We start from the raw sequence: 112,444 nt of genomic DNA, 5'->3' as shown, positions 1-112,444 counted from the left end.
GCCGGCCGGCCCGGCTCATCCTTTCGGGCGGGGGCCTGGCTGTTCCACTGGGTACGCCGGCGCCGGGGCCCAGAATCTCGCCCATGGGAGCAACTGTGACCACGTCCGCCGCCGGGAGCCAACCGCTCCTCGCGCAGCAGCTCCGGCATGGGGAGGACGTGGCCGCGACGGGTGACGCCGCCCAGGCGCGCAAAGCCGCTTCCGAGATCGGCGGAATCCTCGACGCGGCTCACGCCGCCCTTGTCACGCCCCAGCGGTGATCGCCGACTGGCGCTGGGAGTACGACCCGGATCGCGCTTTAGGTACGGGCCGTCAGATCGTCGACGCGTCGATCACGAAGCGGTAGCGGACGTCGCTCGCCAGTACCCGCTCGTACGCCTCGTTGATCTGCTCGGCGCCGATCAGCTCGATCTCCGAGCCCAGCCCGTGCTCGGCGCAGAAGTCCAGCATCTCCTGGGTCTCGGCGATCCCGCCGATCATCGACCCGGCGAGGGTCTTGCGGCCGCCGATGACGGAGAAGAGGTTGAGCGCGACCGGCTCCTCCGGGGCGCCGACGTTCACCAGCGCGCCGTCGACCTTCAGCAGGCCCAGGTACGCGTCCAGGCCGAGCGGCGCGGAGACCGTGGACAGGATCAGGTCGAAGCTGCCGGCCAGTTCCTCGAAGGTGGCCTCGTCGGCGGTGGCGTGGAAGTGGGAGGCGCCCAGTCGCAGGCCGTCCTCCTTCTTGCGCAGGGTCTGGGACAGGACGGTCACTTCCGCGCCCAGGGCCGCCGCGATCTTCACGCCCATGTGGCCGAGCCCGCCGAGGCCGACGATCGCGACCTTCTTGCCGGGGCCCGCCTGCCAGTGCTTCAGCGGGGAGTACAGGGTGATGCCGGCGCACAGCAGCGGGGCGGCGACGTCGAGGGCGAGCCCGTCGGGGATGCGCACGGTGTAGTTCTCGTCGACGACGAGGTGGCTGGAGTAGCCGCCGTACGTGGGCTCGCCGTTCCTGTCGCGGGCGTTGTACGTGCCGGTCATCCCCTGGACGCAGAACTGCTCCTGGCCGCGCAGGCAGTACGCGCACTCGCGGCAGGAGTCGACGAAGCAGCCGACGCCCACCCGGTCACCGACCGCGAACTTCGTGACGCCCGGCCCGACTTCGGTGACGACGCCGGCGATCTCGTGGCCGGGGACCATGGGGTAGATGCCCTCGCCCCAGCCGTCGCGCACCTGGTGGATGTCGGAGTGGCAGATGCCGGCGTACTTGATGTCGATGAGCACGTCGTGCTCGCCGACGGGGCGGCGCGGAACGGTGGTGCGCTCCAGCGGGGCCTTGGGGGCGGGGGCTGCGTAAGCGGCGACCTGGGTGGGCTGGGTTACGGGCATGGGGGTGCTCCTCAAGCGGTGACGTCTGCGGTGGTCCCCACGTTGCCGGTCCGCCGGGCATCCACCCATCCCCCTGTCCTGCCTAGGACTGGCGAACGTACCCCTGGCGGGGTCAGGCTCACGCCCGCACCGGGGCGCGCCGCCCGGCGATACTGACTGCATGGACCAGCTTGATCAGCGCGCATGCCTCGGCGAGTTCCTCCGCTCCCGCCGCGCACGGCTGCGCCCCGAGGACGTGGGCCTGCCCGACTACGGGCGCCGTCGGCGCGTGCCCGGGCTGCGCCGCGAGGAACTGGCGCAGCTCGCGGGGGTGTCGGTCGCGTACTACACGCGGCTGGAGCAGGGCGGCGGGCACAACGTGTCGGCGGAGGTGCTGGACGCGATCGCGCGGGCGCTGCGGCTGGACGGGTCCGAGCGGGCGCACCTGACGGATCTGGCACGGCCGAAGGCGCGCAGGCGCCGCCAGGGCCAGCGCCCCCAGCAGGTGCGGCCGGAGCTGCGCACGCTGCTGGACGCGATGGACGGCGTACCGGCCTACCTCGTGGGGCACCGGCAGGACGTCATCGGCTGGAACCGGCTGGCGGCCGCGGTCTTCGGGGACTTCGGGGCGCTGCCGGCGGCGGAACGGAACCTGGTGCGGCTGGTGTTCCTGGACCCGGCGACGGCGGAGCTGTACCGGGACTGGGAGTGCCGGGCCTGCGAGGTGGTGAGCAACCTGCGGATGTACGCGGGTCAGCACCCGGACGACGAGCAGTTGTCGGCGCTGGTCGGGGAGCTGTCGGTGAAGAACGAGGAGTTCCGGCGGCTGTGGGCGGCGCACACGGTGGCGGACAAGACGCACGGCGTGAAGCGGCTGCGGCACCCGCTCGTGGGTGAGATGCACCTGTCCTTCGAGACGCTGACGCTCCCGGACGACCCGGCGCAGTCCCTGGTCACCTTCCACGCCGAGCCGGGCTCCCCGTCGGCGGACGCCCTGCGGATGCTGGCCTCCTGGTCGGCGCCCACTGCCTCCGCCCCCGCCGACGCGGCGGCCGCCGACGAAGCGGCCTCGCCTACAGCTTGAGCTGGAAGATGCCCGCCCCGCGCTCCCGCCGGTAGCCCAGGGACTCGTTCACCGCCCGCATCGGGGTGTTCTCGTCCGCCACCGTCGTGGTGATCCGCCGCAGCGCCGGATACCGCCCGGCCGCCTCCCCCGCCATGTGCAGCTTCACGGCGCGGCCGAGGCCGTGGCCGCGGTGGGCGGGGACGACCACCGTGTCGTACTGGAGGGCCCTCGGGCCGGCGGGGTCCGGGAGGACGAGTTCCGTGTACGCGGCCACCTCGCCCTCGGGGGTCACCGCCGCGACCGTGATCATCTCCCCGCCGCGGTCGAGGACCAGCTGCTGCAGGGCGTGCAGCCGCTTCGCCGTCCAGGTCTGGATCCGCTCGTCCATGTCCCCGGTCGGCGCGTCCTCCATCGCGCCGTGGGCCACGGCGGCAGCCGGCGCCCAGGCGTCGGGCACCAGGCCGTGCCAGGTGAGGAGCTCGTATCCGGGTGTGGCCGGGACCTGCGCGGGCCCGTCGGCGGCGGCCGGGAGCGCCTGCTCGTACCAGGCCATCGGCAGGACGTTCTCGAACCCCAGCGACTGCGCGAACGCCTGCCCCGGACCGTCCAGGTCCACGAGGGCCGCGACCGAGGTCCGGCCCTGCGCGGTCAGCTCCTCGCGGACCCGCTCCCACAGGGCAGTGCCCACGCCCCGCCGCCGCGCCTGCGGACGTACGGTCAGCACGTCCAGGAACGCGGTGTGCGTGTTGCCCTCCTCCGTGAACAGGAGCAGGGCCGCGACGCCCGCGCCCTCGCCCGCGCCCTCGCCCTGGTCCGCGCCCTCGTCCGCCGCCCAGAGCACGGGCCGGCCGCGCGCCGGCGCCACGCACAGCCGACCGGCGACCTCCACCCGGGACGGAGCGGGCAGCTGCGGCAGATCGGTGGCCGCGGTGGCGGTCAGGACCGCCAGCCAGGCGTCCACCTCGGCGGTGGACGGGGGCAGGGTGAGTGATCGGATCATCATGTCCGGACCATAAACCGGCCCCGGCCCCTGCGGCTCAGGGGTTTTCGGTCGCACTCACGCGGAAGGCGGGGAACCTCCGAGAGGTTCCCCGCCTTCCGTACGGGCTCACGTCAAGCGCGCCGCGGGTGTCAGGCGGCCGCGCCGGCCTTCCACTCGGCCCAGCTCATGTTCCAGCCGTTGAGGCCGTTGTCCGGCTTGACGGTCTTGTCCGGGGAGTTGACCACGGTGACCACGTCGCCGATGAGCGAGTTGTCGAAGAACCACGCGGCGGGCTGGCCCGGGTCGCCCGCGCCCTTGGTGTCGTTCAGGCCGACACAGCCGTGGCTGGTGTTCACGCTGCCGAAGACCGAGTCGGATCCCCAGTAGTTGCCGTGGATGAAGGTGCCGGAGGTGGACAGCCGCATGGCGTGCGGCACGTCCTTGATGTCGTACTCGCCCTTGCCCTCTTCGTTCTTGAAGCCGACGGTCGAGCCGTCCATCCGGGTCTCCTTGAACTTCTCGGAGATCACCATCTGACCGTTGTAGGTCGGGTTCTCCGGGGAGCCCGCCGAGATCGGGATGGTCTTGACGACCGCGCCGTCCCGGGTGACCGTCATCTTCTTCGTCTTCGTGTCGACCGTGGAGACCTGGCTGCGGCCGATCTTGAAGGTGACGGTCTTGCTCTGGACGCCCTGGACGCCGGGCGCGCCCTGGACGCCTTCCAGCGCCAGCTTCAGCGTGACGGTGGAGTTCGCCTGCCAGTACTGCTCCGGGCGGAAGTCCAGGCGCTGCGCGCTGAACCAGTGGCCGACGACCTCCTGGCCGCTGCTGGAGGAGACCGAGATCCCCGCCTGGACGGCCTTCTTGTCCTTGATCGGCTTGTTGAAGGTGATCGAGACCGGCATGCCCACGCCGACCGTCTGGCCTTCCTCCGGGACGAAGGAGGCCACGAAGCTGTTCTCGGGGGAGACGGTGGTGAAGGAGGCGTTCTCGTGCGCCTCGCGGCCGTCGGCGTCCTTCGCCGTCGCCGCCAGGGCGTACTTCGTGGAGCGCTTCAGCGCGGCGTCGGGCTTCCAGCTCTTGCCGTCGGCGGCGATCTTGCCGGGCACGGCCGTGCCCTCGCTCGTCTTCAGCTCGACCAGGGTGAGCGTGCCGTCGCTGACGGCGACGTTGGCCGCGTCGTTGAGGCCGACGTTGGTCGCGCCGTCCTTCGGCGTGATCGTTATCTTGGCCTTCGAGGTGTCCTTGGCCGCTGCCGCGTCGACCTCGGCCTGGGACTTGCTGGCCTCGCCCTTGCCCTTGGCGTTGTCACCGCCCCCGTCGTTGCACGCCGAGAGCATCAGTACACCGCCGAGCACGGCGGATATGGCCACAAGGGACCTTCTCCGCCGCTTGCTGTCCGTCCTCACACGCCACTCCATCGTTGCCGGAAACCCCGGGGCTGCCGTCCCGGGGTTGGCCGGGCAGGGGGACGCACCCCCTGCCTCGTCCTGACAACGCGTTAACAGCGGCGGCCGGTTCCACATTCCGTTGGGATGTGGGCAACCACACGGTCAGGCGTTGTCGGGTTCTTCGTCGAAGTCCCCATCTTCCTCGTCGATGTCCCACTCCATCGACTCGGGGTCGTATTCGACGGGCTCGCTGCTCCAGGAGGCCTGCGCGAGCTCGACTCCGGGGATGTCCGCGACCAGGTCAGTGGGGTCGACCAGGTAGGCGAGGGCCTCCGACTCGTCCTCCCGGACGGCGGCCTCGGCGTGGCCGCGCTCCTCGTCCGGCATGAACTCGTCGGCCTTGATGTGCGCGAGCGCGGCGCCGGTGAGTGCCTGGGTATCCGGCACTTCCAGTACCAAATCCACCCGAAGCCGTACGTATCGTGATGTCTCAGAAGAGTTCATACGACGGAGAGTAAGCCCGCGGAAGCCCCGACTTTCCCACGACCCGCCCCTTTCCGTAGCATCACCGCACACGGCCAATTCGCTGCTGCCACAAGGGGGATCGCACCGTGTCCGCACGACGACCGCTGCTCACCGCTCTCGGAGCGACCACCCTCCTCGCCGCCCTCTGGTTCGTGCCCTCTGCGGGCGCCACCGCTCCGGGGGACGCGACGGACCGCGCCGGCGTGCCCGCAGGCGCGAACACCGCCGAGACGGGCGCCGGGACGGGCTCCGGAACGAACGACGGGGCCGACACAGGGGACGCGGCCACCGGCACGGTCTCGGGGGCGGCCCCGGACACGGCCAACGCGCCGCACACGCAGGGCAAGTCCCTCGTGCTCGCGGACAGCGGCTCCGTGGACACCACCCCCTACCTGCTGGGCGGCACGCTCTGCCTGGGCGTCGGGGCCGGGTTCGTGGCCTTCTCCGTACGCCGCTCGCACTCCCTGTGAACGGCGGAGGGCCGCCCCGGGAAGAAGATCCCGGGGCGGCCCTCGGCGTAGTGGCGCAAGCCGTCCGGCACTGACCGCGTCAGGCGAGCGGACCCGTCACCGGCTCCACCGCGGCGACCAGCCCGCCCGTACGGACGAACGCGTCGGCGGCGGCCAGGTCGGGGGCCAGGAAGCGGTCCGGCCCGGGACCCTGCACGCCCGCGGCGCGCGCGGCCGCGATCGCGGCCCGGCTGGCCGGGGCGGGGGTGAGCCCGTGGCGCAGCTCGATGGCGCGGGTGGCCGCGTACAGCTCGATCGCGATGATCCGCGTCAGGTTGTCGACGGCCGTACGGAGCTTGCGCGCGGCCGACCAGCCCATCGAGACGTGGTCCTCCTGCATGGCGGAGGAGGGGATCGAGTCGGCCGAGGCCGGCACCGCGAGCCGCTTCATCTCGCTGACGAGGGCGGCCTGCGTGTACTGGGCGATCATCAGACCGGAGTCCACGCCGGCGTCGTCCGCGAGGAACGGCGGCAGGCCGTGCGAGCGGTTCTTGTCGAGCAGCCGGTCGGTGCGCCGCTCGGCGATGGAGCCGAGGTCGGCGGCCGCGATGGCGAGGAAGTCCAGCACGTAGGCGACCGGCGCCCCGTGGAAGTTGCCGTTGGACTCCACGCGTCCGTCGGGCAGCACCACCGGGTTGTCGACGGCGGCGGCCAGCTCGCGCGAGGCCACCAGGGCGGCGTGCGCCATGGTGTCGCGGCCCGCGCCGGCGACCTGCGGGGCGCAGCGCACCGAGTAGGCGTCCTGCACGCGCGGCGCGGACTCCTCCTGGAAGTGCCCGGTCAGCCCGGAGCCCTTCAGCACGGCGGCCATGTTGGCGGCGGAGGCACCCTGGCCGGGGTGCGGGCGGATGGCGTGCAGCTCGGGCTGGAGGACCTTCTCCGTGCCGAGCAGCGCCTCCAGGGTGAGGGCCGCGGTGATGTCGGCGGAGGTGTAGAGCTTCGCGAGGTCGGCGAGGGCCATGACCAGCATGCCGAGCATGCCGTCGGTGCCGTTGAGGAGGGCGAGGCCCTCCTTCTCGCGGAGCTCGACGGGCTCGATCCCGGCCTCGGCGAGCAGTTCCCCGGCGGGGCGGACGGTGCCGTCCGGGCCCTCGGCGTCACCCTCGCCCATGAGCGCGAGCGCGCAGTGGGACAACGGCGCGAGGTCGCCGGAGCAGCCCAGGGAGCCGTACTCGTGGACGACGGGGGTGATCCCGGCGTTGAGGACGTCGGCCATGGTCTGGGCGACGGAGGGCCGTACGCCGGTGTGCCCGGAGGCCACGGTCTTGAGCCGGAGGAACATCAGCGCGCGGACGACCTCCCGCTCGACGCGCGGGCCCATGCCGGCGGCGTGCGAGCGGACGATGTTGCGCTGGAGCTGGGCGCGCAGCTCGGGACTGATGTGCCGGGAGGCGAGGGCGCCGAACCCGGTGGACACCCCGTAGACGGGCTCGGGCTTGGCGGCGAGGGCGTCGACGATCTCGCGTGCGCGGGCGAGCGCGTCGAGCGCCTCCGCGGACAGCTCGACCCGCGCGTTGCCGCGGGCGACGGCGATGACGTCTTCGGCGGTGGTCCCGGACGTCCCCACTACGACAGTCTGCATATCCATATTCAGCACCCTACGGACTGAATCCCTTCATGTCACTAGCGACTTCTGCGAGGGCCCCTTACGCCACGCGACCGGAGCCACGCCCGGCTCACCTCGGGCTCACCCCCGCCCCCGGAAGCGGCGGCGTTCGCCCGAGGCGGCTTCGGCGGCGGCGTCGGCGAGGCGCACCACCGCGGTGTCGCGCCCGGCGACGACCGGCTTCGGCGAGCGCGCGGCCTTCGCCTTGTACTGGGCGGCGTCCGCCAGCCGGAACAGCCGCCGGGAGGACTTCACCAGCCCGATCGGGTCCCCGGTGGAGGCCACCCCGCAGGCCACGCCCTCGCCCAGGTCCAGCTCGGCGGCCCGCGTACACAGCTCCTCGGTCACCCGGACCACCTCGTCCGCGGTCGGGCCGACCCCGACCAGGCAGAACTCGTCACCGCCCAGGCGTGCCACCAGCGCGCCGGGCAGCATGGCCCCGCACAGGCTCAGCACCGACCCGAACCGCTCCAGCAGCCGGTCGCCCATGGCGTGGCCGAGGGTGTCGTTGACCTTCTTCAGCCCGTTCAGGTCGCAGACGACGAGGCTGACCACCGCCCCGGTCCGCCGGTGCTCCTCCAGGGCCTCGTCGAGCCGCATGTCGACGGCGCGGCGGTTCGCGAGCCCGGTCAGCGGATCGGTGAAGGCGAGCCGCCGGGCCTCCTCCAGCCGCTCGTTCTGCGCGAGCCCGGCCGCGACCACGGCGGCCAGTACGGTGGCGAACTCGGCGTCGTCCTCGTCGAAGTCGGGCAGCCCCTCGTCCCGGGCGACGTACAGCTCGCCCCAGGCGCGCCCGCTGAGCACGATGGGCGCGACCACGCAGGTGCCCCGCCCGCGGCTGCGCAGGGCCTCGCCGCGGCGCCCGGGGCGGTCGCCCACGGCGCTCTCCACCCAGGCGTGCGGGCCGCCGCCGCCCGCCCAGCGCTCGTGCAGGAACTCGGTGATCTCGGGGAAGTCGTGGACGGGATAGGACTCGTCCTCGGGGAACTCCTCCTCCCCCGCCCGCCGCTCGCCCTCGTTCACGAGCACCCGCAGGCGCCCCCGCTCCCGCTCCCACGCGGAGATCGCGGCGAACGAGCCGTCGAGCGCCACCCGCGCCCCCCGCGCAGCCGCGCGCACACTGTCCCGCGGCGCGCACGCCGCGGCCATCGCCTGCGCGAGGCCCACCACGGCTCGCAACCGCCCGTCAACTCCCATCACCCCAGGTTAGGGAGTTTTGTCCGATTCCGTATCGAGTGGCGCCGCGTATCAAGAGGCGCGGCGCCACTCGTCAGCGGCTCAGCGGCTCAGCGGCTCAGCGGGCGGGCTACTGCCCCGGCCAGTTCGGCTTGCGCTTCTCGTTGAACGCCGCGACACCCTCGGCCCGGTCGCCGGAGAAGGCCACCGTCCGCCAGGCCGCGTCCTCGATCTCCAGCCCGGCCGCCAGGTCCATCCCGTGCCCCAGCCGCAGCGCCCGCTTGGCCGCCCGCAGCCCCACGGGGGAGTTCGCCGCCATCCGCCCGGCCAGGGCCAGGGCCTCGGACGTGTCCTGCCCGGCCGGGACCAGCGAGTCCACCAGGCCCAGGGACAGCGCCTCGGCCGCCTCCACCCGGCGCGCCGTGAAGATCAGCTCGGCGGCCCGCGCCGCGCCCACCCGGCGCGGCAGCAGCTGGGTACCGCCGCCGCCGGGGATCACCCCCACCGACACCTCGGGCAGGCCGACCACCGCGGTCTCGTCGGCGACGATCACATCGCAGGCCAGGGCCAGCTCGAAGCCGCCGCCGAGCGCGAAACCGTGTACGGCCGCGACCGTCGGCATCGGCAGCTCCAACACGCCTCCGTACGCCCCCCGCGTGGTCGGCCGCTGCCGCACCAGCTCGGCGTCCGACAGCGAGTTCCGCTCCTTGAGGTCCGCCCCCACGCAGAAGGCCCGCTCCGCGGTGGAGGTGAGCACGACGACCCGTACCGACGGGTCCGCCGCGAGTGCCGCGCAGGCCGCGCCGATGGACCGGGCCATCTCCGTCGACACCGCGTTCATCGACTTGGGGCGGTCCATCGCCAGCTCCGCGACATGCCCGTCGCCTTCCCGACGTACCGCGACGAACTCTCCGAAGCGCTGCTCAGACATGCCTGCGACCCTCCCGGTTAACGACCGTTATCAACGCACTCTAGTGCGGGAGACGGCCATCCGGTCAAGGTTCCGGGGCACGGCTGCTGCGCGACCCGCCGGCGGCGGGCCCGGGGCACGTCAGGCCGGGTTCTTGGGCTTCCGCCGCGTCAGCGACCAGGGCTCCACGACGCCCAGCCCGCGCACCGGCCGCTGCCACATCGGCTGGAGCGCGAACCGGTAGGCCGCGCTCTCGTCGGGCGCCGTCTCGGCCTCCTTCTCCGACACCGGCGCCGCCCCGCTGCGGGTCAGCTCCTCGGCCATCGCCCCGTCCACCAGCACCGCGTCTTTCGGCGCTATCGACGTCAGCCGGCTCGCCAGGTTCACCGTGGTCCCGAAGACGTCGCCCATCCGGGTCGTCACCGTGCCGAAGGCGATCCCGACCCGCAGCTCGGGCATCTGCGCGTCGGCCTCCATCGTCTCGATGAGCCGCAGCGCGATCTCCGCCGCCGTCGCCGCGTCGTCGGCGCAGTACAGGACCTCGTCACCGAGGGTCTTGATCAGCCGGCCGCCGTGCGCCGCCACCAGGTCCGCCGAGGTCGTCTCGAAGGACTCGACGAGCTCGCCGAGCTCCTCCTCCTCCAGCCGCCGCGTGAGGCGGGTGAAGCCCACCAGGTCCGCGAAGCCCACCGCGAGCCGCCGGTCGACCATCTCGTCGTCGTCGGCCACCTGCACCACGCGCCCGGTGGCCGCCGCCAGCTGGCGCCGCCACACGTAGACGAGGAACTCCTCCAGCTCGGGCAGCAGCAGCTCCACCAGGGGGTACGTGACCTCCGTACGGGTCATGCCCGGCTCCGGCGGCTCCGTCAGCCCCTCCAGGAAGGAGTCGATCTGCCACTCGGCCAGCCGCGCCGTGGTCTGCCCGGTGGACCGCGCCACCTGCACGGCCATCGGCTCGGACAGCAGCCCGGCCTCCACCAGACCGGCGAGCCGGCGCAGGGCCAGTACGTCCGCCTCGGTGAGCGCCTTGGCCTGGCCGATGTCGGCGAAGCCCATGGCCCGCCAGAAGCGCGAGGCGAGCTCCATCGACACGCCCGCGCTCCGGGCCGCCTGGAAGGGGGTGTACCGGCGCTCGGCACCGAGGATCAGCTGCTCCAGCCGGATGGCGAGCGGATCCGCCGTCGGCTGGGCCGTGTGATCGACCTCGTGGTGCGGGTGGTGCTGGTCGCGGCCGATCGGGGTGCCCGGGCCACTGGGCCCGGGGGCGGACGCGCTGGACGTAGGGTCGTCGACGGTCAAGGGCCGCCTCCTGTCCATTCCGTGCGCACTGCCCTGCGAACCGGTTGATCACCACGAGCACCGGGATCGCCTAAACCATACGGCAGGTGTGCCGTAGCTCACTCCCCCTCCCCGGCGGAATTCGGCCTCGCCGTCGCACGGGGTGCGCGGGCCCGGGGCGCAGCCGCCGGGCCGGGCCCCGGGCCAGGCCCGGGGCCCGGCCCGGGAGGAACCCCGCCGTCAGTGGACGGACCGCAGGTGGACCACGTCGCCCGCGCCGACCGCCTCGTGGGCGCCTTCGGCCGTACGGATCACCAGGCGGCCGTCGGTGTCCACCGCTTCGGCCGTTCCGGTGAGGGTGCGCCCGCCGGGGAGCTCCGCGCGCACGTGCTTGCCGAGGGTGGCGCAGCCCGCCGCGTAGGTCTCCTGCAGGCCGCTGGCCGCGGGGTCGCCGCCCGCCGCGCGCCAGTTCCCGTACCACTGCTCCAGGGACCGCAGCACGGCCCTCAGCAGCGGGTCCCGGTCGGTCACGGAGGCCTTGGCCAGCGCGAGGGACCCGGCGGCCGGTACGGGCAGCTCGTCCTCGGTCAGGGACACGTTGAGCCCGATCCCGATGACGATGCCGTCGGCGACCCGCTCGGCGAGGATCCCGCCGGTCTTGCGCTCCTCGCCCTCGACACTGACCAGCAGGTCGTTGGGCCACTTGAGGGAGGTGTCCACGCCCGCGGCCCGGGACAGCCCCGTCGCGGTGGCCACACCGGCGAGCAGGGTCAGGAACCCCCACCGCTCCTGCGGCACCGCGTCGCCCGGCTTGAGCAGGACGGAGAAGAACAGCCCGGACCGTGCGGGCGCGACCCAGCTCCGGTCGAGCCGCCCGCGCCCCGCGCTCTGCTCCTCGGCGACGAGCACGGCCCCCTCGGGCAGCTGCGGCGCCCGGGCGGCGAGGTCGGTATTGGTGGACCCGGTGGTGGCGACCACCTCCAGGGAAGTCCACAGCCCACCCTCGGTGACGAGGGCCCGCCGCAGCCCCTCGGCGTTCAGGGGCGGCCGCTCCAGGCTGGACCAGCGACCGGTGGAAGCTCCGGCTGATGCATCTGATGGCGTCATGCAACCCAATGTAGGTGTGTCAAACGCCGCACTGCCGAGCGCCATGCCCGCCGATACGCTACGCACCAGTAGCCAGCCGTAGTCAATCAATTGACCAGGCAGTTGACACCACGCAGGGAGCCGCGACCCCGATGTCACATCCGTCAGAGCCGATCGACATGCACACCACCGCGGGCAAGATCGCGGATCTGCAGCGCCGCATCGACGAGGCCACCCACGCCGGGTCCGCGCGTGCCGTGGAGAAGCAGCACGCCAAGGGCAAGCTGACGGCGCGTGAGCGGGTTGCCCTGCTGCTGGACGAGGATTCCTTCGTCGAGCTGGACGAGCTCGCCCGGCACCGTTCCACCAACTTCGGGCTGGAGAAGACCCGCCCCTACGGCGACGGCGTCGTCACCGGCTACGGCACGGTGGACGGCCGGCCGGTGGCCGTGTTCTCGCAGGACTTCACCGTCTTCGGCGGTGCGCTCGGCGAGGTCTACGGCCAGAAGATCATGAAGGTCATGGACTTCGCCCTGAAGACGGGCTGCCCGCTCGTCGGCATCAACGACTCCGGTGGCGCCCGTATCCAGGAGGGCGTCAGCGCGCTGGGCATGTACGGGGAGATCTTCCGCCGCAACGTCCACGCGTCCGGCGTGATCCCGCAGATCAGCCTGATCGTCGGGCCCTGCGCGGGCGGCGCCGTCTACTCCCCCGCCATCACCGACTTCACGGTCATGGTCGACCAGACCTCGCACATGTTCATCACCGGCCCGGACGTCATCAAGACGGTCACCGGCGAGGACGTCGGCTTCGAGGAGCTGGGCGGGGCGCGCACGCACAACAGCACGTCCGGCGTCGCGCACCACATGGCGGGCGACGAGAAGGACGCGATCGAGTACGTGAAGTCGCTCCTCGCGTACCTGCCGTCGAACAACCTCTCCGAGCCGCCGGCCTTCCCGGAGGACGCGGACACCGAGGTCTCCGACGCGGACCGCGAGCTCGACGTGCTGATCCCGGACAGCGCGAACCAGCCGTACGACATGCACACCGTGATCGAGCACGTGCTGGACGACGCGGAGTTCCTGGAGACGCAGGCGCTCTTCGCGCCGAACATCCTGACCGGCTTCGGCCGGGTCGAGGGCCACCCGGTGGGCATCGTCGCCAACCAGCCGATGCAGTTCGCCGGCTGCCTGGACATCAACGCCTCCGAGAAGGCGGCGCGCTTCGTCCGCACGTGCGACGCCTTCAACATCCCGGTACTGACGTTCGTGGACGTACCGGGCTTCCTGCCGGGCACGGACCAGGAGTACAACGGAATCATCCGGCGCGGCGCCAAGCTGATCTATGCCTACGCCGAGGCCACCGTTCCGCTGATCACGGTCATCACCCGCAAGGCCTTCGGCGGCGCGTACGACGTCATGGGCTCCAAGCACCTGGGTGCCGACCTGAACCTGGCGTGGCCGACGGCGCAGATCGCCGTCATGGGCGCGCAGGGCGCGGTGAACATCCTGCACCGCAGGACCATCGCGGAGGCGGACAATGTGGAGGAGACCCGGGCGCGGCTGATCGCCGAGTACGAGGACGCGCTGCTCAACCCGTACACGGCCGCCGAGCGCGGTTACATCGATGCGGTGACCATGCCGTCCGAGACCCGGGCGCACGTGGTGAAGGGGCTGCGGCAGCTGCGCACCAAGCGGGAGTCCCTGCCGCCGAAGAAGCACGGCAACATCCCCCTCTAGCCCCTCCAGGAGGTCTCTGTGGTGATCAAGGTCGTCAAGGGCAACCCGACCCCGGAGGAGCTGGCCGCCGCACTGGCGGTGGTCCAAGCGCGCGCGGCGGTGCTGGCCTCGGCACCGTCGGGCGCCCCGCCGGTCGCGGACGAGTGGTCGACGCCGGCCCGGGTGGAGCGGCGCCGTCGGCTGCAGCCGGGTCCGCGCGCGTGGGGCCGTACGTACTGGCCCGGATAGCCGGCCGGGCGAAGATGGCGTGAACGGATGGTGGCGCCTGAGTACGGGTACTCAGGCGCCACATCTGTCTCCGGGTCAATATCGGAACATGCTCTGGTCCGACCCGAAAGACGAGCCGCCCAAGGACATGCGCGACGCGCAGGCGATGATCCGGCGGCTGACCGTGGTGCTCGCCCTCGCCATGCTGGTGGTGGTGTACGTCCTGGGCGTGGGCATGGGCCGCTTCTAGCCGCACGCCTGACCGTACGCCGGCCGGACGCCGGCCCTACGCCCCCAGGGGGGCCGTGCGGGGCCGTTTGCCGAGGGGTCCCGCGGCGCGCCTACGATGGCCGGCATGACTGCCACGCCTCCGCGCAAGCTCGTCCTCGCCTCCGCCTCGCCCGCCCGGCTGAACCTGCTGCGGCAGGCCGGGCTGGCCCCGCACGTGATCGTCAGCGGTTTCGACGAGGACACCCTGAACCACGACGAGCCGGCCGCCCTGGCGTTGGCGCTGGCCGAGGCGAAGGCGGCGGTCGTGGCGGGCCTGCAGGAGGCCGCGGGCGCCCTGGTGATCGGCTGCGACTCGGTGCTGGAGCTGGACGGCGAGGCGCTGGGCAAGCCCGCGGACGCCGAGGAGGCCACCGCGCGCTGGAAGGCGATGCGCGGCCGGGCCGGCGTACTGCGCACCGGGCACTGCGTGATCGACACGGTGAACGGCCGGCAGGTGTCGGCGACGGCGTCCACGACGGTCCGCTTCGGTGAGCCGACGGACGCGGAGGTCGCGGCGTACGTGGCGAGCGGCGAGCCGCTGCACGTGGCGGGGGCGTTCACCCTGGACGGGCTGTCGGCGCCGTTCATCGACGGCATCGACGGGGATCACGGCAACGTGATCGGGCTGTCGATGCCGCTGCTGCGCTCCCTGCTGGGCGAACTGGACGTGTCCATCACGGACTTGTGGGCTTGAACTCCCCGAACGGCGGCAGTGGCGGCGGCGGTGCGTCCGTGACCCCGTCACCCTCGCCCTCGCCGTCGCCGCTTCCGGCGCGCGGGACGGCGTAGAGGGTCAGGGTCAGTACGAGCAGGCACAGGATGAGCATCGTCGCCGCGAAGGCGGCCCAGCCGACCACGACGACGGCGAGGGTGCCGAGCAGTCCGTGGGTGACGGCGGCGGTGACGAGCACGACGCGGGCGAAGGGGCCCGGGGGCCGGCCGCGGAGGGCGGCGACGGCGCAGAGCACGGCGCACAGCAGCAGGAAGCCCCCCATGCCCGCCCCCAGGCCGTAGGTGACCTTGGACATGACGTCCGGATCACTGCCCGCTATGGACATCGACTGGCTGGCCGTGGTCTTGCCCAGTACGACGTGGACGAGCACGAGCACGGCCGCTTCCGCGACGAGCACGATCGCGGCCAGTCCGGCCACGAGTCTTCGCAGCACGATGTCCCCACCCCTCACGTGTCACAAGCCTGTTCGACGCCTGGAGGCTACTAACGGGTAGCCCGGCGGGCAAGGCATCGGACCCAACTCCACCGCGGCCGAATGTCGGCCATCCGCAGGACACCCCCGGCGCGCTGCTGCCCGTGTGGGACATGGTGGGCTACGTCGCTGTGGGTACGGTGTTGTCCCGGTTCGCCCGCGGGACGACGAAGCTACTAATCAGTAAACAAGGGGACAACTCCGATCAGGCCAGCAAAGAAAACGTGAGCCGTTCGTAGGGACTCGACAAAGAATCACCCGGGGCCGCTGACCGGGGGGACAGAGACCTTGGCTACATGACGGGGTTACTGTGCAGTCGGGGATCCCCCTGACCTGGGGCGCCACAAGGGTTCTCCGGTGGAGCAGGCCTCGCATCACACTCTGTGTGGGCAAGCTCACCACCGGGGAAGGGTCGAAAGGCCGTGTGGGCTGTCCCTAAACTCAGCTTGTTTTCAAGGAGGGAGCCATCGTGCGCAAGGTGCTCATCGCCAACCGTGGCGAAATCGCTGTCCGCGTTGCTCGGGCCTGCCGGGACGCCGGGATCGCGAGCGTAGCCGTCTACGCCGATCCGGACCGGGACGCTCTGCACGTCCGCGCGGCCGACGAAGCTTTCGCGTTGGGCGGTGACACCCCGGCCGCCAGCTACCTGGACATCTCCAAGGTCCTCCAGGCAGCGGCCGACTCCGGAGCCGACGCCATCCACCCCGGGTACGGCTTCCTCTCCGAGAACGCCGACTTCGCCCAGGCCGTGCTCGACGCGGGCCTGACCTGGATCGGCCCGCCGCCGCAGGCCATCCGCGACCTCGGCGACAAGGTGGCCGCCCGCCACATCGCCCAGCGCGCCGGTGCCCCGCTGGTCGCCGGTACGCCGGACCCGGTCTCCGGAGCCGACGAGGTCGTCGCCTTCGCCAAGGAGCACGGCCTGCCGATCGCGATCAAGGCCGCCTTCGGCGGTGGCGGTCGCGGCCTGAAGGTCGCCCGCACCCTCGAAGAGGTGCCGGAGCTCTACGACTCCGCCGTCCGCGAAGCCGTCGCCGCCTTCGGCCGCGGCGAGTGCTTCGTCGAGCGCTACCTGGACAAGCCGCGCCACGTCGAGACCCAGTGCCTCGCCGACTCGCACGGCAACGTGGTCGTCGTCTCCACCCGCGACTGCTCCCTCCAGCGCCGCCACCAGAAGCTGGTCGAGGAGGCCCCCGCGCCGTTCCTGAGCGAGGCTCAGAACGCGGAGCTCTACGCGGCCTCCAAGGCCATCCTGAAGGAAGCCGGCTACGTCGGCGCCGGCACCGTCGAGTTCCTCGTCGCCGCCGACGGCCTCATCTCCTTCCTGGAGGTCAACACCCGCCTCCAGGTCGAGCACCCGGTCACCGAAGAGGTCTCCGGCATCGACCTGGTCCGCGAGATGTTCCGCATCGCCGACGGCGAGGAGCTGGGCTACGGCGACCCGGTCCTGCGCGGTCACTCGATCGAGTTCCGCATCAACGGCGAGGACCCGGGTCGCGGCTTCCTGCCCGCCCCCGGCACGGTCACCAAGTTCGCCGCGCCGACCGGTCCGGGCGTCCGCCTCGACGCGGGCGTCGAGTCCGGCTCCGTGATCGGCCCGGCCTGGGACTCCCTGCTGGCCAAGCTCATCGTCACCGGCGCCACCCGCGAGCAGGCCCTCCAGCGCGCCGCCCGCGCCCTCGCCGAGTTCGAGATCGAGGGCATGGCCACCGCCATCCCGTTCCACCGTGCCGTCGTCGCCGACCCGGCCTTCGCCCCCGCGGAGGGACCCTTCACGGTCCACACCCGCTGGATCGAGACCGAGTTCGTCAACGAGATCCCGGCGTTCGCGGCCCCGGCCGCGGAGGACACCGAGGACGAGCCGGGCCGCGAGACCGTGGTCGTCGAGGTCGGCGGCAAGCGCCTCGAGGTCTCCCTGCCGTCCTCCCTGGGCATGACCCTGGCCCGCACGGCCGCCGCGGGCGGCGCGAAGCCGAAGCGCCGCGCGGCCAAGAAGTCCGGCCCCGCCGCCTCCGGCGACACCCTCGCCTCCCCGATGCAGGGCACGATCGTCAAGGTCGCGGTCGAGGAGGGCCAGCGCGTCGAGGCGGGCGAACTGGTCGTCGTACTCGAAGCGATGAAGATGGAGCAGCCGCTCAACGCGCACCGCTCCGGCACCGTCGTCGGCCTCACCGCCGAGGTCGGCGCCTCGGTGACCTCGGGCGCCACGATCTGCGAGATCAAGGACTGATCTCCCGGCAGGTCGTACGGAACGAAGTCGGCCCCCAGGACCCGAACGGGTCCTGGGGGCCGATGTCATGTGCGGCGCCCTGCGGTTACCAGGTGCCGGGCGATGCCTCCCAGCTCTTCAGCGGGGGTTCGAAGCCACCGTCGGTGCGGTCGGTGCGGCCCTTGAAGGTGAAGACCGCGCTGCCTCCGGCGTAGTAGTTGTACATGATCGCGATGTCGTCGCGACCGTCCTTGTTGATGTCACCGGACACCGGGTTCCCGGTGTTCTCCAGGTACCACGTCTGCTCCGGGCTGCTCCAGCTCTGGAAGTCGTCGTTGACCCCGCCGTCGGGCTTTCCGGTGAAGGTGAACACGGCCGAGCGGCCGTTGTCGTACCTGTACATGATGGCGGCGTCGGCCCGGCCGTCGCCGTTGTAGTCGCCCGAGGTGAGCTTGCTCCTGTTGTAGTCCCAGAGGCCGGCTGCACGGTTCCAGGAACGCACGGGCGCCGCGAAGCCGCCGTCGGCCTTGCCGAGCAGGGTGTACATCTCGACGGCCCCGTTGCTGTGGCCGTACAGGGCGAGCATGTCGTCCCGGCCGTCCCCGTTGAAGTCACCGGTGACGTGCTTGGACTCGTTCCAGCACCAGTTGCCGTTGCCGGAGCTCCAGCTGCCGAAGGAGGCGTTGAACGTGCCGTCCGCCTTGGCGAGGAAGGTGTGGGTGCCCGTGTTGCAACTGCCGTGGTCGTACATCATGCCCACGTCGTCGCGGCCGTCGCCGTTGAAGTCACCGGCGAAGATCTTGGCCGACGAGGCACTCCAGTTGCCGGGGGCGACGTAGGCGCTGCGCCCGATGGAGTTGAAGGTTCCGTCGGCGTTGCCGAGGAAGGTGAACAGGCCGTTGGAGCCGTCGCTGTAGCCGTACAGCGCGGCCAGGTCGTCGCGGCCGTCGCCGTTGAAGTCACCGGCGACCCACTTCGAGTGCGAGTTGTTCCAGTTGCCCTTGTTGGTGTTGAAGCCGAGGACCGGGGCGCCGAATCCGCCGTCGGCCTTGCCCGGCAGGGTGTAGAGCGCGACGGCGTCGCTGCCGTAGTCGTAGACGGTGGCCACGTCGGACAGGCCGTCGCCGTTGAAGTCGCCCGACAGGTCGGTGCGCAGGTCGGCGGTGCGGTCGGTCGCCTTGTGCTCGACACTGATGCCCGTGGTGTGGTTGTGACGGATGTAGCCGCCCGAGAAGTCCTCGCGAGGGCCGCCGTAGACGTCGTACTCGTCCGACTGCGGGTAGCCCAGGAAGCTCTTCTCGGCACCGAGCGACATCCACTTGACGCGGATGGTGCCGCGTACGGACCAGGCCTTGCCGGTGGTCGTCGTCCAGTAGATGGACGCGGTGTCGGAGGGCTGGCCGCGGTGGCGGAAGTGGTTGTAGCGGCCGATGCCGTCGGGGCTTCGGGTCTCGTCGTTGGTCGGGTAGCCGAGCCAGCCGCCGGGACCGCCGGTCGCCAGGTACTTCTTGTAGACGGTGCCGTTGATGGACCAGGAGCCGAGCTCGGGCGCCCAGTAGATGGCGCCGTTGCCGCCGGAGCCCGTGAAGGTGGTGAACGCGCCGCCCTGGTCGAAGGTGACGTTCTCGTCGGAGGTCGGGTAGCCCAGGAAGCCCTTCTCGGCGCCGAGGCTCATCCACTTGGCGCGGATGCCGTTGACGACGAGCCAGGCACCGGTGGTCGGGTGCCAGTAGATCGAGGCGCTGTCGCTGCTCGCCCCGTCCTTGCGGAAGTGCGCGAACTTGCCGCCGTCGGCCGTGGTGGTGACGTTGCCGGACGGCTTGCCGACGCCGGTGGCACCGCCCTTGGCGCGGAACTTGGCCAGCATCGGACCGCACAGCTCGTGGGTGGCGGTGGTGGAGACCGCCGAGGCGACCTTCTCGCACTCGCTCCAGGGCGTGCCGCTGACGGCGATCTGCTTGGCGGGGCCGAAGGCGGAGCCGTTGGCCGGCTGACGGCCGGGGAACTCGTTGATCACGCCGTTGTTGTCACGCGACCACAGGTCGGGGAAGCCGTCCTTCTCGAAGTCACCGAGGCTGGCCAGGTGCGGCCAGGCGGTCCCGGTGAAACCGGTACCGATGGAATCGGTGCGCGCGGCGGGGTCCGCGTACACGGTCAGGTCGATGGCCGCCTTCGCCGTGGCGTCGGTGGTCTTCCGGCTGGTGTACTGGTGGATCTTGCCGGTGGTCTTGGAGCGGGCCCAGATCTCGGGCAGGGTGTCGCCGTTGAGGTCGCCGGGGGCGCTCAGGGTCATGTCCTGCCAGTCGGCGTTGCCGAGCGGGATGGGATCGAGGTTGCGCGGGGTGAGGCTGCCGGTCGCCGTGCCGAAGTACAGCCAGAGGTTGGCGTCCTCCTTGACCAGCAGGTCGGGCTGGTCGTCCTCGCCGATCTTGCCGTCCAGGTTGTCGTCGTTCACGCTGCCGATGGCCACGGCCTGCTGAGCGTGGGCCCAGTGGTTGTCATCGGGGTACCGGGTCTTCAGCTCCATCCGGGCGGCGTCGCCGGCCTGGAGCTCTCCGTCGCCGGCGCCCAGGTAGGCGTAGAGCATGTTCGTGTTGGGGTCGGCGTCCGAGGGCTTCAGGACGACGAGGTCCTCGTAGAAGTCCCCGCCGTTCCAGCTGCCCCACTGGGTCAGCGACACGGCGTTGCCGAAGCTGCTCTCCTTGACCTGCCGGGGCTCGCCGAACGTGCCGGCGCCCTTGCCGGGGACCATCCACAGCCGGCCGGCGCCCTGGTCCATGCTCCAGATGTCGGTCGTGCCGTCACCGTTGACGTCGCCGTGCTTGTCCCGTTCGAGCGGGCGCTTGGCGTAGAACAGGTACGCCGTCGCGTCGGACCGGTTGCCCGCCGCGTCGAGGCTCCAGACGAAGAGGGACTGGGGACCGGCGGCGGTCGGGGTGTACTTGATCTCCGCCGAACCGCCGGGAGTGGCCGTGTTGACCGTACGGGGGGTCGGGTCACCGATGGTGTTCCACTGGTACCGGGTGACGTCGGAGACCCCGTTGGCACTCAGGGTGAAGGTGCCCTCGGTACGCGCGAAGGTGGGGTTGTCCGGATTGTCCCGGGGGTACTGCACCGAGGTGACGCCCGGGGCCTTGCTGGGACGGGTGTGGTCGATGCTGAACACGCACTGCCCGGCCCAGGGTCCGGCGCCCGACGCGTCGAGACCCCGCACGTCCCACCGGTAGGTGGCGCCGGTGAGCTGGGAGGCGGGGATCCGCAGGAGGGCGACGTTGCCGTTGGCGACGTCGACCTTGGTGGCCTTGAGGGTGCCGCCGTAGTTGTCCGGGTTCCAGTAGTGGAACTCGGCCTTCAGGGCGTTGTCCTCGGCGTCGCTGATGCGGGCGCTCAGCACGACCTCGTCCGACGTGCCCATCTGGCCGCCGGTGCAGGGCACGGACGGGTTTATCGAGCGTTCGGCCGGAGGGTACGGCAGGGTGTTGAACTGGGTGGAGATGCGGGCGCTGTCCGGGTTCATCTTGCGCCAGGAGACGTCGACCGTGTCCGTGGCGGACTTGAGGCCCATGGTCCAGGCGGGCCAGTTCCAGCGGGCCGCGTCCGCGACCGCGGAGGTCACCTTCAGCTCGATGGTGTCGCTGTCGCCGGGGCAGTTGCGGCCGCCGTAGGACTGGCCGGAGGAGTCCACCAGACGTGACCAGTCGGGCTGGTTGTTCCAGGTGGTGGACTTGGTGATGGTGCCCGTGTCCCAGATCTGGATGTCACCGGAGTTGCAGCTCCAGGAACCGGCCGACTTCTGCTGGATGCGGAAGGTGGCGTCCAGGATCTGCTTGCCGTGCAGATCGCCCATGCCGATCTGGAAGAAGGTCTTGGCGCAGACCACCGCGTTGCCCTTGGCGGCGTCCTTGGCGCAGCCGACGCGGGCGTCGTTGCTGAGCGTGCCGCCGTTCCAGTAGTTCGTGTCGGCGGAACCGGAGATCGCGTTGTGCTTGTAGGCGACCGCCCAGGCCGACTTCCAGTCGTCCCGCCAGACCGGGTCGATGACGACCGGGAACGTGGTGTCGGGGGCCGTGAGCAGCTTGCGGTCCGTGGTGAGGGTGAGCTTGTCACCCTTCAGCTCGACGCCGAGGTCGGCCTGCCTGCTGCCGAGGTCGATGCCGTCGGTGGCGGGGGCCGCGGGGGTGGCCGGAGCCGCGGGGGTGGCCGGAGCCGCGGGGTTGGCCGGAGCCTGGGCGCCCGCGGCGTCCGTCGCCGGGGCCTGGGAACCCTCGGTGGCCTTCGCGGCGGACCCGGCGGGCGACTTGGCCGCGGGAGGCGTGGAGGCCGTGGGGGCGGCCGTGGGGGCCGCAGCCTTCCCGGCGGCCGCGGGCCGCTCGGCGCCCGAGTCCCACATCTGCGGCTTGGCGGAGCTGAACAGCGTCTTGCCCGCGGGGTCGACGGCCTGGAGTTCGCCGTTCGCCTCCTTGCGCAGGGTGACGCCGTTGCCCTTGAGCCCGAAGTTGAGGGAGGCGAGGGCCGGGTTGGCCGCGGCCTCGCGGGTCTTGACGACCAGCTGGTGCGAGAAGCCGGTGGCGTCCGCGGCGACCCGCAGGTCCACGCCCTTGAGGACCTCGGCGTACGTGGCGCTGTTCCCGTCCAGCGTCGGCGCGGGAAGCGGCGTCGGCCAGGTCAGGGTGACGTCGCGGCCGTCCTTGCGCATGGTGACCAGCGGGGCGTTGCCGCCGCCGGAGAAGGTGAGCTCGCTGCGGGTCGCCTTGGGGGCGATCCGGCCGTCCTTCAGCTTCTGGAGGCCGGTGTCCACCGGTACCAGCTTGCCGTTGCGGTAGACGCGCGTCGGCACCAGCGACTGCTCGGAGTTGAAGGTCCCGTCCGGGTTGGCCCAGACCTCCTCGTTCTCCGAGCGCTGCGAGGTGATCTCGACGCGCTTGCCGGTGCGCTTGGCCTCGGCGGTCGCCTTGGCCGTGAGTTCCGCCTCGGTGGGCGATGCCGCCTTGGACTTCTCGGTCTTGGGGGCGGTGGGCGCTGCGGCTGCGACGGCGGGCACCGCGCCGATCAGGGTGGCGACCAGAGCGGTCGCCAGGGTGAGGGCCGGCGTCCTGCGGGACGGCGGTCCGGCGACGCGGGGCCGCGTCGGGAAGGGTCTCACTGACTGAGTCCTCGGGGTCGGTTCCGGCCGCTCCCGCGGGAGTGGCCGAAAACAATCGGTTAAACCTCTCATCGGCGGCCGATTTTCGGCCCATTTCTTGGCGAGAGGTCATCTGTGTTCGATTGATTTGTAGCAGCCATCCGAGGCGACACGCCAAGAGAACCCCTCTTTGGGCCCCTCCGGCGGATCCCTTTATCAGGCAGGACGCCGGAACTGGAAATTCCGAATATCGCAGTCCGCTTAGCGCTCCTACCAGCACAGACGTCACCTTCGGTGACCGCAAGGAAAACCGCCCCTTTTTCGACGCACGCGATCGCCCGCTGTTAGGTTCGGCTGGATTACTCCATAGCGCGGGAACCTGTGAACCGCGCAACCAGAACCGGAGCGTTCGAATTTTGAAAAGATCCCAGGCGCACTTCATGCGTGCGCCTTTGAGACGTGTCTGGCGGTGGCCGATACCCCTGCTGGCCGTCGCCATGATGACGACGGGGCTGACCGCGCTGGATGCGGCAGCCGCCACCGGGCCCTCGCTGCCCGGCAAGCAGAAACTGGCCAAGGTCAGCGGCGAATCCGTCAAGGGCAAGCCCGCGGCGGGTCCCGCCGAATCGCAGACGAAGGCGTGGAAGGGCGCCCCGAAGGTCGCGTGGCCCGCGGCGGGCTCGGCCGAGATCACGCTGCCGACCGCGGCGGCCGCACCGGTCACCACACTGAAGTCGGCCTCCGGCGCGGCCTTCGGGGTCTCGGCCCCGGGGATCGCCGTACCCGGCCACGGGGTCAAGGCCGGCACGCTCCCCGTGTCGGTCGCCGCCGCGGCTCCCGCGAAGGCACCCGACGCCCTCCAGCGGTCGGCGGGCGCAGCGGCTCCGGCCGCCGGTGCCCCCACCGACGTCAAGCTGAAGGTCGACCTGCTCGACCAGGCCGCCGCCAAGCGGGCCGGCCTGGCGAACAGCCTGCTCCTCAATGTGAACCGCACCGACGCGGGCGGCTCGGCCGCCCCGGTCTCGGTGGAGCTCGACTACGCCGCGTTCAAGAACGCGTACGGCGGCAGCTGGGGCTCCCGCCTGCGCTTCACGGCGATCCCGACCTGTGCGCTGACCACCCCGCAGCTGGCCCAGTGCCAGGGCAGCCGTCCGGTCACCACGCAGAACAACCCGGAGACCGGCAAGCTCGTCGCCACCTTCGACGCCCCGGCCAAGGCCGCCCCGGCCGCTGTGGCCGCGGGCAAGTCCTTCCTGTCGGCCTCGGCCGCGGGCCCGGCCGCCGCCCCCGCCTCCAGCGGGATGACGCTGGCCGCCTCCCCGGGCGCCGACGGCGCGAACGGCACCTACAAGGCCACCTCCCTGAGCCCGTCGGGTTCCTGGCAGGCCGGCGGCTCCGCGGGTGACTTCTCCTGGTCCTACCCGCTGGACATCCCCGCCTCCCTGGGCGGGCCGAGCCCCTCGCTGTCGCTGGGCTACTCCAGCTCCAACATCGACGGCCGCACCAACGCCTCGTCCCAGCAGACCTCCTGGGTCGGCGACGGCTGGGACCTGGCCTCGAACTACATCGAGCGGGGCTACGTCCCGTGCAGCCAGGACAAGCGCAAGGACTCCGGGTACAACAACCCGAAGGACGACACGGGCGACCTCTGCCACGGCGCGCCGATGGTCACGATGTCACTGAACGGCGGCTCCACGCAGCTGGTCCTGGACGACACCACCAAGAAGTGGCGCCCGGCCAAGGACGACGGCTCCCGCATCGAGCTGCTCCAGGGCGCGCAGAACGGTGACAAGGAGGGTGACCACTGGCGGTTCACCAACCCGCAGGGCATCCAGTTCTACTTCGGTCTGAACAAGCTCTCGGGCTGGGCGGCGGGCAAGCCCGTCACCAACTCCACCTGGAACGTGCCGGTCTACGGCAACCACCCCGGTGAGCCCTGCTACACCGCGACCTTCGCCGACGCGGTCTGCGACCAGGCGTACCGCTGGAACCTCGACTACGTCGTGGACCCGCGCGGCAACGCGATGACCTACTGGTACCAGAAGGAGGTCAACCACTACGGCTCCAACTACAAGATCGCGGGTGGTTCGACCGCCCGCTCGTACGACCGGTCCGGCTGGCTCGACCACATCTCGTACGGTCTGCGCAGCGACAACCTGTTCGCCAACGCCCCGGCCCAGGTGAACTTCAAGGTCGCCGAACGCTGCCTCACCACGGCTACGTTCGACTGCGACCCGGCCAAGCTGAAGCCGGAGGTCGACTGGAACATCGCCAAGGAGTGGCCCGACACCCCCGGCGACCAGCTCTGCGCCGCGGGCGAGGAGTGCAAGGGCCGGTTCACCCCGACCTTCTTCACCCGCAAGCGGCTGACCGAGGTCAGCACCTTCGTGTGGAACGGCACCGCGCACAAGCCGGTCGACACCTGGGCGCTGACCCAGACGTTCCCCATGACCGGTGACGGCACGGACTACCCGCTGTGGCTCGCCGAGATCAAGCACTCCGGCAAGAACGGCGCACAGCTCGACCTGCCGCCGGTGAAGTTCCGCGGCAAGCAGCTCGACAACCGCGTCGACGGCCTGGGCGACGGCAAGCCCGCGTACCGCCGCTACCGGATCGAGGCGATCGACACCGAGACCGGCTCGACGATCCTGGCGCACTACAAGGACACCCAGTGCCGGGCCGCCGACCCGCGCGTGATGCCGGCCTCGCCGGAGACCAACACGCTGCGCTGCTTCCCGGTGGTCTCCGAGCTGCCGGATCCCACCGATCCGGCGCACGAGAGGAAGATCTACTCCACGGACTGGTTCCACAAGCACGTCGTGGACTGGGTCCAGGAGGACGACCGCAACGGCAACTCGCCGTCGCGGCGCACCGAGTACGAGTTCCTCGGCGACCCGGCGTGGGCGTTCGACGACGAGACCGAGATGATGCGCCCGAAGACGCGCACGTGGTCTCAGTGGCGCGGCTACGAGCGGGTCCGGACCTTCATCGGCCAGGCCCCGGACAAGCGCTCCATGACGGAGACGCTGTTCTTCCGCGGCCTCGACGGTGACCGGGCGACGCCCTCGGGCGGCACGCGGTCGGTCAAGGTCAAGGACTCCGAGGGCGTGGAGATGGCGGACCACCGCCTCTATGCCGGCCAGACCCGCGAGGTCCTGGCGTACAACGGCGAGGGCGGCGCCCTGGAGGCGGCGACCACGTACACGCCGTGGCTGCACGGGCCCACCGCGACCCGCCTGCGCAAGGGCGAGACGGCCGCGGAGGACATCGAGCCGCAGCAGGCCTTCGTCCAGCAGACCACCGGGGTCAACTCCCGGATCCTGCTGTCGGACGGCCGCGGCTGGCGCCGTACGGCGATGAAGACGGAGTACGACGACCGCGGCTTCGCGCAGTGGGTGTCGAACCTCGGCGACGTCGCCGATCCGTCCGACGACAGCTGCAGCCGCTACTGGTACGACTCGGACGAGAACCGCTGGATCATCGCCCGCCAGAAGCGCGTGGAGACGGTCGCCAAGGCCTGCGACGCCACCGGCGTGCAGAAGCCGGCGGACGTCACCTCGGACATCCGGATGAACTACGACGCGGCGGGCAACGTACAGTCCACCGAGTCACTGACCGGGTACTCCGGCAGCACCCCGCTCTACCAGGTGGACGGCAGCGCGACGTTCGACGCGTACGGCCGCCCGAAGACCAGCACGGACGTCTTCGGCAAGACCACGAAGCTGGACTACACGCCGGCGTCGGGCCAGATCGTCACCAAGGTCGTCACCACCAACTCCGCCGGTCACACCCAGACCACGGAGACCGACCAGGGCCGCGGCTCGATCCTGGCCAAGCAGGACACCAACGGCCGCCGCCAGGTGATGGAGTACGACTCCCTGGGCCGCCTGGTCAAGGTGTGGTCCCCGTCCCGCAACCCGGCGAACAAGTCGCCGAACGGCATGTTCTCGTACGACGTCCGCACCGACGGTCCGGTCGTCATCACCAACAAGGCGCTGCTGGACGACGGTAGCTACCGCACCAGCTACGACATCTACGACAGCAGTCTGAGGATCCGCCAGTCCCAGATGGAGGCCCTCGGGGGCGGTCGCGTCATCAGCGACACCTTCTACAACAGCCTGGGCCAGGTCTGGAAGAGCAACGGCGCGTACTACACGGCCGGTACCGCTTCGGGCGTGCAGTTCGCCCCGAAGGACAACGAGGTCCCGTCCTCGACGATGACCCAGTACGACGGCTCCGGCCGCTCGGTCGCCCAGATCTCGCGCAAGTTCGGCGAGGAGACCTCCCGGACGACCACCACGTACGGCGGCGACAACATCACCGTCGACCCGCCGAAGGGCGAGACCCCGACGCGGGCCTTCCTGGACGGCGCGGGCCGCAAGACGGAGCTGCGCTTCTTCCGCTCCGACTCGCCGACCGGCGCGTACGACAAGACGACGTACGCCTACAACCAGCGCGGCATGCTGGAGTCGGTCGTCAACCAGGCCGGCGACAAGTGGGCCTTCGAGTACGACATCCGCGGTCGCCAGACCAAGCAGACGGACCCTGACAAGGGCACGTCGACGACCACCTACGGCAAGGGCGACCGCGTCGAATCGGTCACCGAGGCCCGCGGCAAGGGCATCTTCCCTGAGTACGACGCGCTCGGCAGGGTCATCGCGACCCACGAGGGCTCGGCGACCGGTCCGAAGCTGACCTCGGCCACCTTCGACACCCTTCCGGGCGCTATCGGCCTTCCTGTGTCGTCGACCCGGTACGTGGACGGCAAGGCGTACACCCAGGAAGTCACGAGCTACGACACCGCGTACCGGCCGACTGGATCCAAGATCACGATCCCGTCCTCGGAAGGCGCACTCGCCGGTACGTACGAGTACACCACCGGCTACCGGGAGAACACCGGCCTGACCGAGTGGACGGAGCAGCCGGCTGTGGCCGGCCTGCCCATCGAGCTCACCGAGGTGCAATACAACCACTTCGAGCTGCCCACGATGATGGGCATCGAGGGGAAGACGTTCGTCGACAAGGTCGACTACTCGCCGATGGGCGACGTGCTCCGCACCTACGCGGGTCCTGCCGGATCCCAGGTGTACACGACGAACTTCTATGACGAGCAGACGCGCCGCCTCACGCGGACCGTCAATGACAAGGAGCAGTCGCCCGCCCGGATCAACGACACGTCGTTCAACTACGACGCCGTCGGCAACATCCTCAAGATCACCGACAAGGAGGGTCCGACCGCCACTGCCGACGTGCAGTGCTTCGCGTACGACTACCTGCGCCGGATGAACGAGGCCTGGACCGCGACGGACGACTGCGCGGCCCAGCCGAACGCGTCCGCCCCCGGTTCCAAGCCCCAGGTCGGCGGCCCGAACCCGTACTGGAGCTCGTACAGCTTCGACGCGGCGGGCAACCGCACGAAGGACGTCCAGCACTCCCCGACGGGTGATCCCACCAAGGACGTCACCCGCGCCTACACCTACGGCACGCCCGGACAGGCTGCCGCCAACGGCCTGAAGAAGGTCGACACCACCGGACCGGGCGGACCGCGGACCGAGTCGTACACCTACGACGCGGCGGGCAACACCAAGACCCGGACCATCCAGGGCGAGACGCAGACCCTGGACTGGAACAGCACCGGCCAGCTGGAAAAGGTCACGAAGGGCACGGACTCCACCGGGTTCGTCTACGACGCCGGCGGCAAGCGCCTGATCAAGCGCGACAAGACCGGCACTACGCTCTACCTGCCGGGCACCGAGGTCAAGCTGACGGCGGCGGGCAAGCTGGAGGGCACGCGCTATTACGCCCACCCGGCCGGCCCGACGATGGTCAAGACGGCCAAGGACGGCGTCATCACGACGTCGTACCTGATGGGCGACCAGAACGGCACGGCCACCACCGCGGTGGACTCCAAGACCTTCGCGGTCACCCGACGGAAGTTCACCCCGTACGGCGAGGTCCGCGGCGCGGCTCCATCCGCGTGGCCGGACAGGAAGTCGTTCGTCGGCGGTGAGCTGGACGAGTCCATCGGGACGGTCCACCTCGGTGCGCGTGAGTACGACCCGGCAACCGGCAGGTTCCTGTCGGTCGACCCCGTCATCGATTTCAACGAGCCCAAGCAGCAGAACCCGTACGTCTACGCGAACAACTCGCCGGTGACGTTCAGCGACCCCAGCGGCCTGTCGATCGCGCCTCCCACGATGCCGATCAAGGACTTCACGGACGCGGAGGCCGCCTGGGCGAACATGATCCAGGGCAAGAGCGCCCTGGACATCGCCCTCGAAGTCGCGATGGGCATCCTGAAGGACGTCTCGGGATACAACGACATCCGCGACTGCCTCGGCGGTTCATGGGGCGCCTGCGCCGGCCTCGCCTTGGACGCTGCACTGCCCTTCGCGGGCCGAGCCAAGCGGATCATCAAGGCACTGGACCGGGCCTGGGAAGCCTTCAACAGCTGGTCGCACAAACTCGCTCTGGCACGCGACATCCTCCGGCGGGTCGAGCACTACCAGCAGGCCATGGCCAAGTACGCCGAGGACCTGGCCGAGTGGAAACGCCAGATAGAGGAAGCCGCCGAACGCGCGAGAAAGCTGTTGGAGGAGGCCGCGGCGAAGCGAAGAGCCGCCCAGGAGGCAGCAGCCGCAGCAGCCAAGAAGGCCGACGAGGCCAAGGCGACGGCGGCCAAGCAGGGCAAGGCGTCGGCGACGAAGGCGAAGAAGGCCGACGGCGATGGCAAAGCCGCCAAGTCGAGTGAGACCAGTAAGGCCGACAGCCCGAAGAAGTCGACGGGCAAGGACAACGACAGTGGGGGCAACGGGGGTGACGGGGGCACGAAGGCCAGTGCCGACAACGCAGACAACCGACCCAACTTCATCTCCGAGGCAAAGGCACAACAGCATTTTGCCACCCACGTGTACGGCGTAAAGAGGACGAACACCGGCTTCAAGAACATAAAAGATGGCCCCGACATGCCCGAGTATCAAACCAAGGACGGGTACAACGATTATGTAGACCACGCCAGAACGTTCATGTCCGGGGACGCCAGATCTGGCGACCTCGTCGACGACGCCGGCTACCTGTACAGGATCGACGCCAAGAACGGGCTGTTCGGAATCAGAAACCCTGCCGGGGAAATCTCCACTTTCTTCCGCAGAACGAACGACGTCGTCGGATACTTGGCGACGCAGCATGCAAAGTACGGCGGAGCAATGGTGCCATAGACTGAAGCCGTAGTCGGGTGACCCATCCGACTACGGCTCTCAGCCGACCGATCCAAGGAGCATCACCAGATGGACTCAACCTTCGGATCCGAATTCATCGAGGTTTACCGGAGTATCTGGGGCCCCGGTAATGACGCCGGGGCGATCCATCCGTCATCGGACATCGAGGCGTGGCTGAGCTTCACAGAGGAATGCCGTTCGGGCTATCAAGATTCCTTGCCCGAATACGACTTCGAGCTGTATGTGAGAGACCGGCTACAAAAGGCGCTTGACAGTCCGGCATTGCGGAGGTGCGCGGAGTACGAATCGTTCCGGACCGCAGTTTCGCGCGCGGATGCGGAATTTCGCGATGTTACACCCGTGCCGATCGAGGTCGCAGATCCCGGCGCTCTCGGCTGGTGGCACGCGCGCGTGCCCGACAAGGCGGGGGCGGAGTTCGCGGACGATGTCAAAAGCAGGTTCGGCGTGACGATCGACATCGTGTAACACTCACGCAAGAGGCGCCATCGACATGGCTGGGCTGCGGCCTCCAAGCCCGAATTCATGGCTTGGAGGCCGCAGTCGACGGTCAGAGGCGGGACTACCGCCGCCGCATGTCCGCGACCCGGGCCCGCTCCCGCTCCCCCGGGTCCGACAGGGGCGAGGCGCTGCGGAGTTGGGCCGTCGGGGCGCCCCGGCGCTGGACCGGGAGGGGGGAGTCGCGGCGGGGCCTGCGGCCCGCCATGCCGTCGCCGTTCCCGCCGGGGGCCACCGCTCCGCCCGCCACCGTGATCTGGACGCCCTGGTCCGCCAGGGCCTGGAGCTCCGTGGCCGCGCGGTCGTCGTGCGGCGGGGGCTCGTCCGTCACCAGGCGGGTCATCACATCGGTCGGCACGGTCTGGAACATGGTGTCCGTGCCGAGCTTCGTGTGGTCCGCCAGGACGACGACCTCCGCCGCGGCCTGGACGAGCGCCCGGTCGACGCTCGCCGACAGCATGTTGGACGTCGACAGGCCGCGCTCGGCGGTCAGGCCGCTGCCCGACAGGAAGGCCCGGGAGACCCGGAGCCCCTGGAGGGACTGTTCGGCCCCGCTGCCCACGAGGGCGTAGTTGGACCCGCGCAGGGTGCCGCCGGTCATCACCACCTCCACCCGGTTGGCATGGGCCAGCGCCTGGGCGACGAGCAGCGAGTTGGTGACGACGGTCAGTCCGGGCACGCGGGCGAGCCTGCGGGCCAGCTCCTGGGTCGTGGTGCCCGCGCCGACGACGACGGCCTCGCCCTCTTCGACGAGGGAGGCCGCGACATCGGCGATGGCGGTCTTCTCCGCCGTCGCGAGATGGGACTTTTGCGGAAAGCCGGATTCACGGGTGAAACCGCCCGGCAGCACCGCACCGCCGTGTCGGCGGTCGAGGAGTCCTTCGGCCTCCAGTGCCCGCACGTCCCGCCGTACGGTCACTTCGGAGGTCTGGACGACGCGGGCGAGCTCCCGGAGCGATACCGCTCCGTTGGCCCGCACCATTTCGAGGATCAATTGGCGACGTTCTGCAGCGAACACGAAACTGACAGTAACCCCAATGACCGTCTACTTTCAGCTCCTTGCGCCGAAATACCGAAGTTGTCCATATGGCAGGGCTACTAGTGGTATACGCGGCCCGGGGGCTGGGTGAACATCGGGCCACGCGACGGCGCACCGCCCCAACACCCTTGCGGTGCGGGGCGGTTGGGGCCGGTCAGGCCTCTCCGGCGGCCTTCCGCGTGTGCAGCTGGCGGGCCACCTCGGCGATCGAACCCGACAGCGAGGGGTACACGGTGAACGCGTTTGCGATCTGCTCGACCGTCAGATTGTTGTCGACCGCGATCGAGATGGGGTGGATGAGCTCGCTCGCACGCGGGGAGACGACCACACCACCCACCACGATCCCGGTGCCCGGGCGGCAGAACAGCTTCACGAAGCCGTCCCGGATGCCCTGCATCTTGGCGCGCGGGTTGCGCAGCAGCGGCAGCTTCACCACACGGGCGTCGATCTTGCCGGCGTCCACGTCCGCCTGGGTGTAGCCGACGGTGGCGATCTCCGGGTCGGTGAAGACGTTCGAGGAGACCGTCTTCAGGTTCAGCGGGGCCACCGCGTCGCCCAGGAAGTGGTACATCGCGATGCGGCCCTGCATCGCCGCGACGGAGGCCAGCGCGAAGATCCCGGTGACGTCACCGGCGGCGTACACGCCCGGTGCGGAGGTGCGCGACACCTTGTCGGTCCAGATGTGACCGGAGTCCTTGAGCCGGACCCCGGACTCCTCCAGGTTCATGTTCTTGGTGTTGGGGATCGCGCCGACCGCCATCAGGCAGTGCGTGCCGGTCAGCACGCGGCCGTCGGAGAGGGTGACCTCCACCCGGTCGCCCACCCGCTTGGCGGATTCGGCGCGGGAGCGGCCGACGACGTTCATGCCGCGGCGCCGGAACACGTCCTCCAGCACGGCGGCGGCGTCGGGGTCCTCGCCCGGCAGCACGCGGTCGCGGGAGGAGACCAGCGTCACCCGGGAGCCGAGGGCCTGGTACGCGCCGGCGAACTCGGCGCCGGTCACACCGGAGCCGACCACGATGAGCTCCTCCGGGAGCTCGTCGAGGTCGTAGACCTGGGTCCAGTTCAGGATCCGCTCGCCGTCGGGCATCGCGTCCGGGATCTCGCGGGGGTGCCCGCCGGTCGCGATCAGTACGGCGTCCGCGGTCAGGATCGTCTCGGAGCCGTCGGCGGCGGTGACGATGACGTCACGTGTGCCGTCGATGCCCTGCGGCCCGCCGAGCTTGCCGCGGCCCCGCACCACGCGGGCGCCGGCCCGGGTCACGGAAGCGGTGATGTCGTGCGACTGGGCGAGCGCGAGGCGCTTGACGCGCCGGTTCACCTTGCCGAGGTCCACGCCGACGACGCGCGCGGCCTGCTCCAGGGGCGGGGTGTCGTCCGCGACGACGATGCCGAGCTCCTCGTACGACGAGTCGAAGGTCGTCATGACCTCGGCGGTCGCGATGAGCGTCTTGGACGGTACGCAGTCGGTCAGGACCGAGGCCCCGCCCAGACCGTCGCAGTCGACGACGGTCACCTCCGCGCCGAGCTGGGCCCCCACCAGGGCCGCCTCGTACCCGCCGGGTCCGCCGCCGATGATCACGATCCGGGTCACGAAAACTCCGCCTCACGTCTACCCGGCCGGCTGCCGCCCCGGCCGGTGTTCCGGGGGGTCTCCCCGGGGGATGCATTCCGTGCCCCATTGTCCCGCACGCTCCAAGGTGCTTCGCGCCCGGTCCCGCCATCCGTGCGCCATCCGGGCACGCGGCATCGGCCACCCCTCCCGTACCCTCGACCTCATGTCGCTCTACGCCGCGTACGCCGGCAACCTCGACCCGCGGCTGATGACGCGCCGCGCCCCCCATTCGCCGCTGCGCGGCACGGGCTGGATCAACGACTGGCGGCTGACCTTCGGCGGCGAGCAGATGGGCTGGGAGGGCGCGCTCGCCACGATCGTCGAAGCCCCGCGCCACCAGGTCTTCGTCGCCCTGTACGACATCGCGCCGCTGGACGAGGACTCGATGGACCGGTGGGAGGGCGTCGGGCTCGACATCTACCGCCGCATGCGGGTGCGCGTGCACACGCTGGACGGCGAGGAAGCCGCCTGGTGCTACGTCCTCAACGGCTACGAGGGCGGCCTGCCCTCGGCGCGCTACCTGGGCGAGATCGCCGACGCCGCCGAGTCCGCCGGCGCCCCGCACGACTACGTGATGGAACTCCGCAAGCGGCCCTGCTGAGGCGCTCCAGCCCCGCCGGCGTTTGAGGCGCTCTTTCAGCCCCGCCGGCGTTTGAGGCGTGGGGGTCCCCCCGGACGGAGTCTGGGGGAGGGTCCGGGGCGGAGCCCCGGCAACGGCGCGGCACGGGCACACGGCCCTCCGCACCCCTCGGGGACGATTCGGCGGAAACGACAAGGCAACGATCCGAACACCGTGAGCTGTGCCATCTACGCGCGTAGGCATTGAGCGGCTACGCTCTTCCGCGTGAACGCATCTGTTACCGACCCCTTCGCCGACGCCGCAGCCGCAGCGGCCCGACTGCGCGAGCTGACCGGCGCGGAATCCCACGATGTGGCCCTGGTCATGGGCTCCGGCTGGGCTCCCGCCGCAGAGGCCCTCGGCGCCCCCGAGGCCGAGTTCCCGGTCACCGAACTGCCCGGATTCCCGCCCCCCGCCGTCGAGGGCCACGGCGGCAAGATCCGCTCGTACAAGATCGGCGACAAGCGCGCGCTGCTCTTCCTCGGCCGGACCCACTACTACGAGGGCCGTGGCGTCGCCGCCGTCGCCCACGGCGTGCGCACCGCCGTCGCCGCCGGCTGCAAGACCGTCGTCCTCACCAACGGCTGCGGCGGTCTGCGCGAGGGCATGAAGCCCGGCCAGCCGGTGCTGATCAGCGACCACCTCAACCTGACGGCCACCTCGCCGATCGTGGGCGCGAACTTCGTGGACCTCACCGACCTCTACTCGCCCCGCCTGCGCGCGATGTGCAAGGAGATCGACGAGACCCTCGAAGAGGGCGTCTACGTCCAGTTCCCCGGCCCGCACTACGAGACCCCGGCCGAGATCAACATGATCCGCGTCATGGGCGCCGACCTGGTCGGCATGTCCACCGTGCTGGAGGCCATCGCCGCCCGTGAGGCCGGCGCCGAGGTGCTCGGCATCTCCCTGGTCACCAACCTGGCGGCGGGCATCTCCGGCGAGCCGCTGAACCACGAAGAGGTGCTCCAGGCCGGCCGCGACTCGGCCGCGCGCATGGGCAAGCTGCTGACCCAGGTCCTCGCCCGCATCTGAGGCATCGGCACCGTACGAGAGACAAGGCGGAAGTAGTGCAGGAACAGGACGACCTGATCACCCGGGCCCAGGCCTGGCTGGCGGAGGACCCGGACCCCGAGACCGCGGCCGAGCTCGCCGCGCTCATCGAGGCGGGCGACACGGCGGAACTCGCGGACCGTTTCTCCGGCACCCTCCAGTTCGGCACCGCCGGACTGCGCGGTGAGATCGGCGCGGGCCCGATGCGGATGAACCGCAGCGTGGTCATCCGGGCCGCGGCGGGCCTCGCGGCCTACCTGAAGGCCCAGGGCCACGACGGCGGCCTGGTCGTCGTGGGCTACGACGCGCGCTACAAGTCGGCGGACTTCGCCCGCGACACCGCGGCCGTCATGACCGGCGCCGGGCTGCGCGCGGCCGTCCTGCCCCGCCCGCTGCCGACGCCCGTCCTCGCCTACGCCATAAGGCACCTGGGCGCCGTCGCCGGCGTCGAGGTGACCGCGAGCCACAACCCGCCCCGGGACAACGGCTACAAGGTCTACCTCGGCGACGGCTCGCAGATCGTCTCCCCGGCGGACGCCGAGATCGCCGGGCACATCGCCCGCGTCGACACGCTCGCGTCCGTACCCCGTCCCCAGGACGGCTGGCTCCAGCTCGACGAAGAGGTCCTGGAGGCCTACCTGGCCCGTACGGACGTCGTCCTGACCCCCGGGTCCCCCCGGGGCGTACGGACCGTCTACACGGCCATGCACGGCGTCGGCAAGGAGGTCGTCATGGCGGCCTTCGCCCGGGCCGGCTTCCCGACCCCGGTCCTGGTGGCCGAGCAGGCGGAGCCGGACCCGGCCTTCCCGACGGTGGCCTTCCCCAACCCGGAGGAGCCGGGCGCGATGGACCTGGCCTTCGCGAAGGCCGCCGAGGTCCGCCCGGACATCGTGATCGCGAACGACCCGGACGCGGACCGCTGCGCGGTGGCCGTCCCGGACGATTCCGCCCCCTCGGGCTGGCGGATGCTGCGCGGCGACGAGGTCGGCGCGCTGCTGGCGGAGCACCTGGTCCACAAGGGCGCGCGGGGCACCTTCGCGGAGTCCATCGTCTCCTCCAGCCTCCTGGGCCGGATCGCGGAGGCGGCGGGCGTCGGCTACGAGGAGACCCTCACGGGCTTCAAGTGGATCGCCCGTGTGGAGGGCCTGCGCTACGGCTACGAGGAGGCGCTCGGCTACTGCGTGGACCCCGAGGGCGTCCGCGACAAGGACGGCGTCACCGCCGCCCTGCTGGTGGCCGAACTGGCCTCGGAGCTCAAGGAGCAGGGCCGCACGCTGACCGACCTGCTGGACGACCTGGCGATGGCCCACGGCCTGCACGCCACCGACCAGCTGTCGGTCCGCGTCTCGGACCTGTCGGTGATCGCCTCGGCGATGGCCGCGCTCCGCGCGGAGCCGCCGACGTCCCTGGCGGGCCTGCGCGTCACTTCGGCGGAGGACCTGTCGGTCGGCTCGGCCGCCCTCCCTCCGACGGACGGCCTGCGCTACTACCTGGACGGCGACTACAAGGCCCGGGTGATCGTCCGCCCGTCGGGCACGGAGCCGAAGCTGAAGTGCTACCTGGAGGTGGTGGTCCCGGTCCCCGAGGCCTCCGACCTCGCCTCGTCCCGCACCCGCGGCCAGGAGATCCTGGACGCGATCAAGAAGGACCTGGCCGCAGCGGCCGGCATCTGATTTCCCCGGCGCCGCTCGCACGGCTCGGCCCTGGCGGGCCTCCCCGGCTTCGCGCCGCTGCGCCGGACTCCGTCCGGCGGCCCGGTAGTCCCGACGGCCCCCTGAGCACGAGCTCGGGGGGCCGTCGGCGTGTCCGGGGCCCTGCGGGGCTGTCCCCCACCCCGCCCTTCCACCGTTCCCCGGGCTCTGCCCGGACCCGCGCCTCAAACGCCGACGAGGCTGAAAACCAGCCCCGCCGGCGTTCCAGGCACAGGGTCCAAGGCAGCGCCCGAACTTCAGCCCCGCCGGCGCTTGAGGCGCGGGGTCCGGGGCAGCGCCCCGATCTCCAGCCCCGCCGGCGCTTGAGGGGCGGGGTCCGGGGCAGCGCCCCGATCTCCAGCCCCGCCGGCGCTTGAGGGGCGGGGTCCGGGGCGGAGCCCCGATCTTTCAGCCCCGCCGGCGTTCCAGGCACAGGGTCCAAGGCAGCGCCGAACTTCAGCCCCGCCGGCGCTTGAGGCGCGGGGTCCGGGGCCGAGCCCCGGCAGCGGGGGTGCGCCCGTGCGGCGGGGCGGCCGTCAGGTGCCGGTCCTCGGGCGGACGATCTCGCCGAGCGTCGGCACCGACTCCGGCCGCGACCGCACCGCGTCCGTGCACTCCCACGCCCGCGGCGGATCCTCGTCCGGCCCGCCCAGGACCACCGGTCCGCGCCCCTTCGACACCACCTCGTTGCCCGCCAGCGTGCACACCAGCTGCGACAGCGCCACCGGCGGCAGATCCTCCGGCTTGCGGCTCAGCCGCACCGTGCCCGCCGGGTCACCCGCCCGCGGCTGGACCGCCCCCAGTCCGTCCGGAACCAGGGTCGTGAAGCCGGAGTCCCGCTCCTCCGTACTCGGCGACCGCTCCAGCGCCTCCAGCAGCGCCTGCGCGACCAGCGCCACGGGGTCCCGCAGGAGCTTCTTCTCGGGCACCGGAACCACTCGCTCCACGCCCACCAGCTGCGATCCGCAGACCAGTTCCACCGTGGCCCGGAAGCCCTGCGTGCCACCCTGCCCGCTGGGCTGCGCCGGGGTGTCGCACGACACCCGGGACGGCGCCGCGCCCACGTCCACCGGCACGGTCGTCGCCCGGATCCCGCACCCCGACGTCGCGAACAGCGCGATCGAGACGACCGGCACCAGCACGACCGGCAGAGCCCTACACATCGCCGTCACCCGCGATCACCTTCCCCACGTCCACGGGCAACCGCAGCGTGAACAGCGCCCCGCCGCCCGCCACGTTCGCGGCGGTGATGTCGCCGCCGTGGATGTGCGCGTTCTCCATGGCGATCGACAGGCCCAGCCCGCTCCCGTCCGACTTCGGCCGCGACGCGCTCGCCTTGTAGAACCGGTCGAAGACGTGCGGGAGCACGTCCTCGGGAATGCCCGGCCCGTTGTCCTGCACCGCGATCACCAGCCACTCCCCCTCCACGGCCACCGACACCCGTACCGGCGAGCCGCCGTGCTTGAGCGCGTTGCCGATCAGGTTGGCCAGGATGACGTCGAGGCGGCGCGGGTCGAGCCGGGCCACGATGCCCCGCTCGGCGTCGAGTTCGACCGCGTCGAGCCAGGCTCGCGCGTCGATGCAGGCCGTGACCTGGTCGGCGACGTTCACATCGTCCAGCACCAGCCGGGCCGTACCCGCGTCGAAGCGGGTGACCTCCATCAGGTTCTCCACCAGGTCGTTGAGGCGGCGGGTCTCGCTGACGACGAGCGCCACCGCCGGTGCGATCATCGGATCGAGGTCGTCGACCTCCTCCTCCAGCACCTCCGACACCGCCGTCAACGCGGTCAGCGGCGTGCGCAGTTCGTGCGACATGTCCGCGACGAAGCGCCGGCTCGCCTCCTCCCGCGCGCTCATGTCGGCGACCTTCTTCTCCAGCGCCTCCGCCGTCTTGTTGAAGGTGTGCGACAGGTCGGCGAGTTCGTCCGTCCCCGACACGTCGAGCCGGTGGTCCAGTTCGCCCTCGCCGAGCCGGCGCGCCGCGTCTCCCAGCCTCTGTACGGGCTTGAGTACGGTCCGGGCCGCGGCCTGCGCGAGCAGCGCGGAGCCGAGCAGCGCGAGACAGGTCGCGATCGTCAGCGACCAGCCGAGCGCGTTCAGGTCGTCCCGCTCCTGGGCGAGCGACTTGTACATGTAGCCGGTCGGCCCGCCGCCCACGATCCGCGTCCCGCCGACCAGGTACGGATTGCCGCGCGGCTTCGTCCGCTGCCAGTACATGTGGTACTCGGAGTCGTTGGCCGAGGTCGTCTTCTGCCGGTCGTTCACCGCGTCCTGAAGGGACCTGGGTACGTCGGCCAGCCCGAAGGTGTCGGGCCCGGCCGCGCCGAACACCTCGCGCTTGTCCTTGCCCTCGTGCACCAGCAGCACGCTGTAGCCGGGGCTGCTGCCCGCCATCAGCTCGGCGGTGCGCTGCAACTCCTCCGACGTCGGGTCGGCGGGCAGCGCGGCGGCCCGGTTCTGCATCTCCTGCCGGAAGTCGCCGAGGGCGGCGTCCTGGGTACGGGTGAGGACCGCTTCGCGGTTGAGCCAGTACGCGATCCCGGACGCGGAGACCGCGGCTGTCAGGGCCACCAGGACGAAGACGAAGAGGAGCCGCAGCCGCAGGCTGGTCCAGCGCCGGCCCGCGAGCAACGCGCGGATCACTGCGGCGAGTCCAGGCGGTAGCCGACGCCCCGGACCGTACGGATCAGGGTGGGCGAGGACGGCACGTCCTCGACCTTGGCCCGCAGCCGCTGCACGCAGGCGTCGACGAGCCGCGAGTCACCGAGGTAGTCGTGCTCCCACACCAGCCGCAGCAACTGCTGGCGCGACAGCGCCTGCCCGGGCCGGCGGCTCAGTTCGAGCAGCAGCCGCAGCTCGGTCGGGGTGAGCTGGAGGTCCTCGCCGTTCTTGGTCACCGTCATGGCGGACCGGTCGATGACGAGGGAGCCGAAGCTGGCGGAGTCGTTCGACTCGCGCTCGCCGCGGCGCAGCACGGCCCGGATGCGGGCGTCGAGGACCCGGCCCTGGACCGGCTTGACCACGTAGTCGTCGGCTCCGGACTCCAGGCCGACGACGACATCGATGTCGTCGTTGCGCGCGGTGAGCAGGATGATCGGCAGCTGGTCGGTGCGGCGGATCCTCCGGCACACCTCGAAACCGTCGATCCCGGGCAACATCACGTCCAGCACGATCAGATCCGGCCGCTGCTCGCGCAGCAGTTTCAGGCCGTCCTCGCCCGTCGCCGCGGTGGCCACACGGTGGCCCTGGCGAGACAGGGAGAGTTCGAGGGCCGTGCGGATGGCGTCGTCGTCCTCGATCAGCAACAGGAAAGGCACGGGCTCATTCTGTCCCATCGGCCGTCGGGAGTTCGACCGTCAGAAGGACGCGATCTCTACGGAGATCTCACAGGGGTCGCTGTGACAGGCCTGTGACAGTCGACGGACACCCCGGTTAAGTCCGCCGGGCAGGCTTCTGTCATCGCACAACGGACCGAAGCAGACACACTCCACGACGGGGGGCGCGAGATGAACACGCTGCACAGCACCACGACCAGCGCGGTTGTCACGCGGCTGCACGATGTGAACCGCCGGGCGGGTGTCCGTACGGTGGCGGTCGCCCGTCCCCGGCCGGCCCACGTCGTAGCCATTGACGCAAACCAGTACCAGGCGGTTCCCGCACAGTCCGCCCCGTCCTCGACGTCCGAGGCCGAGTTCACGGCGTACGTGCAGGAGCGCCGGGCCGCCCTCTACGCGACGGCCTTCCACCTCACCGGCGACCGCTACGAGGCCGAGGACCTGCTGCAGAGCGCGCTGTTCTCCACGTACCGCGCCTGGGACCGGATCAGCGACAAGGCGGCCGTCGGCGGCTACCTCCGTCGCACCATGACCAACCTGCACATCAGCGCGTGGCGTCGGCGGAAGCTGAACGAGTACCCGACGGAGGAGCTGCCGGAGACGGCCTCCGACACGGACGCGATGCGCGGTACGGAGCTTCGCGCGGTGCTGTGGCAGGCGCTGGCCCGCATCCCGGAGCCGCAGCGCACGATGCTGGTGCTGCGCTACTACGAGGGCCGCACGGACCCGGAGATCGCGGAGATCCTCGGGATCAGCGTCGGCACGGTGAAGTCGAGCATCTGGCGCTCGCTGCGGCGCCTGCGGGACGACGAGGCGCTGAGCTTCGGCGCCGACGAGGCGGAGTCCTTCGAGGAGCTCGTCGCCTGACGGACCAACGGCCGGGGGGCCGTCCTACGGGGGTGGGACGGTGGCCATGGGGGGAAAGGGCGGGATCAGTCGGCCGGGGGTCCGACTGATCCCGCCTTTTCGCGTCACATCCAGCCCCGCCGGCGTTTGAGGCGCGGGGGCCGGGGCGGAGCCCCGATCTTTCAGCCCGCCGGCGTTTGAGGCGCGGGGGGCCGGGGCAGCGCCCCCGGCAACGGCGCTACGCCGACGCGGCGGCGCGGTGGCGGCCCGCCGCAGCGGCGGCCAGCCGGCCCAGCGCCTCGTCGCGCCCGCAGGCGTACGCGCCGAGCGCGACGTGCCGGGCCACGATGCCCCGCTCGGCGCGCATGAGCCGCCAGCCCCTGCGCAGCAGGAAGAGCACCGACTTGCGACCCTCCCGCAGATCACGGGCCAGGCGCCGCCGGAAGGTGGTCGACGGCCGCCCCCGCAGGCAGATGGCGTCGCCGAGCAGCCCCAGCTCCTGGCAACGGGCCGCGATGTCGGCGGCGAAGATCCCCTCCGCGATGAACAGCGGGGTGCGGGAGATGTCCAGCGCCTCCGTGCCCGTACGGGAGCTGGTCGCGATGTCGTAGACCGGGACCTCCGTGCGGCCGGTCCGGCACAGCTCGGCGATGGCCGCGACGGCGACGTCCGCGTCCCACGACAGCGGGGAGTCCCAGTCGATGTCGGAGCTGCCTTCGACCGTGGGGAGGGTGGGGTCGTCGCCCTCCTTGTAGAAGTCGTCCAGGCGCAGCACGGGCAGGCCCGAACGGGCGGCCAGCGAGGACTTGCCGGAACCCGAAGGCCCGGTCAACAGGACGACACGCGTAGGCAAAGGAGAAGAACAGCTCACGGGACACCAGTGTGAACCATTCCCCCGGGTAGGGGATCCTCCCGGTGACCGGTTGGTATCCAGGATCACACCTCGACTACGCTGCGTGCGCACGCGACTACGACCTCAGGCGGGATCCCCATGGCACGTCACGCAGCCCCTTCCGTACCGAACCGGCTCCGCAGCGCGGGCCTGACGGTCTCGATGGCCGGTGCCGCCCTGGCGCTGGCCGCCGGCGGCGCGCAGGCCGGTGAGCTCGACGTCCCGGCGGCCCTCGCCGGGGTCACCGACCCGATCGCGAACCTCAAGGTGAATCCGCTGGCCCGCACCGGCGTGGATCCGCTCGACAACGGCGTGGCCACCAAGGTCGCGGATTTCCCCGCCGTCGGCACCGGCATGGTCACGGGCGTCCTGACGCAGGGACCGTCGGTCGGTGAGCTGCCCACCGCCGCGGTCTCCTCGCTGCTGGGGCCGATGCTCCCCAAGCAGTAGGCACGAGGAGGCCGGGTACGAGAAGGCCCCGACAGCGCGGGGGGTGCTGCCGGGGCCGGTCTTCGAAGGCGGTCCTAGTAGGAGGAGCCGCCCGCGCCCAGCGAACCGGTCGGGTGCCAGACCGTCTTGGTCTCCAGGAACGCCGTCATGCGGGACGTGCCCGGGTCCGCGCTCCAGTCGTCCACAGGCTGTGGACGCAGGACGCGCTTGAGGTTGTCCGCCGCCGCGATCTCCAGCTCCTTGGCCAGCGCGGTGTCCGCGCCCGCCAGGTCGATCGCGTTGACGTCCTGGTGGGACGCCAGGTGCGGGCCCATCTCGCCGGCCTTGCCGGACAGGATGTTGACCACGCCGCCGGGCAGGTCGGAGGTGGCCAGCACCTCGCCCAGGGAGAGGGCGGGAAGCGGGGACTTCTCGCTCGCGATGACCACGGCCGTGTTGCCGGTCGCGATCACCGGGGCGATCACCGAGATCAGGCCCAGGAAGGACGAGTCCTGCGGGGCGACGACCGTGACGACACCGGTCGGCTCGGGGGTGGAGAGGTTGAAGAACGGGCCCGCGACCGGGTTGGCCCCGCCCACGATCTGGCCGATCTTGTCGGTCCAGCCCGCGTACCAGACCCAGCGGTCGATGGCCGCGTCCACGACGGCGCCGGCCTTCGACTTGGACAGGCCCTCGGCCTCGCCGACCTCGCGGACGAACTGGTCGCGGCGGCCCTCCAGCATCTCGGCGATGCGGTAGAGGATCTGACCGCGGTTGTACGCGGTCGCGCCGGACCAGCCGCCGAAGGCCTTGCGGGCGGCGACGACCGCGTCACGCGCGTCCTTGCGGGAGGACAGCGGTGCGTTGGCCAGCCAGTTGCCCTTGGAGTCCGTCACCTCGTACACCCGGCCGCTCTCGGAGCGGGGGAACTTGCCCCCGACGTACAGCTTGTAGGTCTTGAAGACGTTCAGACGGGTCGACTCAGACATCGAGGTAGCCCTCCAGGCCGTGGCGGCCGCCCTCGCGGCCGAAGCCCGACTCCTTGTAGCCGCCGAAGGGCGAGGTCGGGTCGAACTTGTTGAACGTGTTGGCCCAGACGACTCCGGCGCGGAGCTGGTTCGCGACCGCGAGGATGCGCGAGCCCTTCTCCGTCCAGATGCCGGCGGAGAGCCCGTACTGGCTGTTGTTGGCCTTGGCGACGGCCTCGTCGGGCGTACGGAAGGTCAGCACGGACAGCACCGGGCCGAAGATCTCGTCGCGGGCGACGGTGTGCGCCTGGGTGACGTTCGTGAAGAGCGTCGGGGCGAACCAGTAGCCGGCCGACGGCAGCTCGCACGCCGGGGACCAGCGCTCGGCGCCCTCGGCCTCGCCGGTCTCCGCGAGCGCGGTGATCCGGGCGAGCTGCTCGGCGGAGTTGATCGCGCCGATGTCGGTGTTCTTGTCGAGCGGGTCGCCGAGGCGCAGCGTGGAGAGGCGGCGCTTGAGCGAGTCCAGCAGCTCGTCGTGGATCGACTCCTGGACCAGCAGGCGGGAGCCCGCGCAGCAGACCTGGCCCTGGTTGAAGAAGATGCCGTTGACGATGCCCTCGACGGCCTGGTCGATGGGGGCGTCGTCGAAGACGATGTTGGCGCCCTTGCCGCCCAGCTCCAGGGTGACCTTCTTGTCGGTGCCGGCGACGTGGCGGGCGATCTTCTTGCCCACGGCGGTCGAGCCGGTGAAGGCGACCTTGTTCACGTCCGGGTGCTCGACGAGGGCGGCGCCCGCGTCGCCGTACCCGGTGAGGATGTTGACGACACCCTTGGGCAGGCCCGCCTGGCGGCAGATGTCCGCGAAGAACAGCGCCGACAGGGGCGTGGTCTCGGCGGGCTTCAGGACGACCGTGTTGCCGGTGGCGAGCGCCGGGGCGATCTTCCACGCGAGCATCAGGAGCGGGAAGTTCCACGGGATGACCTGGCCGGCCACGCCGAGCGGGCGCGGGTTCGGACCGTAGCCCGCGTGGTCGAGCTTGTCGGCCCAGCCCGCGTAGTAGAAGAAGTGCGCGGCGACCAGCGGGAGGTCCGCGTCGCGGGTCTCCTTGATCGGCTTGCCGTTGTCCAGGGTCTCCAGGACGGCGAGCTCGCGGCTGCGCTCCTGGATGATCCGGGCGATGCGGAAGAGGTACTTGGCGCGCTCGGAGCCGGGCAGCGCGGACCACTTCTCGAAGGCCTTGCGGGCGGCCTTGACGGCGCGGTCCACGTCGGCGGCGCCCGCCTGGGCGACCTCGGCGAGGACCTCCTCGGACGACGGGGAGATGGTCTTGAAGACCTTGCCGTCGGCGGCGTCGGTGAACTCGCCGTCGATGAAGAGCCCGTAGGAGGGGGCGATGTCGACGACCGAGCGGGACTCGGGAGCCGGTGCGTACTCGAATGCAGATGCCATGGTGATCAGTCCACCGTCACGTAGTCGGGACCGGAGTAACGGCCGGTGCTCAGCTTCTGGCGCTGCATCAACAGGTCGTTGAGCAGGCTGGAGGCGCCGAAGCGGAACCAGTGGTTGCTCAGCCAGTCCTCGCCCACGGTCTCGTTGACCAGGACCAGGAACTTGATCGCGTCCTTGGTGGTGCGGATGCCGCCGGCCGGCTTCACGCCGATCTGGATTCCAGTCTGCGCGCGGAAGTCGCGTACGGCTTCGAGCATGAGCAGCGTGTTCGCGGGGGTGGCGTTGACGCCCACCTTGCCGGTCGACGTCTTGATGAAGTCGGCGCCCGCGAGCATGCCGATCCAGGAGGCGCGGCGGATGTTGTCGTAGGTCGACAGCTCGCCGGTCTCGAAGATGACCTTGAGGCGGGCGGCGCTGCCGTCCTCGCGGACGCAGGCCTCCTTGATGGCCTTGATCAGCTCGTACGTCTCCAGGTAGCGGCCGGCGAGGAAGGCGCCACGGTCGATGACCATGTCGATCTCGTCGGCGCCGGCGGCGACGGCGTCACGGGTGTCCGCGAGCTTCACGGGCAGGGCGGCGCGGCCGGCCGGGAAGGCGGTGGCGACGGAGGCGACCTTGACGTCGGCGCCGTTCAGCGCGGCCTTCGCGGTGGCCACCATGTCGGGGTAGACGCAGACGGCGGCCGTCATCGGGCTCGTGCGGTCGGTCGGATCGGGGTTGACGGCCTTGGCGGAGAGCGCCCGGACCTTGCCCGGGGTGTCCGCGCCTTCCAGCGTCGTCAGGTCGATCATCGAGATGGCCAGGTCGATGGCATACGCCTTGGCCGTCGTCTTGATCGAACGGGTGCCGAGGGAGGCCGCGCGGGCCTCCAGGCCGACTGCGTCTACGCCGGGCAGCCCGTGCAGGAAGCGGCGCAGCGCACTGTCGGACGTCGTCACGTCAGCGAATGCGGTGAGGGTGGTGGGCATGGTCACCACATGAGCATATCTACGCGCGTAGCGGCCTGTCACCCCCTCCCCTCGTTCCGGTGCGGAATCGACACCTCCGGCCGCCGTTACACGTCCATGACAGGAGGGGGATCATCCACGAGTACAAGATCAATAGATTTCTTCTCAGCAGCCCGCCAGAAGCTCACCCGGACGAAAAACCGACAGAGAAAAACGCGGCATGCGGCTCTCCTCCACCTTCCGAGACCTGCTTCCAGGAGTCGTTATGCGTACCGCCCTCCGTGCCTCCATCGCCACCGCCGTCCTCGCCGGTGCGCTCCTCGCCCCCGCCGCGGGCACCGCGTACGCCGCCACCACCGCCACCGCCCCGCAGTCCGCGTCGGTCGCCTCGGAGACCGACCCCGACCGCTTCACCGGGACGCCGGTCTACATCGGTGAGGGCCTGGTCGCGGTGCTGCGCAACAAGGCGGAGGGCCCCGAGGCCTGGATCCGCTCCGTCGGGCCGGACTGGAAGCCGGGCGACAACTACATGTTCCGCGTGCTGGCCACGCTGAGCCGCATGAACGTCACGGAGACGGTGAACGGCCTGGAGCTGGAGCTCACCAAGGGGAACACCACCGCCCCGGTCCTCACCGTCGCCAAGGACGGCGCCACCAAGTCCTTCCCCCTGCCGGTGGCCGGCGGGGGCGGCGACCAGGGTGCCAAGTGCGTGTCCGGCACCGTCCGGCTCGGCCTCGGCGGCGGCCTGCTCGGCGACCTGCGCACGACCCCCGACGGGCCGGAGGTGCAGCTGGTCGACGGCGCGACCGGGAACGCGTACAAGAAGCTGACCCGCACCAGCCCCGCGCTGGCGAAGGGCGACCGCACCGGGGCCCGCATCGTGAACCCGAGCTCGGCCGAGCCGGAGCTGCGCTACGACACCCCCGGCGGGCAGTCCCCCTCCGAGACCGCGCTCTTCCCGGAGCTCCCCAAGGGCTGCACGTTCACCTACGCCTTCAAGGACGAGGCCCCGGTCACCCAGCCGACGGCCGAGCCCACCGCCAAGCCCACCGCCTCCACCGCCCCGAGCGCCGCCGGCGCCCCGAAGGCGCAGACGGCCGGCCAGACCACCATCGTCCCCAAGGGCGGGGTCGCCGCGGGCGCCGAGCTCGCCACCGAGGACCGTGACGACACCACGACCGCGCTGGCCGGCACCGGCCTCGTCGCGATCTTCGCGGGCATCGGAGCGGCCCTGCTGCTGCGTCGCCGCGCCGGCGCCCGGCGCTGACGCGGTACAGCGCCGACGCAGCCCGCGCCTTCCCCCGTCCCACCTTCCGGCGGGCCACCTTCGCGGTGGCCCGCCGGGCCCGTTCCCGGAGCACCCCCATGGCCCACCGCGTACGCCCCCTGCTCGCCGCCGTCCTGCTCTCGGCCGCCCTGACCGGTTGCGGCGCGGCCGCCGCCCCCACCCCGCCCGCGGACCCGGCCGCGGCCGCCCCGGCCCCGGCCGCCCCGGCCCCGGCCGCGGCCCCGCCCGCCGTCACGTCCACCACCGCGCCCGCCGCCCCCGCGCCGGCCGCCCCGCTGCCCGCCGCCGCGCCCGTACGCGTACGGATCCCCGCGGCCGGGGTGGACGCCTCCCCGGTGCTCCGGCTGGGGCTGGCCCCCGACGGCACCGTCGAGGTGCCCTCCGTCGCCGACGGGGACAAGATCGGCTGGTACACCAAGGGCGTCACCCCCGGCGAGACCGGTCCCGCCGTACTGATCGGCCACTTCGACACCGCCCGCGGCCCGGCCGTCCTCAAGGACGTCTCGCGCGTGCGCACCGGCGAGGAGATCACGGTCTCCCGCGCGGACGGCACCACGGCCGTGTTCCGCGTCCGCGAGCTGGAGCAGGTGGGCAAGAAGGACTTCCCCACCGCCAAGGTGTACGGGGACACCGCCCACCCGGAGCTGCGCGTCATCACGTGCGGCGGCGAGATCAAGGACGGCCACCGGCCCGACAACATCATCTTGTACGCCGATCTCGTGGGCTGAGACGGCGTGGGGCAGAATCGACCCCATGAGCAGCCAGCAGCAGCCGACCGATGAGCCGGTCTACGACGACCGCGTCTACCGCTCCTCCATGGGCGTCGTCTCGGGGGTACTGCTGCTCGCGCTGACCGCCTGGCTCTGCGGTGACGCCGTGGTGCGGGGCTCCGGGGACACCCCGTGGATCGCGCTGGCCTCGGCGCTGCTCGCCGTACCGCTGATCGTGGCCTTCACGATCCGCCCCGCCGTCTTCGCCAATGACGACCGCATGCGCGTACGGAACCCCTTCCGGATCATCGAGCTGCCCTGGGCGGCCGTGGACGCGGTCCGCGCCGGCTACTCGGCGGAGGTGCTGGCCGAGGGGTCGAAGTACCAGCTCTGGTCGGTGCCCGTCTCGCTGCGGGAGCGCAAGAAGGCGAACCGGCAGCGGCTGAAGGCGAACCGGGGCCCGAGCGTCCCGGGCGAGCGGCGCGTCGCCCCGGCCGAACCGCAGCGGGCCAGCGCGGACCGGATCGTGGACCAGCTCCAAGAGCTGGCCGAGCGCAGCGCCTCCCGGGCCGGCGCCCAGGGCAGCGTCCGGGTGAGCTGGTCGTACGAGATCATCGCGCCCGCCCTGGCCGGCGCGCTGCTTCTGATCGTCCTCCTCGCCACCCGCTGACCTGGACCCTTTCCGCGTCGAGTGCGCCCCGCCACACCCCCCGCACGGGCGGAACCGGGGCTACCGGGTGGTGCGTCCTCGCAGGTGTGCAGCGCAATGAGGCCGGCGGAAGCGCCGCCACCGCCACCGCCATCCACCTCCGTATCCGACTCATGGCCGGGGCCATGCTGGTCGCCCACCTCCTGGTCGTCGGCTGGCTGACCCTGCGGCCGCTCGACGTGCCCTGGGCCGCGGCGGCCAATCTGACCCCCCTGGAGGGGATCCGGGCGGACCTCGCCCAGGGGCCGCTGGAGGCCACCCGGCGCATCGGCGAGGGGCTGGCGCTGCTGGCCCCGCTCGGGGTGCTGCTGCCTATGGTCAGCGGGCGGCTCGCGCTGTCGACGCTGTCCGCGTGGTCCTCGCTGGCCCGGACCGCCGCCGCGGGCGCCCTGGTCTCGCTGAGCATCGCGATGCTCCAGACCGCCGTCCCGGGACAGGTCGTGGACGTGGACTCGGTGCTGCTGAACACCCTCGGCGTCCTGCTCGCGCACGCGGCCGTCGTACCGGCTCTGCGGGCCCGGCTGCGGCGTTCACACGCGGTTTATCAGGGGACTACCCCGAGGATTTCCAGGGTCGGGCTCGGCCCGTGGACCGACGTTCTGTCGGCGGTCCAGCGGGAGTATTGAGACATCGCAAGGCCGTGCCGGTCTGAAAAGCGATCCCGACGAAGGAGAACCTCATGAGCGCCATTGTCCGCCCCCGTGACGGCCGCTGGATCGGTGGAGTGTGCGCCGGACTGGCCAAGCGCTTCGGAATCTCCGCGAACACGATGCGCGCCATTTTCGTCGTCTCGTGCCTGCTGCCCGGCCCGCAGTTCCTGATCTACATCGCGCTGTGGGTGCTGCTGCCGAACGAGAAGTCCGCCTCCACCGCCTGGTGATCGGCGGCCGCCGACGGCGGCCGCCCCACCGGTCAGCGGGCCTTCTGGACCTTTTCCAGTTGCTTGTCGGTGACCTCCTGCGGCACGTGGGCCTTCTGCCCGGCCGCCGCCACGTTGAGGGCCATCAGCCGCACGACGGTGTCGCCCTCGCGCACGACGACCAGGTGGACCTGCGCGGAGACGCCCTCGGCGGCCGCGGTCGTGGTCCAGCTGACGCTCTCGTCGCCGGTCGTGCGGTAGTCGGCGGCCCGCACCTCGCGGTAGCTGCCGGTCTGCTTCTCGACCGAGGCGGAGAAGCCCGTACCGCAGGCGGCGACGGCGGCCTTGAGCCGGGCGATGAGCGCCTTGGCGTCGCTCTCGGCGTAGGAGCTGACGGAGGCGGAGACGGCGAGCCCGACCTGCTTCTGGGAGCCGACGCCGCGGTTGACGGTCTCGCGCGCGGCCGGGTCCGGCTTGTCGCCCATGATGTCGGCCAGCGGCTGGCAGGCCTTCTTGTCGGCCTGCGGCTGGCCGTCCGGGGCATTGGGGTTCTTGCCCTGTGCGGAGACCTGGTAGCCCGGCAGGTCGCCCTGTTCCAGCGCGGACCGCTCCAGCCTGCTGCCGCCGGTCTTCGGCGTGGCCACCCCGGGTGATCCGGACGCCGCCGGGGCGCCGGGCACGCCGGAGGCCTGGCCCGCGGAGCCCTTGGGGTCCGGTGCCTTGCCGCTCGCGGGGGTGTCCGTACTGCTGCACCCCACGGCCGCGAACAGCAGGGCGGGGACCAGCGCGACCATCGTCGCTCGTGCCTTCATGCGCATGACCGAAACCTCATACCCCAGTGCTGTACCGGCAGTTGGTCGTGATCGTGGCACACGGCACGACGTGGCGCCCACCCGTTCGAAGGGGTGTGCGCCACGTGTGCACGCGTACGATTTCCCGTACGAGGTCGCGTACGGATCAGCCTCCGAGGCCGCTGAGCGGCAGACCGCCGACCAGGCCGGTCACCGGAGCGAGGGCGGCGGCCGGGTCGCTCGACTCCTGGCCGTCCGCGCTCACCTGCTGCTGGCTGGTGACGCCCTGGAGGGCACCGGTGGCCGTGCCCAGCGCGTCGGTGATGCCGACGGCGGGGACTGCGGCCGAGGCGGTGCCGGCGGCGACGGCGGCGAAGGCGGCACCGAGAACGGCGACACCGAGGGTCTTGGCAGCTGACTGCTTCATGAAAACGTGTCCTTGCGACGAGGAATTGGGCGGCTCCGCAAACTAGTCACGTCAAACCCCCGCCCGCAAACATCCTTAAATACGAGAAAGCGCCCGGGAATTGCCTCACCCGGGCGCTTTCAGTACGTCATGCCTTGGCCTACACCGCGACAGAACCGCTGGTGGAAGCGGTCTGCTGGAACAGCCACTCCGACTTCAGCTCCGCGTACCCGGGCTTGATGACCTCATTGATCATGGCCAGCCGTTCATCGAAAGGAATGAACGCGGACTTCATGGCATTGACGGTGAACCACTGCATGTCGTCCAGCGTGTAGCCGAAGGTGTCCACCAGGTGCTCGAACTCGCGGCTCATGCTGGTGCCGCTCATCAGGCGGTTGTCGGTGTTGACCGTGAGCCTGAAGTGCAGCTTTCGCAGCAGACCGATCGGGTGCTCGGCGTACGAGGCGGCAGCGGCCGTCTGCAGGTTCGACGTCGGGCACATCTCCAGGGGGATGCGCTTGTCCCGGACGTACGAGGCCAGGCGGCCCAGCTTCACGGAACCGTCGGCGGCGACCTCGATGTCATCGATGATCTTCACGCCGTGACCGAGGCGGTCGGCGCCGCACCACTGCAGGGCCTGCCAGATCGACGGCAGCCCGAAGGCCTCGCCCGCGTGGATGGTGAAGTGGTTGTTCTCGCGCTTGAGGTACTCGAAGGCGTCGAGGTGGCGGGTGGGAGGGAACCCGGCCTCGGCGCCGGCGATGTCGAAGCCGACCACGCCGTTGTCGCGGTAGCGGTTGGCCAGCTCCGCGATCTCCAGGGCGCGGGCGGCGTGGCGCATCGCGGTCAGCAGCGCGCCGACGCGGATGCGGTTGCCGTTGGTCCGCGCGCGGCGCTCGCCCTCACGGAAGCCCTCGTTGACCGCCTCGACGACCTCTTCGAGGGTCAGGCCGGCTTCGAGGTGCTGCTCGGGCGCGTAGCGGATCTCGGCGTACACGACGCCGTCCTCGGCCAGGTCCTGGGCGCACTCGGAGGCCACCCGGAAGAGGGCCTCCTTCGTCTGCATGACGGCGCAGGTGTGCGCGAACGTCTCCAGGTAGCGCGGGAGGGAGCCGGAGTCGGCGGCTTCCCGGAACCAGATGCCGAGCTTGTCGGCCTCGGTCTCGGGAAGGTTCTCGTAGCCGACCTTGTGGGCCAGCTCGATGATGGTCCCGGGGCGCAGGCCACCGTCGAGGTGGTCGTGCAGGAGCACCTTCGGGGAGCGGCGGATCTGATCCGGGGTGGGCAGGTTGGGGGTCTCGCTCGTCATCTGCGCACTCTAACTCCTACGCGCGTAGAGGAGGTGACGGCCGCGTGCGCCGATATGTAACAGAGACCGCACGGACCGGTGGCGTACACCTCCGGGTCTGAGACTGTTCCGCCATGGCACAGCATGCGCCGCCGGCGCGCGGGGCCCGCCTGGGGCGGGCGGCCGGCGCGAACGGCTCGGTATCGACGGTCAGTGGTGTGGTGCTCCTGCTTCCCGGGACGTCCAGATTGTCCCCCGGTCCGGTACGCCCGCTCGCGCGGGCACTGGCCCGGGCAGGCGGGACGGAAGGGCTGGTCACGCACACCGTCATCCACGGCGGGGACTCCCCCCGGGAGGAGCAGGCGGGGTGGGCGGCGGACGAGGTGGTGCGGCGGTACGGAGACGTACCGGTGTGCCTGGCCGGCTACGACGCGGGGGGCCTGGCCGCGCTGCGGGCGGCGGGACACGACGCCGTCAACTCGATTCTGGCACTGGCCCCTTGCCTGGGGGAGGCGGCCGCGACGGACTCCCCTGAACCGGTGAAACAGCTTTCGGGGCGGCAGGTGTTGATCGTGCACGGCACCAACGACGCGCGCAGCGACCCGGAATCCTCCTTCCGGCTGGCGGCGCGGGCGAAGAAGGCGAATCGTTCGACCTGCCGGTTCGAGGTGCATTCGGACGGGCACGGGCTGCGCGAGCACCAGGCGGAAGTGGTGGCGCTGTCCGTCGACTTCGTCCTGGGGGCGGTGTTCTCGGGCCGGTACTCGCGGCCGGTGACGGACGCCCTGGCCGCGCCCCCGCCGCTGGGCCTGCGGATGCCGCTGGCCTCGGGGTTCGGGAGGTCCCTGCGGGGGTGAGTCACGGGCCCCGCGCGTAGAGTGAGTACGAGAACTCGGGGCTTCACTCCGGGAGGCGATGCATCATGGCCGGACTGGTGTCCAGGAGCTTCGACCAGGCCGACGAGACGCGGCCGTTCGCCGATGGCAAGGGCAGGCTGGACCTGCTGGAGACGGGCGGCCCGGGCGTGGGGCGCTCCGTCTTCGAGCCCGGCTGGAAGTGGTCGGAGCACGTCAAGCCGCTGGCCGGGACGGACAGCTGCCAGGCCGATCACACCGGATACCTGGTGAGCGGCCGCATGAAGGTCGTCATGGACGACGGGGAGAGCGCCGAATTCGGCCCCGGCGACTACATGCGGGTGCCCCCCGGGCACAACGCCTGGGTGCTGGGCGACGAGCCCTGCGTGGTGGTGGACTGGACCGGCTTCGCCAACTACGCGAAGCCCGCCGGCTGAGGCTCGGTGGTCGCGCCGGATCCCGTCCGTACCCGCCGCTCCGCCCCCGCTCGGTCGGAAGGCACCGGTGGATCGGGCGCGACCACCAGATCCACCCCCGTGCAGCCACTGTGCCTGTTCGGTATATGTCGACAGCGCCAGATGAGGCGTCGTCTTGCCGCCTTGCGGGAACACGAGGGGTTTACAAACAGTCACAGATAGGGACGAATAGGCATATGCCAGCCGAGGAAGTCGATCACGCCGGGGCGGCCGGGGAACTGAGCCCCGCGGCCCGGCGCCTCTACGCGTACGCCGTCGAGCGGCACGCCTTCGACACGGCCGAGGCCACCGAGGCCCTGGGCGTGCGCGCGGCCGCCGCGATCACCGAGCTGACCGGCGCGCACCTGCTCCAGCGCTCGCCCGGCGGCGGCCCGGAACGGTGGAGCGCCGTCGCGCCCCGCGCGGCGGCGGCCCGGGCACTGGCCCCGCTGGCCCTGCTCGTACGGGAGACCCACGACGAGATGGACCGGCTGCGCGGGCGGCTGGAGTCGCTGGTGCCCGCGTACGAGGCGGGGACCGCGCACCGGGACCTGAGCGGGTCGGGGCGGCTGGAACTGGTCACGGACCTCGGCGCGGTACGGGGGCTGATCGCGGAGCTGGTCGCGGCGTGCGAGCAGGAGATGCTGACCTCGCAGCCCGGCGGGGGCCGGCCGCTGGAGACGCTGGAGGAGTCGATCGGGCGGGACGAGTCGCTGCTGACGCGCGGGGTCCGGATGCGGACGATCTACCAGCACACGGCGCGCTACTCGCGGCCCACGGCGGCGTACGTCGAGCGGGTGACCGCGCTGGGCGCGCAGGTACGGACGCTCGGCGACGGGCTGATGCGGATGCTGGTCTTCGACGGCCACACGGGGGTGATGGCGGTGCCGGAACGCAGCGGGGCGGCGCTGGTGGTGCGCGAGCCGAACGTCGTGCACTTCATGACGTCGGCCTTCGAGCGGTCCTGGCTGGGGGCGGATCCCTTCCCGACGTCGGTGAGCCCGGAGGCGGCGCGGTCGCTCTCGGACGAGCTGCGGCAGACGATCGTCCGGCTGCTGTCGGAGGGGCTGGAGGACAAGGTGATCGCGCGGCGGCTGGGCATGTCGGAGCGGACGTGTCAGCGGCACATCGCCGAGATCATGCGGGCGGTCGGGGCGAAGTCCCGCTTCCAGGCGGGGTACTTGCTGGGGCCGCCGCCTACCGGGCCGGCTGCGCCGGACGAATCCAGCCCCGCCGGCGATTGAGGCGCGGGGTCCGGGGCAGAGCCCCGGGTCCGGGCGCAGCCCGGTTAGTCCCCGTCGCGGCTCGGCGCCTCCAGTTCGGGAAGCAGGCGCCCTCTGCGGGACAGCAGGAAGCGTTTGAACTCCGCCACCGGTGGGGTGTCGGGGTGGCCGTCGAGCCAGGCGACGCCGATCTCGCGGGCGGCGCGCGGGGCGGTGACCGTCAGTTCGACCACCCCGGGGCGGGCCACGGCCGGGGGTGGCAGGAGGGCCACGCCGAGACCGGCGGCGACCAGGCCGCGCAGGGTTTCGGCCTCCTCGCCCTCGAAGGCGACGCGGGGGGTGAACCCGGCCTCCGCGCACAGGTCGTCGGTGATGCGGCGCAGGCCGTAGCCGGCTTCCAGGGTGACGAAGGTTTCCTCCGCGGCCTCGGCGAGACGGATGCGCTTGCGCCCGGCGAGCCGGTGGTCGTCGGGGACGACCAGGCGCAGGCGCTGTTCGTCGAGGCGGCGGGCGACGAGGTCGGGGGCGTCGGGGAGCGGTGAGGTGAGGCAGAGGTCGAGTTCGCCGGCCCGGAGCTTCTCCAGCATGGCCTCGCCGTAGTTCTGGACCAGCGAGAAGCGCACGCGCGGGTGGTCGGCACGGAAGGCGCGGATGAGGCCGGGCACGGTCTCGGACCCGAGGGTGTGCAGGAAGCCGAAGGCGACCTTGCCGAAGGCCGGGTCGGCATCCAGCTGGACGGATTCGGCGGCGCGGGCGATCCCGTCGAGGGCCTGTTCGGCGGAGGCCAGGAAGGTACGGCCCGCCGTGGTGAGGGCGACGGTGCGGCCCTTGCGGGCGAACAGCGTGACGCCCAGGTCCTGTTCGAGGCGGACCATGGCCCGCGACAGGGTGGACTGGGGGACGCCCAGTTCGTGGGCGGCGCGGGTGACGTGCTCGTGCCGGGCGACGGCCGCGAAGTACGCGAGGCGCGGGGCCAGCAGACGTGTCACGGACAAGTCTTCTTCGTAACGGTTCATCGACATGCGCCGCCCTGAGCTGTGCTGATGCGTGAGTGGATCGATTATCGCGAATCCGTGCATTGGACGCATCAAAAAGGCGGACCTAGGGTTTTCGTATGCCTCCCGCTCATACCGGGGCACCCGTCACCGCGGGTGCCTCCACCTTGCCGTCCCTGGACTCCTCGACCGAGGGCCGGGAACCCGGCCGCCCCGGCTACCGCCGGATGAGCCTCGCGCTCTTCGCCGCCGGACTCGCCACCTTCGCACTCCTCTACTCCACCCAGGCGCTGCTGCCCGCGATCTCCGACGGCTTCGGGGTGACGGCGGGTCAGGCCAGCTGGACGGTGTCCGCGGCCACCGGCGCGCTCGCCCTGTTCGTCCTGCCGCTCAGTGCCCTGTCCGAGCGGTTCGGGCGCACCCGGATGATGACCTGGTCGATGGTGGTGGCCGTGGGCGTCGGCCTGCTGATCCCCCTCGCCCCGAACCTGGAGTGGCTGATCGCGCTGCGCGCCGTCCAGGGCGCGGCGATCGCCGGGATTCCGGCCTCCGCGATGGCGTACCTGGCGGAGGAGGTCAAGCCGAAGGCCCTGGTGGCCGCGATCGGCCTGTTCGTGGCGGGGAACTCCATCGGCGGCATGAGCGGTCGCATCGTCACCGGCTGGGCCGCGCAGTTCGGGGGCTGGCGGGCCGGGCTGGGAGCCGTCGCGCTGATGTCGCTGGCCTGCGCGGTGGCCTTCCTGGTGCTGCTGCCCCGGGCGCGGTTCTTCCGGCCCGCGTCGCTGAACCCGCGCGCGGTGGGCCGTACCGTCTCCGGCCACCTGCGTGATCCGCTGCTGCTGCGGCTGTACGGGATCGGCGCGCTGTTCATGACGGTCTTCGGGGCGGTGTACACCGTCATCGGCTACCGCCTCGTCGACGAGCCGTTCTCGCTCGGGCAGGGCGTGGTCGGGTCGATCTTCCTGATCTACCTGGTCGGCACGGTCTCCTCCGCGGCCGCCGGCCGGCTGGTGGCCCGCACGGGGCGGCGCGGCGCGCTGTACCTGGCCGTGACCACCACCGCGCTGGGGCTGCTGCTGTCGCTGGCCGAGTCCCTGGCGGCGGTCCTGGCCGGGCTGGTCCTGATCACGGCGGGCTTCTTCGCCGGGCACGCGGTGGCCTCCGCCGCGGTGAGCCGGACGGCGAAGACGGGCCGGGCGCAGGCTTCGGCGCTCTACCAGTCGGCGTACTACCTCGGCTCCAGCGCCGGCGGCACCCTGGGCGCGCTCGCCTACCACGGGGCCGGGTGGGCGGCCACGGTCGGCATCGCGCTGCTGGCGGTCCTCGGGGTCGTGTCGATCACCCTGTACGGGTCGCACGCGGCGCGGACGGAGCGGGCACAGCTCGCGCAGCGGCGGATGCCGGCCTCGGCGATGGTCGCGCGCTGACGAAATCTACGCTCACCGCCTGAGCAACCCCCGCTTGTTTTCCGGGCATTCAACACGGAGGACGAACGCTGTCGGAGCAGGGGAGGACCGGATGGGGACGCGGACGAGGGCGCGGGCGTGGGCGACGCGCGTGCGCGGGAAGCGGCGGGCCGTGGTGTGGGGCGGGGCGGCGGCGCTGGCGCTGCCGATGGTGGTCGCGGCGGGCGGGTCGGCGCAGGCCGCCTCCTGCAACCTCACCACCGGCCCGTACCAGCGGCAGGTCGAGCAGTTCCTGGGGCGGCCCGTGGACGGCAGGCAGTCGGCGGCCGACTGCGCGGCCGTCAGGGCGTTCCAGGCGAGCCACGGGATCACCCCGACCCAGGGGTACGCCGGGCCGCTGACCTGGCAGACGATGAGCACGATGCTGGCCCAGCGGGCGGCCGGCAGCACCCCGAACAAGGCGGGCAACTGCCCGACGAACCGCGGGCGGATCGCCTGCGTCGACCTGACGAGGCAGCTCAGCTGGATCCAGGACGGCGCCACCCTGAGGTACGGCCCGGTCCCGGTCCGCACCGGCAAGGACGGCACGGAGACCCGGACCGGCCTGAAGAAGATCTACTACCGCAGCATCAACCACTGGTCGACGATCTACGACGTCTCGATGCCGTACTCGCAGTTCTTCGACGGCGGCATCGCCTTCCACTCGACCACCAAGAGCATGTGGAACCCGCCCGGTTCGGGCGGCTGCGTGAACATGCGGCCCGCCGACGCCAAGGCGTACTGGACCATGCTGGGCAAGGGCGAGGACGTCTACGTGTACGGCCGCAAGCCCGGCACCTAGTGCGCGGTCCGCACGGCGGTCTCGGCTGCGGGCGCCGTGCGCAGGCCGTCCAACCTCCGTAGGCTCGCCCGGCGTTGTACGAGGGACAGCCCTGCCACCGCCGCCCCGAGGGCCAGCCAGCCCGCCGGGCCGGCGGTCATCACCGCGCCGGTGAGCAGCAGCGGGCCGGCGGACTTCTGGACGGACTGGGCCATGCCGGCCACGCCGAGGTACGAGGCGCGCGCCTCGCGGGGCGCGAGGGAGACCGCCAGTTCCCAGGAGCTGACCGACCGCATCAGCTCGGCCGCGGTGGCCAACACCGCCGCGGCGAGCAGGGCCGCCGAGGCGGCCCAGACCCCTCCCCCGGCGGCGGTGGCCAGGAGGACGCAGCACGCGAGTGTGGTCAGCCCGTACAGGGCGACCGCTCCCGTGGCCTGGCGGGGGCCTTGGACCTTGGCCGACACGCGCAGTTGCAGGGCGACGACGAGCACGGTGTTGATGACCAGGAAGGCCGGGATCAGGGCGTGCGGCGCCGTGGTGTGGCTCACCAGCCACAGCGGCAGGCCGACCCCGAGGATCGAGTCGTCCAGGTTCATCGGGATGTCCAGCAGGACGAACCGGAGGTAGCCGCGGTCCCGCCAGGGACTCGGCCCGGGCGGGACCGCCGCCCGGCCCGCCCCGCCTTCCCCGGCCGCCGGGCCCGGTTCCTCGTCGCCGGTCGGTGCGGCCACGAGCCCGTGGCCGCGCGGCTCCCGGGTGCGCCACACCAGGACCGCGGCCGCGAGGAAGGAGAGCGCGTTGGCCAGGATCAGGGCGTGGTAGGCGCCCCGGGTCCCGATGGCGAGGCCGATCGCGGCGAGGCCCGCGCCGAGGGCGTATCCGGCGTTCGCCGAACTGCGCGACAGCGCCTGGTAGGTGGCGCGCTGCTCGCCCGCGACCCTGGTGGCGAAGAGCATCTCCAGGGTCTTGGCCGCCCGGTCTCCCAGGTGGGTGAGGGCGAACACGGGCAGCAGCAGGTCGAATTCGGTGACCACCAGCAGCGCGCAGAGGGTCCCCAGGCGGAGCAGGTGGCAGCCGATCAGCAGGGCGCGCACCGGGAAGCGGTCGGCGAGGTGGCCCGCCAGCGGTGATCCGGCGATGCCCGCCACTCCGGCCGCGCCGAGCAGCAGGCCGAGCTGCCCGGCGTCGAGTCCGACGATGAAGGTGAAGTACAGGACGGAGGATGCGGCCCATACGCCCGTGCCCGCGCGGTCCAGCAGCTGGGCGAGCAGCATGATCCGTGCGTCACGGCCCCCCGGCGGCCTGCGCAGCTGCGCGATCAGGCCGGTTTCCCCCCGCCGTGCCTTCCTGATCTCCCCGCCGCGCCGCATCCCTGGCCTCCGCATCCGCCGTCCATGTATCTCGATGTCGAGATACATTGCGGAAGCCTGCCCCACATCAATCTTGACGTCAAGATACTTGATGTCGATAGACAGCCCCGTCCGGCTGCGGCTGTCAGACCCCTCCGGTAGTTTCCGAAGTACGGGAAACCGCCAGGGAGATGAACGGACGTAACGGGATCCCCCTCCCGAAAGAGGGGGCTTTCAGCCCTACCGGCTGAGGGCCGCCGTTACCAGCACCAGCCAACGATCCGTATGTGGAGGTGAACGAAGTTGGCTACGTATCGCGTAGGGCAGAAGACCCACCCACCTGTGCTTCCTCAGCAGTTGGCTCTGGAATTCGAGTCAGCAGACACCCCCCGGATCGGGGACGAAACGGGACTCGAAGGCCGTAAGGCACCCGGCGCGGTACATGTGCGAGGGGAGATGCCCGACGCTTCACCTGGCGCCGGGCGCGTCACCCCCAACCGTGAGGTTGGGGAGAAGGCCCATGAAGGCCACCCCGTCGTGTTCGTCCTGGACAAACACGGCACACCGCTCCAACCCACCAGCCCCGCGAGGGCCCGCAAGCTCCTCCATCAGGGCAGAGCCGTCGTGGCCCGGCACACCCCGTTCGTGATCCGGCTGAAAGACCGCACCGCCGGCGAGTCACAGATCGATGCCGCACCAAATGGAACCGGCAGCGGACCGGTACTCCCAAAACCCACACGTTGGACGCCCTGTGCGTCGGCCACCTCGACGCCGTCTCCCGTACCCCAGCCCGCATCCTCGCCGTCGCCGCAACCGGGCGTGGCACCTATACCCGCACCCGCACCGACAAGTACGGCTTCCCCCGTCTGCGTCTGCCCAGGCAGAAGACGTTCTTCGGCTACCAGACCGGAGACCTCGCCCGCGCCGTCGTCCCCACCGGCAAGAAGACCGGCACGCACACCGGCCGTATCGCCGTCCGCGCCACCGGCAGTTTCAACATCAAAAATGTGCACGGACTCATCCAAGGCATCGGGCACAAACACTTCCACCTCCTCCAACGAGCCGACGGCTACGCCTACACCGCCCGACCCGAAGGCCCCACTGTTGCCATCTGACCTCCACAGGAGGAGCGAAGAGACCTCCGGCGCTCCGCGCCTCCGCCCCAAGGATTCGTTTCCTCCCCCAGCCAAAGCAGGGGCATCCACGAAAGAAGCCCGATGAGCGACCTCGCCACCAGCACGGACCTCGACGCGGCGATGGACCGCTACCGCGTCGAACTCACCGGCTACTGCTATCGGATGCTCGGCTCCTCCTTCGACGCCGAGGACGCGGTGCAGGACACGTACATCCGCGCCTGGCGCAGCCACGAGAAGTTCGAGGGCCGCTCCTCGCTGCGGTCGTGGCTGTACCGGATCGCCACCAACGTCTGCCTGGACCTGCTGAACGCCGGGAACAAGCGGGCCCGCCCGATGGACCTGACCGCCCCGCAGCACCAGGCCTCCGCCGTGCTCAACGAGCGGCCCGAGGTGACCTGGCTGGAGCCGGTCCCGGACGGCCGGGTGCTGCCGCAGACCGCCGACCCCGCCGAGATGGCCCTCGCCAAGGAGTCCGTCCGGCTGGCCTTCGTCGCGGCGCTCCAGCACCTGCCGGCCAAGCAGCGGGCGGTGCTGATCCTGCGCGAGGTGCTGGCCTGGAAGGCGGACGAGGTCGCGCGACTGCTGGACACCACGGTGGCGTCGGTGAACAGCGCGCTCCAGCGGGCCCGGGCCACGCTGGCCGGGCACGGGCTGCGCGAGAGCGACCCCGCCGACCCGCTGGACGCGGACCAGGCGAAGCTGCTGGAGCAGTACCTGGCCGCCTTCGAGGCCTATGACATCTCACGGCTCACCACGCTCCTGCACGAGGACGCGGTGCTGTCGATGCCGCCGTTCGACCTGTGGCTCCGGGGCCACGAGGACATAGCGGCCTGGCACCTGAACCAGGGCATCGGCTGCAAGGGCTCGCGGCTGGTCCCGACGACGGCGAACGGCATGCCGGCCTTCGGCCAGTACCGGCCGGCCGCCGACGGGAAGGGCCACACCCCGTGGGCGCTCCAGGTCCTGGAGATCTCAGACGGCAAGATCACCGGGCTCAACGCCTTCCTGGACACCGCCCGGTGGTTCCCGCTCTTCGGTCTCCCCGAGCAGCTCGACGAGGCCCAGGAGGTCCAGTAGCCCGCGGTAGGCGGGGCCGACCCCGGTGACGGTGAAGCCCCCGCCGCGACCTCGGGCGGTCAGCCGCAGCCGGGCGAGCGCCTCGACGGCGCCGAGCCCGGGCTCGGTGACGGCGCCCGCGTCGCACACCACGGCGGTCGCCCCGTCCTCGTACAGCCGGGCCAGCCGCGCGCACAGCCGCGCGGCGTCGTGTCCGGTCGGGCTGGGTCCGGGCAGGACAAGTCGTCTGATCGTCACGAGGGGGTGACTCCCCTGCCTGCCGAAACTCATCGGGGGCAAGCACAATGGCCTGATGGATCACCCCGCCTACTGGGACCCGATGCCCACCGCGCACGCGCTCACGCCGTCCGATGCGTCAAGTCGGTTCCCGACGTTCACGGGGAAGTGGGCGGAGCGGAACTGGCGCAACGTCCCCGGCCCGTTCTACGGCGCGGACACCGACTGCATGGAGATGGGGCGGTGCGAGGCCCCGCACCACGTGGCCTACGACGGTGAGCACGAGTTCGTGTTCCGGCAGCCGGTGAACGCGGCCGAGACCCGGCGCCTCGTAGCGGCGGCCGAGCTGGAGCTGTACTCCGGCTACGCCTTCGACGGCGACGAGCACTGGACCCCCGAGGCCGTCCGCGACTGGTGGCGGGACCGCGGCCGGGTGCGCGAGTGGGCCGTGGCCGCCGCGGTCGAGTGGGCCGGTTACGACGAGGATCCGCGGTACTTCGCGCACTACCACGAAGCCGCGCAGGGCCACCGGGACTTCGTCGCCCACATCGACGACGGCCTGGAGGCGTACCTGCGCGGCTACTTGTTCTGGCTGGAGCAGCGCCGCGAGCCCTTCCCGCGCGAGACACTCCCCGGCCTGTGAAAAGACGCCGGCGCGGCTCCGGACGGGGAGCCGCGCCGACGAGACCAGGGCCCGGGATCAGGCGATGCGGTCCAGCACGATCGGCGTGGCGGAGAAGGCCGTGCCCGCCGGAGCGATGTCGTAGCCGCCCTCCAGCGCCGCCAGGGCGTACTCGAACTTCTCCGGGGTGTCCGTGTGCAGGGTCATCAGCGGCTGGCCCGCCGTGACGGTGTCGCCCGGCTTCGCGTGCAGCTCGATGCCGGCGCCCGCCTGCACCGGGTCCTCCTTGCGGGCGCGGCCGGCGCCCAGGCGCCACGCGCCGACGCCGACGCCGTACGCGTCCAGGCGGGTCAGGACGCCCGAGGCCGGGGCCGTGACCACGTGCTGCTCGCGGGCCACCGGGAGGGCCGCGTCCGGGTCGCCGCCCTGCGCCGCGATCATCCGGCGCCAGTGGTCCATCGCGGAGCCGTCGGCCAGGGCCTTCGCCGGGTCGGCGTCCTTGATGCCCGCCGCCTCCAGCATCTCCTGGGCGAGCGCGATGGTCAGCTCGACCACGTCCGCCGGGCCGCCGCCCGCCAGGACCTCCACCGACTCGCGGACCTCCAGCGCGTTTCCGGCGGTCAGGCCGAGCGGCGTGGACATGTCCGTCAGGAGCGCGACGGTCTTGACGCCCGAGTCGGTGCCCAGGCCCACCATGGTCCGCGCCAGTTCCCGCGCGTCCTCGATGTTCTTCATGAAGGCGCCGGTGCCGACCTTCACGTCCAGGACGAGCGAGCCCGTGCCTTCGGCGATCTTCTTGGACATGATCGAGGAGGCGATGAGCGGGATGGCCTCGACCGTGCCGGTGACGTCGCGCAGGGCGTAGAGCTTCTTGTCCGCCGGGGCCAGACCGTCGCCCGCGGCGCAGATGACCGCGCCGGTGGTGTCCAGGACGTGCATCATCTCCTCGTTGGAGAGCAGCGCGCGCCAGCCGGGGATGGACTCCAGCTTGTCGAGGGTGCCACCGGTGTGGCCGAGCCCGCGGCCCGACAGCTGCGGCACGGCCGCGCCGCACGCGGCGACGAGCGGGGCCAGCGGGAGGGTGATCTTGTCGCCGACGCCGCCCGTGGAGTGCTTGTCGGCGGTCGGGCGGGAGAGCGAGTCGAAGTTCATGCGCTCGCCGGAGGCGATCATCGCCGCGGTCCAGCGGGCGATCTCGGTGCGGTTCATGCCGTTCAGCAGGATGGCCATCGCCAGCGCCGACATCTGCTCGTCGGCCACGACACCGCGGGTGTACGCGTCGATGACCCAGTCGATCTGCTCGGGGCTCAGCTCACCGCGGTCCCGCTTGGTCCGGATGACGGAGATGACGTCCATGTGGTGCTTCCTTCTACGCGCATAGAGAGAGGGGTTTGCGGAAGTACGACGGCCCTCCGCCCAGGAGGCGGAGGGCCGTCGGCACGGCTATCTCAGGTGGTCGGGCCCGAAGGCCTGCGGCAGCATCTCCGCCAGCGGGAGGACCCCCTTCGGGGTCTCCACCAGCAGTTCCGGTCCACCGAATTCGAAGAGCAGCTGTCGGCAGCGGCCGCACGGGACGAGGATCTCACCCCGGCCGTCGACGCAGGTGAAGTGCGTCAGGCGGCCACCGCCCGTGGCCTGGAGGGAGGAGACCAGGCCGCACTCGGCACACAGGCCGAGCCCGTAGCTCGCGTTCTCGACGTTGCAGCCGACGACCGTCCTGCCGTCGTCGACGAGCGCGGCGACACCGACCGGGAAGCCCGAGTACGGGGCGTAGGCCCGGGACATGGCGTCCCGGGCGGCCTCGCGCAGGGCCTCCCAGTCGACCGTGGGCGCCGCCGTCACTTGCCCTGGCCCTTGCGGTACGGCAGGCCGTCCGCCTTGGGCATCCGCAGCCGCTGCGCCGACAGGGCGAGCACCAGCAGCGTCGTCAGGTACGGGGCCGCGTCCACGAACTGGCTCGGCACCGAGTCCGTCGCCGCGTACCAGAGGAACAGCAGCGCGGCGAAGACCGCCGAGACGCCGGCCTGGACGTACTTCTTCTTGTAGAGCTGCCAGGCGCAGACCAGCACCAGCAGGATCGCGATCAGCAGCAGCATCGCGTGGACGTTCTCGGCGCCACCGCGCAGCTTGAGGCTGTCGATGAAGCCGAACAGGCCCGCGCCCATGGCCATGCCGCCCGGCATCCAGTTGCCGAAGATCATCGCGGCGAGGCCGATGTAGCCGCGACCGCCGGTCTGCCCCTCCTGGTAGATGGGGCTGGCGACGATGGACAGGAACACGCCGCCGAGGCCGGCCAGGCCGCCCGAGACGATCACGGCGATGTACTTGTACTTGTAGACGTTGACACCCAGCGACTCCGCGGCGACCGGGTTCTCACCGCAGGAGCGGAGCCGCAGGCCGAAGGTGGTGCGCCACAGGACCCACCAGGTGGCGGGGATCAGCAGCAGCGCGAGGATCGTCAGCAGCGAGATCTCGGTGACCAGGCCGCCGATGACGCCGGCGAGGTCCGAGATGAAGAACCAGTGCTTGCCCTGGAGGTCGGACATCCAGTCCGAGAGGCCCGGCACCGTGATCTTGGTGATCGGCTCGACCTGCGGGGACTGCTTGGAGGAGCCGCCCGGCGCGTCGGCGAACGTGAAGTTCGACAGGTACTGGGTGAAGCCCAGCGCCAGGATGTTGATGGCCACGCCGGAGACGATGTGGTTCACGTTGAAGGTGACCGTGATGATCGCGTGCAGCAGGCCGCCGATGGCACCGCCGAGGATGCCGAGCGCGACGCCCGTCCACGGGCCCCACTGGTAGCCGGCCCAGGCACCGAACCAGGTGCCGAGGATCATCATGCCTTCGAGGCCGATGTTGACGACACCGGCGCGCTCGGCCCACAGGCCGCCGAGGCCGGCGAGGCCGATCGGCACGGCCAGCGAGAGGGCGCCGGAGACCTGGCCGACCGAGGTCAGGTCGTTGGCACCGCTGATCAGGCGGACCAGCGAGACCAGCGCGAGGCCACCCGCGACGATCAGCATGATCCAGGGCAGGGTGAGCTTCTTGCGGCCGCCGGACTTCTTCGGGGCGGCGGCCGTCGCGGAAACGGTGCTGGTGCTCACGCCGCGACCTCCTTCTCGGTCTTGATGGCGTGGCCTGCGGCCAGTTCCTCGCCGACCTTCTGCTGCTGGCGGCGGATGCCGTAACGGCGGACGAGCTCGTACGAGACGACGACCGCGATCACGATCAGGCCCTTCATGATCGTGCCGATCTCCTTCGCGTACCCGGCCTGGTCGAGCGAGGCCGAGGCCTTGTCGATGAAGGCCATCAGGAACGCGGCGAAGAGGATGCCGATCGGGCTGTTGCGGCCGAGCAGCGCGATGGTGATGCCGGTGAAGCCGACGCCCACGGGGAAGCCCAGGTTGTACGTGTGGGTCTCGCCCAGCAACTGCGGCATGCCGGAGAGACCGGCGACCGCGCCCGAGATCAGCATCGAGGTGATGATCATCTTCTTGGCGTCCACACCGGAGGCCTGGGCGGCGGACTCGCTGGCGCCGGTGGCGCGCAGGTCGAAGCCGAAGCGGGTGCGGTTGAGCGTGAACCAGTAGACGATGCCGAGGGCGAACGCCACGAAGGTGAAGCCGTAGATCTCCAGGCCGTCACCGATCGTGAGGGCGGGGAACCAGCCGGACTCGGCGATCTCGCCCGTGGTCAGGTCGTTCGAGCCCTCGGGCTGGACGCCGAGGTTCTTCGGCAGGATCAGCCAGGCGATGAGGCTGGTCGCGATGGCGTTGAGCATGATCGTCGAGACGACCTCGCTCACCCCGCGCTTGGCCTTGAGCACACCCGCGATGCCGGACCAGAAGGCACCGGTCAGCATGGCGACGAGCACGATCACGAGGATGTGCAGCGGCCCGGGCAGCGTGACGGCGGTGCCGACCAGCGCGGAGATCATCGCGGCGAGGCGGTACTGGCCGTCGACGCCGATGTTGAAGAGGTTCATCCGGAAGCCGATGGCCACGGCCAGGGCTGCCAGGTAGTAGGTGCCCGCCTGGTTCACGATGAGGACCTGGACGTCCTCGTAACTGGCGTTCTCCACCATGAGGCGCAGCGGCTCGATCGGGTCGATGCCCGTCGCCCCCAGCACGATCATGGTCAGCGCGAAGGCGGTGACCAGCGCGAGCACGGGCCCGGCGAAGCCGAGGATCAGCCGGTCCTTGTCGAATTTCTTCATCGGGCCTCGTCCTCCGGTGCGTCGGTACCGGCCTCGGTACCTGCGGCGGAGTGGTTGTCGGTTGCTTCCAGGTGCCCGGAGGCGGCGCCCGTCATCGCGGTGCCGAGCTCCTCCGGGGTGACGGTCGCCGGGTCGGCGTCCGCGACCAGGCGGCCGCGGTAGATCACCCGCAGGGTGTCGGACAGGCCGATCAGCTCGTCCAGGTCCGCGGAGATGAGCAGGACGGCCAGGCCCTCGCGGCGGGCCTCGCGGATCGCGTCCCAGATCTGCGCCTGCGCACCGACGTCCACACCGCGGGTGGGGTGGGCGGCGATCAGGAACTTCGGGTTGTGGCTCATCTCGCGGCCGACGATCAGCTTCTGCTGGTTGCCGCCGGAGAGCGAGGCCGCGGTGACCTCGATGCCGGGCGTGCGGACGTCGTACTCGCGCACGATCCGCTCGGTGTCCTTGCGGGCGGCCTTCGGGTCGAGAATGCCGCGCTTGGAGTTGGGCGCCTCGGTGACGTGGCCGAGGATCCGGTTCTCCCACAGGGAGGACTCCAGCAGCAGGCCGTGGCGGTGGCGGTCCTCGGGGATGTACCCGATGCCGGCCACGCGGCGCTTGCGCGTCGCGGCGGTGGAGATGTCACTGCCGTCCAGCGTGATCGTTCCGCCGTCCGGGATGCTCATGCCCATGAGGGCCTCGATGAGCTCCGTCTGGCCGTTGCCCTCGACGCCCGCGATGCCGAGCACCTCACCCTTGTGGATGGTGAAGTCGATGCCGGCCAGTACCTCGCGGACGACACCGTCGGGGTCGGTCGCGGCCAGCCGCAGGCCGTCGACCTGGAGCATCGGGGTGGTGGTCACCGTGGACTCGCGGGTCTCGGGCGACGGCAGCTCGGAGCCGACCATCAGCTCGGCGAGCTGCTTGGTGGTGGCGGTCTTCGGGTCCGCGGTGCCGACCGTGGTGCCGCGCCGGATGACGGTGATGTCGTCGGCGACCTTCAGGACCTCGCCCAGCTTGTGCGAGATGAAGATGACGGTCAGGCCCTCGGCCTTGAGCTCGCGCAGGTTGTCGAAGAGCGCGTCCACTTCCTGCGGCACGAGCACGGCGGTCGGCTCGTCGAGGATGAGGATCTTCGCGCCGCGGTAGAGGACCTTGAGGATCTCCACGCGCTGCCGGTCGGCGACACCGAGGTCCTCGACCAGGGCGTCGGGGCGCACGCCGAGGCCGTACGCGTCCGAGATCTCCTTGATCTTCTTACGGGCCTTGGCGCCGATGCCGTAGAGCTTCTCGCCGCCGAGAACCACGTTCTCCAGGACGGTGAGGTTGTCGGCCAGCATGAAGTGCTGGTGCACCATGCCGATGCCGCGGGCGATGGCGTCGCCGGGGCTGGTGAAGGAGACCTGCTCCCCGTCGATGGCGATGGTGCCCTCGTCCGGCTTCTGCATGCCGTAGAGGATCTTCATCAGGGTCGACTTGCCGGCGCCGTTCTCGCCGATCAAGGCATGGACCGTGCCCTTGCGGACGCGGATCGCGATGTCCTTGTTGGCGACGACGCCGGGGAAGCGCTTGGTGATGCCGTGCAGTTCCACGGCGGGGGGCGGGCTGGACGCGTTGATGACGCACTCTCCTTGGCGCGGAAGGAGCGGAAGGCAGGGGGACAGGGCAGAGATCGACCGGGCGGGTGGCGGGAGCTGGACGGTATCGCGTCCACGATGCTTCTACGCGCGTAGCTCTGTCGGAAGTGAAAACTTGCGGCCACACAGGCCACTTGGTCACGAAACGTGGCTCGGGGCCCGGGAGCGATCGAGACCGCTTCCCGGACCCCGGAGACCAGGACTACATGTCAGAGACGGCCTTACGGCGCGGTCTTGACGGTGATCTTCTTGGCGATGATGTCGGCCTTGGCCTTCTCCACCGCGGCGATGACGTCGGTCATCTCCTTGTACTTCGGGTTGGAGTCGGCCAGGCCGACGCCGTCCTTGTCCAGGCCGTAGCGGATCTCACCGGTGGTCGGCTTGCCGTCCTCGACCGACTTGATCAGGTTGAACACGGCGTCCGCGACGTCCTTGGTGACCGAGGTCAGGATGGCGTCCTTGTACTTCGCCAGACCGGCCTGGTTGTACTGGTCGGAGTCGACACCGATGGCCCACTTGCCCTTGGCGGAGGCGGCCTCGATGGCACCCGAGCCGGCGAGACCGGCGGCGGCGTAGACCACGTCGGCGCCACCCGCGTCGAGCTGACCCTGCGCGGCGGCCTTACCGAGGTCGGGCTTGGAGAAACCGTCGAAGTTCGGCGGCTGGGTCAGGTAGGCGGAGAGCACCTTGGCGTTCGGGTTGGTGTCCTTGACGCCCTGCGTGAAGCCGGCCTCGAACTTCTTGATCAGCGGAACCTCGACACCGCCGATGAAGCCGACCGTGCCGGTCTTGGACACCTTGGCGGCGGCGACGCCGGCCAGGTAGGAGCCCTGCTCCTCGTTGAAGACGAGGTTGGCGATGTTCGGACCGGTCACCGAGGTGTCGTCGATGATGCCGAACGTGGTGTTCGGGAACTTCGGCGCGACCTTCTTGATGGCCGGGGCGTAGGAGAAACCGACACCGATGACCGGGTTGTTGCCCTTGCGGGCGAGCTCGGTCAGGCGCTGGACCTTGTCGGCCTCGCCCTCACCGTCGGTGGGCTCCGCCTCGGCGCCCTTGATCTTCAGATCGGTTTCGGCCTTCTTCAGGCCCGCGTAGGCGGCGTCGTTGAACGACTGGTCGCCGCGGCCACCGATGTCGTACGCGATGGCGGCGCTGGCGGCGGCCTTGGTGCCGTCGGAGGACGTGGTGTCCGAGGACTTCTTACCGCCACAGGCGGTGGCCGAGAGGGCCAGCGCCGCGGACGCGATGCCCACGGTGGCGATCCTGGTGATCCGGCGCAAGGGGAGGCTCCTTCAAAACCTGACCGAAGCGCCACGACCGGCGCTGGTTTCGCGGCGATCGTAACGCGCGTAGATGTCAGTTAAAGGCCCGTTCATGAGTCGTTATCGGATCGTCGTGAACCAGACAGTGACCGATTGGTAACTCCTCACGCGCCCAGCCCTTGTGTACCAAGGGCTGGACACGTCTGCCGGGAGACCCGCACATGTTGTACGGAGTTTGCCCCGGCCTTTACCTGGCGGGCCCGGCGCGCCGCCCGTCCAGCAGCGCCGCGGCCGTGAAGAACTCCACGCCGACGGCGATCGCGGACTCGTCCACGTCGAAGTCGCCGCGGTGCAGGTCACGCTTGGCGGTGTCCCCGGGTGCGCGGACGCCCAAGCGGGCCATGGCGCCCGGGACGTGCTCCAGGTACCAGGAGAAGTCCTCCCCGCCCAGGCTCTGCTCGGTGTCCTCGACCGAGTCGGCGCCGCAGCGGGCCGTCATCGCCTCGCGCAGCAGTTCCGTGCTCACCGGGTCGTTGACCACCGGCGGCACCCCCCGCACGTGGTTGATCTCGAATTTGGCCCCGTGCATGGTCGCGATCTCGTCGATCGCGGCGTGGATCATGTCCGGCGCCTCGTGCCAGGCGGCCAGGTCCAGGCACCGAACGGTTCCGGACAGCTCGGCGTGCATCGGAATGACGTTGCAGGCGTGCCCGGCCTCGATCCGGCCCCAGGTCACGGACATGCCCGAGCGGGCGTCCATCCGGCGGGCCAGCAGGGCCGGTGCGTCGATGGCCACCCGGGCGGCGGCCGTCACCAGGTCGGTGGTCAGGTGCGGCCGGGCGGTGTGTCCGCCGGCGCCGGAGAGGCTGACCTCCAGCCGGTCGCAGGCGGAGGTGATGGGACCGGGCCGCAGGCCGATCCGTCCGGCGTCGACCCGGGGGTCGCAGTGCACGGCGATGATCCTGCCCACCCCGTCCAGGACCTCGGACTCGATGGCGTCGGTGGCCCCGCCCGGGAGCACCTCCTCGGCGGGCTGGAAGAGCAGTCGTACGGGGCGGGGCAGCAGCCCCTGGCGGTCGAGTTCGGCGAGCACGAGGCCCGCGCCGAGGACGACGGTCGTGTGCACGTCGTGGCCGCAGGCGTGGGCGCGGTCGGGGAAGGTCGATCGGTACGAGACGTGCGTCTTGGCATCCGGGATGGGCAGGGCGTCGATGTCCGCGCGCAGAGCCAGCATGGGACGGATCCCGTCCCATGACCCGACGTCACAGATCAGGCCCGTGCCGGACTTCAGCACCCGTGGTCGCAGGCCGGCTTTCTCCAACCGGGCCTTGATCGCCGCCGTGGTGCGGAATTCCTGGTGTCCGAGCTCCGGGTGCATGTGCAAGTCCCGGCGGAAGGCGATCAGTTCGGTACGCAGGTGGTCCGGAAGTTTGCCGGGCAGCTCGGGCCGGTCGGACGCGGCGGGCTGGGCGGTCTGGGACTCGCGGGACATCAACTGGTTCACCCGTTGAAGGGTAGGCGCACGAATGGGTCAACTGGCCGGGGATCACGAAAAGTTCATGCCGTTAGGGGAAAGAAACCCGGCCTCTGGACGCATGACGGGATGCACGCGGGGGTAAACTCGCGCGCTCATCCGGCCGTGGAAGCCGTCTGGGCAGGGAGTCTGCGCACATCACGAGCGGTGTCGGTGACCCCGGCGAGGAAGCTGCGGGCACGCGGGGAGGCGGACCCGGTGAGCCAGGAGGGGTCCACATCGCATACGGCGACGGTGACGCCCGTACCGGTCAGCGCGTACGGCAGGGTGTGGACGACCGTGGACGGAAAGCTGACGATCGTCCGGCCGACGGGACCGCGCCGCGCGATCAGCTCCAGCGGCAGGTCCGGGCGTACGATCTCCAGCCCGGTCGCCCGGCTCAGCGCACGCAGCTTCTCCGGGGACTCCCGGCGGTGCGCGAAGTAGCGGGTGGCGCCGTGCTCCAGGGTCAGGGCGCGCACCGCGTCCAGGTATCGGTCCGGGTCCACCACACCCGTCTCCACCAGCGAGGTGCCGACCAGGTCGGTGCCCTTGGTCAGGCGCGGCGGGCCGAACCGGGCGCGGGTCCAGGCGAAGTCGTTGACCCGCAGCGTCATCCCGCCGTGCGCGGTGACCGGCATCGAGCTGAACACCTCGACGCGCCGCCCGCTGCCCCGGGGCGGCGCGAAGCGGCGCCGCGCGGTCGCCGAGACGGGTGCGTACGCCAGCTCGCGCACCCGGCCGGGCAGCCCCCCGCCGCCGACCCGGTGCCAGCGGACGAGGCGTTCGCCGCGGGCGGTCTGGGCGACGAACTCCATGGTGGCGGTGCCGTCGTCGACCACGACGAGCTCTTCGGCGCGCACGAGCGTGAGCAGCAGCTGCACGTAGCGCGAGAAGGGATCGCCGACGACGACCGTGCGCGCCGCACGTACGTCGCGGGCCAGCGCGGCGAGCGCCTTCAGCGGCGCGAACCGGCTGCCGCGCGCCTCCTGCCACCGGACCTCGTACCCCTCGTCCCGCGCCAGCGCGGCCATCCGGCGCAACTGGCCGCGGGACATGGGGTCGGTGGGCGGCAGGACGACGATCCGCGTCCGCGGTGTGCCCGCGCAGCGGACCTGGCGGGGAACGCCGTCGAGCAGGGGGCGTCCCTCCGCCGGGACGGTGCTGCGGGCGTGGGCCCACTCCAGCACGTTCAGGAGCTGGACCGGACTCTCGACGAACGCCAGCGTGGGGCCGGAAGGGGTCACCGCGTACTCCTTGTCTGGGTGGGGCGGACCGCAGGTCAGACGGCTGCCAGCTCGCCCCGGACGCGGCGGAGCTTCTTCATGGGGCCGAGCTCGGACTCGTAGACCCGCTTGACCCCGTCGCCGAGCGCGGTCTCGATGGTGCGGATGTCGCGGACCAGGCGGGCGAGGCCGCCGGGCTCGACGGAGGCCGCCTGGTCGGAGCCCCACATCGCGCGGTCGAGGGTGATGTGGCGCTCGACGAAGGTGGCGCCGAGGGCGACGGCGGCGAGGGTGGTCTGCAGGCCCGTCTCGTGGCCGGAGTAGCCGATCGGGACGTTGGGGTACTCCTCCCGGAGGGTGTTGATCACCCGCAGGTTGAGCTCCTCGGCCTTGGCCGGGTACGTCGAAGTGGCGTGGCAGAGCAGGATGTTGGCGCTGCCGAGCACCTCCACCGCGTGGCGGATCTGCTGCGGGGTGGACATCCCGGTGGAGAGGACGACGGTGCGGCCGGTGCCGCGCAGGGCGCGCAGCAGCTCGTCGTCGGTGAGGGAGGCGGAGGCCACCTTGTGGGCGGGGACGTCGAACTTCTCCAGGAAGGCGACGGCCTCGGTGTCCCACGGGGAGGCGAACCAGTCGATGCCGCGCTTGGCGCAGTGCTCGTCGATGGCGCGGTACTCCTCCTCGCCGAACTCGACCTTGTGCCGGTAGTCGATGTAGGTCATCCGGCCCCAGGGGGTGTCGCGCTCGATGTCCCACTGGTCGCGCGGGGTGCAGATCTCCGGGGTGCGCTTCTGGAACTTCACGGCGTCGCAGCCGGCGTCGGCGGCGGCGTCGATGAGGGCGAAGGCGTTGCCGAGGTCGCCGTTGTGGTTGATGCCGATCTCGCCGACGACGTAGACGGGGTGGCCGGGGCCGGCGGTGCGCGATCCGAAGGTACGGAGGCGGGAGTCGGGCGTGGAGGTCATGGCAGGGGGCGTCCTTCGGTGCGGGGATGCGAGGGGCAGGGGTGCGAGGGGTGTGGGCTGCGGGTCGGGGCGTGCGTCGGGGCGTGCGTCGGGGTGTGGGTCGAGCAGGGGGGCCAGGAGCCGGGCGCGGGCCAGGTCGTGCGGGTCGTCGATCTCCAGGACCCGCGCGGGATCGGTGGCGACGGGAAGGACGCGGCCGAAGAACCGGTGGCGGGCGGTGCGGAAGCCGGCGGCGTCCATGGCGTAGGCGGCGCCGGTCTCCAGCAGGTCTTGGGGGCGGTCCTGGCGGCGGGGGCGGTACGTCGTCTCGTGGTTGACCCCGGTCCCGGACCCGTCGGCGTCCTCCCGCCAGAGGAATCCGTGGAAGGGGGCCACGGTCAGGGCCGAGTCGGCGGCGCCGGTGGCCACGGTGGCGGCGACGGCCTCCACCTCCCCGGGCGTCAGGAAGGGGCTGGTGCACTGGACGAGGAGGACCACGTCCACGGTGAGGGAGTGCAGTTCCTCGAAGGCGGCGAGCGCGTGCAGGACGGCGGCCTCGCTGCTCGCGGTGTCGCCGGAGATCGCGGTCGGGCGGGCGATCACGTCGGCGCCGGCGGCGCGGGCTGCGGCGGCGATCGCCCCGGAGTCGGTGGAGACCACCACGTCGGTGACGGTCGGCGCGGCGCGGCAGGCCCGGACGGCGCGGGCGACGAGCGGGGTGCCGGCGACCTCGGCGAGGTTCTTGCCGGGCACGCCCTTGGAGCCGCCGCGCGCCGGGATCACGGCGAGGACCCTCACAGTTCCCCCAGCCTGCGGATCGCCGGGGCCACGCGCTGCACTCCGTGCCGGTACGCCCCGCGGGCGGCCTCGCGCAGGTGGGCGCGGAGCCGGCGGCGCAGCCGGGACTCCCCCGCCTCCTGGCGCACCGCGCCGGGCAGCGGGGTGCCGTCGGGTGCGAGATGGTGCCGGGCGAGGATCCCGGGCAGGTACCGGGGGGCGGTGGTGAGCGTGTAGTACGGCGCCGGGGCGGGCAGTCGGGCCGCGGCCACCAGCCCGGCGACCTTCGCCCGGGCGACGGCGTACGCGTCCCCGCCCGCGGCGGAGCCGGCGGCGGGCCCGGGCACGTCCGCAGCGGCAGGACCGGCCGTGCCGACAGGTCCGGCCGGACCGGCCGGGCCCGGGAGGACGCCCTGGGCCGCCAGCCAGACCGGATCCCCCTGCGGGAGCAGGCCGGAGTCGAGCTGGTCCCACGAGGCCAGGCAGCCGGAGCCCAGGAAGTGGTGGTTGCCGAGGGCTTCGCGGATGCCGAGGTCGGTGAGGATCGCCGTCGGGATGGACCGGTGCAGGGACTCCAGGGCGGCGGTGGAGGACACGGTGACCAGCAGGTCGGTGCCGTCCAGGACCTCGCCCATGTTCCCGTACACCAGGCGGCAGTTGGCGGGCAGGCCGCCCGGGATCCGCTCTGCGAGCCGCTGGTACGGCAGCTCCTCCAGGTGCGTGGTGTGCTCTCCGGGCTTGCTGCGCAGCTTGATCAGCACCTCGCGGTCCGGGTGCAGCCGCGCGTGCCCGGCCGCCCGCTCCAGCAGGTAGGCGCGGTCGGCGCGGCTGTCGGGGACGGAGGGCTGGACGGCGAAGACCACGGTGTGGGCCCTGCTCCCGGCCGGTTGGTACGGCTCCCCGCCCAGGAAGGGCAGCGCGGTCTCGGTGACGGCGCCCGCGTCCGCGCCGACCCCCTCGTACACGGCGCGGAAACGCTCGGCGTCGTGGCGGGAGTTGGCGAGGACGAGGTCGGCTCCGTGCCGCAGCAGCAGCCCGTCGGCGAGCTTCTCGTACACGACGCCCACGTAGCCGGTGACGAGTACGGGGCGTTTCGCCGGGGCGGGCCACAGCGCGCGGGCCCCGTGCAGGACGGCCTGGACGGCTCCGCCGACGAGCGCGAGGACGACCACGTCGTAGCCCTCGCGTTCGATCCCGGCGAGGAACTCGGCGCAGGTCACCTCGGTCAGCCGGTCGGCCGTCACCCCCACCTCGCCGAGCTGGCGCGCGGTGGGTGTGGCGCGGCCGCGCAGCAGGTATCCGGTGAGCTGGTGGTCGGGCACGAGACGGCGGGCGGTGAGTGCGCCCCATTTCCATCGCGTATCGGAATCGGCGAGTACGGCGACGCGTTTGCGTTCTGGCACGCGGCAGAACGTATTCCGGGATTTCGGTGATCGGCCCAACGAGCGCACAACAGCGGGTTAACAACGCGTCGACGAAATGCGAAAGCGTGCGGGTTAACTCGCCCGCCCCGCGCCGTTCACGTGGAATCCGCGTCCGGGCCACAGTGAATGCCGGGCGGCGCCCTAATGTCTCGCAGGTGCCCAAGCTCTCTGTTGTCGTGCCGTTCTACAACGTGCAGACATACGCACCGGATGCCCTGAAGAGTCTCGCGCTCAACGCCCGGGAGGATTTCGAGTTCCTGCTCGTCGACGACTGCTCGACGGACGGGACGCCCGACCTGCTGGAGCGGGCGGCGCGCGAGCTGCCGGGGGCGGTGCACCTCAGACACGGGCGGAACGGCGGCCTGGCCACCGCGCGGAACACCGGTCTGGACGCGGCCCGCGGCGAGTACCTCGCCTTCCTGGACGGGGACGACTGGCTGGCCCCCGGCCACCTGGCCCGCACGCTGGCCACCATAGAGGCTCTGAGCTGCGATTTCGTGCGCACCGACCATGTGAAGTGCACCGGCCGGCAGCGGAGCGTGCAGCGCGTCCCGTACGGCCCGGAGTCGGTCGTCGCCGATCCGCGCACCGCGATCCTGCCCGCCGACCGGGCCACCTCGGTGGACTATCCGTACGCCTGGGCCGGCATGTACCACCGGCGGCTGCTGGAGCGCGGGGTGCTGCACTTCACCGACGGCCTGCGGACGGCGGAGGACCGGCCGTGGATCTGGCGGCTGCACCGGGAGGCGGAGTCCTTCGCCGCGGTCGGACTGCCCGGAATCTTCTATCGGCGCGGAGTTTCCACCTCGCTCACACAGATCGGGGACGAACGGCAGCTCGATTTCATCCGAGCATTTGATCAAGTCCTCGCGGACACCCGCACCGACCGGGAATCCGAGCTGCTGCTCCCGAAAGCCGTCCGAACGTATTGTGCAATTATCGCGCACCATTTCGGATCCATGGAAAGGTACGAACCGGCCGTGGCCAGGAAACTCCGTTCGATGAGCGCGGCCGCGCTCGGCCGCATGCCCCAGGACGTACTTGACCAGGTCCTGGACTCGATGGACGCCGAACGCTCCACCCTGCTGCGCCGCCTGCGCCCGGCCCGTCGCACCCCGTCGGGGGCGACCGTCTGATGCCCACCCAGATCTTCCTGGCCTCCACCCTCTACGGCGCCGCCACCCTCGCGGCCGGCATCGACGCGGGCGGCTTCCCGCCCGCCGACCGCCGGATCCTGCTGACCAGCAACCACGCCGTCACCGCCGAGGTCACCCCCGGGGTCGCGGACATGCCGGGCTTCGCCGCCCTGCGCACCCGCTTCGACGAGGTGCTCGACTGGAACCGCGTCATCGAGCCGCAGCACCCGAGCACCTGGGCCCCCCGGGCGGAGGACGTCCCGCTGTGGGAACGGCAGCTGCGCGCGCTGTGGGGCCTCGGCGAGGACCGCGTCGAGCTGATCGTGGAGTCCCTCCAGGTGCCGCCGGCCCAGACCCTGTGCCGGCTCTTCCCCGGCGCCGCGGTCGACGTCTACGCCGACGGGCTGATGAGCTACGGGCCCACCCGCTTCCGGCTCGACCCGCAGATCGGCATGCGCGTACGGCGGGTGCTCCACCTGGACCTGGTGCCGGGGCTGGAGCCGCTGCTGCTGACGGAGTTCGGGGCGCGGGCGGAGCTGGTGCCGGCGGAGTGCTTCCTCAAGGTGCTCGCGGAGCTGCCCTCGCACGGCGCGGACCTGGACGGCGTCGGGGACGCCCCGGCGCTCCTGCTGGGCCAGTACCTGTCGGCGCTCGATCTCATGTCCCCGGACGAGGAGGAGGAGCTGCACGCCTCGATGGTCCGGGGCGCGTACGCGCTGGGCCACCGCGAGCTGGTCTTCAAGTCGCATCCCAGCGCCCCGGCCGCGTACTCCCGCCGGGCCGCGGCGGAGGCCGAACGGCTCGGCGCCCGGCTCACCGTGACGAGCACCCCGGTGCTGGCCGAGGCCCTCTACCAGCGGCTGCGCCCGGCGCTGGTCGTCGGCTGCTTCTCCACCGGCCTGCTGACGGCCGCCACGCTGTACGGGCTGCCCGTCGCGCGCACCGGGACCGACGCCATACTGGCCCGCCTCACCCCGTACCCGAACAGCAACCGCGTGCCGCTGGCCCTGGTCGACGCCCTGCTCCCGGACCTCGCGGACGCCGAAGCCGTGCGCGCCTGGACGCCCCCGTCGCCCGAGCAGGTCCGGGCGGAGCCGGCCGGGCTGCTCACGGCCGTCGGGTTCACCATGCAGCCGCAGATCCTCGCCGCGCGCAGGCCGGCGGCCGAGGCGTATCTGGCCGGGCACCTGGCCCCCCGCACCTGGCGGTACTTCACCCGCCGCCGGCTGACCGCCCTCGGCCTGCCGGGCGGCATCCCGGCCCGGCTGGCGTTCCTGCCCCGGAGCCGGGCGGTGCGCCGGGCCGTACGGCGGCTCGGGTGGCTGCGCCGCGTCCTGCGCTGACGGCCTTGACCACGGCCTCGGCCGACGCCTCAGCCGGCGGCGAGCTTGGCTGCGAAGCCCAGGAACAGCACGCCCGCCGCCGAGGTCGCCCCGGCCGACAGCCGCTTGCGGCGGCGGAACGCGGCCGAGAGGCGGGTGCCACCGAATATCAGCAGCGTCAGGTACAGGAAGCTGCCGGTCTGCAGCAGGCCGCCCAGGACCAGGAACGACAGGGCCGGGTAGGCGTAGGACGGGTCCACGAACTGCACGAAGAAGGACATCAGGAAGAGGATGGCCTTCGGGTTGAGGAGGCTGATCAGCAGCGCCCGCCGGTAGGGCCGCTCGCTTTCGCCCGGGTCGGCCAGGACGGCGGCCCGCTCCTCCTCCCGCTCCCGGCGCGTGCGCCACAGCGCCCAGGCGCCCCGCATCATGCCCACGGCCAGCCACGCCAGGTACCCGGCGCCGAGGACCTTCACCACGGTGAACACCAGCGGGCTCGCCTGGAGCAGCGCCCCGGCGCCCACGGCGGTCAGCAGCATCAGGACGGCGTCGCCGGTGAACACCCCGGCGGCGGCCTTGTACCCGGTGCGGACCCCGCGGCGGGCCGCCACGGACAGCACGTAGAGCGAGTTCGGCCCCGGCAGCAGAATGATCAGCACCAGGCCGGCGAGGTAGGTCGGAAGATCTGTCACACCCAGCATGGGCAGGAGTGTCCCACACGGTTGCACCTGTCAGTCCAGTCGATTTCACCAGGTGGAATCGACGGGTTCGTACGTCCCCCAGACCTCCCGCAGCGCCCCGCACACCTCCCCCACCGTGGCCCGGGCCCGCAGCGCCTCCTTCATCGGGTAGAGCACGTTCTCCGTCCCGCCGGCCGCCTCCCGCAGCGCCGCGAGCGCCGCCGCAACCGCCGCCCCGTCCCGCTCCGCCCGCAGCCGGGAGAGGGCCGCGCACTGCCGCGCCTCGATGGCCGGGTCCACGCGCAGCGGCTCGTACGGTTCCTCCCGCTCCAGCGCGAAGCGGTTGACCCCGACCACCACCCGCTCGCCGCTCTCGGTCTCCTGCGCGATGCGGTAGGCGTTGCGCTCGATCTCGCCCTTCTGGAAGCCGTTCTCGATCGCGGCCACCGCCCCGCCCTGGTCCTCGACCCGCCGCATCAGGTCCAGGGCGGCCGCCTCCAGCTCGTCCGTCATCCGCTCCACCACGTACGACCCGGCGAAGGGGTCCACGGTGTGCGGCACGTCCGTCTCGTACGCCAGGACCTGCTGGGTGCGCAGCGCGAGGCGGGCGGACTTCTCCGTCGGCAGCGCGATCGCCTCGTCGAAGGAGTTGGTGTGCAGCGACTGGGTGCCGCCCAGCACGGCGGCCAGGGCCTGCACGCCCACCCGTACGAGATTCAGCTCGGGCTGCTGCGCGGTCAGCTGGACCCCGGCCGTCTGGGTGTGGAAGCGCAGCATCAGCGATTTCGGATCGCGCGCCCCGAACTCCTCCCGCATGACCCGGGCCCAGATCCGCCGGGCAGCGCGGAACTTCGCGACCTCCTCCAGGAGGGTGGTGCGGGCGACGAAGAAGAAGGAGAGCCGGGGCGCGAACTCGTCGACGGCCATCCCGGCGGCGAGGGCCGTACGGACGTAGGCGATCCCGTCGGCGAGGGTGAAGGCCACCTCCTGCGCGGGCGAGGCCCCCGCCTCGGCCATGTGGTAGCCGGAGATGGAGATGGTGTTCCACTTGGGGATCTCGGCCCGGCAGTAGCGGAAGGTGTCGGCCGTCAGCCGGAGCGAGGGCTCGGGCGGGAAGATGTACGTCCCGCGTGCGATGTACTCCTTCAGCACGTCGTTCTGGACGGTCCCCGTCAGCTGCGCGCCCGAGATGCCCTGTTCCTCCGCGACCAGTTGGTAGAGCAGCAGGAGCAGTGCGGCGGGCGCGTTGATGGTCATGGAGGTGGAGACCCGGTCGAGGGGGATCCCGTCGAACAGCGTCCGCATGTCGTCGACCGAGTCGACGGCGACCCCGACCTTGCCGACCTCACCGTGCGCGAGCGGGGCGTCGGAGTCGTGTCCCATCTGGGTGGGCAGGTCGAAGGCGACGGACAGCCCGGTGCCGCCGCCCGCGATGAGCTGCCGGTAGCGGGCGTTGGACTCGGTGGCCGTGCCGAAACCGGCGTACTGCCGCATGGTCCAGGGCCGGCCGGTGTACATCGTGGGATAAATCCCCCGCGTGTAGGGGAAGTCGCCCGGTTCGCCCAGTTGGTCCGCCGGGTCCCACCCCGTCAGGTCGCCGGGCCCGTAGACGGGTTCGATCGGGATACCGCTCTCGGTGCGTGCCATGTGACGAAGACCTCCGTGGAGCAACCGGGCCCGGGGCTGATACAACCGTCCCCGCATATCGCTTCGTAAGGCTGCGGACGGTTGCTGGTCACAATGGCGCAACATCCCGGGACCCAGTGCAACTCTCCACGCGCGCGAGGCATCACCTAGATACACGACGTAGAAATCGGGGGACTGCAATGCAGCGCCAAAGAGTCATAATCCGCACGATCGGGGTGGCAACCGCCGTCGCGCTCGCCGCGACCGCCTGCGGGCCGCAGAAAGCTGAGTCCGCCGGCTCCGCTTCCTCGGCTTCGTCTTCGCCCGTGGCGGGCGCCTCCCCCGAAGCCTCACCGTCCGACAACAAGCCCGGCGACGCATCGCCGTCGGCCTCGCCCTCCGCTTCGGCCTCCCCGTCGGCCTCGCCTTCGCCCTCGGTGAAGCAGATCATGGCCAACGGCGACGAGAGCGAGCAGGTGCGCGAGCTCCAGGCCCGGCTGAAGCAGCTCAAGCTGATGACGGTCGCGCCGACCGGCTTCTACGGCTCGAAGACGACGGCCGCGGTCAAGTCCTTCCAGTCGAAGCACAGCCTGAACGCGACCGGTTCGGTCGACGAGGCCAGCTGGAAGAAGATCCAGAGCCTCTCCAAGAAGCCCACCGCCGACGAGCTGCGCCCGCCGACCGTCAACGAGGTCGACGCTCCGGACCCGCGCTGCATGACGGGCCGGGTGATGTGCATCAGCAAGGAGAGCCGCACCCTCGCCTGGATGATCGACGGCAAGATCGTCTCCACGATGGACGTGCGCTTCGGCTCGGAGAACACCCCGACCCGCGAGGGCGAGTTCAAGGTGGACCGCAAGGAGAAGGACTGGGTGTCGACGATCTACCACACGCCCATGCCGTACGCGATGTTCTTCAGCGGCGGCCAGGCCGTGCACTACTCGGCCGACTTCGCGGCCCGCGGCTACGCCGGCGCCTCGCACGGCTGCGTGAACGTCCGGGACAAGGGCAAGCTGTCGGCGCTCTTCAACCAGGTGCAGGCCGGCGACAAGGTCGTCGTCTACTGGTGAGGTCGTGGGCCGGGGGCCGGGACCGGTCTCCGGTCCCTCCTGGTCGAGAAGTAAAGGGCGCGGGCAGGGCCGGGGGAACGTGCCCCGCCCGCGCCGGTTGCGCAGAGCCCAGGGGTACGGGGGGAACCCCGGCTCATGCGCGGCCGATGACCAGTCGGCTCGATATGTACTGCGCCACCGCCTCGAAAAGTGTTACAGGCAGGTCGGCACATGTTTCCGCACCTGTTTCCGCACCTGTTTCCGCACCTGTTTCCGCACAGGCCGGCGCATGTGTCAGCGACCGGTCAGCAGTCCCGTCGAACCCAGCGGAACGGCCGGCGTCAGGCGGCTCGGAGCCCTGAGGGTCCCGTCCTCCTGCGGGGCGTCGCCGCGCTTGGCGCCGGAGTCCCCGTCCAGCACCGTCTCGCAGTACTTCGGAATCCGGGCCAGGCCGTCGGCCAGGCGCGAGAGCCGCTCACGGCGGTCGTCGTTGATGCGGCCCGACCGGTAGTCCTTGCAGAGGTCCACGGCCTTGAGGCGGTTCTCCGTCTCGCGGTCCTTGGTGGGATCTCCGGTGCCGAAGGTGTCCTCGGTCCCGTCCTTGCCGCCCGCGCCGCTCTGGCCGCCCTGGGTGTCCTTGCCCGAGCCGCCGCCGGTCGCCGAGGTGCCCGACGAGGTCCCGGCGCTGTTCCCGGTCCCCGTTGTCGTACGCCCGTCCGCGCCCGGCGACTGCGTCGCGCCCGGGGTGGCCCCGGTGTTCGAGCCGTCCGGCAGCGGGGTGGACCGCAGCGTCGCGGCGGGGCTCGGGGCACCGGTGCCGATGCCCGGCGCCGGGTTCTCGTCGGCGCTGATGGACAGGGCCGGTCCGGGTCCCGCGCTGTCGTGCCGGGAGCGTTCCAGCAGCCCGGCGCCGGCCGCGGCGGCCAGCCCGCCGACGGCGACGCTCGCCAGAGCCGCCGCCAGGCCGAAGCTCACGGTGCGGCGGCGCCGGGGCGCGGGTGCGTGCACATGTGTGCGCGCGTGCGCGGGGACGACGCGGCCGAGATCGATCAGTGGTTCGCCGGGTGCGCCCGATGCGGCTGCCGAGGGGCGGCCCGAGGAACCGCGCGCCACGCGGAAGGCGGCCAGCGCCGCGGCCTCGCCGGGCAGCTCCGTGCCGGCGGGCGGCAGCTCGGCCGAGGGGGCCAGGGCGTCGAGGGCGGCGCGCAGCCGGGCGGCCTCGATGCGGGCCTGCCGGTCGGCGGCCGGACCCACAGGTTCCACCGGTTCGCCGCGCAGCAGTCTGTCCGCCGCGGCTTCGTCCAGCCACCTGTTGCGCTCGTCGGCCATCACATGTCCTTCTGCGTCCGCCAACGTGAATGCGTCACACCGGTTTGTTCCACGAAGCCCCTGCCCCGGCCGCGCTGCGCGGGTACGGCGTCGAGATCCCTCCCGTCCCCGCCGTCCCACGGCTGGCCATCGGCATTATGACCGACCGGCGTGGCCGGGTCGGAGGCGGTGTCCGAGGTCGGCTCGAACCCGCCCTCCAGGCCCTGTGCGGCGAGCAGCTCGGCCAGCTTCTTCAGACCGCGGTGGGCGGCCGTCCGTACGGCGCCGGGCCGCTTCCCGAGGGTCTCGGCCGCGCTCTTGGCGTCCAGTCCGACCACGACCCGCAGGACGACGGCCTCGGCCTGGTCCTGCGGCAGCTGCGCGATGAGCGCCATGGTCCGGCCGGTGGAGAGGGACTCCATCGCCGCGCCCGCGGTGTCGCAGTCGGCGGCCCACGCGGTGAGCTCGGTGTCGTCGCCGCCGATGGCGGGGCGGCGGCCGCGCATGCGGATGTGGTCGAGGGCCCGGTTGCGGGCGATGCGGGCGGCCCAGCCGCGGAAGCGGTCGGCGTCGCCGGTGAAGGAGTCGAGGTCGCGGGCGATCTGCAGCCAGGCCTCCGAGGTCACGTCCTCCGCGTCGCCGTCTCCGACGAGCGTGCGTACGTAACCGAGCAGGCGCGGGTGCACGGCGCGGTACACAGCGCGGAATCCGTTCTCGTCGCCGCCCTGCGCCGCGAGCACCGCGGCGGTCAGCTCCGCGTCGTCCCCCAGCAAAGTCCCCAACCCGTTCACTGTCCTGTACGTGTGGCGCAAATCAGCACGTTACGGCTTTCAAGTACCTCACGTCCACGACTGGTACAACGAGCAACCATTCCTGTGCGGAGCGAGGTGTGACACAAAACGCACTCGGGGCGCTGACAGGGATACGGGCTTGTCGCACGAGTCCGTGACGGACGGCGGCCGGGGCCTCTCCTGTGGGGGGTGGCGGCCTCGGTCGCCCTCCCCGTCCCCGGCTCGCGCGATCCGCGCCAGAGTAAGTGTCCGTCCGTGGCACGGGGCGTCATCCTTTCGGCTCACTTCCGGGTGAAAACCCTGCACGGGTACGACACACCCTGCCTCGCGTCGATAGCGTGGCGGCACATCCGCGCCGCGCCCCGAGGAGCCCCCTGCTGTCCAGCCATCTTCCGGCACAGGCCCGCGGCAGCTCCGACCCTTCCCACGGCTCCGGACTGGTGCGGTTCAACGCCCTGTCCCCCGAAGTCGCCCACGCCGTCCTGCTGCATTGCTGTGGAAGCCGGCGCTGGGCGCACCGGCTGGCCACGCACCGCCCCTACCCCGACACCGGCGCCCTACTCGCCGCCGCGGACGAGGCCTCGTACGACCTCTCGCAGGCGGACCTGACGGAGGCGCTGGCCGCCGAGTGCTCGGCGGAACTGGGGCACGGGGCCCCGTACGCGGCGCTGCTCGCCCTCGACGCGGCCCACGCGGAATACGAGCGGAAGTTCGGCCACGCCTTCGTGATCAGCCTCGACGGGCACCCGCCGGAGGAGCAGGCGGACCAGCTGCTGGCGGCGATACGCCGGCGGATGGGGCACGAGGTGGACGAGGAGCGCTCGATCTCCGCCGACGAGCTGCGGCGCGTCGCGCGGACCCGGCTGGCCGACATGACGCGCTGGCTGACCTCCGCGGATGGGGTATCTGGCGACGAATTCAGGCTATTCGCCCCTGTGGGATAGCCCGTCCGTGGCTGTTTGATCACACCGATGACCCCCGGGCGAAGGAACCGACAAAGCGTCGCTACGATGTCCGGGGCCGGAGGACCGTACCCGGCCGGGCCCGACCGACAAAGAAGCCGGCTGGCCCCCGCCCCGCTTCCGGAGGGTTTTCCGTGCCGGCTGGAACGTTGTACCGCGGCCGGGAAGGAATGTGGTCCTGGGTGGCTCATCGAGTCACCGGCGTCCTCATTTTCTTCTTCCTGTTCGTACACGTCCTCGACACCGCTCTCGTCCGCGTCTCTCCCGAGGCGTACGACGATGTCGTGGCTACCTACAAGACTCCGATCGTCGCGCTGCTGGAGTACGGCCTCGTCGCCGCAATCCTGTTCCACGCGCTCAACGGTCTCCGTGTCATCGCCGTGGACTTCTGGTCCAAGGGCCCCCGCTACCAGAAGCAGATGCTCTGGAGCGTCGTGGGCGTCTGGATCGTGCTGATGGCCGGGGCCGTTTACCCCGTCCTGAACCACGCCTACCTTGAACTGTTCGGGAAGTGACACGCATGTCCTCTGACACTTCTTCCGTCGACATGACCAAGGCCGTCGGCGACGTCGAGGGAGTTTCCCTCTACGACGTCGACAACCCCGCGCCTTACATCGAGGCCCCGCGCAAGCGCACGGGCAAGACCCCGCGCTCGACCCGCGGCAACTTCGAGATGGTCGCGTGGCTCTTCATGCGCCTCTCGGGCATCGTGCTCGTCGTCCTCGTCATCGGCCACCTGCTGATCCAGCTGGTGCTCGACGGCGGCGTCTCCAAGATCGGCTTCGCCTTCGTGGCCGGCCGCTGGGCGTCCCCGTTCTGGCAGGTCTGGGACCTGCTGATGCTGTGGCTGGCGATGCTGCACGGCGCCAACGGCCTGCGTACCGTCATCAACGACTACGCGGAGCGTGCCAACACGCGGCTGTGGCTGAAGGGCCTGCTCTACACCGCCACGGTGTTCACCATCCTTCTGGGCACGCTGGTGATCTTCACCTTCGACCCGAACATCCGCTAGGCAACGGGGCTGAGGCGAAACCAATGAAGATCCACAAGTACGACACCGTCATCGTCGGCGCGGGTGGCGCGGGCATGCGCGCCGCCATCGAGTCGACGAAGCGCAGCCGCACCGCCGTGCTGACGAAGCTCTACCCCACCCGCTCCCACACGGGCGCCGCGCAGGGCGGCATGGCCGCCGCGCTGGCCAACGTGGAAGAGGACAACTGGGAGTGGCACACCTTCGACACGGTCAAGGGCGGTGACTACCTGGTCGACCAGGACGCCGCCGAGATCCTGGCGAAGGAGGCCATCGACGCGGTCCTCGACCTGGAGAAGATGGGCCTGCCGTTCAACCGCACCCCGGACGGCACCATCGACCAGCGCCGCTTCGGCGGCCACTCGCGCAACCACGGCGAGGCCCCGGTCCGCCGGTCCTGCTACGCCGCGGACCGCACCGGTCACATGATCCTCCAGACGCTGTACCAGAACTGCGTCAAGGAGGGCGTGGAGTTCTTCAACGAGTTCTACGTCCTGGACCAGCTCCTGGTCGAGGAGGACGGCGTCAAGAAGTCGGCCGGTGTGGTCGCGTACGAGCTCGCCACCGGCGAGATCCACGTGTTCCAGGCGAAGGCCGTCATCTACGCCTCCGGCGGCACCGGCAAGTTCTTCAAGGTGACCTCGAACGCGCACACCCTCACGGGTGACGGCCAGGCGGCCTGCTACCGCCGCGGTCTGCCGCTGGAGGACATGGAGTTCTTCCAGTTCCACCCGACGGGCATCTGGCGCATGGGCATCCTGCTGACGGAGGGCGCCCGCGGTGAGGGCGGCATCCTCCGCAACAAGGACGGCGAGCGCTTCATGGAGAAGTACGCGCCGGTCATGAAGGACCTCGCGTCCCGTGACGTCGTCTCGCGCTCCATCTACACCGAGATCCGTGAGGGCCGCGGCTGCGGTCCCGCCGGTGACCACGTGTACCTGGACCTGACGCACCTGCCGCCGGAGCAGCTCGACGCGAAGCTCCCGGACATCACCGAGTTCGCGCGCACCTACCTGGGCATCGAGCCGTACACGGACCCGATCCCGATCCAGCCCACCGCGCACTACGCCATGGGCGGCATCCCGACCAACGTCGAGGGTGAGGTCCTCAGCGACAACACCACCGTCGTCCCCGGCCTGTACGCGGCCGGCGAGGTCGCGTGCGTGTCGGTGCACGGCGCGAACCGCCTGGGCACCAACTCGCTGCTGGACATCAACGTCTTCGGCAAGCGCTCGGGCATCGCGGCCGCCGCGTACGCCCACGCCAACGACTACGTCGAGCTGCCGGAGAACCCGGCGCAGCAGGTCATCGACCTCGTCGAGCACCTGCGCAACTCCACGGGCAACGAGCGGGTCGCCGAGCTGCGTCTGGAGCTCCAGGAGACGATGGACGCGTGCGTGATGGTGTTCCGTACGGAGCAGACCATCAAGACCGCGGTCGAGAAGATCGCGGAGCTGCGCGAGCGCTACAAGAACGTGTCCGTCCAGGACAAGGGCAAGCGCTTCAACACGGACCTGCTTGAGGCCATCGAGCTGGGCAACCTGCTCGACCTGGCCGAGGTCATGGCCGTGTCCGCGCTGGCGCGCAAGGAGTCCCGCGGCGGTCACTACCGCGAGGACTACCCGAACCGCGACGACGTCAACTTCATGCGCCACACCATGGCGTACCGCGAGGTCGGCGACGACGGCAAGGACTCCGTCCGGCTGGACTACAAGCCCGTCGTCGTCACCCGCTACCAGCCGATGGAGCGTAAGTACTGATGGGAACCCCGACCCTGTCCAAGACGGACAAGATGGACGAGATGGAGGCGGCGGCCGCGGCTTCCCCCTTCATCACGGTCACGTTCCGGATCCGCCGCTTCAACCCGGAGATCTCGGACGAGTCGACCTGGCAGGACTTCCAGGTCGAGATCGACCCGAAGGAGCGCGTGCTCGACGGTCTCCACAAGATCAAGTGGGACCTCGACGGCACGCTGACCTTCCGCCGCTCGTGCGCGCACGGCATCTGCGGCTCCGACGCGATGCGGATCAACGGCAAGAACAGGCTCGCCTGCAAGACGCTGATCAAGGACATCAACCCGGAGAAGCCGATCACCGTCGAGGCCATCAAGGGCCTCACGGTGATGAAGGACCTCGTGGTCGACATGGAGCCCTTCTTCCAGGCCTACCGCGACGTCATGCCGTTCCTGGTCACCAAGGGCAACGAGCCGACGCGCGAGCGCCTGCAGTCCGCCGAGGACCGCGAGCGCTTCGACGACACCACCAAGTGCATCCTGTGCGCCGCGTGCACGTCCTCGTGCCCGGTGTTCTGGAACGACGGCCAGTACTTCGGCCCGGCGGCGATCGTCAACGCGCACCGCTTCATCTTCGACTCGCGTGACGAGGCCGGCGAGCAGCGGCTGGAGATCCTGAACGACAAGGACGGCGTGTGGCGCTGCCGCACGACCTTCAACTGCACCGACGCGTGCCCGCGTGGCATCGAGGTCACGAAGGCGATCCAGGAAGTCAAGCGTGCGCTGATCACGCGCCGCTTCTAGCCTTCTCGACGCGCCTGACTCCGTCCGTCGGCCTCAGCCGAGGCCGGTGGACGTCGAGGCCCCACCCTCCGGATCTTGTCCGTGGGGGCGGGGCCTTCGTCGTATCTGGCAGCCGAGGTCGGTCAGCCAGTCGGCGCCCCGGCACTACGGTCAGGGAGTGGCCCCGGCCGGAATCAGGCCAGCCTGATCTCAATGGCCAGGGCCCCCAGTGCTTCCTTCTCGGCCCCGTAAATAGCCCGAATGTTGGCGAGTTGCTGTTCTCGGCTGGAGGTGGGATTGACCTGCTCCGGTCCCTCGCCGTCCAGGAGGGCCTCGAATCCGTCGTACTCGGTCACTCGCACCACCTCGACGTGACACACGTCGTCGGCGCCCTTGATCCGAAAGCTGATCCGGTCTCCTGCGGCGAGGTCTGCGAGATGCGGGTACTTCACCCTGACCTCGATCGTCTTCTGTCCGGCGGCGACCAGTTCGAAATAGCGACGGTAGAGGTTCAGGTGGTGGATCCGGTTGTGGGGCTTGGTGCTCATGCTGGAGTACGGCTCCCTGCTGTCGTCATCACGCGGCCCAGTTCAGCCGCCGAGTACGAGCGGAAGAAGTGGCGCGGGTCCGAGAAGAGGACTTCAGCCAGCGCCAGTAGCCGCTCGGCGTACTCGGACAACGAGCCGGACCACAACCGAGTGTCCAGCATCCAGGGTTCTGCACCGTCAGGCAGCGGTGAACGCCCCTCACGGATCAGAGATTTGGACAGCTTTGCGCCTGTATCGGTGACGATCTGCGGGCAGAACAGGCGAGCAGGGAGCTGGCCCTGGGTGAGCCCAGCCGCCTGGAGAGCACCGTCGACGAGGTGGGAGCCGAACACCCAGTCACCGCCCTTGACCATGACGTGCAGGGTGCCGGAGTCGGTGGACAGAGCGAGTTCTTTGACCAGGTTTCGGTACAGCGTGGCGAGGTCGAGGTAGGCGCCGTGGTCGGGACCGATGAGCTCGCTGTACGGGCCGTGGTGGAGGCAGTGGGCGTGGACCTGGGCGCAGTCCCTGCGCTCCATGACGACCCGGGTCCGCTCGGCATGCTTTTCCGCCCAACCGCAGTCGGGTTCGAGGCAGGGCACACGCACGTGCGGGACGCCCGTCGACGGGGCCAGCCACCACCGGCAGGCGTCGATTCGGGGCAGCAGCCGCAGCCAAGTGCGGCGGTAGTCCTCGCCGCGCTGCTGGTCCGAATACATCTCGACGCGGTACGTCACGCCGGTCGCCTCCGACAGGGCTTCGAAGAGGGGCCGGTACAGCTCGTCGACTTGCGCACCGGTCCTCTCCTCGCCGATGGCCTGGGCGTAGGCGCGCTGGTAGCGGTGTCCTGTCGATGGGTCAACGGTGATCTCGTACGGCGCGTTGTCGAGGGCCCCGAAGGCGACGGCAACGGGGAGCCCGTAGCGGTCACGTGTCCGGGCCGCAGCCGCGAAGGTGAGAGCCTGGACCAGGCTCGTGCCGACGTGGGGTGCACCATTGATCTGCGTACCGACGCCGAAGGTGATGCGGTCCGGCCCGGCCGCGTGAATGCGCGGCGCGAGGACGTCCTCGGCGCTGGTCAGGGCGTTGGCGAGCACAGTGTTCGGCGAAACGGGGTGAGCGGTCATGTGTCGCTCCCTGGGATGGGCAAGACGGACTCGATGTTGTCGACGACGGTCGTGATCTCACGACCGGATGGAAGCCGGATGTAGGCCAGCTCCACCCAGTGCTCGTTGACCGCCGAGCTCGACACGTTCTCGTTGATGACAGCCATCAACTCGCCCTCGGCGCCGGACGCGATGTCGCGCACCCGCTTGCGCAGCAGGCGGTGCGGTACGTACTCGTACACCTCAGACATCCGGCTCCTCCTCGTCGGCGCCGGTGAAGCGCTCCCAGCCGACCATGGCGCGGTCGAGGAGTTCGGCGCTGGGCTCACCCGCCGCGCGAATGCCCAGACGCGAGGAGTCCGGGCTGTCGATACTCAGTACGTTCCGGGCACAGCTCTGCGTGATGTTGCTGGTCACAGGGTCACTCCCTACCGTCGTCAGCGGGTGGTGAGACCAGGGTGAGGGCACAACAAGGCCCCAGCTACCACGAGTTGGTGATAACTGGGGCCAAGGCCTAACAGGGTGCTATACCCCCAGCCAGTTGCCGTACGAGAGGAACGAGTCCGGCAGCTGGCGGTGTGCCGCCTCCAGCCCCGAGTAGGTGTCCCGCACCGTCTGGTGATAGCGGGCCTGCTGCGGCGCAGCCTTCCGCGCCTTCAGCAGGTTCTCGAAGCTGGTGTGCAGGTCGCCGGTCCACAGCTGCGCTCGGGCCAGCTCCGCGTAGTGGTGCGACTTCCTCGACTGCGGCCAGTCCTGCGGGACCTGCACACTGCGACCCGTCTGCGCGGCCTGCCCGTACTCGTCCAGCTCGGCCAGGACGGAGACGCGGTGGACCTTCACGTTCGTCGGGCCGAACGCCAGATAGTGCACCTTGGCCGCCTCCCCGGTGCCGGCGGCGATCCGCTCGGCCTCGGCCAGGTGCCCTTCCGCCTTCCCCTGGTCCTTGGAACGGCCGGCCATGACTGCCGCGCCGAGGTGGAGCTGTCCGGTGACGACCTCCCGTTCGTGCCCGGGATCGGCCTGCTCCAGGATGCTCAGGCCGAGGGTGGTGAGCCGCTGGCCGGTGCGGTATTGGCCGTCGCGGAGGTAGGTGAGGGCGCGCATGTAGCGGTAGATCCCGCCTAGTGCCGCGCTGGAGCCGCGTTCAGCGGCCCAGTCCATGCGGGCGAGGGCGATGGCCGCCAGGTCGCTGTAGCCGAGCTTCGAAGTCACGTCGTAGGCAGAGCGGTACGTGCTGGCCAGGAGGAGCCAGCCCTCGTGACTCGGGGCCGCGTGTGCGGCCGTGGTGACCTCCTGGATGAGCCCCGGAACCAGGGTGGCGGCCTGCTTGATCTCCCCGGCGCGGACGGCGACGAGGAGCGCTTCAGCGTCGTCGGCGAGCAGTTGGTGGGGGCGGGGGGTGATGTCGGGGTCGGCGCCGAGGTCGTACACGTCGAGGGCTTCGCGGATCGGACGGACGAGGACGTCCAGCTGGTCCTCGCGGAGTTCATTGACGTACGGCTGGCCCGTGACCGTGGAAACCTCGACACGGAGGGCTCGGGCGATCTGGCCGATGACGTACGGGCTCGCGGGCTTCACGCCCTGCTCGGCCTTGGTGAGGGTGCTGTAGGGGACTCCGGAGAGGTCGGACAGCGCCGTCTGGGTGAGGTGGCGTTCGAGGCGCAGGCGCTTGATGCGCGCGCCGGTGTGGTCATGAGGAAGAGCATGCATACTGGGCTCCAGTTCTGACTCGACACCAGAACGGTACCGGTACACGACAAAATCGCCCCCTCTCAGCCTTCGGGCCGGGAGGGGGCGTCGCGCTGTTCAGTAGGGGGCAAGTGGGGGGCGGGTGGGGGGTGTCACCCATGGTCCGTGGATCACCCGCACGGGCAAGCTCGACCGCATGACGAACACCGCGAACAGCGCGAACTCCGCCTCCCGCACGACCCGTTGGATCTCCCTCGTCGCTGCCGGCGCGGCCCTCGTGTCGGTCACCGCCGGGGCCGTGCTGCCCGCCTCGGCGGCCGAACGGCCCACCGCCCCCGTGACGGGCAGCCTCCGCGGGCACCAGACGCCCGACACCGCCGAGCTGGCCCCGCTGATGGCCCCGGGCGACGTCGCGAGCGGGACCATGGTCCGGGTGGGCGGGCCGGGCGTGCGGTGGACCGGGGCCACCGGGCCGCTCTCGGAGGACCCGGAGGCGAGCTTCCGTATCGGCAGCATCACCAAGCTGTTCACGTCCACCGTGGTGCTGCAGCTGGTGGCCGAGGGCCGCCTCACCCTGGACACCCCGGTTCAGCAGGTGCTGCCCGGCGCCCTCCCCGCGCAGTGGGAGCCGATCACCATCGGCCGGCTGCTGAGCCACACCAGCGGCCTGGGCAAGCCGTGCGTGCCCTTCCCCAAGGACGGCGCGCCGACGCCGGCGCAGGTGCTCACCCACTGGACCGATCCCGCCTGCCCCGCGCCCCAGTACCCCGTCACCGCGCAGCAGTACAACGGGGCCAACTACTTCGTCCTCGGCATGGTGATCGAGAAGGTGACCGGCCGTTCCTACGCCGACGAGGTCCAGCGCCGCATCACCCGCCCGCTCGGCCTGCGCCACACCTACGTCCCCCGGGCCGGGGACACCTCGCTCCCGAGCCCCTCGCTCACCGCCCCCGTCGCGATCGAGCCGTGGGCCTGGGCGGAGGGCGGCATGATCTCCAACGGCCCCGACCTGGAGCGCTTCCTCGGCACCCTGCTGCGCGGCCGTCTGCTGCCGCCCGAGCAGCAACGTCAGCTGTTCGCCATGCCCGAGCTCGCGGGGGACGCGCAGAACGCCTACAGCACGGGCGGTCTGATCCGGCACAAGATGGACGACGGCAGCTACGTCTGGGGCAAGTCCGGCTCGATGTACCCGAACGTGAACGGGGTCTTCGGTACCGCGGACGGCCGTCGCGTGCTCGTCTATTCCTTCACGCCCGTCACCACGGACCCCGACACGATGGTGGCCCACATAGGCAAGCTCGCCGAGGCGGCCTTCTGAACCATGCCCGGCAGAGCTGAGCGCCATTCGATCAACTCACGTAAATCATAAGGGAGTTGCCCTACCGTTGCGCCACAGCCGCTGACCCGCGGCTGTCCATTCGCAACGGGGAGAGACAACGACCATGTCGTTCATACAGAAGGCCGCCGTGATCGGCGCCTCCATGCTCGCCGCGTCCGCAGCCCTCGTGATGCCCGCCAACGCGTCTTCGCCGGTGCGGGTGGCCGAGGTCATGTCGGCGTCGGCAGCGGCGGGGTACTGCAACCAAGAGGTCTCCGGCGACCAGCACTTCGCCCAGGCCAGGTGTTACAACTACGGCTACACGTACTACGCCGTCCAGGTCGAGACGTGCGACGGCCGGGGCTGCGCCGTCCGCCGGGGCCCCTGGCGCAAGATGAACAGCGGCCAGTGGTCCGCCTACTCGGACAGCGGCACCTGGATCGTTCAGGGCGGCGTCGCGTTCGGCAACTAGGCCCGATCCGAAGGACAGGCCCTGGGGTCGGCGTCGGCGGAGCCCGTACCGAGCCCGGGGTGCCTGTGGAAGGATCGGCCACATGAGTGAGCAGCAGCCGAATCCTTACGCGAGCGACCCCAACCAGGGCGCCCAGCCCGGCACGCCCGGCCAGGGCGACTACAAGTGGGGGCCGGGCGAGGCCAGTTACGGATACCCGCAGCCCTACCCGACGGCCCCGGCCTACCAGCCGACCATCGGCGGCGCGGGCATCCCGGCCCCGGCGGGCTACCCCGCCGCCCCGGTCGGCGGCCCCGGCCTGTCCCTCGGCGACATCACCATCGCCGGGGACCAGATCATCACCCCGTCGGGGTCCATGCCGCTCAAGGGCGCGATGTGGAACGCGACCGACTTCTCGCGCACGGAGGAGAAGCTGCCGACGCACGCGATCGTGCTCGCGATCGTCTTCTTCCTGTTCTGCCTGCTCGGTCTGCTCTTCCTGCTGATGAAGGAGAAGACCACCACCGGCTACATCCAGATCACGGTGACCAGCGGTGGCCGCCACCACGCCACGATGATCCCGGCGGTGGACGCGAACACGTACGTGTGGGTGATGACGCAGGTCAACTACGCGCGGTCGCTGAGCTTCTGAGGGATCCGAAACGCGCTGGCGGTCCGGGCGCGGTCCGGCGAAGATCGCCGGATGACTATTTCTCATGATGTGGACGGGCCCTCGGACGGCCCCGCCGTCGTTCTGCTGCACTCCTCCGTCTGTGACCGCCGGATGTGGGAGCCCCAATGGCGGCCGCTGGCCGAGGCCGGCTTCCGCGTGGTCCGGCTGGACTTCCGCACCTGCGGGGACTCCCCCGCCGCCGAGGCCCCGTACAGCGACGGCGGCGACGTACGGGAGCTGCTGGACCACCTCGGGATCCGCCGGGCCGCCCTGGTCGGCAGCTCCTACGGCGGCCGGATAGCCCTCCAGCTCGCCGCGCTGCACCCCGAGCTGGTGACCTCGCTGCTGCTGCTCTGCCCGGGGATGCCGGGTGGCCGGGAAGCGAGCCCGGAGCTCATGGAGTTCCGCGCGGCCGAGGAAGCCCTCGTCGACGCGGAGGACCTGGCCGGCGCCGCCGAGCTCAATGCCCGCACCTGGCTGGGCCCCGACGCCGACGCCGACGCGCACGACCTCGTACGGGCCATGCAGCTCGGCAACCTCCGGGGCGCCCTGGCCGCGACCGGGGGCCACGAGCTGCCCGGGCCCCCGGCCGACCTGGCCGCGATCAAGGCCCCCGTCCTGGCCATCGGCGGCGCCCACGACCTCCCGGACTTCCGCGGCGCCGCCGCCGAGCTCCCCGCCCTCGTCCCGGGCGCCGTCCACCGCGAACTGCCCTGGGCCGGCCACCTCCCCTCCCTGGAGCGTCCTGCGGAGATCACCGGACTGATGCTGGAGTTCCTGCGCCGCTGAACCACTGAGCCACTGAGCCACTGAGCCCCCGAGCACTTAGCTTGAACTTGTTCAAAAAACGCCCTACAGTCAGAGACGTCAGCAGTTGAACGCGTTCAAGGGGGCTGGGGCAATGGACCTCACCGTGGTCACGTACGTCATCTACCTGCTCATCAGCATCGGGCTCACCGTCTGGGTGGCCCGTACGCTCAGCCGCAACGGCCGCGTCTTCATAGGCGACGTCCTCCAGGGGAACGAGAAGCTGGCGGACGCCGTCAACCAGCTTCTCGTGGTCGGCTTCTACCTCGTGAACATCGGCTTCGTGACCCTCTTCCTGCGGTCGAGCAAGGAGATCGGCACCGCCCGCGAGCTCTTCGAGGCGCTCTCGGTCAAGCTCGGCGTCGTCCTGCTGGTCCTCGGGGTCATGCACCTCGGAAACGTGTGGGTGCTGAACAAGATGCGCCGCCGCGGAATCATGGAACGCCAGCAGACTCCGCCCGTCGCCCCGCAGGGGTGGACCGCACCGGCCGGGGCCTGACCGGTGACACCCACCCGAGCAGTGCGGAATCTGACCGTCCTCTACGACGCCGGCTGCCCGCTCTGCGTACACATCCGGCACTGGCTGCTCGCGCAGCGCTGGCTGGTCCCGCTCGCACTGGTCCCCGCCGCGTCCCACGAGGCGCGGCGGCGGTTCCCGCAGCTCGACCACGCGTCGACGCTCCGGGAGATCACCGTCGTCGGGGACTCGGGGCAGGTGTGGACCGGCACCGACGCCTTCATCGTGTGCCTCTGGGCGCTGGTCGAACACCGGCCGAAGGCCAACTGGCTGGCCACCCCCGCCGGGCGGCCCTTCGCCCGGGCGGCCATGTACACGGCCTCCCGATGGCGGGAGGCGGTACGGACCGAAGGCCACCCGCAGGGCCTTGAAGGACCGGCCTGTGACGACCAGTGCTCCGTCCCCCGATAGGCTCATACACCGTGACTGATCAGAAGGCTCCCAAGAGCGAGCAGACCCGCACGCTCATCCTCGAAACCGCGCTCCGGCTCTTCCAGGAGCGCGGGTTCGACAAGACGACCATGCGGGGTATCGCCAAGGAGGCCGGTGTCTCGGTCGGCAACGCCTATTACTACTTCGAATCGAAGGAACACCTGGTCCAGGGGTTCTACGACCGGATCGGCGCCGCCCACCAGGCGGCGGTCCGGCCCATCCTGGACAGCGAGACCGATCTGCAGAAGCGGCTCGCGGGCGTGCTGACGAGCTGGATGGACATCGCGGCCCCCTATCACGAGTTCGCCTCGCAGTTCTTCAAGAACGCGGCGGACCCGGAAAGTCCGCTCAGCCCGTTCTCGCCGGAATCGGAGGTGGCGCGCCAGGCGGCCATCGACATCCACCGCGAGGTGCTGGCGGGTGCGAAGACCAAGGTGCCGGCCGAGCTGGCCGACGTACTGCCGGAGCTGATGTGGCTCTCGCAGATGGGCCTGGTCCTGTACTGGGTCTTCGACCGCTCCCCGAACAGCGAGAAGACGCGGCGGCTCGCCGAGCGCGGCGCGCAGCTGACGACGCGGGGCATCGTGCTGGCCCGGTTCCGGGTGCTGCGGCCGCTGGTGCGCGAAGTGCACGAGCTGTTCGCGGACTTCCTGCCCGGCATGGCCCAGACGGCGACGGCGGGGGCACGCAAGCGGGCCTCGGACCCCGACCCCGCGTAGGCCCGGACCGCACGGTGGCCTCCGGCAGTTGGAGGGTCTGGTGATTGAGGGCGCGTCGGTTGGTGTGGGTGGTCGATCACTCGTTCGGGTGGGGTACCGGGATTCCCAGGAACGAAGCGGGCTGCGGCTCTAGCTTGGCGCTATGGCGGCACTGGCGGAGGTCGGGGAGGGCGGGCGCGCCCGCTACACCTTCCGTCTGCGTGTGTCGTCTTCCGCCCGCGCGGCCTTGCTGTCCGAGTGGGACCGGTGCCGGTGGGTGTGGAATGAGTGTGTGGCTGAATCCAGGGCGGCGCAAAAGGCCGGAGAGAAGTGCAGTCCTGCCGGTCTCGACAAGATGCTGACTGGTTGGCGCGGTGAGCATGAGTGGCTGCGCGCGGGTGGCAGTGTGCCGCAGCAGCAGATCATTCGGAACTTCGCCGCATCCCGCGCCAAGGCGTTGAAGGACATCAAGGCGGCGACTGCCGATGCGACAGCGGGCCGGGATGCCCCGCTTCAAGAAGAAGGAACTGACGGATCCGACCCTCAACTACACCCGTAGTGGCTTCCGATTGAAGGACGGCCGTCTCCACCTGGCGGGCGGTATATCGCTGACGGTTGTGTGGTCGCGTGAACTGCCCGCCGAGCCATCCAGCGTCCGTATCCACTGCGACAGCCTCGGCCACTGGTACGCGTCTTTCGTCGTCCAGACAGAGACACGGCCACTCCCCGAGTCCGGTGCGGTGATCGGCATCGACTGGGGTGTTCAGGAGACCGCCACCACCACCAGCGACGCACATGACCTCCCGCACCCCGAACACGGGAAAAAGGCTGCTGGGAAGCTGGCCGGCTACCAGCGGATGATGGCTCGCCGGAAACCGAAACGAGGGCAGGGCGCGTCCAAGGGCTACCGCAAGGCGAAGCGGCAGGCCGCGAAGGCGCACAAGAAGATCGCACGGCAGCGGCAGGACACCGCCCGCAAGTGGGCCAAGCGCGTCGTGACGGACTTCGAACGCCGCTGTCAGAGCGTACGTACACGTGCACCGCGTGCGGAGCCGTCTCCCCTCGGGACAAGAACTCCGCACGCGTGATGTCCCCCAGCTACCGCTGGGAGGTGCCCCCACGTCCGGGCTGGTCTCACCCCGGCTACCGCTGATCGTGGAAGACCTGACGGACCGCGGGTCCGCCAGGCAGCGTGAGGTAGGAATCCCCGTCGTTCACGAAGGGGAGGATGTCAAGTAGTCCTTCTTCTGCCAGATCTGCACCATTGAGGCGTGCTGGCCGACCTGTTCCGGAGTTCGCGGAACTCGACCGGTGGCCTCCAGCTGCCGGTTGAGATCGCGGCGACGCCCGCCGGGACGAAAGCACAGAGTCGACAGAAGGCCGATTCCCAGCGGGTCGTTGCCGGTTTGGTGAGGGTCAGGCCTGATATGAGGCGAGTTCGACGACGGTGATGTCGGACGGCGCCCCCACCCGGACCGGGGGTCCCCAGGCACCGGCTCCGCGGGACACGTAGAGCTGGGTGTCGCCGTAGCGCTCCAGGCCGGCGACGGTGGGGTTGGCGAGCTCGGCGAGGTAGTTGCCGGGCCAGAGCTGGCCGCCGTGGGTGTGGCCGGACAACTGGAGGTCGACGCCGTACTTGACGGCGTCGTGGATGACGACGGGCTGGTGGGCGAGGAGCACGGCGGCGCGGGCCCGGTCGCGATCGCCGAGGGCCGCCCGGAAGTCGGGGCCGGACCCCTCCAGCTCGCCCTGGACGTCGTTGACACCGGCGAGGTCGAAGTACGGCAGCGCGCGGCGGGCGTTCTCCAGGGGCGTCAGCCCGAGCTCGCGGACGTGGTCGACCCACTGCTGGGCGCCGGAGAAGTACTCGTGGTTGCCGGTGACGAAGTACGAGCCGTGGCGGGCGGTGAGCCCGCGCAGCGGCTCGGCGGCCCGCCCGAGGTCGGGGACGCTGCCGTCGACGAGGTCGCCGACGATGGCGATCAGGTCGGGCTGGGTGCGGTTGACGGTGTCGACGACGCGCTGGGCGTGGGCGCGGCCGAGCACCGGGCCGAGGTGGACGTCGCTGACGACGGCGATCCGGAAACCGTGCGCCGCGCGCGGCAGCTTGGCCAGGGGCACCTGCACCCGCCGGACGCTCGGCCCGCGCAGGACTCCGTACGTGCCGGCACCGACGGTCCCGACGGCCACGGCGGCGGCGGCCCCGCCGACCGCCCGCGCGACGAACCGACGACGGGTCAGGTCCAGGCCGGCCGCGGCGGGGGCTGCCGGACCCGGTGCGGGCTCCTCCGGCTCCGGCTCCGGCTCCGGCTCCAGTGCCGGTGCCGGTGCCGGTGCCTCGCCGTTGCTCACGACCCCGGCGGGCTGCATCAGTCCGGCGGGGGCGTGGTGGGCCAGACGGCGGAGCAACAGCGCGCGGATCGGTTCCGCGACCAGCATCGTCAGGGTGAGGTACAGGAGCACCGCGAGCCAGAGGAACCCCGGCCAGGCCACCGTCTGCTGGAGCCAGAAGGGCGCCCCGGCGCGGCCTGTGGTCAGGGCGGCAGCGGAGAGGAGGGGCAGGGCGATGGTCAGGACCGTGCCCACCCGGCGGGGCAGGCCGCCGGGGGCCGTGGTGTCGCGGACCAGGCGGATCCAGAGCCAGCGGTGCACCAGGACCAGGAGGGCGCAGACCGCGAGCGCGACCAGCACGAAGATCGCGATCTTCATGCGGAGGTGCCCGAGCCCGTGCCGTCGGCCCCACGTGATTCACGCCGCAGCGCCCGGACCCCGCGCAACCCGATCACACCGACCACCGTCCCCAGGAGAAAGGACGTCACCGCGAGCGTCAGGTGAACCCAGAAGTAGGAAGTGGGATCGCCCTCCGCATCAAAGGCCTGCCCACTGCCGTTCTTCCACAGGTTCCGGACGAAAGACACCCAGATGAACCAGCTCCACACGCCGAAGGCGAGCAGGAACCAGGAGGCGGTACGGCCGAGTTTCATGAGGCCAGTATCGGATTCGTCCCCAGGACGGACGCGCCGGGGTGGGCTGTCCCGGGGGTGGTTGGGGCGAAATGGCCGGTCCGTGGCGCCGCCCAGCTCATCGGGATGTAATTTCACCTGCGTGTCTGCCAAGACGACCGCTCTGACGGTCCTTTCCGCCGCGTTGCTGGTCCCCGCCCTGCTGGTGGCCCCCGCACACGCCGCGCCGACCCCGCCGGCCGACGGAAAGGGCCAGCCGCCCAAGGCCCCGGCGGCGCCCGCACCGCCCGCTTCCATGTCCACGGTCGGCGGAAGCCTGCTCGGCCAGCCGGGTACCCAGGTGAATCTGCTGCCGGGCGCGCCCGCCCTGCCGACGAACCTGACCGGGCGGTCGTGGATCGTGGCGGACGCCGAGTCCGGCGAGGTCCTGGCGGCGAACAACGCGCACTGGCGGCTCCCCCCGGCCTCCACGATGAAGATGCTCTTCGCGGACACCGTGCTGCCCAGCCTGCCCAAGGAACAGGTCCACAAGGTCACCGACAAGGACATGGACGGCGTGGGCCCGGGCAGCAGCCTGGTCGGGGTCAAGGAGGACCACGAGTACAGCGTCCACGACCTGTGGCTGGGGGTGTTCCTGCGGTCGGGGAACGACGCCGTACACGTACTTTCGGCCATGAACGGCGGCGTCGACAAGACCGTCAAGGACATGCAGGCGCACGCCGAGGAGCTCCAGGCGCTGGACACCCACGTCGTGTCCCCCGACGGCTACGATGCCCCCGACCAGGTGTCGAGCGCGTACGACCTGACGCTCATCGCCCGCTCCGGGCTGCAGAAGCAGGACTTCCGCGAGTACTGCGGCACGGCGAGCGCGAAGTTCCCCGGCCTGCAGGAGCCCGGGAAGCCACGGGACTACTTCGAGATCCAGAACACCAACCGGCTGATGACGGGTGCGGGGGGCATCTCCCCGTACAAGGGCATCGCCGGCGTGAAGAACGGCAACACCACCATGGCCGGCTCCACCTTCACCGGAGCCGCGCAGCAGGGCTCCAGGAAGCTGCTGGTCACGGTGATGAACCCGGGCGCGGGCGGCGCGAACTCGGTCTACGAGGAGACCGCCGCGCTCTTCGACTGGGGTTTCGCGGCGACCGGGAAGGTCAAGCCGGTGGGTCAGCTGGTGCCGCCGAAGAGCGCGGACACCTCCTCGGTCGGCTCCCCGGCCCAGTCCCACGAGAACAACCCGTCGGCGTCCGGTGCGGGCTCGGGCGGCGGCGCGGGCACCGCGCTCGGCGTCGCGGGCGGCGCGCTGGCCCTGCTGGCGGGCGGGGCCTTCGTGATCAACCGCCGCTGGCCCCGCGGCCGCCGCGGCAAGGACGAGGAGCTCGTCTAGGCCGTACTCACCCGTTTCACCGGACGCCGGAAGGCCCCTGCGCACCCGCCGGGGGACCTTCGGCGCCGTCGGCGTCGGCATCGGCATCGGCGTCCTCGCCGCCATCGGCATCGCCCTCGTCGTCGCGGGTCGCCGTCCAGGACGCGACGAAGAGCAGCAGCTTCGTCGCGAAGTTGATCCACAGCAGCAGGGCGATCGGCACACCGAAGGCCCCGTACATGCTCTTCGCGGCGACCTCCCGCATATAGCCGCTGAGCAGCAGTTTCAGCAGCTCGAAGCCCACCGCGAAGATCAGGGCCGCCTCGATCAGGCGGCGGCGCGGCGGTTCGACGCCGGGCAGCAGGGTCAGGACGTACAGCAGGAGTAGGAAGGCGGCCAGTACGCCCACGAGGAAGGCGCCGGCCCGCAGCAGCCCGCCGCCGACACCCTCGCGCGGGATGCCCAGCCACTCGCCGAACCTCCCGACCGCGCTGGAGCCGATGATCGAGGCGGCGGCCGAGGCCAGCCCCGCCCCGCCGAGGCCGAGGAGCACCAGCCCGTCCTTGCCCTTGCGGGCGAAGGGGTTCCCCTGGTCCTCGTCGTCCTTCTCCCACACGGCGCGCAGGCAGTCCCGCATCGAGCCGACCCAGCCAATGCCGGTGAAGAGGAGGATCGCGCCGGCGACGAGACCGACCGTGCCCGCGTTCGCGACCAGCCCGTCGATGTTGAGCTGGTCCGAGATGCCGGGGACCTGTTCGGCGAGGTTCTTCTGCAGCCGGTCCAGCTGTTCCTGGCTGAGCAGCGCCGCGCCCACCGCGGCGGCCACGGTGATCAGCGGAAACAGCGCGAGGAAGCTGATGAAGGTGATCGCGGCGGCGAGCCGGCTCCAGTGCACGCGGTCGAGCCGTTCGTACGAACGCCACGCGTGCGTACGCATCAGACGCGCCGCCAGCGGCCCGATCACCGGGAGTTTCGTCAGCCAGTCCATGGGGTCACCGTAAACGAGCCGACGGAAATAGCCGGGATTATCGCTTTCGGGTACTACGGTCCTCGTTTGTGACTTTTCGCCCAGTGCCCCCGACGGAGCGTCCGTTCCACACCCTGGTCCTGCGAAGGCTGAGGTTCCGCGCCCGGCGTACCGCCCGGCTGACCCTGTGGCCCCTCCGTCAGGAGGGCCGTACGGCCGCCCCGGCCGCTTTCGCCGCCTCATCGGCCGGGCAGCCCGGCTGCGCCGGGACGACGCCGCCCGGCCCCGTCCCGAAGGGATACTCGCGCAGCTTGCGCCAGACCCCGTCCGAGCCTTGCTCGTAGAGCGCGAAGCCCTCGCAGACCCACTCGGCGGCGTACTCGGCGAGGGTCGTGAACGCCACGTCCATCGCTTCCTCGGAGATCCCGTGGGCGACCGTGACGTGCGGGTGGTACGGGAAGGCCAGCTCGCGGCTGAGCGGCCCCTGCGGGTCGCGGACCTCGCCCTGGAGGCGGGTGCAGCCCGCGGCGCCCTCGACGACCTTGACGAAGACGACCGGCGAGAGGGGGCGGAAGGTTCCCGTCCCGCCCAGCCGCATCCGGAAGGCCCGGAAGGCGGCCGCGACCTCGGTCAAGTGGGCCCGGATGGCCGGGAGCCGGTCCGCTTCCACCTCGGTGGGCGGCACGAGGGTGACATGCGTGGGGATGCCGTGCGCGGCGGCGTCCCCGAAGCCGGCGCGCAGCTCCTGGAGCTGGCTGCCGTACGGCTCCGGGACCGCGATCGAAACGCCGAGCGTTACGGTCCCCATGTCTCTCCTCCGCTTGTCTCCGTGGACTGCTGCCGCCCCAGTGTGGCGGCAGCACCCCCCTTCTTGCCAGGGCCCTCGGCCCGTAGGTGCGTTCGTCAGTGCTTGGCGGGCAGCAGACCGAGGTGGTCGTAGGCCTGCGCGAGCGTCTCGGCGGCGACCGCACGGGCCTTCTCCGCGCCCTTGGCCAGGATCGAGTCCAGCGTCTCCGGGTCGTCCAGGTATTCCTGGGTGCGCTTCTTGAACGGTGTGACGAAATCGACCATCACACCGGCCAGGTCGGTCTTCAGCGCGCCGTAGCCCTTGCCCTCGTACTTCGTCTCCAGCTCGGAGACCGTCTCGCCCGTGAGGGTGGAGTAGATCGTGAGCAGGTTGCTGACGCCGGGCTTCTTCTCGCTGTCGAAGCGGATCTCGGCCTCGGTGTCGGTGACCGCGCTCTTGATCTTCTTCTCGGTGACCTTGGGCTCGTCGAGGAGGTTGATCAGGCCCTTGGGCGAGGACGCGGACTTCGACATCTTGATCGCCGGGTCCTGGAGGTCGTAGATCTTCGCGACCTCCTTGACGATGTGCGCGGCGGGGAGGGTGAAGGTCTGGCCGTAGCGCTGGTTGAAGCGCTCGGCCAGGTCGCGGGTCAGCTCGATGTGCTGGCGCTGGTCCTCGCCGACCGGGACGGCGTTCGCCTGGTAGAGCAGGATGTCGGCGACCTGGAGGATCGGGTACGTGAACAGGCCGACGGTGGCGTTGTTCACCCCGCCCTTGGCGGACTTGTCCTTGAACTGCGTCATCCGGCTCGCCTCACCGAAACCGGTGATGCAGTTCATGACCCAGCCGAGCTGCGCGTGCTCGGGCACGTGGCTCTGGATGAAGAGCGTGCAGCGCTCGGGGTCCAGACCGGACGCGAGGAGCTGCGCGGCGGAGAGGCGGGTGTTCGCGCGGAGATCCTTCGGATCCTGCGGCATGGTGATCGCGTGCAGGTCGACGACCATGTAGAAGGCGTCGTGCGTCTCCTGCAAGGCGACGTACTGGCGGATGGCTCCGAGGTAGTTCCCGAGGTGGAACGAACCGGAGGTGGGCTGGATGCCGGAGAGCGCGCGAGGACGATCAGAAGCCATGCCTTCATTCTCTCAGGTGCGGGGGCGGGCTCTGGCCCGCCGCTGGCCGGAACCTTCCGGGCCGCGGGGGCGGTGCCGGTGCCGTGCGGGGGTACCGGGCGGTATCAGGGCGGCCGGATCTCCCCGGCCGAGCGACCGCTTTCCGCCGCGCCGCTGCTGGGGCTCCGCCCCAGACCACACGCCTCAAACGCCGGCGAGGCTGAAAGACCGGGGCTCCGCCCCGAACCCCGCTCCTCAAACGCCGGAGGGGCTGAAACATCCAGCCCCCCGGCAGCCGGGCCGCAGGGTCAGGACAGCGGGAGACCCGGGGCCGGGAAGGCCGACATCAGGGACGTGACCTCCGCGCGGACCGCGGCAAGGGCCTGCTCGTCCCCCTTGGCGGCGGCGTCCACCGAGCGCGAGATCCAGTCGGCGACCTGCGGCATGTGCTCGACCCCGAGCCCCCGCGACGTCAGCGACGGCGTTCCGATCCGGACGCCCGACGGATCGAACGGCTTGCGCGGGTCGAACGGGACCGTGTTGTAGTTCACGACGATCCCCGCCCGGTCCAGGGCCTTGGCCGCGACCTTGCCCGGCACGTCCTTCCCCGTCAGGTCGATCAGGATCAGGTGGTTGTCCGTACCGCCCGAGACCAGGTCGAAGCCCCGCTCCAGCAGCGCCGCGGCCAGCGCCTTCGCGTTGGCGACGACCGCGTGCGCGTACGACACGAAGGACGGCTGCGCCGCCTCGTGCAGCGCCACCGCGATACCTGCCGTCGTCTGGTTGTGCGGGCCGCCCTGGAGGCCCGGGAAGACCGCCTTGTCGATCGCCTTCGCGTGCTCCTCCCGGCACATCAGCATCGCGCCGCGCGGACCCCGCAGGGTCTTGTGCGTCGTGGTGGAGATGACGTCCACGTGCCCCGCCGGGGACGGGTGCGCGCCGCCCGCGATCAGGCCGGCGATGTGCGCCACGTCCGCGACCAGGATCGAGCCCGCCTCCTGGGCGATCGAGGCGAAGGCCGCGAAGTCGATCGTGCGCGGAAGCGCCGTACCGCCACAGAAAATGATCTTCGGCCGCTCCGCCAGCGCCAGCTCGCGCACCGCGTCGTAGTCGATCAGGCCCGTGTCGGGGCGGACCCCGTACTGCACGCCCCGGAACCACGAGCCGGTCGCCGAGACGCCCCAGCCGTGCGTCAGGTGCCCGCCCATCGGCAGGGCCATGCCCATCACGGTGTCGCCCGGCTTCGCGAAGGCCAGGTACACGGCCAGGTTGGCCGGCGAGCCGGAGTACGGCTGCACGTTGGCGTGGTCCACGCCGAACAGGCCCTTCGCCCGCTCGATCGCCAGGGCCTCGACGCGGTCGATGTTCTGCTGGCCCTCGTAGTAGCGGCGGCCGGGGTAGCCCTCGCTGTACTTGTTCTGCAGCACGGTGCCGGAGGCTTCCAGGACGGCCGCGGACACGTAGTTCTCACTGGGGATCAGGCGCAGGGTCTCCGCCTGGAGCACTTCCTCCGCGGCGACGAAGGACGCCAGCTCGGGGTCGGTCGCGGAAAGGGCGGGGTGGCGGCTCGCGGACATGGCGGGCTCCTCCGGGGTCGATGTGATCGGTACCCCGCGAGGCCCAGGCGAGCGGCCTTGTGTGCGGTCGAACGCGCACGGCTCCCCCGGAGTTCGTTCTCCGTGCGCCAGTCGCCGTGCGTACCCCTCACCTTAGCGGGCGTGGCTACCGTGGCGGCCGCGCTGAAAGGAAGGTTTCTGCATCGGGGATACGAGCGACGATATGGAAGCGACGATATGAAGGTGACGCCACCCTCGTCACCGGTTCACCTGGCAAGACCGACGATCGGAGACCCCGTGTCGACAACTGCTGATGCCATCCGCTCCGCCGACGCGCACAGCGCGCACAACTACCATCCGCTCCCCGTGGTCGTCGCATCCGCGGACGGCGCGTGGATGACCGACGTGGAGGGCCGCAGATACCTCGACATGCTCGCCGGATACTCCGCGCTCAACTTCGGCCACGGCAACCGCCGCCTGATCGACGCCGCCCGCGCGCAACTGGAGCGGGTCACCCTCACCTCGCGCGCTTTCCACCACGACCGCTTCGCCGACTTCTGCACCGAACTCGCCGCCCTGTGCGGCAAGGAGATGGTGCTGCCCATGAACACGGGCGCGGAGGCCGTGGAGACGGCGGTGAAGACCGCCCGCAAGTGGGGCTACGAGGTCAAGGGCGTCCCGGACGGCCAGGCCAAGATCGTGGTCGCGGCCAACAACTTCCACGGCCGGACGACGACCATCGTGTCCTTCTCGACCGACCACGAGGCCCGCGACCACTACGGCCCGTACACCCCCGGTTTCGAGATCGTCCCCTACGGCGACCTGACCGCGCTCGACGCCGCCGTCACCGCCAACACCGTGGCCGTGCTGCTGGAACCGATCCAGGGCGAGGCCGGGGTTCTGGTGCCGCCCGCCGGATACCTGGCCGGCGTACGGGAACTGACGCGCGAGCGGAACGTCCTCTTCATGGCGGACGAGATCCAGTCGGGGCTGGGGCGCACCGGCAAGACCTTCGCCTGCGAGCACGAGGGGGTCGTCCCGGACGTCTACATCCTCGGCAAGGCGCTCGGCGGCGGCGTGGTGCCCGTGTCGGCCGTGGTCGCCGACCGGGACGTGCTCGGCGTGTTCAAGCCCGGCGAGCACGGGTCCACCTTCGGCGGCAACCCGCTGGCCTGCGCGGTCGCCCTGGAGGTGATCGCGATGCTGCGCTCCGGCGAGCACCAGCAGCACGCCGCCGAACTCGGCGACCACCTGCACCGGGAGCTGAACCTGCTGGTCGGCGGCGGCGCGGTGACCGCCGTACGCGGCCGCGGCCTCTGGGCGGGCGTGGACATCGACCCGGCGCTCGGCACGGGCCGTGAGATCTCCGAGAAGCTGATGGAGCTCGGGGTCCTGGTGAAGGACACCCACGGCTCCACGATCCGGATCGCCCCGCCGCTGGTGATCAGCAAGGAGGACCTGGACTGGGGCCTGGACCAGCTCCGGTCGGTCCTCTCCGCCTAGCTGCGCAACTAGAGGATCACGTGGGGCAGGAAGCGGGCGTACTCGTCCGTGACCGGCCCCGCCGATTCGCGGATGCCGAGCCCCGCCGCCTCGTCCTCGACGACCCACGCGCCGAGCACCACCCGGTTGCCGTCGAAGTCGGGCAGCGGGGCCAGCGCCTGGAAGCAGTACCGCTCCCCCTCCTCCGGTACGAACGGCTCGCCGTCCGCGCCCGCTTCGTGGAGGGTGACCCCGGCGCCCTCGCGCCCCAGCAGCGGCTTCGCGACGTACCCCGTACCTCCGGCGTCGGCCAGCTCGCGCGGGCCGTCGAGGTAGGCGGGCAGCAGGTTGGGGTGCTCCGGGAAGAGCTCCCACAGGATCGCGAGCAGCGCCTTGTTGGACAGCAGCATCTTCCACAGGGGCTCGATCCAGCAGGTGGTGCCGGAGCCGCCGCCGTGGTCGTACGTGCCGAGGACCTGCGGGCCGAACTCGTCGGTGGCCAGCCACTCCCACGGGTACAGCTTGAAGCAGCTGCGGATGAAGCGGAGCTTTTCGTCCACGAACCGGCCGGACAGGCTGTCCCAGCCGATCTGCTCGACGGACAGGGCCTGGGTGTCCAGGCCGGCCTGCTCGGCGGTCTCCTGGAGGTAGGCGACCGTCATCAGGTCCTCGCCGAGCTCGTCGGTCTCGGAGTGCGCGAAGTGCAGCGGGCCGGGCGGCAGCAGCTCGGCCTGCCGGCGCCAGGCGTCGACGAGGCGCTCGTGGAGGGAGTTCCACTGGTCGGCGCCGGGGAACCGTTCCTCCATCCAGAACCACTGCGGGCTGGCCGCCTCCACCAGGGAGGTGGGGGTGTCGGCGTTGTACTCCAGCATCTTGGCCGGGCTGCCGGTGCCGTCGTAGCGCAGGTCGAAACGGCCGTACAGGGACGGCTGTTCGGCCCGGCGGCGCCAGGACTCGGCGATCTGCTCGGCGAGCCCGGCGTCGGTGATGCCGAGGTCGGCGAAGCGGTCGTGCTCGACGATGTGCGCGGCCGCGGCCAGGCACATGGCGTGCAGTTCCTCGACGACGTTCTCCAGCGCCTCGACCTCGGGGAGGGAGAAGGAGTAGTAGGCGCTCTCGTCCCAGTAGGGGCGCAGCGAGTCGTCGGGGTAGCGGGTGAGGGGGTAGATCAGGCCCTGCTCCTCGACGGTCTTCTGCCAGCCGGGGCGGGGCTCGATGCTGTGCCGCTGCATGGAGGATCAGCCGCCGGAGGAGCCGGAGCCGGTGTGGCCGCCGATGCCGCCGCGGGTGACCGCGGACTTGTCGAAGCTGCCGCCGGAGACCTTGCCGCTGACGACGGAGCCGCCGTAGTAGTACGCGCCGCGCCCGCCGCTCTTGCACTCCTTGTTGTTCAGCTTCTCCAGCGTGGCGCGGGACGCGCAGCGCTTGTCCGGCTCGTCGCTGCTGCCACAGGCCACGAGCGTGGCCGCGAGCAGGCCCATGCCGCCGAGTGCGACGGCGCCGGAGCGCATACGGCGCTGGTTGGTGCTGCTGTCCATGTCTGCTGTTCCCCCTAGAGGCGTGCTGCCGACAGACTAGAGCGGGGCCCCCGGCCGATGGAATCCAGCCGCCGTGAGATCCGTGACCTAGAGTCAGTTCGTGCTCATTGGGATGATTTGTGCGCTCGGTGCGGCAGTCTGCTTCGGCACGGCGTCGGTTCTGCAGGCGGTCGCGACGCGAGCGGCGGAGCCGGGCACGGGGTCCGGAGTGGACGCGGCCCTGTTCCTGCGGGCCGTGCGGCAGTGGCGGTACCTGGCGGGGCTCGGCCTGGACGCGGCCGGCTTCGTGCTCCAGATCATCGCGCTGCGCCATGTCCCGATCTATGCGGTGGGTGCCGCGCTGGCCGCGAGCCTCGCGGTGACGGCGGTGGTCGCGGCGCGGCTGCTGCGGGTGCGGCTGTCCCGTACGGAGTGGGCCGCGGTGGGGGTGGTGTGCGCGGGGCTGCTGATGCTGGGGCTCGCCTCCGGCGAGGAGGGCGCGAAGACCGGGTCGCTCGCGCTGAAGCTGGGGCTGCTCGCGGTGGCGGGGCTGGTCCTGGTGGTCGGCGCGGTGGCGGGCCGCCTCCCGGACGGCCCGCGGGCGCTGGTCCTCGGCCTGGCCTCGGGCACGGGCTTCGGGGTGGTGGAGGTCGCGGTCCGGCTCCTCGACTCGGTCCTGGACCTGCGCAACCCCGCGTTCTACGCCCTCCTGCTGGGCGGCGGTGCGGCCTTCCTCCTGCTCACCTCGGCCCTGGCCCGCGGCTCGGTGACCACGGCGACGGCGGGCATGGTCCTCGGCGAAACGATCGGCCCCGCGGTGGTGGGCGTCGCCTGGCTCGGCGACCGCACCCGCGAGGGCCTGGCGTGGCTGGCGGTGGCCGGCTTCGTGGTGGCCGTCGCCGGATCCCTGGCCCTGGCCCGCTTCGGCGAACCCGACCCAGCCGCGCCGGGAAAATCCAGCCCCGCCGGCGTTTGAGGCGCCCTTTCAGCCCCGCCGGCGTTTGAGGCGCCCTTTCAGCCCCGCCGGCGTTTGAGGCGCCCTTTCAGCCTCGCCGGCGTTTGAGGCGCGGGGGGTCCGGGGGCAGCGCCCCCGGCAACGGCGCCGCACCCGGCAGGCCCCGGCCCCGGCCCCGGCCCCGGCGGGAGCCTCACGGCAGCGCGGCGGAAAGGGCCGCCAGCGTCGGCGCCCACGCGCTGTCCGACGGAGTCCCGTAGCCGACGACCAGCGCGTCCCGCGGAGCGAGCTCGGCCTCCGGATGCCGGAACCGCGCCAGGCCGTGCACGGCCAGATCCTGCCAGGCCGCCGACTGCAGCACCGACCTCTCCGTCCCCACGGGAAGGTCCAGCACCGCGTGCAGCCCCGCCGCGATCCCGGACACGGCCACCCGCCCGCCCACCGCCGCCACGAGCTCGTCCCGCCGCCGCCGGTAGCGCAGCCGCATCCCCCGCACGTGGCGGTCGTACGCCCCCGAGGTGATGAACTCGGCGAGCGTGAGCTGCTCCAGCGCGCTGGAGGTCCAGTCGTTAAGTCCCTTGACCGCCAGGACCTCGTCGAGCAGCCCCGGCGGGACCACCATCCAGCCCATCCGCAGCCCCGGGGCGAGGGACTTGCTGGCCGTGCCGAGGTACACCACCCGGTCCGGGTCCAGGCCCTGCAGCGCCCCCACCGGCTGGCGGTCGTAGCGGAACTCCCCGTCGTAGTCGTCCTCCAGGATCAGCCCGCCCGTGGTCCGCGCCCAGTCGACCGCCGCCGCCCGCCGGGCCGGGGTCAGGGCGGCGCCCGTCGGGAACTGGTGCGCCGGGGTCAGGAGCACCGCGCCCGCCGCCCCGGTCAGCTCCCCCGTACGGGCGCCCTCCCCGTCCACCCCCAGCGGTCGCGTCCGCAGCCCCGCCCGCTCCAGCACGTCCCGGTGGAAGTCCAGGCCGTACCCCTCCACCGCCACCTCCCGCACCCGTCGCGCCCGCAGCGCCCCCGCCAGCAGCCTCAGCCCGTGCACGAAGCCCGCGCAGAGCACGATCCGCTCCGGGTCCGCGTACACCCCGCGCGCCCGCGCCAGGTAGTCGGCGAGCGCGCGGCGCAGCTCGACGCGGCCCCGCGCGTCGCTCCCGTAGCCGAAGGCCTCGTTCGGCGCGTCGGTCAGCGCCCGCCGGGCCGCCGAGAGCCAGGCCGCGCGCGGGAAGGCGCCCAGGTCCGGGGAGCCGGGCTGCAGGCTGTACGAGGGCCCCGCGCGCACGGGGTGCCGTACGCGGGCGGCGGCGGCGGTGCGGCGCGGGCGGGCCCGTTCGGCGACGCGGGTGCCGGAGCCCTGGCGGGCCGTCAGCCAGCCCTCGGCGACGAGCTCGGCGTACGCCTCCGCGACCGTGTTCCGCGCGATGCCCAGGTCGGCGGCGAGGGTACGGGAGGACGGCAGCCGGGTCCCGGCCGGCAGCCGGCCGCTGCGCGCGGCCTCCCGCAGCGCCTCGGTGAGCCCGGCCCGCAGGCCGCGCCCGGCGGACAGGTCCAGATGCAGGTCGGCTCCGAAAGTGGCCCACGATTGCGTCATGGATATGGACCATATCTCTGGGCCGCCTGCCTCCTAGGGTGGATCACATGACGACGACCACAGCCACCACCGAGACCGCCCACGAACACACCCCGCGCATGCAGATGGCGAAGCTCGCCCCCGAGGTCTACAAGGCCGTACTGGCCCTGGAGATCGCGGCCAGGAAGGGCCTGGACCCGGCCCTCGTCGAGCTCGTCAAGATCCGTGCCTCGCAGATCAACCACTGTGCCTTCTGCCTCGACATGCACACCAAGGACGCGATCGCGGCCGGCGAGAGCGTCGACCGGATCGTGCTGCTGGGCGCCTGGGAGGAGTCGCGGCACTTCTACACCGAGAAGGAGCTGGCCGCGATCGAGTTCACCGAGGCCGTCACGGTCCTGACGGACGGTTTCGTGCCGGACGAGGTGTACGCGAAGGCCGCGAGGCACTTCGAGGAGCGCGAGCTGGCCCAGCTGATCGCCGTCATCGCGACGATCAACGTCTGGAACCGGATCGGCGTCACGACCCGCCTGGTGCCGGGCCACTACACCCCCGGCATGTACAAGTAGGCCTGATCTAGGCCTGATCGGGCCGTCCCGTCCGGTCCGTCCCGTCCGTCCCGTCAGTCCGGCCTGAACGAGTCCACGGCCGCCGTCAGGTTCGCGCGCAGCGCCGGACCGTCGGTGGCCGGACCCGCCACCAGAACCGCCCACCGGCTGCCGTCCGCGGCGGCGGTGATCCGCTCGATCCCGCGGCGGCGGCCGCGGGACTCCGCGCTGTCGTACTCGTAGACCAGCTCGCAGGACGCGCCGGCCGACGGGGCGAGGGAGACCTCCCGGTAGCCGCTGTTGGCGCTCAGGTGCGTGGAGGAGGTCCGCAGCAGTTCGCACGCGTCGACGCCGGCGGGCTCGGTGACACGGAAGATCTGGAGCAGTGCGCTCCGGTCGCCGGGCCGGCGGTAGAAGGAGCCGTTGCCGTTCTCGTTGAGGCTGCGCTCCCAGCCCGCCGGTACGGCGACCGAGAAGCCGTTCTCGTCGTGCACCACCGCGTAGGACCCCGGGGCCGAGGGGCTCGCGGACGCGACGGCGCTCGGCGACGGGCCCGTGGACGGACCCGTGGACGGGCCCGTGTACGAACCGGATGCCGGACTGCGGGTCCCCGAAGCCGACGGGGGTGCCTCGGGGGCCTTCGGATCCGGCCCGGACAGTACGAACCACCCCGCCACGGCGGAGCCGCCCAGCACCGCGGCCCCGAGGGCCACCAGCAGCGGGACCTTCCACTCCCGGCCCGGGCCGCCCGTCGGCGAGGGTCTCCGCAGCCGGCCCAGTCCCCCGAGCCGCGGCGGCTGCGGGGGCTGCGGGGGCTGCTCCGCCCACTCCCAGCGCTGCGACTGCGGGTTCCACTGGGGGCCGCCGCCCGAGGACACCGGTCAGACCCCCAACGCCGCGAGCAGCCCGCCGAGGGCGGTGGCCGCGCTCACCGTCTCCACCAGCGGAGCCCAGCGCTCCAGGGCCCCGCGCAGCCGCGCGGGCAGGCCGGGCCGGATCTGCCCGGCCTCCTCCAGCTCGCCGGCGGCCTCGTCCAGTTCGGCGTCGAGGGCCGACTGGTCGGCGCTGCGGGGCAGGCGTACGAGGGCTGCGCGCAGCTCCCGTACGGCCTCCAGCAGTTCCGCGGCGCCCGGAGCGCCCGTCCCCGTACCGCCGTGGTGGACGGTGGTGGTGTTGGTGATGTGGGAGCCGCCGATGCTGAAGCTGCTGCGGTCGATGCGGTCGATCCGCACCTCCCCGCTTCCGGCACCGGAATCCGCACCCGCGCCCGCACCAGCACCCGTCACGTCATCCGTCATCGCTGTTCCTTCCGCCCGTGTGGTGGCCCGCGTGGTTGCTGTGTCCGCTGCCGCCCACGCTGAACGCGCTGTGGTTCACCGACTGGATGAACACCCCGCCCGCCGCCACGGTGACCGCGCGCTCCGCGAACTCCTCGGTGTGCCAGCCCGCTTCGTGCAGGGCCAGGGTCACGCCGGCGACGATCCGGTCCTGGATCGTCTTCAAGTACCGGTCCAGGTCCATCAGCTGGAACAGCGAGGCGTTCTCCTGCGCCGCGAGCTCGCGGACGGAGACGGCCGGACCGGCCGGGAGCGCGCCCGCGTGGCCCGCCGTGGCGATCTGCCACGGCGCCCGGCTGCCGCCCGACAGGGTGGTGAGCGCCGCGCCGAGCGAGCGCGGGGCGTTCTTGAGCGCCCAGACCGCCTTGGCGAAGGGGCTGTTCCGCAGGTGCCGCCGGGCCACGTCGTCGGCCTCCTGGAACTCCGGCCGTACGGGCAGCAGCACGTGCGGCGCCACCTCCAGCATCAGCATCCCGCCCTGCGTGTGGACGCGTACGAAGACGGTGATGACGAGGTTCTCGTCCCAGCCTCCGACCCGGACCCGCAGGAAGTGGCGGCGCCGCTCCCCGCCCTCCTCGACGGCTGCGGCCCGGTGCGTCGCGAACGCCTGCTCCGACAGGTCCAGTTCGTGCCCGCCCGGCAGCTCGGCGGGCGGCATGAACACGCACTCGTCGACGACCATTTCCCGCAGCCGGTCCAGGACGGCCGCCTGTGCCTCGGGCGAGCCGTGCGGGGACGGGACGCGCAGGGCTTCCAGGCGCGGCCGGATCCGGGCCACGATCCGTGCGTTGTCGAGCGGTTCGGGCTCGGTGTCGCCCTGGGGGCGCAGCTCGACCGACAGGTGCCAGGGCCGGTGGGCCTCGCCGGCGCCGCAGAACGGGTCGTCGGCGTTGTAGATGATCAGGCGGGAGTGCTGGGTGCGCGTGATCCGGTTCCGGGCCCGTGCGAAGCGGCCGCCCGAGGCGGGGTCGGCGCTCGGGTCGGCGTACCGCGACCGGCTGAGCGAGGTGCTGATGACACGGGCGAAGTGGCCCCGCTGCAGGCCGACGACCACGGTGAGCAGGAAGAAGACGATCAGGGCCGTCCAGCCGTACGCGTTCCCGAGCAGGTAGCCCAGCCGGGGCAGCTCGGTGACGAGACCGAAGGGCTTGTACTCGAGCTGCCTCGTGACGACTTCGAGGAACGTGACGGAGTCGTCGGCCCCTCCGACGTTCGCGTTGCCT

At 71.1% G+C, this 112,444-nt stretch carries 104 protein-coding genes, 3 pseudogenes and 1 riboswitch (1 of these 108 running past the window's edge); of the genes and pseudogenes, 49 read left to right on the top strand and 58 right to left on the bottom strand.

Annotation, left to right across the window (positions count from 1 at the left end; all coding sequences use genetic code 11):
• The first annotated feature begins 83 nt into the window (after positions 1-83).
• Entirely contained in the window at positions 84-260 is a 177-nt protein-coding gene (locus ACZ45T_RS01360) for a hypothetical protein (RefSeq protein ID WP_468436181.1), read from the top strand.
• Between the two features lie 52 nt (positions 261-312).
• Here the strand turns inward: ACZ45T_RS01360 and ACZ45T_RS01355 are convergent, their stop codons facing one another.
• Positions 313-1,368 carry an NAD(P)-dependent alcohol dehydrogenase gene (locus ACZ45T_RS01355; protein WP_468436179.1) on the bottom strand — a complete coding sequence of 352 codons (1,056 nt, stop codon included), beginning with the start codon at positions 1,366-1,368 and terminating at the stop codon, positions 313-315.
• A 160-nt stretch (positions 1,369-1,528) separates the two neighbouring features.
• Between ACZ45T_RS01355 and ACZ45T_RS01350 the strand changes: the two genes are divergently transcribed.
• Entirely contained in the window at positions 1,529-2,431 is a 903-nt protein-coding gene (locus tag ACZ45T_RS01350; protein WP_468436177.1) for a helix-turn-helix transcriptional regulator, read from the top strand.
• On the opposite strand, the gene ACZ45T_RS01345 is transcribed toward ACZ45T_RS01350, so the two are convergent.
• The 3 genes from ACZ45T_RS01345 to ACZ45T_RS01335 all read right to left on the bottom strand — a co-directional run bounded on the left by ACZ45T_RS01345 (position 2,421) and on the right by ACZ45T_RS01335 (position 5,233).
• Positions 2,421-3,416, bottom strand: coding sequence for a GNAT family N-acetyltransferase (locus ACZ45T_RS01345; protein WP_468436175.1), 996 nt, complete (start codon positions 3,414-3,416; stop codon positions 2,421-2,423). The two genes, ACZ45T_RS01350 and ACZ45T_RS01345, sit on opposite strands and share 11 nt — an antisense overlap.
• Positions 3,417-3,544: 128 nt before the next feature.
• The gene (locus ACZ45T_RS01340) at positions 3,545-4,816 is read right to left on the bottom strand and encodes a L,D-transpeptidase (protein ID WP_468436173.1); all 1,272 of its coding nucleotides are present in this window, start codon (positions 4,814-4,816) and stop codon (positions 3,545-3,547) included.
• Positions 4,817-4,948: 132 nt separating this feature from the next.
• Complete coding sequence (locus tag ACZ45T_RS01335) at positions 4,949-5,233, bottom strand: hypothetical protein (protein ID WP_468436171.1); 285 nt, start codon at positions 5,231-5,233, stop codon at positions 4,949-4,951.
• Positions 5,234-5,397: 164 nt separating this feature from the next.
• Here ACZ45T_RS01335 and ACZ45T_RS01330 point away from each other — a divergent pair, with 164 nt between their 5' ends.
• Positions 5,398-5,781: a hypothetical protein gene (locus ACZ45T_RS01330; RefSeq protein ID WP_468436169.1), complete on the top strand. Its 384-nt coding sequence runs from the start codon at positions 5,398-5,400 to the stop codon at positions 5,779-5,781.
• Between the two features lie 79 nt (positions 5,782-5,860).
• On the opposite strand, the gene hutH is transcribed toward ACZ45T_RS01330, so the two are convergent.
• The 5 genes from hutH to ACZ45T_RS01305 form a co-directional block, all read right to left on the bottom strand.
• Positions 5,861-7,402 carry a histidine ammonia-lyase gene (gene hutH, locus ACZ45T_RS01325; protein WP_468436998.1) on the bottom strand — a complete coding sequence of 514 codons (1,542 nt, stop codon included), beginning with the start codon at positions 7,400-7,402 and terminating at the stop codon, positions 5,861-5,863.
• A gap of 105 nt (positions 7,403-7,507) precedes the next feature.
• Positions 7,508-8,623: a GGDEF domain-containing protein gene (locus ACZ45T_RS01320; protein ID WP_468436167.1), complete on the bottom strand. Its 1,116-nt coding sequence runs from the start codon at positions 8,621-8,623 to the stop codon at positions 7,508-7,510.
• 109 nt (positions 8,624-8,732) lie between these two features.
• Complete coding sequence (locus ACZ45T_RS01315) at positions 8,733-9,533, bottom strand: enoyl-CoA hydratase/isomerase family protein (RefSeq protein ID WP_468436165.1); 801 nt, start codon at positions 9,531-9,533, stop codon at positions 8,733-8,735.
• Positions 9,534-9,653: 120 nt separating this feature from the next.
• Positions 9,654-10,811 (bottom strand): adenylate/guanylate cyclase domain-containing protein, encoded by a 1,158-nt coding sequence (locus ACZ45T_RS01310; RefSeq protein WP_468436163.1) that lies wholly within the window; start codon positions 10,809-10,811, stop codon positions 9,654-9,656.
• Positions 10,812-11,030: 219 nt separating this feature from the next.
• Positions 11,031-11,897, bottom strand: coding sequence for a biotin--[acetyl-CoA-carboxylase] ligase (locus ACZ45T_RS01305; RefSeq protein WP_468436161.1), 867 nt, complete (start codon positions 11,895-11,897; stop codon positions 11,031-11,033).
• 131 nt (positions 11,898-12,028) lie between these two features.
• On the opposite strand from ACZ45T_RS01305, the gene ACZ45T_RS01300 reads away from it, so the two are divergent.
• From ACZ45T_RS01300 to ACZ45T_RS01285, 4 genes are all read left to right on the top strand, one after another.
• Positions 12,029-13,615, top strand: a complete 1,587-nt coding sequence (locus tag ACZ45T_RS01300; RefSeq protein WP_468436159.1) for an acyl-CoA carboxylase subunit beta — start codon at positions 12,029-12,031, stop codon at positions 13,613-13,615.
• 21 nt (positions 13,616-13,636) lie between these two features.
• Positions 13,637-13,843: an acyl-CoA carboxylase epsilon subunit gene (locus ACZ45T_RS01295; RefSeq protein WP_468436996.1), complete on the top strand. Its 207-nt coding sequence runs from the start codon at positions 13,637-13,639 to the stop codon at positions 13,841-13,843.
• An 88-nt stretch (positions 13,844-13,931) separates the two neighbouring features.
• Positions 13,932-14,072, top strand: a complete 141-nt coding sequence (gene mmpB, locus ACZ45T_RS01290) for a morphogenic membrane protein MmpB (RefSeq protein ID WP_360902763.1) — start codon at positions 13,932-13,934, stop codon at positions 14,070-14,072.
• 105 nt (positions 14,073-14,177) lie between these two features.
• A complete protein-coding gene (locus tag ACZ45T_RS01285; RefSeq protein WP_468436156.1) occupies positions 14,178-14,786 on the top strand; it encodes a Maf family protein in 609 nt (202 codons plus the stop codon).
• Here ACZ45T_RS01285 and ACZ45T_RS01280 read toward each other — a convergent pair.
• Complete coding sequence (locus ACZ45T_RS01280; protein ID WP_468436154.1) at positions 14,767-15,258, bottom strand: hypothetical protein; 492 nt, start codon at positions 15,256-15,258, stop codon at positions 14,767-14,769. The two genes, ACZ45T_RS01285 and ACZ45T_RS01280, sit on opposite strands and share 20 nt — an antisense overlap.
• Positions 15,259-15,766: 508 nt before the next feature.
• On the opposite strand from ACZ45T_RS01280, the gene ACZ45T_RS01275 reads away from it, so the two are divergent.
• Positions 15,767-17,527, top strand: a complete 1,761-nt coding sequence (locus tag ACZ45T_RS01275) for an acetyl/propionyl/methylcrotonyl-CoA carboxylase subunit alpha (RefSeq protein WP_468436152.1) — start codon at positions 15,767-15,769, stop codon at positions 17,525-17,527.
• An 85-nt stretch (positions 17,528-17,612) separates the two neighbouring features.
• On the opposite strand, the gene ACZ45T_RS01270 is transcribed toward ACZ45T_RS01275, so the two are convergent.
• On the bottom strand, positions 17,613-22,649 hold the full coding sequence (locus ACZ45T_RS01270) for an FG-GAP-like repeat-containing protein (RefSeq protein ID WP_468436150.1): 5,037 nt from the start codon (positions 22,647-22,649) through the stop codon (positions 17,613-17,615).
• Positions 22,650-23,080: 431 nt separating this feature from the next.
• Between ACZ45T_RS01270 and ACZ45T_RS01265 the strand changes: the two genes are divergently transcribed.
• Both ACZ45T_RS01265 and ACZ45T_RS01260 read left to right on the top strand, forming a co-directional pair.
• Positions 23,081-29,845 carry an RHS repeat domain-containing protein gene (locus ACZ45T_RS01265; protein WP_468436148.1) on the top strand — a complete coding sequence of 2,255 codons (6,765 nt, stop codon included), beginning with the start codon at positions 23,081-23,083 and terminating at the stop codon, positions 29,843-29,845.
• A gap of 69 nt (positions 29,846-29,914) precedes the next feature.
• Complete coding sequence (locus tag ACZ45T_RS01260) at positions 29,915-30,331, top strand: hypothetical protein (RefSeq protein WP_468436146.1); 417 nt, start codon at positions 29,915-29,917, stop codon at positions 30,329-30,331.
• A 94-nt stretch (positions 30,332-30,425) separates the two neighbouring features.
• Here ACZ45T_RS01260 and ACZ45T_RS01255 read toward each other — a convergent pair whose 3' ends face one another.
• Positions 30,426-31,379 carry a DeoR/GlpR family DNA-binding transcription regulator gene (locus ACZ45T_RS01255; protein ID WP_468436144.1) on the bottom strand — a complete coding sequence of 318 codons (954 nt, stop codon included), beginning with the start codon at positions 31,377-31,379 and terminating at the stop codon, positions 30,426-30,428.
• Between the two features lie 175 nt (positions 31,380-31,554).
• Positions 31,555-32,994, bottom strand: coding sequence for an NAD(P)H-quinone dehydrogenase (locus ACZ45T_RS01250; protein ID WP_468436142.1), 1,440 nt, complete (start codon positions 32,992-32,994; stop codon positions 31,555-31,557).
• A 184-nt stretch (positions 32,995-33,178) separates the two neighbouring features.
• Here ACZ45T_RS01250 and ACZ45T_RS01245 point away from each other — a divergent pair, with 184 nt between their 5' ends.
• The 3 genes from ACZ45T_RS01245 to ACZ45T_RS01235 all read left to right on the top strand — a co-directional run bounded on the left by ACZ45T_RS01245 (position 33,179) and on the right by ACZ45T_RS01235 (position 36,357).
• The gene (locus tag ACZ45T_RS01245) at positions 33,179-33,616 is read left to right on the top strand and encodes a gamma-glutamylcyclotransferase family protein (protein ID WP_360897425.1); all 438 of its coding nucleotides are present in this window, start codon (positions 33,179-33,181) and stop codon (positions 33,614-33,616) included.
• 243 nt (positions 33,617-33,859) lie between these two features.
• Positions 33,860-34,666, top strand: a complete 807-nt coding sequence (locus ACZ45T_RS01240) for a purine-nucleoside phosphorylase (RefSeq protein ID WP_468436140.1) — start codon at positions 33,860-33,862, stop codon at positions 34,664-34,666.
• A 35-nt stretch (positions 34,667-34,701) separates the two neighbouring features.
• The gene (locus tag ACZ45T_RS01235) at positions 34,702-36,357 is read left to right on the top strand and encodes a phospho-sugar mutase (protein WP_468436137.1); all 1,656 of its coding nucleotides are present in this window, start codon (positions 34,702-34,704) and stop codon (positions 36,355-36,357) included.
• Positions 36,358-36,911: 554 nt separating this feature from the next.
• Here the strand turns inward: ACZ45T_RS01235 and ACZ45T_RS01230 are convergent.
• Genes ACZ45T_RS01230 through afsQ1 form a run of 3 tightly spaced genes read right to left on the bottom strand, consistent with a single transcriptional unit; the run spans position 36,912 to position 39,692 of the window.
• On the bottom strand, positions 36,912-37,538 hold the full coding sequence (locus ACZ45T_RS01230) for a hypothetical protein (RefSeq protein ID WP_468436994.1): 627 nt from the start codon (positions 37,536-37,538) through the stop codon (positions 36,912-36,914).
• A complete protein-coding gene (locus ACZ45T_RS01225) occupies positions 37,531-39,018 on the bottom strand; it encodes a sensor histidine kinase (RefSeq protein ID WP_468436135.1) in 1,488 nt (495 codons plus the stop codon). The genes ACZ45T_RS01230 and ACZ45T_RS01225 overlap by 8 nt, the downstream gene beginning before the upstream one ends.
• A complete protein-coding gene (gene afsQ1, locus ACZ45T_RS01220; protein ID WP_468436133.1) occupies positions 39,015-39,692 on the bottom strand; it encodes a two-component system response regulator AfsQ1 in 678 nt (225 codons plus the stop codon). Before afsQ1 ends, ACZ45T_RS01225 begins: the two co-directional genes overlap by 4 nt.
• A 189-nt stretch (positions 39,693-39,881) precedes the next feature.
• Between afsQ1 and ACZ45T_RS01215 the strand changes: the two genes are divergently transcribed.
• Positions 39,882-40,577, top strand: coding sequence for a SigE family RNA polymerase sigma factor (locus ACZ45T_RS01215; protein ID WP_468436131.1), 696 nt, complete (start codon positions 39,882-39,884; stop codon positions 40,575-40,577).
• Between the two features lie 217 nt (positions 40,578-40,794).
• Here ACZ45T_RS01215 and ACZ45T_RS01210 read toward each other — a convergent pair whose 3' ends face one another.
• A complete protein-coding gene (locus ACZ45T_RS01210; RefSeq protein ID WP_468436992.1) occupies positions 40,795-41,493 on the bottom strand; it encodes a uridine kinase family protein in 699 nt (232 codons plus the stop codon).
• Positions 41,494-41,547: 54 nt separating this feature from the next.
• On the opposite strand from ACZ45T_RS01210, the gene ACZ45T_RS01205 reads away from it, so the two are divergent.
• Complete coding sequence (locus tag ACZ45T_RS01205; protein WP_468436129.1) at positions 41,548-41,898, top strand: hypothetical protein; 351 nt, start codon at positions 41,548-41,550, stop codon at positions 41,896-41,898.
• A gap of 74 nt (positions 41,899-41,972) precedes the next feature.
• Here the strand turns inward: ACZ45T_RS01205 and ACZ45T_RS01200 are convergent, their stop codons facing one another.
• The 3 genes from ACZ45T_RS01200 to deoC are packed head-to-tail and all read right to left on the bottom strand — an operon-like array spanning position 41,973 to position 45,263.
• Complete coding sequence (locus ACZ45T_RS01200; RefSeq protein WP_468436127.1) at positions 41,973-42,866, bottom strand: aldehyde dehydrogenase family protein; 894 nt, start codon at positions 42,864-42,866, stop codon at positions 41,973-41,975.
• Positions 42,859-44,295, bottom strand: a complete 1,437-nt coding sequence (locus tag ACZ45T_RS01195; protein ID WP_468436125.1) for an aldehyde dehydrogenase family protein — start codon at positions 44,293-44,295, stop codon at positions 42,859-42,861. The genes ACZ45T_RS01200 and ACZ45T_RS01195 overlap by 8 nt, the downstream gene beginning before the upstream one ends.
• A gap of 5 nt (positions 44,296-44,300) precedes the next feature.
• A complete protein-coding gene (deoC, locus tag ACZ45T_RS01190) occupies positions 44,301-45,263 on the bottom strand; it encodes a deoxyribose-phosphate aldolase (RefSeq protein WP_468436990.1) in 963 nt (320 codons plus the stop codon).
• Between the two features lie 244 nt (positions 45,264-45,507).
• Between deoC and ACZ45T_RS01185 the strand changes: the two genes are divergently transcribed.
• The 5 genes from ACZ45T_RS01185 (at position 45,508) to ACZ45T_RS01165 (ending at position 48,829) form a co-directional block, all read left to right on the top strand.
• Complete coding sequence (locus ACZ45T_RS01185) at positions 45,508-46,509, top strand: hypothetical protein (protein WP_468436123.1); 1,002 nt, start codon at positions 45,508-45,510, stop codon at positions 46,507-46,509.
• A 98-nt stretch (positions 46,510-46,607) separates the two neighbouring features.
• The gene (locus ACZ45T_RS01180; protein WP_468436121.1) at positions 46,608-47,258 is read left to right on the top strand and encodes a class F sortase; all 651 of its coding nucleotides are present in this window, start codon (positions 46,608-46,610) and stop codon (positions 47,256-47,258) included.
• Positions 47,259-47,283: 25 nt separating this feature from the next.
• Positions 47,284-47,910: a PH domain-containing protein gene (locus ACZ45T_RS01175; RefSeq protein WP_468436119.1), complete on the top strand. Its 627-nt coding sequence runs from the start codon at positions 47,284-47,286 to the stop codon at positions 47,908-47,910.
• Positions 47,911-47,996: 86 nt separating this feature from the next.
• Positions 47,997-48,575, top strand: coding sequence for a VanZ family protein (locus tag ACZ45T_RS01170; RefSeq protein WP_468436117.1), 579 nt, complete (start codon positions 47,997-47,999; stop codon positions 48,573-48,575).
• A 53-nt stretch (positions 48,576-48,628) separates the two neighbouring features.
• Complete coding sequence (locus ACZ45T_RS01165) at positions 48,629-48,829, top strand: PspC domain-containing protein (protein ID WP_468436115.1); 201 nt, start codon at positions 48,629-48,631, stop codon at positions 48,827-48,829.
• A gap of 32 nt (positions 48,830-48,861) precedes the next feature.
• On the opposite strand, the gene ACZ45T_RS01160 is transcribed toward ACZ45T_RS01165, so the two are convergent.
• From ACZ45T_RS01160 to ACZ45T_RS01150, 3 genes are all read right to left on the bottom strand, one after another.
• Positions 48,862-49,626 (bottom strand): hypothetical protein, encoded by a 765-nt coding sequence (locus ACZ45T_RS01160; RefSeq protein WP_468436113.1) that lies wholly within the window; start codon positions 49,624-49,626, stop codon positions 48,862-48,864.
• 139 nt (positions 49,627-49,765) lie between these two features.
• On the bottom strand, positions 49,766-50,026 hold the full coding sequence (locus ACZ45T_RS01155) for a hypothetical protein (RefSeq protein WP_468436111.1): 261 nt from the start codon (positions 50,024-50,026) through the stop codon (positions 49,766-49,768).
• A gap of 139 nt (positions 50,027-50,165) precedes the next feature.
• Entirely contained in the window at positions 50,166-51,314 is a 1,149-nt protein-coding gene (locus ACZ45T_RS01150; RefSeq protein ID WP_468436108.1) for an adenosine deaminase, read from the bottom strand.
• A 113-nt stretch (positions 51,315-51,427) separates the two neighbouring features.
• Between ACZ45T_RS01150 and ACZ45T_RS01145 the strand changes: the two genes are divergently transcribed.
• From ACZ45T_RS01145 to ACZ45T_RS01135, 3 genes are all read left to right on the top strand, one after another.
• Positions 51,428-52,150 (top strand): alpha/beta hydrolase, encoded by a 723-nt coding sequence (locus ACZ45T_RS01145; protein WP_468436106.1) that lies wholly within the window; start codon positions 51,428-51,430, stop codon positions 52,148-52,150.
• 65 nt (positions 52,151-52,215) lie between these two features.
• Positions 52,216-52,584: a cupin domain-containing protein gene (locus ACZ45T_RS01140; RefSeq protein ID WP_468436104.1), complete on the top strand. Its 369-nt coding sequence runs from the start codon at positions 52,216-52,218 to the stop codon at positions 52,582-52,584.
• Between the two features lie 215 nt (positions 52,585-52,799).
• Positions 52,800-53,846: a helix-turn-helix transcriptional regulator gene (locus ACZ45T_RS01135; RefSeq protein WP_468436102.1), complete on the top strand. Its 1,047-nt coding sequence runs from the start codon at positions 52,800-52,802 to the stop codon at positions 53,844-53,846.
• A gap of 44 nt (positions 53,847-53,890) precedes the next feature.
• Here ACZ45T_RS01135 and ACZ45T_RS01130 read toward each other — a convergent pair whose 3' ends face one another.
• The gene (locus ACZ45T_RS01130; protein WP_468436988.1) at positions 53,891-54,841 is read right to left on the bottom strand and encodes a LysR family transcriptional regulator; all 951 of its coding nucleotides are present in this window, start codon (positions 54,839-54,841) and stop codon (positions 53,891-53,893) included.
• Between the two features lie 98 nt (positions 54,842-54,939).
• Between ACZ45T_RS01130 and ACZ45T_RS01125 the strand changes: the two genes are divergently transcribed.
• Positions 54,940-56,247 carry an MFS transporter gene (locus ACZ45T_RS01125; RefSeq protein ID WP_468436100.1) on the top strand — a complete coding sequence of 436 codons (1,308 nt, stop codon included), beginning with the start codon at positions 54,940-54,942 and terminating at the stop codon, positions 56,245-56,247.
• A 187-nt stretch (positions 56,248-56,434) separates the two neighbouring features.
• Positions 56,435-57,067: a L,D-transpeptidase family protein gene (locus ACZ45T_RS01120; protein WP_468436986.1), complete on the top strand. Its 633-nt coding sequence runs from the start codon at positions 56,435-56,437 to the stop codon at positions 57,065-57,067.
• Here ACZ45T_RS01120 and ACZ45T_RS01115 read toward each other — a convergent pair.
• Positions 57,064-58,320, bottom strand: a complete 1,257-nt coding sequence (locus tag ACZ45T_RS01115) for an MFS transporter (protein ID WP_468436098.1) — start codon at positions 58,318-58,320, stop codon at positions 57,064-57,066. The genes ACZ45T_RS01120 and ACZ45T_RS01115 overlap by 4 nt on opposite strands.
• 531 nt (positions 58,321-58,851) lie before the next feature.
• On the opposite strand from ACZ45T_RS01115, the pseudogene ACZ45T_RS01110 reads away from it, so the two are divergent.
• From ACZ45T_RS01110 to ACZ45T_RS01100, 3 genes and pseudogenes are all read left to right on the top strand, one after another.
• A pseudogene (locus ACZ45T_RS01110) lies at positions 58,852-59,016 on the top strand (RRXRR domain-containing protein); the annotation flags it as partial.
• A gap of 119 nt (positions 59,017-59,135) precedes the next feature.
• The gene (locus ACZ45T_RS01105; protein WP_468437034.1) at positions 59,136-59,510 is read left to right on the top strand and encodes a hypothetical protein; all 375 of its coding nucleotides are present in this window, start codon (positions 59,136-59,138) and stop codon (positions 59,508-59,510) included.
• 102 nt (positions 59,511-59,612) lie between these two features.
• Positions 59,613-60,608: a sigma-70 family RNA polymerase sigma factor gene (locus ACZ45T_RS01100; RefSeq protein WP_468436096.1), complete on the top strand. Its 996-nt coding sequence runs from the start codon at positions 59,613-59,615 to the stop codon at positions 60,606-60,608.
• Here the strand turns inward: ACZ45T_RS01100 and ACZ45T_RS01095 are convergent.
• Entirely contained in the window at positions 60,504-60,845 is a 342-nt protein-coding gene (locus ACZ45T_RS01095; protein WP_468436094.1) for an STAS domain-containing protein, read from the bottom strand. The two genes, ACZ45T_RS01100 and ACZ45T_RS01095, sit on opposite strands and share 105 nt — an antisense overlap.
• A 55-nt stretch (positions 60,846-60,900) precedes the next feature.
• Here ACZ45T_RS01095 and ACZ45T_RS01090 point away from each other — a divergent pair, with 55 nt between their 5' ends.
• Positions 60,901-61,467 (top strand): ferredoxin, encoded by a 567-nt coding sequence (locus tag ACZ45T_RS01090; RefSeq protein WP_468436092.1) that lies wholly within the window; start codon positions 60,901-60,903, stop codon positions 61,465-61,467.
• 57 nt (positions 61,468-61,524) lie between these two features.
• Here the strand turns inward: ACZ45T_RS01090 and ACZ45T_RS01085 are convergent, their stop codons facing one another.
• From ACZ45T_RS01085 to ACZ45T_RS01035, 11 genes and pseudogenes are all read right to left on the bottom strand, one after another.
• Positions 61,525-62,802 (bottom strand): thymidine phosphorylase, encoded by a 1,278-nt coding sequence (locus ACZ45T_RS01085; RefSeq protein ID WP_453374223.1) that lies wholly within the window; start codon positions 62,800-62,802, stop codon positions 61,525-61,527.
• Between the two features lie 87 nt (positions 62,803-62,889).
• Positions 62,890-63,288 (bottom strand): cytidine deaminase, encoded by a 399-nt coding sequence (locus ACZ45T_RS01080; RefSeq protein WP_468436089.1) that lies wholly within the window; start codon positions 63,286-63,288, stop codon positions 62,890-62,892.
• Positions 63,285-64,550: an ABC transporter permease gene (locus ACZ45T_RS01075; protein ID WP_468436087.1), complete on the bottom strand. Its 1,266-nt coding sequence runs from the start codon at positions 64,548-64,550 to the stop codon at positions 63,285-63,287. The genes ACZ45T_RS01080 and ACZ45T_RS01075 overlap by 4 nt, the downstream gene beginning before the upstream one ends.
• Positions 64,547-65,662, bottom strand: a complete 1,116-nt coding sequence (locus tag ACZ45T_RS01070) for an ABC transporter permease (protein ID WP_468436085.1) — start codon at positions 65,660-65,662, stop codon at positions 64,547-64,549. Before ACZ45T_RS01070 ends, ACZ45T_RS01075 begins: the two co-directional genes overlap by 4 nt.
• Positions 65,659-67,236 carry an ABC transporter ATP-binding protein gene (locus tag ACZ45T_RS01065; protein ID WP_468436083.1) on the bottom strand — a complete coding sequence of 526 codons (1,578 nt, stop codon included), beginning with the start codon at positions 67,234-67,236 and terminating at the stop codon, positions 65,659-65,661. Before ACZ45T_RS01065 ends, ACZ45T_RS01070 begins: the two co-directional genes overlap by 4 nt.
• Before the next feature lie 266 nt (positions 67,237-67,502).
• The gene (locus ACZ45T_RS01060) at positions 67,503-68,564 is read right to left on the bottom strand and encodes a BMP family lipoprotein (RefSeq protein WP_468436081.1); all 1,062 of its coding nucleotides are present in this window, start codon (positions 68,562-68,564) and stop codon (positions 67,503-67,505) included.
• A gap of 229 nt (positions 68,565-68,793) precedes the next feature.
• A complete protein-coding gene (locus ACZ45T_RS01055) occupies positions 68,794-70,038 on the bottom strand; it encodes an amidohydrolase (RefSeq protein ID WP_468436984.1) in 1,245 nt (414 codons plus the stop codon).
• 137 nt (positions 70,039-70,175) lie between these two features.
• Positions 70,176-71,345 carry a hypothetical protein gene (locus tag ACZ45T_RS01050; RefSeq protein ID WP_468436982.1) on the bottom strand — a complete coding sequence of 390 codons (1,170 nt, stop codon included), beginning with the start codon at positions 71,343-71,345 and terminating at the stop codon, positions 70,176-70,178.
• Positions 71,342-72,250 carry an N-acetylneuraminate synthase family protein gene (locus tag ACZ45T_RS01045; RefSeq protein WP_468436980.1) on the bottom strand — a complete coding sequence of 303 codons (909 nt, stop codon included), beginning with the start codon at positions 72,248-72,250 and terminating at the stop codon, positions 71,342-71,344. The genes ACZ45T_RS01050 and ACZ45T_RS01045 overlap by 4 nt, the downstream gene beginning before the upstream one ends.
• A gap of 405 nt (positions 72,251-72,655) precedes the next feature.
• Positions 72,656-73,012: pseudogene (locus ACZ45T_RS01040) on the bottom strand (cytidylyltransferase domain-containing protein); the annotation flags it as partial.
• An 11-nt stretch (positions 73,013-73,023) separates the two neighbouring features.
• On the bottom strand, positions 73,024-74,409 hold the full coding sequence (locus ACZ45T_RS01035) for a DUF6716 putative glycosyltransferase (RefSeq protein WP_468436079.1): 1,386 nt from the start codon (positions 74,407-74,409) through the stop codon (positions 73,024-73,026).
• Between the two features lie 176 nt (positions 74,410-74,585).
• On the opposite strand from ACZ45T_RS01035, the gene ACZ45T_RS01030 reads away from it, so the two are divergent.
• Both ACZ45T_RS01030 and ACZ45T_RS01025 read left to right on the top strand, forming a co-directional pair.
• Positions 74,586-75,566, top strand: a complete 981-nt coding sequence (locus ACZ45T_RS01030) for a glycosyltransferase family 2 protein (protein WP_468436077.1) — start codon at positions 74,586-74,588, stop codon at positions 75,564-75,566.
• Positions 75,566-76,909 carry a polysialyltransferase family glycosyltransferase gene (locus tag ACZ45T_RS01025; RefSeq protein WP_468436075.1) on the top strand — a complete coding sequence of 448 codons (1,344 nt, stop codon included), beginning with the start codon at positions 75,566-75,568 and terminating at the stop codon, positions 76,907-76,909. Before ACZ45T_RS01030 ends, ACZ45T_RS01025 begins: the two co-directional genes overlap by 1 nt.
• A gap of 29 nt (positions 76,910-76,938) precedes the next feature.
• Here ACZ45T_RS01025 and leuE read toward each other — a convergent pair whose 3' ends face one another.
• Together leuE and ACZ45T_RS01015 are read right to left on the bottom strand one after the other, a co-directional pair.
• Positions 76,939-77,589, bottom strand: coding sequence for a leucine efflux protein LeuE (gene leuE, locus ACZ45T_RS01020; protein WP_468436073.1), 651 nt, complete (start codon positions 77,587-77,589; stop codon positions 76,939-76,941).
• A 45-nt stretch (positions 77,590-77,634) separates the two neighbouring features.
• Positions 77,635-79,215 (bottom strand): acyl-CoA mutase large subunit family protein, encoded by a 1,581-nt coding sequence (locus ACZ45T_RS01015; RefSeq protein ID WP_468436071.1) that lies wholly within the window; start codon positions 79,213-79,215, stop codon positions 77,635-77,637.
• A gap of 179 nt (positions 79,216-79,394) precedes the next feature.
• Here ACZ45T_RS01015 and ACZ45T_RS01010 point away from each other — a divergent pair, with 179 nt between their 5' ends.
• Positions 79,395-80,264 carry a L,D-transpeptidase family protein gene (locus ACZ45T_RS01010; protein ID WP_468436069.1) on the top strand — a complete coding sequence of 290 codons (870 nt, stop codon included), beginning with the start codon at positions 79,395-79,397 and terminating at the stop codon, positions 80,262-80,264.
• Positions 80,265-80,537: 273 nt separating this feature from the next.
• Here ACZ45T_RS01010 and ACZ45T_RS01005 read toward each other — a convergent pair whose 3' ends face one another.
• Both ACZ45T_RS01005 and ACZ45T_RS01000 read right to left on the bottom strand, forming a co-directional pair.
• Complete coding sequence (locus ACZ45T_RS01005) at positions 80,538-81,572, bottom strand: hypothetical protein (RefSeq protein WP_468436067.1); 1,035 nt, start codon at positions 81,570-81,572, stop codon at positions 80,538-80,540.
• Positions 81,572-82,324: an RNA polymerase sigma factor gene (locus ACZ45T_RS01000; RefSeq protein WP_468436978.1), complete on the bottom strand. Its 753-nt coding sequence runs from the start codon at positions 82,322-82,324 to the stop codon at positions 81,572-81,574. Before ACZ45T_RS01000 ends, ACZ45T_RS01005 begins: the two co-directional genes overlap by 1 nt.
• 356 nt (positions 82,325-82,680) lie before the next feature.
• On the opposite strand from ACZ45T_RS01000, the gene ACZ45T_RS00995 reads away from it, so the two are divergent.
• The 5 genes from ACZ45T_RS00995 (at position 82,681) to ACZ45T_RS00975 (ending at position 86,870) form a co-directional block, all read left to right on the top strand.
• Positions 82,681-83,286 (top strand): 2-oxo-4-hydroxy-4-carboxy-5-ureidoimidazoline decarboxylase, encoded by a 606-nt coding sequence (locus ACZ45T_RS00995; RefSeq protein ID WP_468436065.1) that lies wholly within the window; start codon positions 82,681-82,683, stop codon positions 83,284-83,286.
• Between the two features lie 152 nt (positions 83,287-83,438).
• Entirely contained in the window at positions 83,439-83,819 is a 381-nt protein-coding gene (sdhC, locus tag ACZ45T_RS00990) for a succinate dehydrogenase, cytochrome b556 subunit (RefSeq protein WP_360897357.1), read from the top strand.
• A gap of 5 nt (positions 83,820-83,824) precedes the next feature.
• Positions 83,825-84,316 (top strand): succinate dehydrogenase hydrophobic membrane anchor subunit, encoded by a 492-nt coding sequence (locus tag ACZ45T_RS00985; protein WP_468436062.1) that lies wholly within the window; start codon positions 83,825-83,827, stop codon positions 84,314-84,316.
• Positions 84,317-84,339: 23 nt separating this feature from the next.
• On the top strand, positions 84,340-86,094 hold the full coding sequence (gene sdhA / locus ACZ45T_RS00980; protein ID WP_468436060.1) for a succinate dehydrogenase flavoprotein subunit: 1,755 nt from the start codon (positions 84,340-84,342) through the stop codon (positions 86,092-86,094).
• Positions 86,094-86,870, top strand: a complete 777-nt coding sequence (locus ACZ45T_RS00975; RefSeq protein ID WP_468436058.1) for a succinate dehydrogenase iron-sulfur subunit — start codon at positions 86,094-86,096, stop codon at positions 86,868-86,870. Before sdhA ends, ACZ45T_RS00975 begins: the two co-directional genes overlap by 1 nt.
• Positions 86,871-87,043: 173 nt before the next feature.
• Here the strand turns inward: ACZ45T_RS00975 and ACZ45T_RS00970 are convergent, their stop codons facing one another.
• From ACZ45T_RS00970 to ACZ45T_RS00950, 5 genes are all read right to left on the bottom strand, one after another.
• A complete protein-coding gene (locus tag ACZ45T_RS00970; RefSeq protein ID WP_468436056.1) occupies positions 87,044-87,397 on the bottom strand; it encodes an ASCH domain-containing protein in 354 nt (117 codons plus the stop codon).
• Positions 87,394-88,503 (bottom strand): hypothetical protein, encoded by a 1,110-nt coding sequence (locus ACZ45T_RS00965; protein ID WP_468436054.1) that lies wholly within the window; start codon positions 88,501-88,503, stop codon positions 87,394-87,396. The genes ACZ45T_RS00970 and ACZ45T_RS00965 overlap by 4 nt, the downstream gene beginning before the upstream one ends.
• The gene (locus tag ACZ45T_RS00960) at positions 88,500-88,733 is read right to left on the bottom strand and encodes a hypothetical protein (protein WP_468436052.1); all 234 of its coding nucleotides are present in this window, start codon (positions 88,731-88,733) and stop codon (positions 88,500-88,502) included. The genes ACZ45T_RS00965 and ACZ45T_RS00960 overlap by 4 nt, the downstream gene beginning before the upstream one ends.
• The gene (locus tag ACZ45T_RS00955; protein WP_468436050.1) at positions 88,726-88,899 is read right to left on the bottom strand and encodes a hypothetical protein; all 174 of its coding nucleotides are present in this window, start codon (positions 88,897-88,899) and stop codon (positions 88,726-88,728) included. The genes ACZ45T_RS00960 and ACZ45T_RS00955 overlap by 8 nt, the downstream gene beginning before the upstream one ends.
• A gap of 108 nt (positions 88,900-89,007) precedes the next feature.
• Entirely contained in the window at positions 89,008-90,192 is a 1,185-nt protein-coding gene (locus ACZ45T_RS00950) for a helix-turn-helix domain-containing protein (protein WP_468436048.1), read from the bottom strand.
• 175 nt (positions 90,193-90,367) lie between these two features.
• On the opposite strand from ACZ45T_RS00950, the gene ACZ45T_RS00945 reads away from it, so the two are divergent.
• The 8 genes and pseudogenes from ACZ45T_RS00945 (at position 90,368) to ACZ45T_RS00910 (ending at position 96,263) form a co-directional block, all read left to right on the top strand.
• The gene (locus tag ACZ45T_RS00945) at positions 90,368-91,489 is read left to right on the top strand and encodes a serine hydrolase domain-containing protein (RefSeq protein ID WP_468436046.1); all 1,122 of its coding nucleotides are present in this window, start codon (positions 90,368-90,370) and stop codon (positions 91,487-91,489) included.
• 124 nt (positions 91,490-91,613) lie between these two features.
• Positions 91,614-91,961 (top strand): hypothetical protein, encoded by a 348-nt coding sequence (locus tag ACZ45T_RS00940; RefSeq protein WP_468436044.1) that lies wholly within the window; start codon positions 91,614-91,616, stop codon positions 91,959-91,961.
• Positions 91,962-92,043: 82 nt separating this feature from the next.
• Positions 92,044-92,592 (top strand): hypothetical protein, encoded by a 549-nt coding sequence (locus ACZ45T_RS00935; RefSeq protein ID WP_468436042.1) that lies wholly within the window; start codon positions 92,044-92,046, stop codon positions 92,590-92,592.
• A gap of 51 nt (positions 92,593-92,643) precedes the next feature.
• Positions 92,644-93,402, top strand: a complete 759-nt coding sequence (locus tag ACZ45T_RS00930) for an alpha/beta fold hydrolase (RefSeq protein WP_468436040.1) — start codon at positions 92,644-92,646, stop codon at positions 93,400-93,402.
• 112 nt (positions 93,403-93,514) lie between these two features.
• A complete protein-coding gene (locus ACZ45T_RS00925; protein WP_468436038.1) occupies positions 93,515-93,919 on the top strand; it encodes a hypothetical protein in 405 nt (134 codons plus the stop codon).
• 21 nt (positions 93,920-93,940) lie between these two features.
• On the top strand, positions 93,941-94,348 hold the full coding sequence (locus ACZ45T_RS00920; protein WP_468436036.1) for a thiol-disulfide oxidoreductase DCC family protein: 408 nt from the start codon (positions 93,941-93,943) through the stop codon (positions 94,346-94,348).
• 11 nt (positions 94,349-94,359) lie between these two features.
• Positions 94,360-95,088 (top strand): TetR/AcrR family transcriptional regulator, encoded by a 729-nt coding sequence (locus tag ACZ45T_RS00915; RefSeq protein ID WP_468436034.1) that lies wholly within the window; start codon positions 94,360-94,362, stop codon positions 95,086-95,088.
• A gap of 142 nt (positions 95,089-95,230) precedes the next feature.
• A pseudogene (locus tag ACZ45T_RS00910) lies at positions 95,231-96,263 on the top strand (RNA-guided endonuclease InsQ/TnpB family protein).
• A gap of 220 nt (positions 96,264-96,483) precedes the next feature.
• On the opposite strand, the gene ACZ45T_RS00905 reads toward ACZ45T_RS00910, so the two are convergent.
• Both ACZ45T_RS00905 and ACZ45T_RS00900 read right to left on the bottom strand, forming a co-directional pair.
• A complete protein-coding gene (locus ACZ45T_RS00905; protein ID WP_468436032.1) occupies positions 96,484-97,776 on the bottom strand; it encodes a metallophosphoesterase in 1,293 nt (430 codons plus the stop codon).
• Positions 97,773-98,051 carry an SCO4848 family membrane protein gene (locus ACZ45T_RS00900; protein WP_468436030.1) on the bottom strand — a complete coding sequence of 93 codons (279 nt, stop codon included), beginning with the start codon at positions 98,049-98,051 and terminating at the stop codon, positions 97,773-97,775. The genes ACZ45T_RS00905 and ACZ45T_RS00900 overlap by 4 nt, the downstream gene beginning before the upstream one ends.
• A 121-nt stretch (positions 98,052-98,172) precedes the next feature.
• On the opposite strand from ACZ45T_RS00900, the gene ACZ45T_RS00895 reads away from it, so the two are divergent.
• Positions 98,173-99,417: a D-alanyl-D-alanine carboxypeptidase family protein gene (locus ACZ45T_RS00895; RefSeq protein WP_468436028.1), complete on the top strand. Its 1,245-nt coding sequence runs from the start codon at positions 98,173-98,175 to the stop codon at positions 99,415-99,417.
• A gap of 16 nt (positions 99,418-99,433) precedes the next feature.
• Here the strand turns inward: ACZ45T_RS00895 and ACZ45T_RS00890 are convergent, their stop codons facing one another.
• From ACZ45T_RS00890 to ACZ45T_RS00875, 4 genes are all read right to left on the bottom strand, one after another.
• Entirely contained in the window at positions 99,434-100,384 is a 951-nt protein-coding gene (locus ACZ45T_RS00890; protein WP_468436026.1) for a YihY/virulence factor BrkB family protein, read from the bottom strand.
• A gap of 178 nt (positions 100,385-100,562) precedes the next feature.
• Positions 100,563-101,171 carry a 2'-5' RNA ligase family protein gene (locus ACZ45T_RS00885; RefSeq protein ID WP_468436024.1) on the bottom strand — a complete coding sequence of 203 codons (609 nt, stop codon included), beginning with the start codon at positions 101,169-101,171 and terminating at the stop codon, positions 100,563-100,565.
• A 95-nt stretch (positions 101,172-101,266) separates the two neighbouring features.
• On the bottom strand, positions 101,267-102,280 hold the full coding sequence (gene trpS / locus ACZ45T_RS00880; protein ID WP_468436022.1) for a tryptophan--tRNA ligase: 1,014 nt from the start codon (positions 102,278-102,280) through the stop codon (positions 101,267-101,269).
• A gap of 287 nt (positions 102,281-102,567) precedes the next feature.
• Complete coding sequence (locus ACZ45T_RS00875) at positions 102,568-103,836, bottom strand: serine hydroxymethyltransferase (protein WP_468436020.1); 1,269 nt, start codon at positions 103,834-103,836, stop codon at positions 102,568-102,570.
• Positions 103,837-103,870: 34 nt separating this feature from the next.
• A riboswitch (ZMP/ZTP riboswitch) is annotated at positions 103,871-103,961 on the bottom strand.
• Positions 103,962-104,112: 151 nt separating this feature from the next.
• Here ACZ45T_RS00875 and rocD point away from each other — a divergent pair.
• Positions 104,113-105,318: an ornithine--oxo-acid transaminase gene (gene rocD, locus ACZ45T_RS00870; protein WP_468436018.1), complete on the top strand. Its 1,206-nt coding sequence runs from the start codon at positions 104,113-104,115 to the stop codon at positions 105,316-105,318.
• Positions 105,319-105,326: 8 nt separating this feature from the next.
• Here the strand turns inward: rocD and ACZ45T_RS00865 are convergent, their stop codons facing one another.
• Together ACZ45T_RS00865 and ACZ45T_RS00860 are read right to left on the bottom strand one after the other, a co-directional pair.
• Positions 105,327-106,529 (bottom strand): glutathionylspermidine synthase family protein, encoded by a 1,203-nt coding sequence (locus ACZ45T_RS00865; RefSeq protein WP_468436016.1) that lies wholly within the window; start codon positions 106,527-106,529, stop codon positions 105,327-105,329.
• 6 nt (positions 106,530-106,535) lie between these two features.
• A complete protein-coding gene (locus ACZ45T_RS00860) occupies positions 106,536-106,835 on the bottom strand; it encodes a hypothetical protein (RefSeq protein ID WP_468436014.1) in 300 nt (99 codons plus the stop codon).
• Positions 106,836-106,947: 112 nt separating this feature from the next.
• On the opposite strand from ACZ45T_RS00860, the gene ACZ45T_RS00855 reads away from it, so the two are divergent.
• On the top strand, positions 106,948-107,790 hold the full coding sequence (locus ACZ45T_RS00855; protein WP_468436012.1) for a DMT family protein: 843 nt from the start codon (positions 106,948-106,950) through the stop codon (positions 107,788-107,790).
• Between the two features lie 172 nt (positions 107,791-107,962).
• Here ACZ45T_RS00855 and pdxR read toward each other — a convergent pair whose 3' ends face one another.
• Positions 107,963-109,357: a MocR-like pyridoxine biosynthesis transcription factor PdxR gene (pdxR, locus tag ACZ45T_RS00850; protein WP_468436010.1), complete on the bottom strand. Its 1,395-nt coding sequence runs from the start codon at positions 109,355-109,357 to the stop codon at positions 107,963-107,965.
• 47 nt (positions 109,358-109,404) lie between these two features.
• Between pdxR and ACZ45T_RS00845 the strand changes: the two genes are divergently transcribed.
• Positions 109,405-109,905 carry a carboxymuconolactone decarboxylase family protein gene (locus ACZ45T_RS00845; protein ID WP_468436008.1) on the top strand — a complete coding sequence of 167 codons (501 nt, stop codon included), beginning with the start codon at positions 109,405-109,407 and terminating at the stop codon, positions 109,903-109,905.
• Positions 109,906-109,958: 53 nt separating this feature from the next.
• On the opposite strand, the gene ACZ45T_RS00840 is transcribed toward ACZ45T_RS00845, so the two are convergent.
• The 3 genes in view from ACZ45T_RS00840 to ACZ45T_RS00830 are tightly spaced (at most 3 nt apart) and all read right to left on the bottom strand, a layout consistent with a single transcriptional unit that may run on beyond the window.
• A complete protein-coding gene (locus tag ACZ45T_RS00840; protein WP_468436006.1) occupies positions 109,959-110,762 on the bottom strand; it encodes a hypothetical protein in 804 nt (267 codons plus the stop codon).
• Between the two features lie 3 nt (positions 110,763-110,765).
• The gene (locus ACZ45T_RS00835) at positions 110,766-111,182 is read right to left on the bottom strand and encodes a hypothetical protein (RefSeq protein WP_468436004.1); all 417 of its coding nucleotides are present in this window, start codon (positions 111,180-111,182) and stop codon (positions 110,766-110,768) included.
• Positions 111,172-112,444, bottom strand: partial view of a hypothetical protein gene (locus ACZ45T_RS00830; protein WP_468436002.1) — the 3' portion only. It continues 410 nt past the right edge of the window; only the last 1,273 of its 1,683 coding nucleotides appear in the window; its start codon lies off the right edge, out of view — the gene reads right to left on this strand; its stop codon occupies positions 111,172-111,174. Before ACZ45T_RS00830 ends, ACZ45T_RS00835 begins: the two co-directional genes overlap by 11 nt.

This window comes from Streptomyces sp. NPDC030995, assembly GCF_055571215.1.
Note: the sequence above shows the minus strand (reverse complement) of the source record. Positions and strands in the feature narration are given on the sequence as shown.

Coding starts and splice junctions, on each gene's coding strand:
- ACZ45T_RS01360 (WP_468436181.1), top strand. CDS start 84: ATGGGAGCAACTGTGACCACGTCCGCCGCCGGGAGCCAACCGCTCCTC.
- ACZ45T_RS01355 (WP_468436179.1), bottom strand. CDS start 1,368: ATGCCCGTAACCCAGCCCACCCAGGTCGCCGCTTACGCAGCCCCCGCC.
- ACZ45T_RS01350 (WP_468436177.1), top strand. CDS start 1,529: ATGGACCAGCTTGATCAGCGCGCATGCCTCGGCGAGTTCCTCCGCTCC.
- ACZ45T_RS01345 (WP_468436175.1), bottom strand. CDS start 3,416: ATGATGATCCGATCACTCACCCTGCCCCCGTCCACCGCCGAGGTGGAC.
- ACZ45T_RS01340 (WP_468436173.1), bottom strand. CDS start 4,816: ATGGAGTGGCGTGTGAGGACGGACAGCAAGCGGCGGAGAAGGTCCCTT.
- hutH (WP_468436998.1), bottom strand. CDS start 7,402: ATGCAGACTGTCGTAGTGGGGACGTCCGGGACCACCGCCGAAGACGTC.
- ACZ45T_RS01320 (WP_468436167.1), bottom strand. CDS start 8,623: ATGGGAGTTGACGGGCGGTTGCGAGCCGTGGTGGGCCTCGCGCAGGCG.
- ACZ45T_RS01315 (WP_468436165.1), bottom strand. CDS start 9,533: ATGTCTGAGCAGCGCTTCGGAGAGTTCGTCGCGGTACGTCGGGAAGGC.
- ACZ45T_RS01305 (WP_468436161.1), bottom strand. CDS start 11,897: ATGACGCCATCAGATGCATCAGCCGGAGCTTCCACCGGTCGCTGGTCC.
- ACZ45T_RS01300 (WP_468436159.1), top strand. CDS start 12,029: ATGTCACATCCGTCAGAGCCGATCGACATGCACACCACCGCGGGCAAG.
- mmpB (WP_360902763.1), top strand. CDS start 13,932: ATGCTCTGGTCCGACCCGAAAGACGAGCCGCCCAAGGACATGCGCGAC.
- ACZ45T_RS01285 (WP_468436156.1), top strand. CDS start 14,178: ATGACTGCCACGCCTCCGCGCAAGCTCGTCCTCGCCTCCGCCTCGCCC.
- ACZ45T_RS01260 (WP_468436146.1), top strand. CDS start 29,915: ATGGACTCAACCTTCGGATCCGAATTCATCGAGGTTTACCGGAGTATC.
- ACZ45T_RS01245 (WP_360897425.1), top strand. CDS start 33,179: ATGTCGCTCTACGCCGCGTACGCCGGCAACCTCGACCCGCGGCTGATG.
- ACZ45T_RS01230 (WP_468436994.1), bottom strand. CDS start 37,538: ATGTGTAGGGCTCTGCCGGTCGTGCTGGTGCCGGTCGTCTCGATCGCG.
- ACZ45T_RS01215 (WP_468436131.1), top strand. CDS start 39,882: ATGAACACGCTGCACAGCACCACGACCAGCGCGGTTGTCACGCGGCTG.
- ACZ45T_RS01205 (WP_468436129.1), top strand. CDS start 41,548: ATGGCACGTCACGCAGCCCCTTCCGTACCGAACCGGCTCCGCAGCGCG.
- ACZ45T_RS01200 (WP_468436127.1), bottom strand. CDS start 42,866: ATGTCTGAGTCGACCCGTCTGAACGTCTTCAAGACCTACAAGCTGTAC.
- ACZ45T_RS01195 (WP_468436125.1), bottom strand. CDS start 44,295: ATGGCATCTGCATTCGAGTACGCACCGGCTCCCGAGTCCCGCTCGGTC.
- deoC (WP_468436990.1), bottom strand. CDS start 45,263: ATGCCCACCACCCTCACCGCATTCGCTGACGTGACGACGTCCGACAGT.
- ACZ45T_RS01185 (WP_468436123.1), top strand. CDS start 45,508: ATGCGTACCGCCCTCCGTGCCTCCATCGCCACCGCCGTCCTCGCCGGT.
- ACZ45T_RS01180 (WP_468436121.1), top strand. CDS start 46,608: ATGGCCCACCGCGTACGCCCCCTGCTCGCCGCCGTCCTGCTCTCGGCC.
- ACZ45T_RS01175 (WP_468436119.1), top strand. CDS start 47,284: ATGAGCAGCCAGCAGCAGCCGACCGATGAGCCGGTCTACGACGACCGC.
- ACZ45T_RS01165 (WP_468436115.1), top strand. CDS start 48,629: ATGAGCGCCATTGTCCGCCCCCGTGACGGCCGCTGGATCGGTGGAGTG.
- ACZ45T_RS01160 (WP_468436113.1), bottom strand. CDS start 49,626: ATGCGCATGAAGGCACGAGCGACGATGGTCGCGCTGGTCCCCGCCCTG.
- ACZ45T_RS01155 (WP_468436111.1), bottom strand. CDS start 50,026: ATGAAGCAGTCAGCTGCCAAGACCCTCGGTGTCGCCGTTCTCGGTGCC.
- ACZ45T_RS01150 (WP_468436108.1), bottom strand. CDS start 51,314: ATGACGAGCGAGACCCCCAACCTGCCCACCCCGGATCAGATCCGCCGC.
- ACZ45T_RS01145 (WP_468436106.1), top strand. CDS start 51,428: ATGGCACAGCATGCGCCGCCGGCGCGCGGGGCCCGCCTGGGGCGGGCG.
- ACZ45T_RS01140 (WP_468436104.1), top strand. CDS start 52,216: ATGGCCGGACTGGTGTCCAGGAGCTTCGACCAGGCCGACGAGACGCGG.
- ACZ45T_RS01135 (WP_468436102.1), top strand. CDS start 52,800: ATGCCAGCCGAGGAAGTCGATCACGCCGGGGCGGCCGGGGAACTGAGC.
- ACZ45T_RS01130 (WP_468436988.1), bottom strand. CDS start 54,841: ATGAACCGTTACGAAGAAGACTTGTCCGTGACACGTCTGCTGGCCCCG.
- ACZ45T_RS01125 (WP_468436100.1), top strand. CDS start 54,940: ATGCCTCCCGCTCATACCGGGGCACCCGTCACCGCGGGTGCCTCCACC.
- ACZ45T_RS01120 (WP_468436986.1), top strand. CDS start 56,435: ATGGTGGTCGCGGCGGGCGGGTCGGCGCAGGCCGCCTCCTGCAACCTC.
- ACZ45T_RS01115 (WP_468436098.1), bottom strand. CDS start 58,320: ATGCTGCTCGCCCAGCTGCTGGACCGCGCGGGCACGGGCGTATGGGCC.
- ACZ45T_RS01100 (WP_468436096.1), top strand. CDS start 59,613: ATGAGCGACCTCGCCACCAGCACGGACCTCGACGCGGCGATGGACCGC.
- ACZ45T_RS01090 (WP_468436092.1), top strand. CDS start 60,901: ATGGATCACCCCGCCTACTGGGACCCGATGCCCACCGCGCACGCGCTC.
- ACZ45T_RS01085 (WP_453374223.1), bottom strand. CDS start 62,802: ATGGACGTCATCTCCGTCATCCGGACCAAGCGGGACCGCGGTGAGCTG.
- ACZ45T_RS01070 (WP_468436085.1), bottom strand. CDS start 65,662: ATGAAGAAATTCGACAAGGACCGGCTGATCCTCGGCTTCGCCGGGCCC.
- ACZ45T_RS01055 (WP_468436984.1), bottom strand. CDS start 70,038: ATGTCCCGCGAGTCCCAGACCGCCCAGCCCGCCGCGTCCGACCGGCCC.
- ACZ45T_RS01045 (WP_468436980.1), bottom strand. CDS start 72,250: ATGACCTCCACGCCCGACTCCCGCCTCCGTACCTTCGGATCGCGCACC.
- ACZ45T_RS01025 (WP_468436075.1), top strand. CDS start 75,566: ATGCCCACCCAGATCTTCCTGGCCTCCACCCTCTACGGCGCCGCCACC.
- leuE (WP_468436073.1), bottom strand. CDS start 77,589: ATGCTGGGTGTGACAGATCTTCCGACCTACCTCGCCGGCCTGGTGCTG.
- ACZ45T_RS01015 (WP_468436071.1), bottom strand. CDS start 79,215: ATGGCACGCACCGAGAGCGGTATCCCGATCGAACCCGTCTACGGGCCC.
- ACZ45T_RS01010 (WP_468436069.1), top strand. CDS start 79,395: ATGCAGCGCCAAAGAGTCATAATCCGCACGATCGGGGTGGCAACCGCC.
- ACZ45T_RS01005 (WP_468436067.1), bottom strand. CDS start 81,572: ATGGCCGACGAGCGCAACAGGTGGCTGGACGAAGCCGCGGCGGACAGA.
- ACZ45T_RS00985 (WP_468436062.1), top strand. CDS start 83,825: ATGTCCTCTGACACTTCTTCCGTCGACATGACCAAGGCCGTCGGCGAC.
- sdhA (WP_468436060.1), top strand. CDS start 84,340: ATGAAGATCCACAAGTACGACACCGTCATCGTCGGCGCGGGTGGCGCG.
- ACZ45T_RS00975 (WP_468436058.1), top strand. CDS start 86,094: ATGGGAACCCCGACCCTGTCCAAGACGGACAAGATGGACGAGATGGAG.
- ACZ45T_RS00970 (WP_468436056.1), bottom strand. CDS start 87,397: ATGAGCACCAAGCCCCACAACCGGATCCACCACCTGAACCTCTACCGT.
- ACZ45T_RS00965 (WP_468436054.1), bottom strand. CDS start 88,503: ATGACCGCTCACCCCGTTTCGCCGAACACTGTGCTCGCCAACGCCCTG.
- ACZ45T_RS00960 (WP_468436052.1), bottom strand. CDS start 88,733: ATGTCTGAGGTGTACGAGTACGTACCGCACCGCCTGCTGCGCAAGCGG.
- ACZ45T_RS00950 (WP_468436048.1), bottom strand. CDS start 90,192: ATGCATGCTCTTCCTCATGACCACACCGGCGCGCGCATCAAGCGCCTG.
- ACZ45T_RS00945 (WP_468436046.1), top strand. CDS start 90,368: ATGACGAACACCGCGAACAGCGCGAACTCCGCCTCCCGCACGACCCGT.
- ACZ45T_RS00940 (WP_468436044.1), top strand. CDS start 91,614: ATGTCGTTCATACAGAAGGCCGCCGTGATCGGCGCCTCCATGCTCGCC.
- ACZ45T_RS00935 (WP_468436042.1), top strand. CDS start 92,044: ATGAGTGAGCAGCAGCCGAATCCTTACGCGAGCGACCCCAACCAGGGC.
- ACZ45T_RS00930 (WP_468436040.1), top strand. CDS start 92,644: ATGACTATTTCTCATGATGTGGACGGGCCCTCGGACGGCCCCGCCGTC.
- ACZ45T_RS00925 (WP_468436038.1), top strand. CDS start 93,515: ATGGACCTCACCGTGGTCACGTACGTCATCTACCTGCTCATCAGCATC.
- ACZ45T_RS00905 (WP_468436032.1), bottom strand. CDS start 97,776: ATGAAGATCGCGATCTTCGTGCTGGTCGCGCTCGCGGTCTGCGCCCTC.
- ACZ45T_RS00900 (WP_468436030.1), bottom strand. CDS start 98,051: ATGAAACTCGGCCGTACCGCCTCCTGGTTCCTGCTCGCCTTCGGCGTG.
- ACZ45T_RS00890 (WP_468436026.1), bottom strand. CDS start 100,384: ATGGACTGGCTGACGAAACTCCCGGTGATCGGGCCGCTGGCGGCGCGT.
- ACZ45T_RS00885 (WP_468436024.1), bottom strand. CDS start 101,171: ATGGGGACCGTAACGCTCGGCGTTTCGATCGCGGTCCCGGAGCCGTAC.
- trpS (WP_468436022.1), bottom strand. CDS start 102,280: ATGGCTTCTGATCGTCCTCGCGCGCTCTCCGGCATCCAGCCCACCTCC.
- ACZ45T_RS00875 (WP_468436020.1), bottom strand. CDS start 103,836: ATGTCCGCGAGCCGCCACCCCGCCCTTTCCGCGACCGACCCCGAGCTG.
- ACZ45T_RS00865 (WP_468436016.1), bottom strand. CDS start 106,529: ATGCAGCGGCACAGCATCGAGCCCCGCCCCGGCTGGCAGAAGACCGTC.
- ACZ45T_RS00860 (WP_468436014.1), bottom strand. CDS start 106,835: ATGGACAGCAGCACCAACCAGCGCCGTATGCGCTCCGGCGCCGTCGCA.
- ACZ45T_RS00855 (WP_468436012.1), top strand. CDS start 106,948: ATGATTTGTGCGCTCGGTGCGGCAGTCTGCTTCGGCACGGCGTCGGTT.
- pdxR (WP_468436010.1), bottom strand. CDS start 109,357: ATGACGCAATCGTGGGCCACTTTCGGAGCCGACCTGCATCTGGACCTG.
- ACZ45T_RS00845 (WP_468436008.1), top strand. CDS start 109,405: ATGACGACGACCACAGCCACCACCGAGACCGCCCACGAACACACCCCG.
- ACZ45T_RS00835 (WP_468436004.1), bottom strand. CDS start 111,182: ATGACGGATGACGTGACGGGTGCTGGTGCGGGCGCGGGTGCGGATTCC.